The sequence below is a fragment of the Paracoccus zhouxuedongae genome (genome assembly GCF_041927815.1).
Lineage (GTDB): Bacteria > Pseudomonadota > Alphaproteobacteria > Rhodobacterales > Rhodobacteraceae > Paracoccus.
Window position 1 is genome coordinate 1 of sequence record NZ_JBHFHM010000007.1, and the last position, 112144, is coordinate 112144.

Annotated in this window: 100 protein-coding genes and 3 tRNA genes (1 of these 103 cut by a window edge); 59 read left to right on the forward strand and 44 right to left on the reverse strand. The window is 67.5% G+C overall.

The features are described from left to right. Nucleotides 1–124 precede the first annotated feature (124 nt). Nucleotides 125–616, forward strand: a complete 492-nt coding sequence (locus ACEYYA_RS09580; RefSeq protein WP_374800029.1) for a GNAT family N-acetyltransferase — start codon at nt 125–127, stop codon at nt 614–616. A 112-nt stretch (nt 617–728) separates the two neighbouring features. Further along, nucleotides 729–1277, forward strand: coding sequence for a cytochrome b (locus tag ACEYYA_RS09585; protein ID WP_374800031.1), 549 nt, complete (start codon nt 729–731; stop codon nt 1275–1277). Between the two features lie 3 nt (nt 1278–1280). Here ACEYYA_RS09585 and ACEYYA_RS09590 read toward each other — a convergent pair whose 3' ends face one another. The 4 genes from ACEYYA_RS09590 to lipB all read right to left on the reverse strand — a co-directional run bounded on the left by ACEYYA_RS09590 (nt 1281) and on the right by lipB (nt 4973). Continuing rightward, the gene (locus ACEYYA_RS09590) at nt 1281–1760 is read right to left on the reverse strand and encodes a DUF2244 domain-containing protein (protein WP_374800033.1); all 480 of its coding nucleotides are present in this window, start codon (nt 1758–1760) and stop codon (nt 1281–1283) included. Between the two features lie 83 nt (nt 1761–1843). After that, nucleotides 1844–3517: a cytochrome c oxidase subunit I gene (ctaD, locus tag ACEYYA_RS09595; protein ID WP_374800035.1), complete on the reverse strand. Its 1674-nt coding sequence runs from the start codon at nt 3515–3517 to the stop codon at nt 1844–1846. A 229-nt stretch (nt 3518–3746) separates the two neighbouring features. Continuing rightward, complete coding sequence (locus tag ACEYYA_RS09600; RefSeq protein WP_374800037.1) at nt 3747–4175, reverse strand: c-type cytochrome; 429 nt, start codon at nt 4173–4175, stop codon at nt 3747–3749. Nucleotides 4176–4319: 144 nt separating this feature from the next. Beyond that, nucleotides 4320–4973 (reverse strand): lipoyl(octanoyl) transferase LipB, encoded by a 654-nt coding sequence (lipB, locus tag ACEYYA_RS09605; protein WP_374800039.1) that lies wholly within the window; start codon nt 4971–4973, stop codon nt 4320–4322. A gap of 183 nt (nt 4974–5156) precedes the next feature. Between lipB and ACEYYA_RS09610 the strand changes: the two genes are divergently transcribed. The 7 genes from ACEYYA_RS09610 to ACEYYA_RS09640 all read left to right on the forward strand — a co-directional run bounded on the left by ACEYYA_RS09610 (nt 5157) and on the right by ACEYYA_RS09640 (nt 12323). Next, nucleotides 5157–5242: transfer RNA gene (locus tag ACEYYA_RS09610), tRNA-Leu, on the forward strand. Between the two features lie 194 nt (nt 5243–5436). Continuing rightward, nucleotides 5437–6540, forward strand: a complete 1104-nt coding sequence (locus ACEYYA_RS09615; RefSeq protein WP_374800041.1) for an ABC transporter ATP-binding protein — start codon at nt 5437–5439, stop codon at nt 6538–6540. Nucleotides 6541–6656: 116 nt separating this feature from the next. Continuing rightward, nucleotides 6657–7706 carry an ABC transporter substrate-binding protein gene (locus tag ACEYYA_RS09620; protein ID WP_374800399.1) on the forward strand — a complete coding sequence of 350 codons (1050 nt, stop codon included), beginning with the start codon at nt 6657–6659 and terminating at the stop codon, nt 7704–7706. A 51-nt stretch (nt 7707–7757) separates the two neighbouring features. Further along, on the forward strand, nt 7758–8867 hold the full coding sequence (locus ACEYYA_RS09625; protein ID WP_374800043.1) for an ABC transporter substrate-binding protein: 1110 nt from the start codon (nt 7758–7760) through the stop codon (nt 8865–8867). 94 nt (nt 8868–8961) lie between these two features. Next, nucleotides 8962–10038, forward strand: coding sequence for an ABC transporter substrate-binding protein (locus ACEYYA_RS09630; protein WP_374800045.1), 1077 nt, complete (start codon nt 8962–8964; stop codon nt 10036–10038). A 75-nt stretch (nt 10039–10113) separates the two neighbouring features. Then, entirely contained in the window at nt 10114–11400 is a 1287-nt protein-coding gene (locus ACEYYA_RS09635; RefSeq protein WP_374800047.1) for an ABC transporter permease, read from the forward strand. Nucleotides 11401–11411: 11 nt separating this feature from the next. Further along, complete coding sequence (locus ACEYYA_RS09640; protein ID WP_374800049.1) at nt 11412–12323, forward strand: ABC transporter permease; 912 nt, start codon at nt 11412–11414, stop codon at nt 12321–12323. Nucleotides 12324–12377: 54 nt separating this feature from the next. Here ACEYYA_RS09640 and ACEYYA_RS09645 read toward each other — a convergent pair whose 3' ends face one another. From ACEYYA_RS09645 to ACEYYA_RS09670, 6 genes are read right to left on the reverse strand one after another with little or no spacing between them, the layout of a single operon-like run. Beyond that, on the reverse strand, nt 12378–13325 hold the full coding sequence (locus ACEYYA_RS09645; RefSeq protein WP_374800051.1) for an AEC family transporter: 948 nt from the start codon (nt 13323–13325) through the stop codon (nt 12378–12380). A gap of 1 nt (nt 13326) precedes the next feature. Further along, nucleotides 13327–14139, reverse strand: a complete 813-nt coding sequence (locus ACEYYA_RS09650; RefSeq protein ID WP_374800053.1) for an MBL fold metallo-hydrolase — start codon at nt 14137–14139, stop codon at nt 13327–13329. Further along, nucleotides 14136–14936 carry a TatD family hydrolase gene (locus ACEYYA_RS09655; protein ID WP_374800055.1) on the reverse strand — a complete coding sequence of 267 codons (801 nt, stop codon included), beginning with the start codon at nt 14934–14936 and terminating at the stop codon, nt 14136–14138. The genes ACEYYA_RS09650 and ACEYYA_RS09655 overlap by 4 nt, the downstream gene beginning before the upstream one ends. 46 nt (nt 14937–14982) lie before the next feature. Further along, entirely contained in the window at nt 14983–16140 is a 1158-nt protein-coding gene (locus tag ACEYYA_RS09660) for a DNA polymerase III subunit delta' (protein WP_374800057.1), read from the reverse strand. A 3-nt stretch (nt 16141–16143) separates the two neighbouring features. Further along, nucleotides 16144–16737, reverse strand: a complete 594-nt coding sequence (gene tmk / locus ACEYYA_RS09665) for a dTMP kinase (RefSeq protein ID WP_374800401.1) — start codon at nt 16735–16737, stop codon at nt 16144–16146. A gap of 37 nt (nt 16738–16774) precedes the next feature. Next, nucleotides 16775–18091 carry a D-alanyl-D-alanine carboxypeptidase family protein gene (locus ACEYYA_RS09670; protein ID WP_374800059.1) on the reverse strand — a complete coding sequence of 439 codons (1317 nt, stop codon included), beginning with the start codon at nt 18089–18091 and terminating at the stop codon, nt 16775–16777. Between the two features lie 153 nt (nt 18092–18244). On the opposite strand from ACEYYA_RS09670, the gene ACEYYA_RS09675 reads away from it, so the two are divergent. The 8 genes from ACEYYA_RS09675 to ACEYYA_RS09710 all read left to right on the forward strand — a co-directional run bounded on the left by ACEYYA_RS09675 (nt 18245) and on the right by ACEYYA_RS09710 (nt 25152). After that, nucleotides 18245–18334: transfer RNA gene (locus ACEYYA_RS09675), tRNA-Ser, on the forward strand. 103 nt (nt 18335–18437) lie between these two features. Beyond that, nucleotides 18438–19130: a response regulator gene (locus ACEYYA_RS09680; RefSeq protein ID WP_374800061.1), complete on the forward strand. Its 693-nt coding sequence runs from the start codon at nt 18438–18440 to the stop codon at nt 19128–19130. Beyond that, nucleotides 19130–20284, forward strand: a complete 1155-nt coding sequence (locus tag ACEYYA_RS09685) for an ATP-binding protein (RefSeq protein ID WP_374800063.1) — start codon at nt 19130–19132, stop codon at nt 20282–20284. Before ACEYYA_RS09680 ends, ACEYYA_RS09685 begins: the two co-directional genes overlap by 1 nt. Before the next feature lie 38 nt (nt 20285–20322). Then, nucleotides 20323–21492 (forward strand): ABC transporter permease, encoded by a 1170-nt coding sequence (locus ACEYYA_RS09690; protein WP_374800065.1) that lies wholly within the window; start codon nt 20323–20325, stop codon nt 21490–21492. A 23-nt stretch (nt 21493–21515) separates the two neighbouring features. Continuing rightward, nucleotides 21516–22283, forward strand: a complete 768-nt coding sequence (locus ACEYYA_RS09695) for an ABC transporter ATP-binding protein (RefSeq protein ID WP_374800067.1) — start codon at nt 21516–21518, stop codon at nt 22281–22283. Continuing rightward, entirely contained in the window at nt 22280–23209 is a 930-nt protein-coding gene (locus ACEYYA_RS09700; RefSeq protein WP_374800069.1) for an HlyD family secretion protein, read from the forward strand. Before ACEYYA_RS09695 ends, ACEYYA_RS09700 begins: the two co-directional genes overlap by 4 nt. After that, entirely contained in the window at nt 23206–24576 is a 1371-nt protein-coding gene (locus tag ACEYYA_RS09705; RefSeq protein ID WP_374800071.1) for a TolC family protein, read from the forward strand. Before ACEYYA_RS09700 ends, ACEYYA_RS09705 begins: the two co-directional genes overlap by 4 nt. A 90-nt stretch (nt 24577–24666) precedes the next feature. Beyond that, the gene (locus ACEYYA_RS09710) at nt 24667–25152 is read left to right on the forward strand and encodes a GAF domain-containing protein (RefSeq protein ID WP_374800073.1); all 486 of its coding nucleotides are present in this window, start codon (nt 24667–24669) and stop codon (nt 25150–25152) included. On the opposite strand, the gene epmA is transcribed toward ACEYYA_RS09710, so the two are convergent. Then, entirely contained in the window at nt 25149–26186 is a 1038-nt protein-coding gene (epmA, locus tag ACEYYA_RS09715) for an EF-P lysine aminoacylase EpmA (protein WP_374800075.1), read from the reverse strand. The genes ACEYYA_RS09710 and epmA overlap by 4 nt on opposite strands. Before the next feature lie 88 nt (nt 26187–26274). On the opposite strand from epmA, the gene efp reads away from it, so the two are divergent. Continuing rightward, nucleotides 26275–26841, forward strand: a complete 567-nt coding sequence (gene efp, locus ACEYYA_RS09720) for an elongation factor P (protein WP_374800077.1) — start codon at nt 26275–26277, stop codon at nt 26839–26841. A 146-nt stretch (nt 26842–26987) separates the two neighbouring features. Here the strand turns inward: efp and ACEYYA_RS09725 are convergent, their stop codons facing one another. Genes ACEYYA_RS09725 through ACEYYA_RS09740 form a run of 4 tightly spaced genes read right to left on the reverse strand, consistent with a single transcriptional unit; the run spans nt 26988 to nt 31675 of the window. Continuing rightward, a complete protein-coding gene (locus tag ACEYYA_RS09725) occupies nt 26988–28082 on the reverse strand; it encodes a BMP family ABC transporter substrate-binding protein (protein WP_374800079.1) in 1095 nt (364 codons plus the stop codon). Between the two features lie 20 nt (nt 28083–28102). Further along, a complete protein-coding gene (locus tag ACEYYA_RS09730; protein WP_374800081.1) occupies nt 28103–29029 on the reverse strand; it encodes an ABC transporter permease in 927 nt (308 codons plus the stop codon). Then, nucleotides 29026–30102, reverse strand: a complete 1077-nt coding sequence (locus tag ACEYYA_RS09735; RefSeq protein ID WP_374800083.1) for an ABC transporter permease — start codon at nt 30100–30102, stop codon at nt 29026–29028. Before ACEYYA_RS09735 ends, ACEYYA_RS09730 begins: the two co-directional genes overlap by 4 nt. Then, nucleotides 30089–31675 (reverse strand): ABC transporter ATP-binding protein, encoded by a 1587-nt coding sequence (locus ACEYYA_RS09740; RefSeq protein WP_374800085.1) that lies wholly within the window; start codon nt 31673–31675, stop codon nt 30089–30091. The genes ACEYYA_RS09735 and ACEYYA_RS09740 overlap by 14 nt, the downstream gene beginning before the upstream one ends. Before the next feature lie 125 nt (nt 31676–31800). Here ACEYYA_RS09740 and dnaE point away from each other — a divergent pair, with 125 nt between their 5' ends. From dnaE to ACEYYA_RS09765, 5 genes are all read left to right on the forward strand, one after another. Then, entirely contained in the window at nt 31801–35310 is a 3510-nt protein-coding gene (dnaE, locus tag ACEYYA_RS09745) for a DNA polymerase III subunit alpha (RefSeq protein WP_374800087.1), read from the forward strand. Nucleotides 35311–35479: 169 nt separating this feature from the next. Further along, nucleotides 35480–36148 carry a phosphoribosylformylglycinamidine synthase subunit PurQ gene (gene purQ, locus ACEYYA_RS09750; RefSeq protein ID WP_374800403.1) on the forward strand — a complete coding sequence of 223 codons (669 nt, stop codon included), beginning with the start codon at nt 35480–35482 and terminating at the stop codon, nt 36146–36148. A gap of 273 nt (nt 36149–36421) precedes the next feature. Further along, on the forward strand, nt 36422–38413 hold the full coding sequence (locus tag ACEYYA_RS09755) for a sensor histidine kinase (protein ID WP_374800405.1): 1992 nt from the start codon (nt 36422–36424) through the stop codon (nt 38411–38413). A 16-nt stretch (nt 38414–38429) separates the two neighbouring features. Then, on the forward strand, nt 38430–39761 hold the full coding sequence (locus ACEYYA_RS09760; RefSeq protein ID WP_374800089.1) for a sigma-54-dependent transcriptional regulator: 1332 nt from the start codon (nt 38430–38432) through the stop codon (nt 39759–39761). Between the two features lie 485 nt (nt 39762–40246). Then, entirely contained in the window at nt 40247–43174 is a 2928-nt protein-coding gene (locus ACEYYA_RS09765; RefSeq protein WP_374800091.1) for an Rne/Rng family ribonuclease, read from the forward strand. A 298-nt stretch (nt 43175–43472) separates the two neighbouring features. On the opposite strand, the gene ACEYYA_RS09770 is transcribed toward ACEYYA_RS09765, so the two are convergent. Continuing rightward, nucleotides 43473–44045 (reverse strand): YceD family protein, encoded by a 573-nt coding sequence (locus tag ACEYYA_RS09770; protein ID WP_374800093.1) that lies wholly within the window; start codon nt 44043–44045, stop codon nt 43473–43475. A 115-nt stretch (nt 44046–44160) separates the two neighbouring features. Here ACEYYA_RS09770 and ACEYYA_RS09775 point away from each other — a divergent pair, with 115 nt between their 5' ends. Then, nucleotides 44161–44646 (forward strand): outer membrane protein assembly factor BamE, encoded by a 486-nt coding sequence (locus ACEYYA_RS09775; RefSeq protein ID WP_374800095.1) that lies wholly within the window; start codon nt 44161–44163, stop codon nt 44644–44646. A gap of 20 nt (nt 44647–44666) precedes the next feature. Here the strand turns inward: ACEYYA_RS09775 and msrB are convergent, their stop codons facing one another. Beyond that, nucleotides 44667–45077 (reverse strand): peptide-methionine (R)-S-oxide reductase MsrB, encoded by a 411-nt coding sequence (gene msrB, locus ACEYYA_RS09780; RefSeq protein ID WP_374800097.1) that lies wholly within the window; start codon nt 45075–45077, stop codon nt 44667–44669. 93 nt (nt 45078–45170) lie between these two features. On the opposite strand from msrB, the gene ACEYYA_RS09785 reads away from it, so the two are divergent. Next, a complete protein-coding gene (locus tag ACEYYA_RS09785; protein WP_374800099.1) occupies nt 45171–45926 on the forward strand; it encodes a GNAT family N-acetyltransferase in 756 nt (251 codons plus the stop codon). Between the two features lie 6 nt (nt 45927–45932). Here ACEYYA_RS09785 and ACEYYA_RS09790 read toward each other — a convergent pair whose 3' ends face one another. Beyond that, on the reverse strand, nt 45933–47801 hold the full coding sequence (locus ACEYYA_RS09790) for an alpha-amylase family protein (RefSeq protein ID WP_374800101.1): 1869 nt from the start codon (nt 47799–47801) through the stop codon (nt 45933–45935). A 117-nt stretch (nt 47802–47918) separates the two neighbouring features. Here ACEYYA_RS09790 and ACEYYA_RS09795 point away from each other — a divergent pair, with 117 nt between their 5' ends. Genes ACEYYA_RS09795 through ACEYYA_RS09805 form a run of 3 tightly spaced genes read left to right on the forward strand, consistent with a single transcriptional unit; the run spans nt 47919 to nt 52607 of the window. After that, nucleotides 47919–49730 (forward strand): ABC-F family ATP-binding cassette domain-containing protein, encoded by a 1812-nt coding sequence (locus tag ACEYYA_RS09795; RefSeq protein WP_374800103.1) that lies wholly within the window; start codon nt 47919–47921, stop codon nt 49728–49730. Between the two features lie 15 nt (nt 49731–49745). Next, the gene (locus tag ACEYYA_RS09800) at nt 49746–51494 is read left to right on the forward strand and encodes a methyltransferase domain-containing protein (protein WP_374800105.1); all 1749 of its coding nucleotides are present in this window, start codon (nt 49746–49748) and stop codon (nt 51492–51494) included. A gap of 9 nt (nt 51495–51503) precedes the next feature. Next, nucleotides 51504–52607, forward strand: a complete 1104-nt coding sequence (locus ACEYYA_RS09805; protein ID WP_374800107.1) for a CaiB/BaiF CoA transferase family protein — start codon at nt 51504–51506, stop codon at nt 52605–52607. 62 nt (nt 52608–52669) lie between these two features. Here the strand turns inward: ACEYYA_RS09805 and ACEYYA_RS09810 are convergent, their stop codons facing one another. Then, on the reverse strand, nt 52670–53230 hold the full coding sequence (locus ACEYYA_RS09810; RefSeq protein WP_374800109.1) for a YcbK family protein: 561 nt from the start codon (nt 53228–53230) through the stop codon (nt 52670–52672). 328 nt (nt 53231–53558) lie between these two features. Between ACEYYA_RS09810 and ACEYYA_RS09815 the strand changes: the two genes are divergently transcribed. Genes ACEYYA_RS09815 through ACEYYA_RS09830 form a run of 4 tightly spaced genes read left to right on the forward strand, consistent with a single transcriptional unit; the run spans nt 53559 to nt 58110 of the window. After that, nucleotides 53559–55250: a L,D-transpeptidase family protein gene (locus tag ACEYYA_RS09815; protein ID WP_374800111.1), complete on the forward strand. Its 1692-nt coding sequence runs from the start codon at nt 53559–53561 to the stop codon at nt 55248–55250. A gap of 30 nt (nt 55251–55280) precedes the next feature. Continuing rightward, nucleotides 55281–56405, forward strand: a complete 1125-nt coding sequence (gene lpxD / locus ACEYYA_RS09820; RefSeq protein ID WP_374800113.1) for a UDP-3-O-(3-hydroxymyristoyl)glucosamine N-acyltransferase — start codon at nt 55281–55283, stop codon at nt 56403–56405. An 18-nt stretch (nt 56406–56423) separates the two neighbouring features. Beyond that, nucleotides 56424–56723, forward strand: a complete 300-nt coding sequence (locus tag ACEYYA_RS09825) for an acyl carrier protein (RefSeq protein WP_374800115.1) — start codon at nt 56424–56426, stop codon at nt 56721–56723. Nucleotides 56724–56727: 4 nt separating this feature from the next. Then, complete coding sequence (locus tag ACEYYA_RS09830; protein WP_374800117.1) at nt 56728–58110, forward strand: beta-ketoacyl-[acyl-carrier-protein] synthase family protein; 1383 nt, start codon at nt 56728–56730, stop codon at nt 58108–58110. Nucleotides 58111–58166: 56 nt separating this feature from the next. Here the strand turns inward: ACEYYA_RS09830 and ACEYYA_RS09835 are convergent, their stop codons facing one another. After that, nucleotides 58167–59063, reverse strand: a complete 897-nt coding sequence (locus tag ACEYYA_RS09835; protein WP_374800119.1) for an invasion associated locus B family protein — start codon at nt 59061–59063, stop codon at nt 58167–58169. 499 nt (nt 59064–59562) lie between these two features. Here ACEYYA_RS09835 and ACEYYA_RS09840 point away from each other — a divergent pair, with 499 nt between their 5' ends. Further along, nucleotides 59563–61161 carry a helicase HerA-like domain-containing protein gene (locus ACEYYA_RS09840; protein WP_374800121.1) on the forward strand — a complete coding sequence of 533 codons (1599 nt, stop codon included), beginning with the start codon at nt 59563–59565 and terminating at the stop codon, nt 61159–61161. Here the strand turns inward: ACEYYA_RS09840 and ACEYYA_RS09845 are convergent. Next, nucleotides 61141–61527, reverse strand: coding sequence for a DUF6477 family protein (locus ACEYYA_RS09845; protein ID WP_374800123.1), 387 nt, complete (start codon nt 61525–61527; stop codon nt 61141–61143). The two genes, ACEYYA_RS09840 and ACEYYA_RS09845, sit on opposite strands and share 21 nt — an antisense overlap. Before the next feature lie 268 nt (nt 61528–61795). Here ACEYYA_RS09845 and ACEYYA_RS09850 point away from each other — a divergent pair, with 268 nt between their 5' ends. Beyond that, a complete protein-coding gene (locus ACEYYA_RS09850; protein WP_374800125.1) occupies nt 61796–63091 on the forward strand; it encodes a DUF6456 domain-containing protein in 1296 nt (431 codons plus the stop codon). Between the two features lie 60 nt (nt 63092–63151). Here ACEYYA_RS09850 and ACEYYA_RS09855 read toward each other — a convergent pair whose 3' ends face one another. Next, nucleotides 63152–63841 carry an aquaporin gene (locus tag ACEYYA_RS09855; RefSeq protein WP_374800127.1) on the reverse strand — a complete coding sequence of 230 codons (690 nt, stop codon included), beginning with the start codon at nt 63839–63841 and terminating at the stop codon, nt 63152–63154. Between the two features lie 107 nt (nt 63842–63948). Between ACEYYA_RS09855 and lipA the strand changes: the two genes are divergently transcribed. Next, entirely contained in the window at nt 63949–64956 is a 1008-nt protein-coding gene (lipA, locus tag ACEYYA_RS09860; RefSeq protein ID WP_374800129.1) for a lipoyl synthase, read from the forward strand. Here lipA and ACEYYA_RS09865 read toward each other — a convergent pair. Beyond that, nucleotides 64953–65138: a hypothetical protein gene (locus ACEYYA_RS09865; RefSeq protein WP_374800131.1), complete on the reverse strand. Its 186-nt coding sequence runs from the start codon at nt 65136–65138 to the stop codon at nt 64953–64955. The genes lipA and ACEYYA_RS09865 overlap by 4 nt on opposite strands. An 81-nt stretch (nt 65139–65219) precedes the next feature. Between ACEYYA_RS09865 and ACEYYA_RS09870 the strand changes: the two genes are divergently transcribed. Continuing rightward, complete coding sequence (locus ACEYYA_RS09870; protein ID WP_374800133.1) at nt 65220–65675, forward strand: type II toxin-antitoxin system RatA family toxin; 456 nt, start codon at nt 65220–65222, stop codon at nt 65673–65675. Here ACEYYA_RS09870 and ACEYYA_RS09875 read toward each other — a convergent pair. The 3 genes from ACEYYA_RS09875 to ACEYYA_RS09885 form a co-directional block, all read right to left on the reverse strand. Then, nucleotides 65672–66481, reverse strand: coding sequence for a redoxin family protein (locus tag ACEYYA_RS09875; RefSeq protein WP_374800135.1), 810 nt, complete (start codon nt 66479–66481; stop codon nt 65672–65674). The genes ACEYYA_RS09870 and ACEYYA_RS09875 overlap by 4 nt on opposite strands. 5 nt (nt 66482–66486) lie before the next feature. Further along, nucleotides 66487–66873 carry a DUF302 domain-containing protein gene (locus ACEYYA_RS09880; protein ID WP_374800137.1) on the reverse strand — a complete coding sequence of 129 codons (387 nt, stop codon included), beginning with the start codon at nt 66871–66873 and terminating at the stop codon, nt 66487–66489. Nucleotides 66874–66978: 105 nt separating this feature from the next. After that, on the reverse strand, nt 66979–67530 hold the full coding sequence (locus ACEYYA_RS09885; RefSeq protein ID WP_374800139.1) for a helix-turn-helix domain-containing protein: 552 nt from the start codon (nt 67528–67530) through the stop codon (nt 66979–66981). A gap of 272 nt (nt 67531–67802) precedes the next feature. On the opposite strand from ACEYYA_RS09885, the gene ACEYYA_RS09890 reads away from it, so the two are divergent. From ACEYYA_RS09890 to ACEYYA_RS09910, 5 genes are read left to right on the forward strand one after another with little or no spacing between them, the layout of a single operon-like run. Beyond that, the gene (locus tag ACEYYA_RS09890; RefSeq protein ID WP_374800140.1) at nt 67803–69407 is read left to right on the forward strand and encodes an ABC transporter substrate-binding protein; all 1605 of its coding nucleotides are present in this window, start codon (nt 67803–67805) and stop codon (nt 69405–69407) included. 60 nt (nt 69408–69467) lie between these two features. Continuing rightward, entirely contained in the window at nt 69468–70478 is a 1011-nt protein-coding gene (locus ACEYYA_RS09895; protein WP_374800407.1) for an ABC transporter permease, read from the forward strand. Continuing rightward, nucleotides 70475–71386 (forward strand): nickel transporter permease, encoded by a 912-nt coding sequence (nikC, locus tag ACEYYA_RS09900; protein ID WP_374800142.1) that lies wholly within the window; start codon nt 70475–70477, stop codon nt 71384–71386. The genes ACEYYA_RS09895 and nikC overlap by 4 nt, the downstream gene beginning before the upstream one ends. Further along, nucleotides 71383–72225 carry an ABC transporter ATP-binding protein gene (locus ACEYYA_RS09905; protein ID WP_374800144.1) on the forward strand — a complete coding sequence of 281 codons (843 nt, stop codon included), beginning with the start codon at nt 71383–71385 and terminating at the stop codon, nt 72223–72225. Before nikC ends, ACEYYA_RS09905 begins: the two co-directional genes overlap by 4 nt. 46 nt (nt 72226–72271) lie before the next feature. Beyond that, nucleotides 72272–73027 (forward strand): ABC transporter ATP-binding protein, encoded by a 756-nt coding sequence (locus ACEYYA_RS09910; RefSeq protein WP_374800146.1) that lies wholly within the window; start codon nt 72272–72274, stop codon nt 73025–73027. Between the two features lie 18 nt (nt 73028–73045). Here ACEYYA_RS09910 and ACEYYA_RS09915 read toward each other — a convergent pair whose 3' ends face one another. Further along, a complete protein-coding gene (locus tag ACEYYA_RS09915) occupies nt 73046–73513 on the reverse strand; it encodes an Lrp/AsnC family transcriptional regulator (RefSeq protein WP_374800148.1) in 468 nt (155 codons plus the stop codon). Nucleotides 73514–73615: 102 nt separating this feature from the next. Here ACEYYA_RS09915 and ACEYYA_RS09920 point away from each other — a divergent pair, with 102 nt between their 5' ends. After that, nucleotides 73616–75022, forward strand: a complete 1407-nt coding sequence (locus ACEYYA_RS09920; protein ID WP_374800150.1) for an aminotransferase class V-fold PLP-dependent enzyme — start codon at nt 73616–73618, stop codon at nt 75020–75022. Here ACEYYA_RS09920 and ACEYYA_RS09925 read toward each other — a convergent pair. Both ACEYYA_RS09925 and ACEYYA_RS09930 read right to left on the reverse strand, forming a co-directional pair. Next, on the reverse strand, nt 75019–78102 hold the full coding sequence (locus tag ACEYYA_RS09925; protein ID WP_374800152.1) for an efflux RND transporter permease subunit: 3084 nt from the start codon (nt 78100–78102) through the stop codon (nt 75019–75021). The two genes, ACEYYA_RS09920 and ACEYYA_RS09925, sit on opposite strands and share 4 nt — an antisense overlap. Then, a complete protein-coding gene (locus ACEYYA_RS09930) occupies nt 78099–79352 on the reverse strand; it encodes an efflux RND transporter periplasmic adaptor subunit (protein WP_374800154.1) in 1254 nt (417 codons plus the stop codon). The genes ACEYYA_RS09925 and ACEYYA_RS09930 overlap by 4 nt, the downstream gene beginning before the upstream one ends. A gap of 175 nt (nt 79353–79527) precedes the next feature. Between ACEYYA_RS09930 and ACEYYA_RS09935 the strand changes: the two genes are divergently transcribed. The 5 genes from ACEYYA_RS09935 (at nt 79528) to ACEYYA_RS09955 (ending at nt 84155) form a co-directional block, all read left to right on the forward strand. Beyond that, nucleotides 79528–80784, forward strand: a complete 1257-nt coding sequence (locus ACEYYA_RS09935) for an imelysin family protein (RefSeq protein WP_374800156.1) — start codon at nt 79528–79530, stop codon at nt 80782–80784. A 20-nt stretch (nt 80785–80804) separates the two neighbouring features. Then, nucleotides 80805–81053 (forward strand): (2Fe-2S)-binding protein, encoded by a 249-nt coding sequence (locus ACEYYA_RS09940; protein ID WP_374800158.1) that lies wholly within the window; start codon nt 80805–80807, stop codon nt 81051–81053. A 19-nt stretch (nt 81054–81072) separates the two neighbouring features. Next, nucleotides 81073–81558, forward strand: coding sequence for a bacterioferritin (bfr, locus tag ACEYYA_RS09945; RefSeq protein ID WP_374800160.1), 486 nt, complete (start codon nt 81073–81075; stop codon nt 81556–81558). Nucleotides 81559–81696: 138 nt separating this feature from the next. After that, on the forward strand, nt 81697–83190 hold the full coding sequence (locus ACEYYA_RS09950; RefSeq protein ID WP_374800409.1) for a di-heme oxidoreductase family protein: 1494 nt from the start codon (nt 81697–81699) through the stop codon (nt 83188–83190). Next, nucleotides 83172–84155, forward strand: a complete 984-nt coding sequence (locus ACEYYA_RS09955) for an imelysin family protein (RefSeq protein ID WP_374800162.1) — start codon at nt 83172–83174, stop codon at nt 84153–84155. The genes ACEYYA_RS09950 and ACEYYA_RS09955 overlap by 19 nt, the downstream gene beginning before the upstream one ends. Here the strand turns inward: ACEYYA_RS09955 and modC are convergent. The 4 genes from modC to ACEYYA_RS09975 all read right to left on the reverse strand — a co-directional run bounded on the left by modC (nt 84152) and on the right by ACEYYA_RS09975 (nt 86964). Further along, the gene (gene modC / locus ACEYYA_RS09960) at nt 84152–85234 is read right to left on the reverse strand and encodes a molybdenum ABC transporter ATP-binding protein (protein ID WP_374800164.1); all 1083 of its coding nucleotides are present in this window, start codon (nt 85232–85234) and stop codon (nt 84152–84154) included. The genes ACEYYA_RS09955 and modC overlap by 4 nt on opposite strands. Further along, the gene (modB, locus tag ACEYYA_RS09965) at nt 85231–85932 is read right to left on the reverse strand and encodes a molybdate ABC transporter permease subunit (protein WP_374800166.1); all 702 of its coding nucleotides are present in this window, start codon (nt 85930–85932) and stop codon (nt 85231–85233) included. The genes modC and modB overlap by 4 nt, the downstream gene beginning before the upstream one ends. Continuing rightward, nucleotides 85929–86717, reverse strand: coding sequence for a molybdate ABC transporter substrate-binding protein (gene modA / locus ACEYYA_RS09970; RefSeq protein ID WP_374800168.1), 789 nt, complete (start codon nt 86715–86717; stop codon nt 85929–85931). The genes modB and modA overlap by 4 nt, the downstream gene beginning before the upstream one ends. Before the next feature lie 172 nt (nt 86718–86889). Continuing rightward, nucleotides 86890–86964: transfer RNA gene (locus ACEYYA_RS09975), tRNA-Gln, on the reverse strand. Between the two features lie 98 nt (nt 86965–87062). Here ACEYYA_RS09975 and ACEYYA_RS09980 point away from each other — a divergent pair. Next, complete coding sequence (locus tag ACEYYA_RS09980; protein ID WP_374800170.1) at nt 87063–88244, forward strand: BaiN/RdsA family NAD(P)/FAD-dependent oxidoreductase; 1182 nt, start codon at nt 87063–87065, stop codon at nt 88242–88244. A 4-nt stretch (nt 88245–88248) separates the two neighbouring features. On the opposite strand, the gene ACEYYA_RS09985 is transcribed toward ACEYYA_RS09980, so the two are convergent. Continuing rightward, a complete protein-coding gene (locus ACEYYA_RS09985; RefSeq protein WP_374800172.1) occupies nt 88249–89055 on the reverse strand; it encodes an SseB family protein in 807 nt (268 codons plus the stop codon). A 322-nt stretch (nt 89056–89377) separates the two neighbouring features. On the opposite strand from ACEYYA_RS09985, the gene ACEYYA_RS09990 reads away from it, so the two are divergent. The 4 genes from ACEYYA_RS09990 to ACEYYA_RS10005 are packed head-to-tail and all read left to right on the forward strand — an operon-like array spanning nt 89378 to nt 94100. Then, complete coding sequence (locus ACEYYA_RS09990) at nt 89378–90031, forward strand: ABC transporter ATP-binding protein (protein ID WP_374800174.1); 654 nt, start codon at nt 89378–89380, stop codon at nt 90029–90031. Between the two features lies 1 nt (nt 90032). Next, complete coding sequence (locus ACEYYA_RS09995; protein WP_374800176.1) at nt 90033–91901, forward strand: capsule biosynthesis protein; 1869 nt, start codon at nt 90033–90035, stop codon at nt 91899–91901. Then, on the forward strand, nt 91901–92734 hold the full coding sequence (gene kdsA, locus ACEYYA_RS10000) for a 3-deoxy-8-phosphooctulonate synthase (protein ID WP_374800411.1): 834 nt from the start codon (nt 91901–91903) through the stop codon (nt 92732–92734). The genes ACEYYA_RS09995 and kdsA overlap by 1 nt, the downstream gene beginning before the upstream one ends. 28 nt (nt 92735–92762) lie before the next feature. After that, nucleotides 92763–94100, forward strand: coding sequence for a mechanosensitive ion channel domain-containing protein (locus ACEYYA_RS10005; protein ID WP_374800178.1), 1338 nt, complete (start codon nt 92763–92765; stop codon nt 94098–94100). Between the two features lie 5 nt (nt 94101–94105). On the opposite strand, the gene ACEYYA_RS10010 is transcribed toward ACEYYA_RS10005, so the two are convergent. From ACEYYA_RS10010 to ACEYYA_RS10035, 6 genes are read right to left on the reverse strand one after another with little or no spacing between them, the layout of a single operon-like run. Next, on the reverse strand, nt 94106–95020 hold the full coding sequence (locus tag ACEYYA_RS10010; RefSeq protein WP_374800180.1) for a 2-hydroxyacid dehydrogenase: 915 nt from the start codon (nt 95018–95020) through the stop codon (nt 94106–94108). A gap of 5 nt (nt 95021–95025) precedes the next feature. After that, nucleotides 95026–96165: a rod shape-determining protein RodA gene (gene rodA, locus ACEYYA_RS10015; protein ID WP_374800182.1), complete on the reverse strand. Its 1140-nt coding sequence runs from the start codon at nt 96163–96165 to the stop codon at nt 95026–95028. A 12-nt stretch (nt 96166–96177) separates the two neighbouring features. Beyond that, nucleotides 96178–98130, reverse strand: a complete 1953-nt coding sequence (gene mrdA, locus ACEYYA_RS10020) for a penicillin-binding protein 2 (RefSeq protein WP_374800184.1) — start codon at nt 98128–98130, stop codon at nt 96178–96180. Nucleotides 98131–98135: 5 nt separating this feature from the next. Beyond that, nucleotides 98136–98675, reverse strand: a complete 540-nt coding sequence (locus ACEYYA_RS10025) for a rod shape-determining protein MreD (protein WP_374800186.1) — start codon at nt 98673–98675, stop codon at nt 98136–98138. After that, complete coding sequence (mreC, locus tag ACEYYA_RS10030) at nt 98672–99586, reverse strand: rod shape-determining protein MreC (protein WP_374800188.1); 915 nt, start codon at nt 99584–99586, stop codon at nt 98672–98674. The genes ACEYYA_RS10025 and mreC overlap by 4 nt, the downstream gene beginning before the upstream one ends. Before the next feature lie 25 nt (nt 99587–99611). Next, on the reverse strand, nt 99612–100652 hold the full coding sequence (locus ACEYYA_RS10035) for a rod shape-determining protein (protein WP_374800190.1): 1041 nt from the start codon (nt 100650–100652) through the stop codon (nt 99612–99614). A 283-nt stretch (nt 100653–100935) separates the two neighbouring features. Between ACEYYA_RS10035 and alr the strand changes: the two genes are divergently transcribed. From alr to ACEYYA_RS10055, 4 genes are all read left to right on the forward strand, one after another. Then, nucleotides 100936–101961, forward strand: a complete 1026-nt coding sequence (alr, locus tag ACEYYA_RS10040; RefSeq protein WP_374800192.1) for an alanine racemase — start codon at nt 100936–100938, stop codon at nt 101959–101961. Beyond that, nucleotides 101958–102749 carry an MlaE family ABC transporter permease gene (locus ACEYYA_RS10045; RefSeq protein WP_374800194.1) on the forward strand — a complete coding sequence of 264 codons (792 nt, stop codon included), beginning with the start codon at nt 101958–101960 and terminating at the stop codon, nt 102747–102749. The genes alr and ACEYYA_RS10045 overlap by 4 nt, the downstream gene beginning before the upstream one ends. Further along, complete coding sequence (locus tag ACEYYA_RS10050) at nt 102746–103492, forward strand: ABC transporter ATP-binding protein (protein WP_374800196.1); 747 nt, start codon at nt 102746–102748, stop codon at nt 103490–103492. Before ACEYYA_RS10045 ends, ACEYYA_RS10050 begins: the two co-directional genes overlap by 4 nt. Nucleotides 103493–103913: 421 nt before the next feature. Then, nucleotides 103914–105476, forward strand: a complete 1563-nt coding sequence (locus tag ACEYYA_RS10055; protein ID WP_374800198.1) for a 2-isopropylmalate synthase — start codon at nt 103914–103916, stop codon at nt 105474–105476. A 53-nt stretch (nt 105477–105529) separates the two neighbouring features. Here ACEYYA_RS10055 and ACEYYA_RS10060 read toward each other — a convergent pair whose 3' ends face one another. Together ACEYYA_RS10060 and ACEYYA_RS10065 are read right to left on the reverse strand one after the other, a co-directional pair. Next, the gene (locus ACEYYA_RS10060) at nt 105530–106261 is read right to left on the reverse strand and encodes a DUF1287 domain-containing protein (RefSeq protein WP_374800200.1); all 732 of its coding nucleotides are present in this window, start codon (nt 106259–106261) and stop codon (nt 105530–105532) included. Further along, nucleotides 106261–106683, reverse strand: a complete 423-nt coding sequence (locus ACEYYA_RS10065; RefSeq protein ID WP_374800202.1) for a VOC family protein — start codon at nt 106681–106683, stop codon at nt 106261–106263. Before ACEYYA_RS10065 ends, ACEYYA_RS10060 begins: the two co-directional genes overlap by 1 nt. Nucleotides 106684–106781: 98 nt before the next feature. Between ACEYYA_RS10065 and thyX the strand changes: the two genes are divergently transcribed. Beyond that, entirely contained in the window at nt 106782–107696 is a 915-nt protein-coding gene (gene thyX, locus ACEYYA_RS10070; protein ID WP_374800204.1) for an FAD-dependent thymidylate synthase, read from the forward strand. A 19-nt stretch (nt 107697–107715) separates the two neighbouring features. On the opposite strand, the gene ACEYYA_RS10075 is transcribed toward thyX, so the two are convergent. Then, nucleotides 107716–109560, reverse strand: a complete 1845-nt coding sequence (locus ACEYYA_RS10075; protein WP_374800206.1) for an ABC-F family ATP-binding cassette domain-containing protein — start codon at nt 109558–109560, stop codon at nt 107716–107718. Nucleotides 109561–109648: 88 nt separating this feature from the next. Between ACEYYA_RS10075 and ACEYYA_RS10080 the strand changes: the two genes are divergently transcribed. Then, complete coding sequence (locus ACEYYA_RS10080; RefSeq protein ID WP_374800208.1) at nt 109649–111385, forward strand: glycosyltransferase family 4 protein; 1737 nt, start codon at nt 109649–109651, stop codon at nt 111383–111385. An 84-nt stretch (nt 111386–111469) separates the two neighbouring features. After that, nucleotides 111470–111892: a nucleoside-diphosphate kinase gene (gene ndk, locus ACEYYA_RS10085; protein ID WP_374800210.1), complete on the forward strand. Its 423-nt coding sequence runs from the start codon at nt 111470–111472 to the stop codon at nt 111890–111892. On the opposite strand, the gene ACEYYA_RS10090 is transcribed toward ndk, so the two are convergent. Further along, on the reverse strand, nt 111889–112144 hold the 3' portion of the coding sequence (locus ACEYYA_RS10090) for a TfoX/Sxy family DNA transformation protein (protein ID WP_374800212.1). The gene runs 101 nt beyond the window's last position; the window shows 256 of its 357 coding nt (coding positions 102–357); its start codon lies off the right edge, out of view; the stop codon is at nt 111889–111891. The genes ndk and ACEYYA_RS10090 overlap by 4 nt on opposite strands.

Sequence of the window (112144 nt, forward strand, 5' to 3'; positions counted from 1 at the left end):
GGGGCGGCGTGGGGACGATTCAGTGTTTGGAAGGTCGGGGATGGTTCTGGGGGGGTGGGCAGGGTGTGGGGGCTGGCTCCCCCCGCACCCCCGCGCGTATTTGGCAAGGAAGAAGGGGCGGATCATGGGTTTTCACCTGCGTGCGTTTGAGCCGGGCGATGTCGCCGCGCTGACCGAGATGGTGAACATGCCGGGTGTCATCCACGGCACCTTGCAGCGGCCGTTTCAGTCGCTGGCCGACCGGCAGCGCCGCAATGAGGCGTTTCAGGCTTTGGTGCAGATCGCGGCGGTGGATGGCGATGACCGGCTGGTCGGGCATCTTTCGCTGACGGGCAATGCCAATCCGCGCCGTGCCCATGCCGCTGATCTGGGCATGGCGGTGCGCGATGACTGGGTTCGCCGCGGGGTCGGCTCGGCGCTGCTGGCCGCCGCCGTGGTGCAGGCGCGCGATTGGCTGGGCCTGCGGCGGCTGGAGCTGACGGTCTTTGCCGACAACGGCCCGGCGATCGCGCTCTATCGCAAGCAGGGCTTTGTCGAGGAGGGGCGGTTTCACGGCTGGGCTTTGCGCGCGGGCCGGTATGAAGATGTGATCGCCATGGCCATCACCCTGAACTGACCGGTTTGTGATGGGCCGGGACGGGTGCTGCGGCATTTTGTCCTTGTGTGTCGCGGCGTGGCGTGCTGAAGGGCGCCCGACGAAAACACTAAGGATTTAAGGGGTATTTGACATGCAGATTTTTGACAATCCGCTGCGCTATGGCACCATCACGCGGCTGCTGCATTGGGGGATCGGGGCGCTGATCCTGTGGCAATTGCTGGGCATGGCGATCAAGCTGGTGGCGGGGCGCGATGCGGAACTGACCAAGCTGGTTGCGGGCAACCATTCCGCGATGGGGTTCACGATCTTCATCCTGGTCCTGCTGCGCGTCCTCTGGGCGGGGGTGAACGCCGGGCGGCGTCCGGCGCATGGCACCGGGCTTTTGGCGCTGGCGGCGCGGGCCGGTCACGGGGCGCTTTATGCGCTGATGCTGGCGGTGCCGGGGATCGCGCTGCTGCGCGCCTACGGCGGTGAGCGCGGCATGAATGTCTGGGGGATCGAGCTGTTCGCCCCCCGCCCCGAAGGCCAGGCCGTGTCGTGGATGGTCGAGCTGGGCAACACCCTGCACGGCACGCTGGGCTGGGTTCTGGCGGCGCTGATCGCGGGGCATGTGGTGATGGTGGTGATCCACCACCGCATCCTCCGTGACGATACCCTGCGCCGGATGGCGGGCAAGTAAGCCCTAGACCCGCCGCAGCCGCTGGCGCAGGTCGCCATAAAGGCTGCGGCGCTCGGCCGGGGTCAGGAAAGCGGCCAGTTCCACGACGCGCGGGCCGCCGTGCAGGGTCAGGTAGAACGGCACGGGGGCGTGGCCTGCGTCCATCTGCACCTGGGCGCGGTCCAGCGGTGCCTGCCAGAGGCGGGGCGGCTGGCCGGGGTCGTGGCGCGTCAGGGTGAGGGTGCCCGCCTCGATGCGCAGCACCTCACGGCAGGCGCTGCGGCGGCGGTGCAAATCCAGCGCCCACCAGACACCTGCCAGGGCGCCGAGCGCAAAGACCAGCAGCACCCATAGCGCCGGACTGCCGATCAGCGCCAGCAGCGCCAAGCCCAGCAGACCGGCGGTGGTGGCGATGAAGCCGGTGAACAGGCCCGGCGTCAGCGACTGATGCGCCGTGGCCTGCATCACCTCGGCATCCGGCGTGGTCATCCAGCGATAGGGCATGGCGGCAGCCCCTGGTTGATCGGGGTTTCCCCCATGAAAAAGGCCCCGGATCGCGCCGGGGCCTTGATGATCTTCGGCCCGTCTTAATGGGCGTGGCTGTGATCCCAATCCTCGCGCTTGGGCAGTTGCTCGAACGTATGTTCGGGCGGCGGGTTGGGCAGGGTCCATTCCAGCGTGTCGGCATATTCGTTCCAGTAGTTGTTCTGGGTCACGCGGGCGCCGAAGCGCAGGGTGTAGAACACCACGCCGATGAAGAACAGGAAGCTGGCGAAGCTGATGAAGGCGCCGATCGAGCTGATATAGTTCCAGGTCGCGAAGGCCTCGGGATAGTCGATATAGCGGCGCGGCATCCCCTGACGGCCCAGGAAGTGCTGGGGGAAGAAGGTCAGGTTCGAGCCGATGAACATCATCCAGAAGTGCAGCTTGCCCGCCCATTCGGGATACTGCCGGCCCGACATCTTGCCGATCCAGTAATAGATCCCGGCGAAGATCGCAAAGACCGCGCCCAGCGACATCACATAGTGGAAATGGGCCACGACGTAATAGGTATCGTGATAGACCCGATCCAGCGGCGCCTGCGACAGCACCACGCCGGTCACGCCGCCGACGGTGAACAGGAACAGGAAGCCGAAGGCCCACAGCATCGGTGTCTTGAACTCGATACTGCCGCCCCACATGGTTGCGATCCAGGAAAACACCTTGATGCCGGTGGGCACCGCGATCACCATCGTCGCCAGCATGAAATAGGACTGCTGGGTCAGCGACATGCCCACGGTATACATGTGGTGCGCCCAGACGACGAAGCCCAGCACGCCAATCGCCACCATCGCATAGACCATCGGCAGATAGCCGAAGATCGGCTTGCGCGCGAAGGTGGAAATGACGTGGCTGATGATGCCGAATCCGGGGATGACGATGATATAGACCTCGGGGTGGCCGAAGAACCACAGGATGTGCTGATACAGGATCGGGTCGCCCCCGCCCGCCGGGTCAAAGAAGGCGGTGCCGAAGTTGCGATCCATCAAGAGCATGGTGATGGCACCGGCCAGCACCGGCAGCGACAAAAGGATCAGCCAGGCGGTGACGAAGACCGACCAGGCAAACAGCGGCACCTTGTGCAGGGTCATGCCCGGCGCGCGCATGTTCAGGAAGGTGGTGATGATGTTGATCGCCCCCAGGATCGAGGACGCGCCCGAGACGTGGACGGCGAAGATCGCCAGATCCATCGAAATCCCGTCTTCCTTTTGCGACAGCGGCGGATACAGCACCCAGCCCACGCCCGACCCGGGCTGACCATCTCCGCCCGGCGCCAGCAGCGAGGCGACGCCAAGCGCCACACCGGCCACATACATCCAGTAGGACAGGTTGTTCAGTCGCGGAAACGCCATGTCCGGCGCGCCGATATGCAGCGGCATGAAATAGTTGCCGAACCCGCCAAACAGCGCCGGGATGACGACGAAGAACATCATCAGCACCCCGTGATAGGTGATCATGACGTTCCACAGATGCCCGTTCGGGGTGCATTCCCCGGCGGCGGCGGCGGTGAACCTGGCGCCCTCCAGGCACATGTACTGGACGCCCGGCTCCATCAGCTCCATCCGCATGTAAACGGTGAAGGCCACCGAGATCAGGCCGACCAGGCCCGCGGTGAACAGATAAAGGATCCCGATATCCTTGTGATTGGTCGACATGAACCAGCGGGTAAACCACCCGCGGGTGTCATGGTCGCCATGCCCGTGAACGGCGGCATCTGCCATGCGACTCTCCCTCAGTCTTGCGACAATCCCGACGGTGCCGGGCCTGTTGTCGGTGATCGGCAGCCTCTCCCAAGCGGCCGATGGGGCAGTTTATGCAGAAAAAAACCGCCCGGGCAACGGGGCAAAAGGCGGATGCCGGGCCGGGTGTCACTTTTGCGCGACCGGGCGGGCGACGGGCATGAAAAAACCGCCCGGCGCGATGCCGGGCGGTTCAGGATCTGCCAGCGGCTTACTGGGCCGGCGCGTCGGGCGAGACCGAACGCAGATAGGCGACCAGATCTTCCTGACCCTTGGCCAGCTTGAAGGTCATCTTGGTCTTCAGGCTGGGATCGCCGACCTTTTCCTCGGTGTATTTGTTCGGGTCGGTGATGTAATGGGCCAGATCCTCGTCGGTCCAGACCTCACCGGCCTCGCCCAGCTTCACCAGAGCGTCGGAATATTTGAACCCTTCCAGCGTGCCCGCCTTGCGGCCGACGATGTTCCACAGGTTCGGGCCGACCTTGCCGCCCTTGACGATTTGGGTGCCGTCCGCCGCGACGATGGCGTGGCAAGCCTTGCACTTGTTGAACTCTTTCTCGCCCTTGGCGACGTCGCCCGCAGCAAAGGCCGGGGCGGCCAGCACGACGGCAGCCAGCGAGGCAATGATGGTGAGTTTCATTTTGGGTCCCTTCCTCAAGACGATCGGCGCGCGTGCGGGCGACTCGCCCACGGCGCTGATTCCCCCAATGGCTAACACACCGGCGGGGCAGCGCGAGATAACAAAAGTCAATTCGCGGCCTACATGCGACTTTTCGCCAATGCCTCAGCGTGCCGCTTCGCGCTGATCCCAGACCTGGCGCAGGGCGATGTCCAGGTCAGCCATGCTGACCGGCAGGCCCAGGTCGACCAGGCTGGTCACGCCGTGCCCGCTGATGCCGCAGGGCACGATGCCGGCGAAATGCGACAGGTCGGGTTCGACATTGATCGACAGGCCGTGAAAGCTGACCCAGCGGCGCAGACGGATGCCGATGGCGGCGATCTTGTCCTCGCGCATCGTGCCATCGGGCAGGGGGGGCTTGTCGGGGCGGGCCACCCAGACGCCAACACGGCCACAGCGCCGCTCGCCCGTGATGCCGAAACCGGCCAGGGTCTCGATCACCCAATCCTCAAGCCCGGCGACAAAGCGGCGCAGATCGCGGCCGCGCGCGGCGACATCCAGCATGACATAGACAACGCGCTGACCGGGGCCGTGATAGGTATATTGCCCGCCGCGCCCGGCGTCATAAACCGGAAAGCGGTCGGGTTGCAGCAGATCGGCGGCATCGGCGCTGGTGCCTGCGGTATACAGCGGCGGATGCTCGACCAGCCAGATCAGCTCATCCGCGCCGTCATCGCGAATCGCGGCCGCCCGCGCCTCCATGAAGGCCAGGGCCTCGGGATAGGGCACCAGCCCCGGTTCGATCCGCCATTCCACCATCCCCGCGATATGCCGCTGCCCGCCGCGCAAGGCAAGCCCGCGCCTTTCTTCTTGGCCCAAATATCCCCCGCGGAGCGTCCGCACCCTCAACCCGCGCGCCGCCAGACCGGCGGCCCGCACCCAAAAACCGGCTTTCCTTCCGCCCCGCCGCGCGCTATATGCGCCCCCACCTGCCCGGATCGTGCGGTCGTGGCGAAATGGTAGACGCGCAGCGTTGAGGTCGCTGTTCCTTAACCGGAGTGGAAGTTCGAGTCTTCTCGACCGCACCATCCAGGCCCTTGGCCAGGCCCTTGGCCGAATGCCCGGTTTTCGGGCGCATCGCCCGGAAAATACCCCCTTCATCAGCCCGCTGACGCCACGTCGCCTTTGCGCGACAAAGCGCCGCTTTCGCATGTTGCAAAGCCAACGGCCATCCGCTTAAGTCGGCGGGCGGGAAACGATAACACCAAACGGGGGGCCGCTTTTGTCCACTGCTGCAACGGACGATGGTTTCGTCGTCTTCGACCACGTCCAGAAAAGCTACGACGGCCAGACGCTTGTCGTGAAAGACCTGAACCTTTCGATCGGCAAGGGTGAGTTCCTGACCATGCTCGGCCCGTCGGGCTCGGGCAAGACCACCTGCCTGATGATGCTGGCGGGCTTCGAGACCGCGACCCATGGCGAAATCCGCCTGGCCGGGACCAACATCAACGATCTGCCCCCGCACAAACGCGGCATCGGCATGGTCTTTCAGAACTATGCGCTGTTTCCCCATATGACGGTCGGCGAAAACCTGGCCTTCCCGCTGGAGGTGCGCGGCATCGGCAAGGCCGAGCGCGAGGCCAAGATCGCCCGCGCGCTTGACATGGTGCAGATGGGCAGCTTTGCCAACCGCCGCCCCGCCCAGCTTTCGGGCGGCCAGCAGCAGCGCATCGCCCTGGCCCGCGCGCTGGTCTTTGACCCGCAGCTTGTGCTGATGGATGAACCGCTGGGGGCGCTGGACAAGCAGTTGCGCGAACACATGCAGTTTGAAATCAAGCACCTGCATGACAGTCTGGGCATTACCGTGGTCTATGTCACCCATGACCAGAGCGAAGCCCTGACGATGAGCGACCGCATCGCCGTCTTCAACGATGGCCGCATTCAGCAACTCGCCAGCCCGGCCGATCTGTATGAGCGCCCCGACAACAGCTTTGTCGCGGGCTTCATCGGGGAAAACAACAAGATGCCGGGCGTGATCGAGGCGATCGAGAACGGCCGCGCCACCGTGCGGCTGACCTCGGGCGAGGTGATCGACGCCACCGCCGTCAACGTCACCCAGCCGGGGCAGAAGACCGTCGTCTCGATCCGCCCCGAACGGGTCGAGTTCCGCGAAAGCCTGTTGCCGCCGGGCGCCCATCTGATCGACGCCGAAGTGCTTGAGGTCATCTATATGGGCGATATGTTCCGCACCCGGCTGCGTGTCGGGGGGGATGACAATTTCATCCTCAAGGCGCGCAACACCGTGGGGCAGCGCAAGTTCACCGTGGGCGAACATATCCGCATCGGCTGGCTGCCGCAGGATGCGCGCGCGCTGGACCCGACCTGAACCGATCCTGCGGGCCAAGTTGGCCCGCCTGTGCCGTCGTTGATCCACCCCTTAACCGAACCTTGCAGGAGGCCAAGACCGTGCGAATCCACCTTCTACTGGCAACCACCGCCCTGATGGCCGCAGGCTCTGCCGCGCAGGCCGAAGGCACCGTGAACGTCCTGTCCTGGGGCGGGGCCTATGGCAAATCCCATCTGGAAGCCTATGCCAAACCGTTTGAGGCGAAGTCCGGCACCCGCGTGGTGATGTCGGATGCCGACAACCCCGCGACCCCGATCAAGGCCCAGGTCGAGGCCGGCAATGTCAGCATCGACGTCGCCTCGGTCGAATATGCCGATGCGGTGCGGCTGTGCGACGATGGCCTGCTGGAGGCGATCGACCCCGCCATCCTCGAGGCCGGGGCCGATGGCACCGCCGCCGCCGATGATTTCATCGAGGGCGCGGTCAGCGAATGTTTCGTCGCCTCGGACGTGTTCTCGACCGTGCTGGCCTATGACAAGAGCAAGTTCCCCGATGGCGCGCCGACCAAGCTGGCCGATTTCTTCGACCAGCAGAAGTTCCCCGGCAAGCGCGCCATGCGCAAGGGCGCCAAGGTGAACCTGGAAATGGCGCTGATGGCCGATGGCGTGGCGCCGGGCGATGTCTATGCGATGCTGGACACGCCAGAGGGGCTGGACCGCGCCTTCGCCAAGCTGGACACGATCAAGAGGGATGTCGTCTGGTGGGAGGCCGGCGCGCAGCCGCCGCAGCTGCTGGCCGATGGCGAAGTCACCATGGCGATCGCCTATAACGGCCGGATCTTCAACGCCGCCGTCACCGAGGGCAAGGCCTTCGACATCGTCTGGGACGGCCAGGTCTATGAGCTGGAAGGCTGGGTGATCCCGAAGGGCGCGCCGAACCTTGACAATGCAAAGGCCTTTGTCGGCTTTGCCACCGGGTCCGAGCCGCTGGCGCGGGCGGCGGAATGGATCAGCTATGGCCCGCCGCGCAAGTCCTCGGCGGCGCTGGTCGGCGTGTTCCAGCCTGATGGCAAGACCGAGATGACCCCGCATCTGCCCACCAGCCCCGACAACATGACCAATGCGCTGGCCTCGAACCTGGAGTTCTGGGTCGACCACGCGGGCGATCTGGAGGAACGGTTCAACGCCTGGCTGGCGCGGAACTGATGATCCTGACCGGGGGCGGCCCGCGCCCCCGGTCCTTGCACAAGGACAACCATGAAGCGCGACCCGACGACGATCCTTGGCCTGATGACCCCGTTTCTGGGGCTGGCGCTGACCGCGATCCCGGCTGGGGCGGCGGATCCGCCCGAACTGGCAGTCATGTCCTATGGCGGGGCGTTTTCGGCGGCGCAGGTCGAGGCCTGGAACCGGCCCTTCACCGAGGCGACTGGCATCAGGGTGCGGATGATCGACAGCGACAATCCGGCGCTGCCGATCAAGGCCATGGTCGAGGCGGGCAATGTCAGCATCGACGTGGCCGCCGTCGACAGTTCCGATGCCGTTCATCTGTGCGCCGAGGGGCTGGTCGAGCCGATCGACGCCGCGCGGCTGGCACCGGCGCCTGATGGCACCCCCGCGGCGCAGGATTTCCTGCCCGAGGGGCTGGGCGATTGCTTCGTCGCCACCGATGTCTATGCAACCGCGCTGGCCTATGACGCGCGCGCCTTTGAAGGGCGAAAAGCGCCCGCCAGCCCCGCCGATTTCTTCGATCTGGCGGCCCTCCCCGGCAAGCGTGGCGTGTCGAAACAGGCGCGCTTCACGCTGGAACTGGCGCTTTTGGGCGACGGCGTGCCGCCCGATCAGGTCTATGACCTGCTGGCCACGCCCGAAGGTCAGGACCGCGCCTTTGCCAAGCTGGACACGATCAAGAACCAGATCGTCTGGTGGGAGGCCGGCGCCCAGCCCCCGCAACTGCTGGCCGATGGCGAGGTCTCGATGACCTCGACCTATACTGGGCGCATCTTCACCGCCGTGGTCGAGGATGCGATGCCGTTCCACGTCATCTGGAACGGCCAGATCTATGTGACCGAAGGCTGGGTGATCCCCAAGGGCGCGCCGAACCCGCAGGCCGCGATGGACTATGTGGTGGCCACCACCACGACCCCGGCGCAGGCCGCCTTCACCCGCTTCATCAGCTACGGCCCGCCGCGCGCCTCGTCGCAGGGGCTGGTCGGGCTTTACAAGGATGACAAGACGCCGATGGCGCCGCATCTGCCCTCATCCCCCGCCAATATGGTGGGCGCGCTGGCCTATGGCACCGATTTCTGGGCCGATCACGACGCCGAACTGACCCAACGTTTCACCGCCTGGCTGTCCAGGCCCTGACCTGCGCGGCGGGCCATCGCCCGCCGGCTGCCCGCTGCGGGCCAAAACCAAGAACCGGCCAAAGCGCCATCATGACAACGGGAGTAATGTGACGATGAAGAAACTGATGATCCTGACCACCGCTCTGACCGGCCTGGCCTTCGCGGCCACCGCGCAAGAGGTCAACGTGGTGTCCTGGGGTGGCGCCTATGCCAAGTCGCAGGTCGAGGCTTACAACAAGCCCTTTACCGCCGCGACCGGCATCAAGGTCAACATGATCGACGCTGATAACCCGGCCACGCCGCTGAAGGCGCAGGTCGAGGCGAAGAACATCAGCGCCGATGTGTTCGACATCGAACTGTCCGATGCGATCCGGCTGTGCGACGAAGGTGCGCTGGTCGAGATCAACCCCGACGACCTGCCGCCCGCCCCCGATGGCACCCCGGCCAAGGATGACTTCGTGTCCGGCGCGCTGGCCGATTGCGCGGTCGCCAATATCGTCTGGGGCACGGTGATCGCCTATGACACCACCAAATTCGCCGAAGGTGCTGCCCCGACCACGGCGGCGGATTTCTTTGACACCGCCAAGTTCCCCGGCAAGCGCGGCCTGCCCAAGAACCCCAAGCGGACGCTGTATCTGGCGCTGTTGGCCGATGGCGTGGCCGCCGACAAGGTCTATGAGGTGCTGGCGACGCCCGAAGGCGTGGCGCAGGCCCTGGCCAAGCTGGACACGATCAAGGGTGATGTCGTCTGGTGGGAAGCCGGTGCCCAGCCGATCCAGTTGCTTGCGGATGGCGAAGTGGCAATGACCACCGCCTATAATGGCCGTGTCTTTGACGCCATCGTGGCCGAAAAGAAGCCCTTCCAGATCATCTGGGACGGTCAGTTCATGGATTACGACCTGTTTGCCATCCCCAAGGGTTCGCCCAATCCCGACGCCGCGATGGAATATCTGAAGTTCGCCACCGCGACCGAGCAGCTGGCGAAACAGGCCGAATGGATCGCCTATGGCCCGTCGCGCAAATCCTCGGCGGCGCTGGTCGGCAAGTATAATGACGGCGTGACCGATATGGCGCCGCATATGCCCACCAACCCCGAGAACATGAAGAATGTCGTCTGGTCGGATGCCGAGTTCTGGGCCGATCATGACGCCGAACTGACGGAACAGTTCAACGCCTGGCTGGCGAAGTAAGCCCGCCAACCGCCGCCCCGCCGATGATCCGGCGGGGCGGCCCACCGGACCTGACCGCTGAACGAAGGAAGCCCCATGGCGCTTGATCCCCATGCCGCAGTCGCCACCCAGGCCGCAGGCGTCGCCGCGCCGCTGACTACCGCCGACGGGGTGCCGCTGGCGCGCGCGCTGGCGCAATCCTCGGCCCGTGCGCGCCGCCGCGCGTTCCTGCTGGTCGCGCCGCTGTTGCTGTTCGTGGTGGTGACCTTCGTGGTGCCGATCTTCCAGATGCTGCACCGGTCGGTCTATAACGACGCCTTTTCGGCAAACATGCCGCAGGTCTCGGCCTGGTTCGCGCAGAACCCGCCCGGCACCCAGCCCGATGAGGCCGCCTATGCCGCCTTGGTCGCTGACCTGAAAACCGCCGCCGAAGCCAAGACCATCGGCATGGTTGGCACCCGGATCAACTATGAACGGCCCGGCTCGCGGTCGACCTTCACCTCGACCGGGCGCAAGGCAAAGAACCTGGAGGCGCCCTATCAGGCCGCGCTGACCGAGGCCGATGCGAAATGGGCCGACCCGTTGATGTGGCAGGCGATGCGCACGGCATCGACGCCCTATACCGGCAATTTCTATCTGTCCGCCGTCGACCGCACCCGCGCCGCCGATGGCCAGATCGTGCAGGTCGAGGAACAGGGCCGGATCTATCTGAAGCTGTTCACACGCACCTTCCTGCTGTCGGCGGCGATTACCGGGCTGACCTTTCTGCTGGGCTTCCCGATCGCGCATCTGCTGGCGACGCTGCCGATGCGCTGGTCGAACCTGCTGATGATCCTGGTGCTGCTGCCATTCTGGACCTCGCTTCTGGTGCGCACGACCGCCTGGATGGTGCTGTTGCAACAGCAGGGCGTGATCAACAACGCGCTGGTGGCGATGGGCATCATCGGCAACGATGGCCGGTTGAACATGATGTACAACCAGATCGGCACGCTGATCGCGATGACCCATATCCTGCTGCCGTTCATGGTGCTGCCGCTGTATTCGGTGATGCGCACCATCAAGCCCGCCTATGTGCGCGCCGCCCGCAGCCTGGGCGCGACCTCCTGGACGGCGTTCCGCCGCATCTATTTCCCGCAGACGCTGCCGGGCCTGGGCGCGGGGTCGCTGTTGGTCTTTATCCTGGCGGTCGGCTATTACATCACGCCCGCGCTGGTCGGCGGTTCGACCGGGCAACTGATCTCGAACCTGATCGCGGTGCATATGAACGAGACGCTGAACTGGTCGCTGGCCGCGGCGCTGGCCTCGATCCTGCTGGGCTGCGTGCTGGTGCTTTACTGGATCTATGACCGGCTGGTCGGCATCGACAACATGAAGCTGGGCTGAGGGGAACGATCATGGCACTTCCGAAATATGCGACGCCCCTGGAACGGATCTGGCATTACACCTATCTGGCGATCTGCGTGGCGATCTTCACCTTTCTGATCGCGCCGATCCTGGTGGTGATCCCGCTGTCGTTCAACGCCGAGCCGTTCTTTACCTTCACCGAAAAGATGCTGGCGCTGGACCCGGATGGCTACAGCCTGCGCTGGTATGACATGCTGCTGACCTTCGGGATGCAGAACCCCGACGCGCCGCGCGATGCCGCCTGGTGGGGCGATGTCTGGCGCAATGCGACCTGGGTCCATGCCGCCAAGAACTCGGTCATCATCGGCTTCTTCTCGACGCTGGTGGCGACGGTGCTGGGCACGCTGGCGGCGCTCGGCCTGTCGCGGCCCGAAATGCCGTTCCGGCGCATCATCATGGCGGTGCTGATCTCGCCCATGATCGTGCCGATCATCATCACCGCGACTGGGCTGTTCTTCTTCTATTCCAAGGTCGGTCTGGCCAACAGCTATACCGGCATCGTGCTGGCCCATGCGACGCTGGGCATCCCCTTTGTCATCATCACCGTCACCGCGACGCTGATCGGCTTTGACCAGTCGCTGAACCGCGCCGCCGCAAGCCTGGGGGCGAACCCGCGCACGACATTCTTTCGCGTGACCATGCCGCTGATCCTGCCGGGGGTCATCTCGGGTGCGCTGTTTGCCTTTGTCACCAGCTTTGACGAGGTGGTGGTGGTGCTGTTCGTCGCCGCCCACGACCAGCAGACGATCCCGCGGCAGATGTGGAACGGCATCCGCGAACAGATCAGCCCGGCGATCCTGGCGGTGGCGACGATCCTCGTCGTGTTCTCGATCGCGCTGCTGACCACGGTGGAACTGTTGCGCCGCCGGTCCGAGCGGATGCGCGGCGTGACGCCGTCGTAAGGTGAGTATTTAGTCAAAGAGGAAGGCCATGCCATTTCCTCTTTGCACAAATACTCACGGTAGCACGGCCAGCCAGAACCAGATCGTCAGGACCGAGGCGGCGGTGGCCACCAGCACCGAACTGGCCGCGACCCGCCGCGCCGCGCCATACATGTTGGCGAAAAGATAGGCATTCACCCCCGGCGCCATGGCGGCGGTCACCACAGCCGAGCGCATTCCCGCCACATCGGTGCCAAAGGCGCGGGTCAGCACATAGGCGATGGCCGGGTGCAGGATCAGCGCGGCAAAGGCGACGACCGCGACCAGCTTCATGTCGCCCTCGGGGCGGTAGCGGTAAAGCACGCCGCCTAGGCCGAACAGCGCGGCGGGAAGGGCTGCGCCCGCGACCATGGTGACCGCCGCCCAGATCGGTTCGGGCAGGTCATGGCCGCTGGCGCGCATTCCGATATTGGCGGCAAATCCCGCCATGATGCCGATCACCAGCGGCGTTTTCAGCACCCCGGTCAGGGCGCGCCGCGCGATGGTGGCCAGCGGTGCGGGCTGGCCGCGCGCCAGTGTGAACTCCATCATCGTGATGCCAAAGGTGTAAAGCAGCGGCGAATGGATCGAGATGATGGAATAGTTCCCCGCGAGCGCCTCGGCCCCATAGGCGCGTTGGGTGATCGGGATGCCAAGCAGCAGCGAGTTCGAGAACAGCCCGCAAAAGCCGATGGCGATGCAGTCCGGGCCAGGGCGGTGAAAGACAAAGCGCGCGATCCCGGCGGCGAAGAAGAAGCCCGCGAAGGCCCCGGCGTAAAAGGCCGTCAGCAGGCCCAGGTCATAGGCCGCGCCCAGGTCGATCTGCGCGATGGATCGAAACAGCAGCACCGGCACGGCGAAGTTCTGGGCAAAGCGCATGATGCCCTCGATCGCGGGATCGGCGATCAGCCCCGACCAGCGTGCGCCGTAACCATAGCCGATCACCAGAAAGACCGGCAGGATGACGGTCAGCAACGCCTCCATCTCAGAGCTCCAGCACCAGCCCGTCATGGGCCGGGATCACGCCCTGGGGCAGTTCGGCGCAGAGCGTGGCATAATCCATGTCGATATGCATGTTGGTCAGCACCGCGCGGGCGGGCGCGGCGCGGCTGATCCAGTCCAAAGCCTGCCCCAGATGGGCATGGGTCGGATGCGGGCGGCGTTGCAGCGCGTCGATGATGAACAGATCAAGGCCGTTCAGCGTGGGCCAGGCGTCATCGGGAATGGCCGAGACATCGGGCAGATAGACGGCATTGCGCCCCTCGGCCGCGATGCGAAAGCCAAGCGCGGGGATGCCGCCATGGGCGACGGCAAAGGGGCGCAACTGGATCGGGCCGCCGGGGCCGTCGATGGCGAACCGCCTGGTGATCGCGTGCATCTCGCAGATCGGGGGGTAGGGGGAACCTGCGGGGGTTTCAAAGATATAGCCGAAGCGGGCGCGCAGCACCTCGGTCGTGGGGGCATCGGCGTAAAGGCGGATGCGCGACCGCATCAGATGCACGACCTGGCGCAGGTCGTCGATGCCGTGGATATGGTCGGCATGGGGGTGGGTATAGACCACGCCGTCCAGCCGGGTGATGCGGCCCAGCAGCAGTTGCCGGTGCAGGTCAGGGCCGGTGTCGATCAGCACGCTGGTGGTGCCGGACGGGCCGATGCGTTCCACCATCAGCGAACAGCGCATCCGGCGGTTGCGCGGCTCGGCCGGGTCGCAATCGCCCCACAGGCCCGCGCCGTCCGGCCCGCCCGCGCGCGGCACGCCCCCCGACGATCCGCAGCCCAGGATCGTCAGCCGCATCATCGCGCGGCCTTGGCGAACAGCCGGTCGAAATTGGCGGTTGTCGCGGCGGCGAAATCATCCAGGCTGATGCCGAACACCTGCGCGCCCACGGCGGCGGTATGGGCGACATAGGCCGGTTCGTTGCGCCGTCCGCGATGCGGGGGCGGGGCCAGATAGGGCGCGTCGGTTTCCACCAGCACCCGGTCAAGGGGTGCTGCGGCGAAGATGTCGCGGATCTCCTGGCTTTTGGGGAAGGCGGCGATTCCCGACATCGACAGGTAAAAGCCCAGATCCAGACAGGCCCGCGCCAGTTCGGGGGACGAGGAAAAGCAGTGCATGACGCAATCATAGGCGCCCTTGCGGTGTTCCTCGGTCAGGATGCGCGCCATGTCGTCATCGGCGGCGCGGGCGTGGATGATCAGCGGCAGGCCAGTCAGCCGCGCGGCCTGAATATGGGTCAGCAGGCTTTCGATCTGCGCATCGCGGCTGTCGGCGCTGTAGTGGTAGTCAAGGCCGGTCTCTCCGATCCCGACCATTTTCGGATGCGCGGCGATTGCGACCAGCTCGTCGATCCGGGCCTGAGGTTCCTCGCCCGCGCTCATCGGATGGGTGCCGACCGCGTAGAACACGCCTTCATGCGCCTCGGCGATGGCGCGGACGGCGGGTTCGCTGCGCAGGCGGGTGCAGATGGTCACCATGCGGCGGACGCCTGCGGCGCGGGCGCGGGCCACAAGATCGGGGATCTGGCCGTCAAAATCGGGAAAGTCCAGGTGGCAGTGGCTATCCACCAACTGCGGCAGGTCGGGATGATCGGTCATGGCGCCTCGCTTCGTCGGCCCGGTATCGCGCCCGCCGCGGGGCGGGTCAAGCGGGCAGGCTGCCCGCCGTTGCCGCCATGTCAAGGAAGGCATCCAGCAGCGCCGAAGCCGCATCGAGGTTCACCGCCCGGCCATGGCGCAGCCGCGCGCCGATGCGGATCTGCGCCTCGGCCCAGATGCGGGCGGCGGTGGCATCGGGGCAGAGGCGGGTCAGGATCGCGGCCTCATCGGGCGTGGCGGCGGGATCGGGCGGCAGGCCCAGACCGCAGCGCGCCAGCCGCGCCAGCATCAGGTCGATCAGATCATGGGCAAGCGCCAGCCGCGCCTCGGCCCCGCGTTGGGCGTGGCTTTCGGCAAATGACAGGGCGGCGGCGCGATCCAGCCGGGGCAGGCTGGCGGCCAGGTCAATCAGCGCGCCGTAGCTGGCCAGCCCGTCCAGATTGATCAGCCGCATCGCCTCACCCACCGAGCCGCCCGAGAGCGCGGCCAGCGGCAGCGCGTGGCGCGCGGCCACATCGGCATCGGCCCCGGCATCGGCCAAAGCCTGCGCGATGTCATCCGGTGCAAGTGCCGCCAGCCGCAGCGTGCGGCAGCGCGACCGGATGGTGGGCAAAAGCCCCGCCGGTTGATGGGCGATCAGCAGCAGCACCGCGCCGGGGGGCGGTTCCTCCAGCAGCTTCAGCAGCGCATTGGCGGCGGGCGTGTTCAGATCGTCGGCGGCATCGACAATCGCCACCCGCCGCCCGCCATCGGCAGCCGTCATCTGGAAAAACGACTTCAGCTTGCGGATCTCATCGACGGTGATGTCCTGCCGGTGGCGGCCCGCCTTGTCGTCCCAGGGGCGGCGGGTCAGATGCAGGCGCGGCTCGGCCAGTTGCGCCAGGCGGCGCGACAGCGGGTCATCGCCGGGATCGCGCAGCGCCAGGCCCTGCGGTTCGGGGGCGCCGAACAGGCCGTCATCCGGCGCCGTGTCGGTCAGCAGCGCGCGGGCGATGCGCCAGGCCAAGGTGGCCTTGCCAACACCACGCGGCCCGGTCAGCAGCCAGGCGTGATGCAGCCGCCCGGCGCGCGCGGCCTGAAGAAAGGCATCCTCGGCGCGGGCCTGCCCGAACAGGCGGCGGGTGACGCGGGGATGGGGCGCGCCCTCGATCCGGTCAGCCTCGGGCGGGGGGGCGGCGTCGTCCAGGACGGGGGCGCGGGCCATCGGTCAGATCCCCAGCCGGTCGCGCAGCAGCGCGTCGATGCGGCCCGCGATGGAATCCGGCGCGTCGGCAGCATCCAGCAGCGCCACGCGGCCCGGGGCCTCGGCGGCCAGGGCCGCGAAACCGGCACGCAGCGCCTGCTGGAAGGCCAGGCCCATCTCCTCGAACCGGTCCTCGCCCGATCGGCGGGCAAGGCCGCGGCGCAGCGCCTCGGCGGGGTCCATGTCCATGACCAGCGTCAGGTCGGGTTCGGTGCCGATCATCAGCGCGTGCAGCCGGTCGACAAGCCCGCGCAGATCGGCCCGCGCCGCGCCCTGATAGACGCGGGTGCTGTCAGCGAAACGGTCGGTGATGACCACCGCGCCACGGGCAAGCGCGGGGCGGATGGTGCGTTCCAGATGGTCGCGGCGGGCGGCGGTGAACAGCAGGATCTCGGTCTCGGGCGACCAGCGGTCGGGGTCGCCCTCGACCAGCAGGCGGCGGATGTCCTCGGCGCCGGGGCTGCCGCCCGGCTCGCGCGTCAGCACGACATCGCGGCCACACGCGCACAAGCGGTCGGCCAGGGCGCGGGCCTGGGTCGATTTGCCCGACCCGTCCATCCCCTCGAACGAGATGAAGATGCCCTGCGCCACCGGGTCAGCCGTCCAGATCGGCGGCGTCGGTCTGGTTCGCTTCGGGCGTCGCTTCGGGTGTGGGGGCCGTGGTCGCAGGCGCCGTCACCGCCGGCGCCGTCACCGCGGGCGCGGTAACGGCGGGCGAGGTCACGGCGGCGGGCATCGGCGGGGCCACGCCCACGGCCTGCATGCCAAGGCCGAACAGACGACCGGCGGCGGTCTGCATCCGACCAACCACACCGGCCTTGCCCACTGCGGTCTCGGCGGTCAGCGGCACACGGGTCTGCGCTCCGCCGGGGATCGTCACGACCAGCGTGCCGACCTCGGCCCCGGCCTCGATCGGGGCTTGCAGCGGGCCGTCGAATACCGCCTCGGCACTGACGCCATCCTGGCTGAGCGCGGGCACCATCACCGTCACATCGCGCGGCACCACAAGGCCCACGCGCGCCGACGACCCCAGCCAGACCGGCGCATCCGCGACCTTGGTGCCCTGCGTCACCAGCGTCTTTTCGACGAATTGGCGAAAGGCCCAGTTCACGATCCGCTCGGCCTCTTCGGCGCGGGCCTTTTCGCTGGGCAGGCCGGTGATGACAAAGACCACGCGGCGGCCGTTCTGCACGGCGGACCCGACCAGTCCATAACCGGCCTCCTGCGTATGACCGGTTTTCAGCCCGTCCGCGCCAATTCCCAGCCGCAACAAGGGGTTGCGGTTGTGGCGATTATCGGGCGCGCGGTTGTCGAACGCATATTCGCGCATCGCGAAATAGGGGTAGAAATCGGGGAAATCCTGGATCAGATGCAGCGCCAGCTTGCCCAGATCCTCCATCGACATGACCTGACCGGGCGCGGGCCAACCCGAGGCATTGGCGAAATGCGAATGCGTCAGCCCAAGCGCCTTGGCGCGTTCCGTCATCTGCGCGGCAAAGGCGTCTTCCGACCCCGCCAGATTTTCCGCCACCACCACGCAGGCGTCATTGCCCGACAGGACGATCATGCCCTTGATCAGTTCCTCGACCGTGGGGCGGTCGCGTTCGTTCAGGAACATCGTCGATCCGCCCATGGCGCGCGCCTTGCTGGACACGGCAAAGCGGGTGTCCATCGCCACCCGGCCATCCTTCACGGCCTCGAACAGCATCGAGATCGTCATCAGCTTCGACATCGAGGCCGGCGGCAGCGGCTGATCGGCATTCTTCGACAACAGCACCGTCTGGGTGCCGACGTCATAGACCCAGGCGGCACCGGCCTGGGTGTCAAAGGCGCGCGCGGGCAGGGCGGCAAACAGCGCCACCATCGCCATCAGCGCGGCAACAAGGCGGGGCAGGCGGGTCGTCAGGGGCATCGGTGTCCTCGGTCTGGTTGGGGCGACCATAAACCCAGCCGCGCGCGGTGAAAACCCTGCCCAAGCCCGCGCCGCCCCGTCGCGGCGGCGATTTGCCGCCACCGTGCCCGCCACCCTTTCAGAATCGCGTGAGCGCGTCTAACAGGGCGTCACGGAAGTGTGGCCGAGTGGTTTAAGGCTCTGGTCTTGAAAACCAGCGAGGGGGAGACCCCTCCGTGGGTTCGAATCCCACCGCTTCCGCCAGCCCCCATCACCCTTTCGTGCCCAGCCCGCTTCGTGACCGCCCGCCGCGTGACATCGCCCGCGGTTTCGGGCAACCTGCGCGCGAAAACCACAGGACCACGACATGCAGACCGATACACCCGCCGCCAACCAGTTGATCCTGGTGGTCGAGGACGAACGCGAGATCGCCGAGATCCTGACCGCCTATCTGGAACAGGCGGGCTTTCGCACCGTCACCGCCAGCGATGGCGACACCGCGCTGACCCATGCCGCGCGGCTGCGGCCCGATCTGATCCTGCTGGATCTGCGGCTGCCGCGCCGCGACGGGTTTTCGGTGCTGTCGACGCTGCGGGTCGACAATACCACGCCGGTGATCGTCATCAGCGCGCTGTCGGATGATCTGGACAAGCTGTCGGCCTTGCGCATTGGTGCCGATGATTACGTCACCAAGCCCTTCAACCCGCGCGAGGTCGTGGCGCGGGTTCAGGCCGTTCTGCGCCGCAGTTCGGGCGTGGTGCAATCGGTCAAGCGGATCGGCAATCTGACGCTGGACCCCGATGGCCACCGGGTCGAGGTCGCGGGTCAGGAACTGCTCTTGACGCCATCGGAATATTCCCTGCTGGCGGGACTGATGCGCTATCCTGGCCGGGCCTATAGCCGCGCCGATCTGCTGGATGCCTGCCTTGAATCCAGCGAGGCGCTGGAACGCACCGTCGACAGCCACATGTCGAACCTGCGCCGCAAGCTGGCGCAGGCCGGGTCCGAGGCGCGGCTGGTGACCGTGCGCGGCCTTGGCTATCGGCTGGAAACCGGCTGATGCGGCGTCTGTCGGTCTGGCTGCTGCGGGTCGGCCTGCTGGCGGCGCTTGCGGCGCTTGCGGTCAGCGTTGCGGCGCTGATGCTGGGCGACTGGCTGCTGCTGATGCGGCTGGAAGCGGCGCTGACGCCCGAGATGCAGGCGGAATTGCAGGGCACCGGCCCGCTTTCGGTCGAGCTGGCGGCGCGACTGGATGGTTATTACCAGACATGGCCCGCGCGGCTGGTCACACCGGCCGCGGTCATGCTGGGGTTGATCGCGGGGGCGGCGGTGGCCCTGATCCCGGCGCGGCGGCTGGTGGCGACCTTTGGCGATCTGGCCGATACGGCGCGCCGGATCGGGTCGGGCGATCTGTCGGCGCGCGCCGCCCCGCCCACCATCCGCATCGACGAGATCGAACGGTTCCGCCGCGATTTCAACACTATGGCGGCCTTTGTCGAACGCGCTGATGGCGAACGCCGCGACAGCTCGGCCGCGATTGCGCATGAATTGCGCACGCCCCTGACGGTGCTGTCGGGGCGGCTGCAGGGGATGCTGGATGGCGTCTTTCCGACCGATGCGCGCAGCCTTGCGGCGCTGCTTGCGCAGGCGCAACTGCTGGCGCGGATCGTCGATGACCTGCGGCTGCTGACCCTGGCCGACAGCGGGCGGCTTGAAATGCAGCTTGCCCCGGTCGATCTGGCCGCCCCCGCCCGCGATGTTAAGGTGGCGATGGCGCCGCTGTTGCAGGTCGATGGGCTGGCCGTCACCGCCGCGCTGTCGCCGGCGCGTGTCGATGGCGATGCCGACCGGCTGCGCCAGGCGGTGCAGGCCTTGATGACCAATGCCGCGCGCTATGGCGGGGCCGAGGTGCGCGTCGAGACCGGCCAGGACGACAAGACCGCCTGGGTCAGCGTCATGGATCGCGGCCAGGGCCTGTCGGCGGCGGATGCGGCGCGCGCCTTTGACCGGTTCTGGCGGGCCGATCCGTCGCGCGGGCGGGCGGGGGGCGGCTCGGGTCTGGGCCTGTCGGTCGTGCGCGCTATCGCCCAGGCGCATGGCGGGCAGGTGACCTATGCCGACCGTCCCGGCGGCGGCGCGATCTTTACCCTGCGGCTGCCGCGCGACCATGCGCATCTGGCCAAGGCCTCGGACGCGGACCCCGCCGCGACCTGACCACCTCCATCATTCCTGCATGGAATGCCCGCAGGATCATGGCATTGCCCGGTCATATCGGCACCATGATCGACCTTGCGCTGAAATCCGTCCGACATGATTGGCGCCGCTACCTGCCGGTGGCGGTGGCGATCGGCATCTCGGGCCTGTTGATGGTGATGCAGCTTGCTTTTGCCATGGGGGCCTTTTCCACCGCCGCCGCGCCGATCGGGCTGTCGCGGGCGCAGATCTGGGTGGGGCCGGCCACGGCCACCTCGCTGGATGAAAGCGCGGGGATCGGCGCGGCGCAGGCCTCGGCCCTGTGGATGGTGCAAGGGGTTGAGCGGATCGAGCCTTACCAGACCAGCTTTGCCGAGGTCAGCCGCGAACGAAAGGTCGGCCAGGCCGAGGAATCCCCGCGCTATGGGCTGATCGTGGGCCTGGATGTGCGGCCGGGGGCGGCGCTTTATGCAGGCGTCGTGTCGGGCGCCGCGCGCCGCGCTTTGGCCGAGCCCGACACGGCGGTGATCGACCGCAGCCTGGCCGCCGATCTGGGCCTGCGGCTGGGCGACCGTGTGTCGGTGTCGAAACGGCCGCTGCGCATCGTCGGCATCAAGCGCGGCCTGCGCGGCATGGGCATGACCAGCGTGCTGGTCTCTGAACCGACGGCGCGCAGCCTGGCGGGAAGTGCGACCTCGGACCCGGCGTTCTATCTGCTCACCCTGGCCGATCCGCGCGATGCGGCGCAGGTTCAGGCCGAACTGGACCGGGGCCGCGTCGCCTCTGAGCTGCGCGCCTGGAACGCCGACGACCTGCGCAATTCGACGATCCGCACCTGGGCCTTGGGGTCGGGGGCGGGGACGATCTTCCTGGCCTCGACCGGGATCGCGCTGACCGTCACGCTGCTGATCGTCAACCAGACGCTTGGCGCGGCGGTCGCGGCGACGATGCGCGAATATGCGGCGCTGCGGGCCTATGGCCTGTCCTTTGGCCGGGTGCAGCGCATCGTGATGCGGCAGGGGCTGTGGGTGGGTCTGGGCGCGATGGTGCTGACCGGCCTTTTGGCGGCGATCCTGCTGATCGTGCTGCGGATGCGCGACGTCGCGGTGGTGATGACCCCGATCATGGCGGCGGGCACGGCGCTTGCGCTGCTGGTGGTCGTCATCCTGTCCAACCTCATGGCGCTGCGCCGTCTGCGCCATGCCGACCCGGCGAGCCTTTTGCGATGACCATGCCCCTGGACCATGCCACCATGACCCACCCGCTGCTGACCACCCCCGCCATTGGCACGCCCGAGGCGCCGGCGCTGTCGGCGCGGATGCTGGGCAAATCCTTTCCCAACGGGCCGGTGATGGTGCCGGTGATCCGCGATCTGGACCTGACCATCCCCGGCCATTCGATGACGCTGGTCAAGGGGCCATCGGGCTGCGGCAAATCCACTCTGCTCGCGATGCTGGCCGGGCTGACCGAACCCGATCATGGCGGGGTGCAGATCGGCGACACCGACCTGTGGGCGCTGCCCACGGCGGCGCGCGATGCGTTCCGGCTGGCGCAAATGGGCTTCATCTTTCAGGGGGCGGTGCTGTTTCCGGCGCTGACGGCGGCGGAACAGATCCGCTTCGTGCTGGAACAGATGGGCATTCCCGCGGCTGAGGCCCGCGATCGCGCCCATGCCGCGCTGGATGACGTCGGCCTGACGCCGCGTCGCGATCTGCGCCCCGCCGCGCTGTCGGGCGGCGAAAAGCAGCGCGTGTCCATTGCCTGCGCCTTGGCCAAGCGCCCGCGCGTCATCTTTGCCGATGAACCCACAAGCGCGCTGGACAGCGAAAATGGCCGCATCGTCGGCACCTTGTTGCGCGATACCGCGCATCGCAGCGGCGCGGCCGTGGTCTGCGTCACCCATGACGACCGCCTGACCACCTATGCCGACCGCATCCTGCACATGGAGGACGGCCGCATCACCGCGACCAACCATCGCCCGCAGGCCCAGACGATTACCGAGAACGGACAGAACCGATGAAGATTGCCCCGAAAATCCTGCAATTCGCCTTGGTCATCGGGCTGATGGCACTGCTGGCCCTGGCCGCGCCGCGCCCGGCCCCCGCGCAAGAGGCCGGTGGTGATGCCACCGCCGACATGGCCGCCGATGCCGCCCAAGGGGGCTGGCTGGCCGTCGCGCGCGGCAAGGTCGATGTCGAAGGCGGGCTGATGCGTCTGGCCGCACAGCGTGAGGGGCTGATCGCCGAGGTCTTCGTCAACGAAGGCGATCACGTCAAAAAGGGGCAAGAGCTGGCCCGGATCGACGATGCCGGCCCCCGCCTGCAACGCGACATTGCCACGCGTGAGGTGGCCCAGGCCGAGCTTCAGGCAGACCTGGCGCGCACCCGCGCGGCCCAGGCCCAGGCCGAACACGACCGGCTGGCGCCGATGGCGCGGCAGGATGCGATCCCCAAGCGGCAGGCCGACGAGGCCCGCCAACGCGCCGAACTGGCCGCGATGGAGGTCAAGACCGCCGAGATGTCGGTCGACCTCGCCCGGCAGCGGCTGGCCCTGCAAGAGCAGGAGCTTCAGGCCCGCATCGTGCGCGCCCCGGTCGATGGGGTGATCCTGCGCCGATCCGCCCGGCCCGGCGACGGCACGACGACCCAGACGGTGACCGAACTGTTCCTGCTGGCGCCCGATGGCCCGCGCATCGTGCGCGCCGATCTGGACGAACAATTCGTCGGCATCGTCGCGCCGGGGCAGGGCGCCGATATCGTCTTTGAACGCGACGACGGCACCGTGCTGACCGGTCAGGTGGTGCGCGTCGCGCCGGTCTTTGGCACGCCGGGCAAAGAGGCGACCGACGCGCGCACCGTGGAAATCACCATTCGCATCGACGGCCCCGAAGCCGCCGCCCAAAAGCTGGTCCTGGGCCAGCGCATGATTGTTCGGATCAAGAAATGAGTATCAGGATCAAGCTGTTGACCCCGGCCTTGCTGGCCATCTCGCTGGCCGGTTGCGGGGCGTTCCCGGAACTGGACGGCCAACCCGTCACCGCCATTCGCGCCGCCGATCTGCGCCAGAACCAGGCCCCGGTCTGGACGCTGGACTTCGCCGATCCGGGGCTGCGCGCGATGCTGGCCCAGGCCGATGTCGGCGGCCTTGACGTGCTGACCGCGCGGGCGCGGGCGCGGGCCGCCGATGTCAGCCTGCGCCAGACCGCCGCCGGGCGGCTGCCCAGCCTGGGGGCCTCGGGCGGGGTGTCGGGCGATGTGACCGGCTCGCGCACGCCGTCCTCGACCAATGTCGGGCTGTCGACAAGCTGGGATGCCGATCTGTCGGGCCGGCTGGAGGCCGCGATCCGCGCAGCCGCGCTGGAAAAGGGCGCGGTCGGGGCCGATCTGGTGGCCGCCCGCCGCACCGTCGCGCGTGAGATCGTGACCACCTGGGTGGGCCTGGCCGAGGCGCAATCCCGCGCCGCACGCGCCGAGGATCGCGCCCGGCTGGCCGAACGCGCGCTGACGCTGCAATCGGCGCGCGCCGCCGGAGGTGAGACCACGACCGGCGACATTTCGACCCGCACCCGCCGCCTGATCGAGGCCCGCACCCAGGCCGCCGAGGCCGCGGGCCAGATCGCCGTGGCCCAGGCGCGGCTGCGCGCCTTGGGCGCGACCAGCCTGCCGGGGCAGGTCAATCTGCGCGCCCGCAACCGCCCGGCCGTTCCGGCGCAGACCGATCTGGCGGGCCTCGACAACCGCCCCGATGTCTGCGCCGCTTGGGCGCGCTTCCACGCCGCCGATGCCAGCCGCGCCGAGGCTTTGCGCGCCAGCCGCCCACGCGTCGCGGTCAGTGGCTCGCTGGCGGCGGCGGCGCGCACGCTGGCGGGGCTGGCGGCAGGCAACGCCCTGGCGATCAGCCAAAGCGTCTCGGTCGAGGGGTCGGTCTTCGATGGCGGCCAGTCGCGCGCCCGCGTCGATCAGGCCCGCATCGGTCAGGCGCAGGCTGAAATCACCTGGCTGCAAACCCGCGCCCGCGCCGAGGTCGCGCTGCTGGAAGCGGTCGTCGAACGCCACGGCGCCGAGGCGCAACTGGCCGCCGCGCTGAAGGGCTATGAGGCCACGGCGGCGGAACGCAACCGGGTGCGGCTGCGCCATCAGGGCGGGATCAGCGACGGGCTGGAACTGGCCGATGCCGAAGGCGCGCTTGCCGATGCCCAGGCCGAGGTCGACACCGCCCGCGCCCGTGCCTTCCGCGCGGCGGCCACCTGGGCCGAGGCGCAGGGCGTGCCCGGCCTTTGCCCCGCGCCGGTGCGTCCCTCTGCGGCGGGCTAGATCCGCCGCAGAACACCGATTGCCGTTTCAAAACGATCTGTTAGCTTGCCGATGTGCCTTGATTTGCCCCACCGTTACGGACCCGCCGCCATGCATGAATTGATCGCCGCTTTGTCGGACCCGGACGACCAGCCCGCCCGTGCCTATGCGGCGCTGGAACGCCATGTCGACCGCCTGATCGGGGTCCGGCTGTTCACCGTGACCCGCTTTGACCCGACCGCCGACAAGGTGCGCCGCGTCTATTCCAACATGCCCGACGCCTATCCGCTGGCCGGCGAAAAGCCCATCGGCCAGGACCGCTGGAGCGATCTGGTGATGCGCCGCGGCCGGACCTTTGTCGCCGACACCCCGGTCGAGTTCGAGGACATCTTTTCCGATCACGAATTGATCGTGTCGCTGGGCTGCCAGTCCTGCCTGAACCTCCCGGTCTTTGTGGCGGGGCAGTTCCTTGGCACGCTGAACTGCCTGAACGCCGCCTATCACTATACGCCCGAGCGGGTGACGCAGGCCGAACTGCTGAAGCTGCCCGCCGCCGCCGTGTTCCTGATGCAGGACCGGCTGGAAGGGCGCGGCTAGGCGACCGGCGCCCAGATCACGTCGTCGATGCGCGGCGCCCCGGTTGCCAGCATCACCAGCCGGTCAAAGCCAAGCGCGATGCCGCTGGCGGGTGGCATCTGGTCCAGCGCCGTCAGGAAATCCTCATCCAGCGGATAGCGTTCGCCATAGACGCGCTGCTTTTCGTCCATCTCAAGCCCAAAGCGGCGGCGCTGTTCGGCGGCGTCGGTCAATTCGCCAAAGCCATTGGCCAGCTCGACCCCGCAGGCATAGACCTCGAAGCGTTCGGCAAAGCGCGGGTCATCGGCACAGGGCCGGGCAAGGGCGGCCTCGGCCACCGGATAACGGTCAAGGATGGTGGCGCGACCCAGGCCCAGATGCGGTTCCACCTTGTCGACCAGCACCCGCGACAGCATGTCGGACCAGGTATCGTCAGGGGCGGCGCGCAGGCCCCGCGCCGCCATCTGCGCGGCCAGGGCGGTCGCGTCGGGCGCGCCATCGGCGGCCAGCGTCGCGGCCAGATCGATGCCCGCATGATGCAGAAAGGCGTCCTGCACCGACAGCCGTTCGGGTGCCGCGAACGGATCACAGGTGCGGTCACGGAACCGCAGGACAGGGCTGCCCGCCCCCTGCGCGGCAAGGCGCAGCAGCGTGGTGATGTCAGCCATCAGCACGTCATAGCTTTCGCCCACTCGATACCATTCCAGCATCGTGAACTCGGGGCTGTGCAGCACGCCGCGCTCGCGGTTGCGGAACACATGGGCAAAGGCGGCAATCCGGGTTTCGCCCGCCGCCAGCAGCTTTTTCATCGCGAATTCGGGGCTGGTATGCAGATACATCCGCCGCGCCTGCCCGTCATTGCCGATCGCATCCGTGGCAAAGGCATGCAGATGCGCCTCATTGCCGGGGCTGACCTGAAGGATGCAGGGATCGACCTCGGTGATCCCCTCATCGTCGAACCAGCTGCGGATCGCCCGTTGCATCCGGCTGCGCGCCCGCAGGATGCCGGTTCGGTCGGCATGACGGTCGGGATGCCACCACGGGGTCTGGGTCATGCGCCTCTGGCCTTTCGACTGCTTTTGCACTAGGCAAATCCGGGATCGCGCCTTACAGCGGCGCCACAACAATCGCAATGGACAGACCATGAAAGTCATCGCCTCTACCCTGCGCAAGGGTAACGTGGTCGAGCTGGACGGCAAATTGTATGTCGTGCTGACCGCGCAGAACTTCCACCCCGGCAAGGGCACGCCGGTCACCCAGGTCGACATGCGCCGCATCGCGGATGGCGTGAAGGTCAGCGAACGCTGGCGCACGACCGAACAGGTCGAACGCGCCCATGTCGATGAACGCAGCTACAACTTCCTTTACGAAGACGGCGAAGGCTTTCACTTCATGGAGCCGGAAAGCTATGAGCAGGTGACCGTGCCCGCCGATGTCGTGGGCGACGGCAAGGTGTTCCTGACCGATGGCATCTCGTGCTTCCTTCAGGTGCATAACGGCGTGCCGATCGCCATCGAACTGCCGCAAAAGGTGACGGTCGAGATTGAAACGACCGAGCCGGTGGTCAAGGGCCAGACCGCTTCGTCGTCCTACAAGCCCGCGATCTGCACCAATGGCGTGCGGGTGATGGTGCCGCCGCATATCGGTGCGGGCACGCGCATCATCATCAACACCGAAGACCTGAGCTACGTCGAACGCGCCAAGGATTGATGGCGTGGAAAGGGGGCTTTGCCCCTTGACCCCCATCCGCCACAGCCGCGCCCTGAAAGGGGCGCGGCTTTTTCGATGCGTGTCGTCGCCTGTCAGCAAAAAGCCCGGCCTGAGGCCGGGCTTTCAGATGGCCTGGGAAGCGGCGATTACTTCGGCAGGTCCGCGGTGATGCCCTCGACCAGGAAGTTCATCCCGGCCAGATCCTCGTCGCTGGCGGTCTGGCCCTCGGCCAGCCAGTCGCTGCCGTCCTTTTTCTTCAAGGGCCCGGTGAAGGGGTGGTATTCGCCCTTGCCGATGGCGTCGCGCAGGGCCTCGGCTTCGGCCTTGATCTCGGCGGGGACGGCCTCGGTGATCTCACCGATTTCGACCATGCCGGTGCCGATCCCGCCCCAGGTGGCTTTCGACTGCCAGGTGCCGTCCAGCATCGCGCCGACACGTTCGATGTAATAGGGCGCCCAGTTGTCGATCGTCGCGCTGACGCGCGGGGCGGGTTTGAAGGCGGCCATGTCGCTGGCCTGGCCAAAGCTGATGATCCCGGCCTCTTGCGCCTTGGCCTGGGGGGCGGTCGAATCGGTATGTTGCAAGATCACGTCGACGCCCTCGGCGATCAGCGCGGCGGCGGCGTCGGCCTCTTTCGCGGGGTCGAACCACGAGGACACCCAGACCACCTTGATTTCCACTTCCGGGTTCACCTTGCGGGCGTGGATGAAGGCGGCGTTGATGCCCTGCACCACCTCGGGGATCGGGAAGCTGCCGATATAGCCGATCTTGTTGGTCTTGGTCATCCGCCCGGCGATGGTGCCCTGAATGGCGCGCCCCTCATAGAAGCGGGCGTCATAGGTCGAGACGTTATCGGCGCGCTTGTAGCCAGTGGCATGTTCAAAGCGCACATCGGGGAACTTGGCGGCGACATTCATCACCGAATCCATGAATCCGAAGGACGTGGCGAAGATCAGCTTGTTGCCGGCAAGCGCCATCTGGGTCAGCACCCGTTCGCTGTCGGCGCCCTCGGGGACGGCTTCGACGAAGCTGGTCTGCACGCGGTCCCCGAACTTTTCCTGCACGGCCTTGCGGCCCTGCTCGTGCTGGAACGACCAGCCCATGTCGCCGACCGGGCCGACATACATGAAGGCGACCTTCAGCGGCTCATCGGCGGCAAAAGCGATGCGGCCCGACAGCGGCAGCACGGCGGCGGATGCGGCCAGAAGGCCCAGGGTCTTGCGGCGGGACAGGGTGGTCATGGCGATCTCCATCAGCAGGGTTAACGCAGGGCAAGGAAGGGGCGGCCCAGGGCGGCGGGTGCGGCGCTGCCCTGTTTCTGGCGGGCCGACATGATCACCAGCACGATGATGGTGACCAGATAGGGGGTCATGGCCAGGAATTGCACAGGGATGGCAAAGCCCGCCGCCTGAAGCCGCAGTTGCAGCACGGTGACGCCTCCGAACAGGTAGGCCCCCAGCAGGATGCCGCCGGGGCGCCAGGCGGCGAAGACGACGATGGCAAGCGCGATCCAACCCGCCCCCGCCGTCATCCCCTGCGCCCATTGCGGCACGCGCACCAGCGACAGATAGGCCCCGCCCATCCCCGCCAAGGCCCCGCCAAAGGCGAGCGCCGCGATGCGGATGGCGATGACGCGGTAGCCAAGGGCATGGGCGGCGTCGGGGTTTTCACCGACGGCGCGCAGGATCAGGCCGGGGCGCGAGCGCAGAAACAGCCAGACCCCCGCCAACAGCGCCAGCGAGGCATAGACCACCCAGTCATGCGAAAACAGGATCGGGCCGATCACCGGCAGATCGGCCAGCGCGGCGAAGGGGGCGCCCGGCATGGCGGGCGGCTTGACGCCGTTGAAGGGCTGGCCGATCAGCGCCGACAGCCCCAGCCCGAACAGCGTCAGCGCCAGGCCCGATGCGACCTGGTTGGCCATCAGCACCTGGGTCAGAAAGGCAAAGATCATCGCCATGCCCGCGCCTGCAACGGCGGCCATCGCATAGCCTGCCGCCGGGCTGCCGGTCATCACCGCGGCGGCGAAGCCGGCGATGGCGCCCATGATCATCATGCCCTCGACACCGAGGTTCAAGACGCCCGATTTCTCGGCCACCAATTCGCCGGTCGCCGCCAGCAGGATCGGCGTCGAGGCCGAAATCAGCATGACGATCAGCGACACCAGATCAAGCCCCAGAACGGTCATGCGCTCGCCCCCCAGCGGATGCGGTAATGGGTCAGCATGTCCAGCGCCAGAAGGAAGAACAGCAGCATCCCCTGAAACACCTGGACAGCGGCGATCGGCAGTTGCAGCGTCAGTTGCGCCAGTTCGCCGCCGATATAGGTCAGCGCCATCAACAGCCCGGCGGCGACGATGCCCAACGGGTGCAACCGGCCCAGAAAGGCCACGATGATCGCGGTGAAGCCATAGCCCACGCCCAGCTTGTCGCTGACCTGACCGGCGGGGCCTGCGACCTCGAACAGGCCCGCCATCCCGGCCAAAGCGCCCGACAGGCCCAGGCACAGGGCGACCAGCCGCTGCGGGGTGACACCGGCGAAACGGGCGGCGCGCGGGGCCTCGCCTGCGGCGCGCAGATGCAGCCAGAAGATGTGGCGGCGCATGACGACATAGGCGGCAAGCGCCACCACAAAGGCCATCACTACGCCCCAATGCGCGCCGGTGCCCGCGATCAGTTCGGGGTTCGCGGCGGCAGGGTATTGTTGCAGGTTGCGCGATCCCGGCATCCCGAAGCCCTCGGGGTTCTTCAGCGGCCCGAAGGCCATGTATTTGGCAAGTGCATCCGCGACATAGACCAGCATCAGCGAGACCAGCACCTCCGAGGCGCCGAAGCGGTTCTTCAGCACCGCCGGGATCATCGCCCAGGCCCAGCCGCCAAGCGCGCCCGCGATCACCATCGCCGGAAAGATCAGTCGGTTGTCCAGCGGATACAGCGCGAGCGCGACCGAGGCCCCGGCAAGCGCGCCCATGATGTATTGCCCCTCGGCCCCGATGTTCCAGATGCCCGCGCGAAAGCCGATGGCAAGGCCGGATGCGATCAGGATCAGCGGCCCCGCCTTGACCAGCAGTTGCGGGCGCGAATAGCCGGCGTTCGGGCCGAACAGCGGATCCCAGAACAGCGCGCGCAGGGCCTCAAGCGGGTCGGCGCCCAGGATGGCGAACAGGATGCCGCCCGCCAGCATGGTCAGCGCGACGGCCAGGAACGGCGTCGCCCATTGCCAGGCGCGCGACGGCGCGGGGCGCGGTTCAAGCCGCAACATGGCCCGTCCCCCCCTGCATACTGCCTCCGTGCACGCCGCCCAGCATCAGGCCGATTTCGTCAAGGTTCAGATCAGCGGTCGGTCGCGGCGGCGATAGCCGCCCTTCGTTCAGGGCCGCGAACCGGTCCGAGATTTCCAGAAGCTCGTCCAGATCCTGCGAGATGCAGATGATCCCCGCGCCGCGCCCGGCCAGATCCAGCAGCGCCTGACGGATCGCCGCGGCGGCGGCGGCATCGACGCCCCAGGTGGGCTGGTTGACGACCAGCACCTCGGGGGCCTGCAAGACCTCGCGGCCGATGACGAACTTTTGCAGATTGCCCCCCGACAGGGCGCTGGCCTTGGCCTCGGGTCCGGTGGCGCGGACGTCGAACAGCGACATGATGCGGCGGGTAAAGGCATCGGTCGCGGCGCGGTCGATCCAGCCGCGACGCGCGACAGGCAGGCGCGCGGGGGCGGTCAGCAGGGCATTCTCGGCCAGGCTCATGCCCGGCACGGCGGCATGGCCCAGCCGTTCCTCGGGTGCCGCCAGCAGGCCGATGCCATCGGCGCGGCGGTCGCGCGGCCCTTCATGGCCAATGTCGCGGCCCAGCAGGAACACCTGCCCCGGCGCGGCGTGGCGTTCACCCGACAGCGCGGCCAGCAGATCCTCTTGCCCGTTGCCCGCGACGCCGCCGATGCCCAGAATCTCGCCCCGGTGCAGATCAAAGGTGACATCGCGCAGCCCGATGCCAAAGGCATGTTCGGGCGGCAGGTTCAGGCCGCGCACCGACAGCAGCACCGGACCGCGTTCATGGGGCGGGCGCGCGGTCGGGGTCAGGCTGTCGCCCACCATCGCCTCGGCCAGATCGCGGGCGCTGGCGGTGCGCGGATCGGCGCTGCCCACCACCTGACCGCCGCGCAGGATGGTGGCGCGGTCGCAGATCGCCCGGATCTCGGTCAGCTTGTGACTGATATACAGGATCGCCGTGCCCTCGGCCGCCAGCTTGCGCAGGGTGGCGAACAGGATCGAGACCTCGGGCGGGGTCAGCACGCTGGTCGGTTCGTCCATGATCAAGAGGCGCGGGTTCTGTAGCAGGCAGCGGATGATCTCGACCCGCTGGCGCTCGCCTGCCGATAGCCCGCCGACGATGCGGTCGGGGTCCAGCGGCAGGCCGTAATCGGCGCTGACCTGACGGATGCGGGCGGCCAGATCGCGCATCCGGGGCGGGTGTTCCATGCCAAGCGCGATGTTTTCTGCCACGCTCAGCGCCTCGAACAGCGAGAAATGCTGAAACACCATCGCCACCCCGGCCGCGCGGGCGGCGCGCGGATCGGCGGGGGCATAGGGGCGGCCCGCCAGCCGCATCTGCCCCTGATCGGGGCGGATCAGGCCGTAGATCGTCTTGACCAGCGTCGATTTGCCCGCGCCGTTTTCACCCAGCAGGGCGTGAATCTCGCCCTTTTGCACGCTGAAGGAAATGTCGTGATTGGCGCGCACCCCCGGATAGGATTTGCCAAGGCCCTGCACATCAAGCAGCGCGGGGCCGCCCGTCGGGGCTGGCGCAAGGGGGCGGTTCGGGTCGGAATCAGCCACGCGGTCGGTCACCTGTCTGTTACGCGGCCTTCTGTAACGGCGCGCGGCGCGCGCGGCAATCACTAGGATCGCTGGGGGCGTTTTGGGGGCTGGAAGGGCGGCGCAAAGGGCGGCAGATTGGCGCCATGTCCCAGATTGCCGCCCCCCGATTCATCCACCTGCGGGTGCATACCGAATATTCGCTGCTGGAAGGCGCGGTGCCGGTCAAGAAACTGGTCAAGATGTGCGCCGAATCGGGAATGCCCGCTGTGGCCGTGACCGACAGCAACGCGCTGTTTGCCGCGCTTGAGTTTTCGACCATCGCCAAGGCCGAGGGGGTGCAGCCGATCGTCGGCATCCAGATCGCGCTTGCCTATGACCCCGCGCCGCAGGGCGAACGCCCGCGCCCGCCTGCCAGCCTGGTGCTGCTGGCGCAGGACAAGGCCGGCTATGCCAATCTGATGAAGCTCGGCTCCAAGCTGTTCCTTGACCCGGCGGGGCTGGAACCCCAGGTCAGCCTGGACGATCTGGCCGCCCATGCGGAGGGTCTGATCTGCCTGACCGGGGGCGCCGACGGCCCGCTGGGGCGGCTGTTGCAGGCCGGTCAGGACATGCGCGCCCGCGCCCTGGCCGAACGGCTGGCCGCGATCTATCCAACCCGCCTTTACGTCGAGTTGCAGCGCCATCCGGGCGAGGGTGGCGTGCTGATGGCGGCGGAACGGCTGACCGAGCCGGGGCTGGTCGAGATCGCCTATGCGCTGAACCTGCCACTGGTCGCCACCAATGACGTGCATTTCCCCAAGCCCGACATGTATGAGGCCCATGACGCGCTGCTGTGCATCCGCGACGGCGCCTATGTCGATCAATCCGCCCCGCGCCGGCAGTTGACGCCGCAGCATTACCTGAAATCCCCCGCCGAGATGGCCGCGCTGTTTGCCGACCTGCCCGAGGCGGTCGAGAACACCGTGGAAATCGCCCGGCGCTGCGCCTTTGCGGTGCCCAAACACGCGCCGATCCTGCCGCGTTTCGCCGAAAACGAGGTCGAGGAACTACGCCGTCAGGCCCGCGAAGGCCTGGCCGCGCGGCTGGCCGTCATCCCCCATGCCGCCCCGGTCGAGGATTACGAAAAGCGGCTGGCCTTCGAGATCGGCATCATCGAACAGATGGGCTTTCCGGGCTATTTCCTGATCGTGGCCGATTTCATCAAATGGGCCAAGGCGCAGGGCATTCCGGTCGGCCCCGGTCGCGGATCGGGGGCAGGCTCGCTGGTGGCCTATGCGCTGACCATCACCGACCTTGACCCCTTGCGCTATAGCCTGCTGTTTGAACGTTTCCTGAACCCTGAACGGGTGTCGATGCCCGACTTCGACATCGACTTCTGCATGGATCGGCGCGGCGAAGTCATTCATTACGTTCAGGAAAAATATGGCCGCGACAAGGTGGGCCAGATCATCACCTTTGGTGCGCTGCTGTCCAAGGCCGCGGTGCGCGACGTGGGCCGCGTCTTGCAGATGTCCTATGGCCAGGTCGACCGGCTGTCGAAGATGATCCCGGTCGAGGGGGTGAAGCCGGTCAGCATCACCAAGGCGCTGGCCGACGAACCCCGCCTGCGCGAGGCTGCCACCGCCGAGCCGGTGGTGCAGCGCCTGCTGGATTATGCCGCCCAGATCGAGGGGCTGTTGCGCAACGCCTCGACCCATGCCGCGGGGGTGGTGATCGGTGATCGCCCGCTGGATCATCTGGTGCCGCTGTATCAAGACCCCCGGTCCGACATGCCCGCCACCCAGTTCAACATGAAATGGGTGGAAAGCGCGGGTCTGGTGAAGTTCGACTTTCTGGGGCTGAAGACCCTGACGGTGATCCAGAACGCCATCGACCTGATCCGCGGCGGCGGGCGGCATCTGCATGAGGCGGCGGACGGGCGCACGCTTTATACCCCCGCCGCAGGGGCGATGGATGACATCGGCCATATCCCGCTGGACGATGCCGCCACCTATGACCTCTATGCCCGCGCCCAGACCGTCGCGGTGTTCCAGGTGGAAAGCGCGGGCATGATGGATGCGCTGCGCCGCATGAAGCCCACCTGCATCGAGGATATCGTGGCGCTTGTCGCCCTCTATCGCCCCGGCCCGATGGAGAACATCCCCACCTATTGCGAGGTCAAGAACGGGCTGCGCGCCATCGAGCCCTTGCACCCGACCATCGACCACATCCTTGCCGAGACCCAGGGCATCATCGTCTATCAGGAACAGGTGATGCAGATCGCGCAGGTGATGGCGGGCTACAGCCTGGGCGGGGCCGACCTCTTGCGCCGCGCCATGGGCAAGAAGATCGCCGAGGAAATGGCCAAGGAACGCCCGAAGTTCATTCAGGGCTGCACCGAGACGCATGGCATCGACCCCAAGAAATCGGGCGAAGTGTTTGATCTGCTGGAAAAGTTCGCCAATTACGGCTTCAACAAAAGCCATGCGGCGGCCTATGCGGTGGTCAGCTATCAGACCGGCTGGCTGAAGGCGAACCACCCGGTCGAGTTCATGGCGGCGGTGATGAACTGCGACATCGACCTGACCGACAAGCTGGCGGTCTACAAGCGCGAGGCCGACCGCATGGGGATCGCCACCGTGCCGCCCTGCGTCAACCGCAGTCTGGCGACCTTCAGCGTGGCGGATGGCAAGATCGTCTATGCGCTTGGGGCGCTGAAGAATGTCGGCGTCGATGCGATGCGGCTGATCGTGCGGGCGCGCGGCGAACGGCCCTTTGCCGATCTGCATGATTTCGCCCGGCGCTGCGATCTGAAGCGCATCGGCAAGCGGCCGCTGGAAATGCTGGCCCGCGCCGGTGCCTTTGACGCGCTGGAGGGCAACCGCAAGCGGGTGATCGACAGTCTGGACGGGCTGGTCGGCTGGTCGGCGGCGGTGGCCGAACAGGCGGGATCGGCGCAGGTCTCGCTGTTTGGCGCCTCGGGCGATGATCTGCCGCCGCCGCGTCTGGCGCGCTGCCCCGACTGGATGCCCGCCGAACGCATGGCCGAGGAACACCGCGCCGTCGGCTTTTACTTGACCGGGCACCCGCTGGAGGATGACCTGGCCGCGCTGCGCCGCAAGAAGGTGATGACCCTGACCGAGGTGACGGCGGCTGCGGCGCATGGCCCCTTGGTCGCCAAGATGGCCGGCACCGTCTCGGCCCGGCAGGAACGCAAATCGGCCAAGGGCAACCGCTATGCCTTTGTCGCCTTGTCCGATCCGACCGGGCTTTATGAGGTCACGGTTTTCTCTGAAACGCTTGAGGCCACGCGCGAGCATCTGGACCCCGGCAGCGCCGTGGTGCTGACGGTCGAGGCGACGATGGAGGCCGAGACGCTGAAGCTGCTGGCGCGCGGCGCGCAGCCGCTGGCCGAGGTGATCGCCGATGCCGGCCCGAACGCGCTGCGGGTTGAGGTGGCGACGACCGAGGGCGTGGCGGGCATCGTGATGGCCTTGGCCCATGCCGATGCGCTGCATCCGGGCGCGCGCAAACGCACCGCGCTGCGCTTTGGGGTGCGTGATCCGGCGGGCCGCCTGATCGAGATCGACAGCGGCGTCAGCGCCCCGGTGATCCCCAACCTGAAAGCCATGCTGCGCGCCCAGGCCGGTGTGGTCCAGGTCGATGAGGTCTAGGCCAGGGCGACCCGGTCCTGCCGCGGCGTGCCACCGCGTCCCGCGCCGGCGCGCACATCTGCCGCCAAGCCCGCTTTCGCCCTGCCGCGCAATCGGCTAGGAGGGGGCCAGCACATCCGTCGCGCGGCCCGTCAGCCGCCCCCATGGGAGTTTCGCCATGCCCGCCACCCTGAAAGCCGCCGTCATCACCTTTCCCGGTTCCAACTGCGACCGCGATCTGGCGCAGGCCCTGCGCCTGGCCGGGGCCGAGGTGACGCGGGTCTGGCACAAGGATACCGACCTGCCCACGGGCACCGATCTGGTGGCGGTGCCGGGCGGCTTTTCCTATGGCGATTACCTGCGTTGCGGCGCGATTGCCGCGCGCTCGCCCATCGCGGCGGCGGTCAGCGCCCATGCCGGGCGCGGCGGCATGGTTCTGGGCATCTGCAACGGCTTTCAGGTGCTGACCGAACTGGGCCTGCTGCCCGGCGCGCTGATGCGCAACGCGGGCCTGACCTTCCTGTGCCGCCCCGAGGCGCTGATCGTCGAGGCGACCGACAGCCCGTTCACCGCAGGCTACAGCGTGGGTCAGCGCGTGACCTTTCCGATTGCCCATCACGACGGCAATTTCACCATCGATGCCGAGGGCCTGGCCCGGATCGAGGGCGAGGGGCGCGTGGCCTTGCGCTATGCCACCAATCCCAACGGCTCGGCCGCCAGCATCGCCGGTGTGCTGAGCGCGAACCGCCGGGTGCTGGGCCTGATGCCGCATCCCGAACGGGTGGTCGAGGCCGCGCATGGCAATACCGACGGCCGGGCGATGTTCGACGCCGTGGCTGGCGCGCTGGCGACCGCCTGAGCCGGGCTGCTTGTGGCGGCGGCCGCAAGCGCCTATCTTTGGCCCCTGCTGTCCCGGCCCGCGTGCCGGGGCGGGACGTGATGCGAAAAGCCGGACCGCGTGAACCAGAACCAAAGCCCTGCACCGCGTGACCCAAGCGCTGCCGATCCGGCGGCTGAACCGGCTGGCGCTGCGGTAATCGACGCCGCGCCCGAGACCCCCGCGCCCCAAACCGCCGCGGCCGAGACCGCCGCTGATGCCGTCCCGCAGCCCGATCCCGCGCCGCCCCAGCCGATGCCCCCCTCGGCAACCCCGGCGGCCAGCTTGCGCAGCCCGTGGTGGTTGCGCATCACCGTGGTCTTGATCCTGTGCCTGGCCGGGCTGGTGTTCTGGATGACGAATGTCTGGCTGTCGGACCGCTTCACCGAGACGACGCGGGTGCGGTCGGAACTGCGCGGCACGCTGTATTCGGGCAATATCATGTCGGAATTGCAGCGCACGGCGGTGGTGCCTTTGCTGCTGGCGCGCGACCCGGCGATGATTTCCAACCTGTCGCTGAACGATTTCACCCAGACCTCGGCGCGGCTGATCTCGGCGCAGAAGGACATCGGGGCGGCGTCGATCCGGCTTCTGGATGCCTCGGGGCGGGTGGTGGCGGCGACCGACCGGGCGCTGATCGGCACCAATTATGTGCAACAGCCCTTCTTCGTCGAGGCGATGCGCGGCCGCGACACGGTGTTCACCGTCTCGCCGGGCGAACACGGCGGCAATGATTATACCTATTCGCGCGCCGTGCTGGCCGATGGCAAGGCGGTCGGCGTGATCGTGGTGGGGGCCGATCTGTCGCGGCTGGAACGCGGCTGGGCGGGGATTTCGGATGCCGTCGCGGTGCTGGACAGCGAGGGCACGATCATCCTGGCCACCGAGGCCCGCTGGCGCGGCCTGACGCTGGAGGAGGCACTGGCGGTGCGCGATGCGCCCTCGGCCATCGAGCGGGCGTTTCAGCTGACCGGCGACTGGTCCATCGCGCCGCCCGACGCCTATCTGAAGGGCAAGGCGGTGATGCAGACCGAAACCCGCATCCCGTTCCGCGGCTGGCGGATGCTGACATTCACCAGCTACGATTCCGTGCGCGAGCGGGTGAATGCGGTGTTGGCGCTGGAAATCATGGCCTTTGCCATCCTGCTGGCGGCGGCCTTTTACGTGCTGTCGCGCCGCGCGCGCGAACAATCGGCGGCCTATCTGAAGGAATCGGTCGAATTGCGCGCCCTGAACCAGCGTCTGCGGCGCGAGATCGCGGCGCGCGAGCGGATGCAGAAGGATCTGGCGGTGGCCGAACAGACGCTGGCGCAGTCATCGAAACTGGCGGCCTTGGGCGAGATGTCGGCCAGCGTCAGCCATGAGCTGAACCAGCCGCTTGCCGCGATGAAAACCTATCTGGCTGGGGCGCGGCTTCTGCTTCAGCGCGACCGCCCGGCCGAGGCTTTGTCGTCATTCCAGCGCATCGACGATCTGCTGGACCGGATGGGGGCGATCACGCGCCAGTTGAAATCCTTTGCGCGCAAGGGCGGCGAGGCGGTCGAGCCGGTGGACCTGCGCCATGCCTTGTCCTCGGCCCTGGCGATGATGGAGCCGCAGTTGCGCGCCCGGCGGGTGCGCATCGACCGCAGCCTGCCGCGCCGGGCGGTGATGGTGATGGCCGACCGGGTGCGTCTGGAACAGGTGATGATCAACCTGATCCGCAACGCGCTGGATGCCACGCGCGGGCGTGAGGATGCGCGGATCGAACTGGTGGTCAGCGCCGGTCACGCCGCCGATGGCACGCCCGCCAGCCTGCGCGTCACCGACAACGGCCCCGGCATCAGCGATCTGGACAAGCTGTTCGAGCCCTTCTGGACGACCAAGAAACCGGGTGAGGGGACGGGCCTTGGGCTGGCCATCTCATCGGGGATCATGGCTGATCTGGGGGGGCGGCTGACGGCGCGCAATCCCGATGGCGGCGGGGCCGAGTTCCTGATGCTGCTGCCGGTGCAGGGCGGCCCGCCGCTGACCGAGATCGGGGTGGCGGACCCCGCCGATGGTGCCGACGGTTCACGCCCGGCGCGCGAAAGCGTGACTGGCGGGGCGGGGTCGGCGGCGGCTACACCCGCCGACGGCACGGCGCCCGCCGACCCGCCCGCTGCGAATGAGCGGTTGCAGGATCGCGCGCCGGATGGAATGGATGCAAGGGGCGCTGCCCCGGTCGGCGCGGGCTTCTCCGCGCCCGCCGGCCCGGCCGGCGCCTGACGGAAGGAGGCAGGCCATGGCCCGCATGATGAAGATCGCCATCGTCGATGACGAAGACGACATGCGCGAATCGATCAGCCAGTGGCTGACGCTGTCGGGATATGATTGCGAAACCTATGGCAGTGCTGAGGACGCGCTGAAGGTGATCGGCCCGGACTGGCCGGGCATCGTCATCTCTGACATCCGAATGCCGGGGATGGATGGCATGGCTTTCCTCAAGCGGCTGATGGGGCAGGACAGCGGCCTGCCGGTGATCCTGATCACCGGCCATGGCGACGTGCCGATGGCGGTCGAGGCGATGCGTCTGGGGGCCATGGATTTCATGGAAAAGCCCTTCAACCCCGACCGTATGACCGATCTGGCCAAACGCGCCACCCAGGCGCGCCGCATGACGCTGGACAACCGCGCGCTGCGCCGTGACCTGGCCGAGGGCGCGCAGGTGATGGGCAAGCTGATCGGCACCTCGCCGGTGATGGAGCGGCTGCGCGAGGATATCCTTGATCTGGGCCAGGCCGACGGCCATGTGCTGATCGACGGCGAAACCGGCACCGGCAAGACGCTGGTGGCCCACGCCCTGCACGCGGTCGGCCCGCGCGCGGCGCGCAAGTTCGTCGTGGCATCCTGCGCCGCCTGGGCCGAGGACGCCTTGGCCCTGCGCCTGTTCGGCCCGGTCGAGGACGGCGCGACCCTGCCCCTGGTCGAGGAAGCGCGCGGCGGAACGCTGTGTCTTGAGGATATCGACAGCCTGGGCGAGGGGCTTCAGGCCCGCCTGCTGGCCTTCATCAACGATCAGGGCAGCCCCGCCGAGACCCGGATCATCGCGATTTCCAACGCGCGGGGCGAGGGGCGGCGGGTCGAGGACGCGCTGCGCCCCGATCTGTTCTATCGTCTGGCCGCGCTGAAGATCACCGTGCCGCCGCTGCGGTCGCGCGGCGAGGACATCCTGACCCTGTTCACCCGGATGTCCGAACAATTCGCCGAAGAATACGGCTGCGACGCCCCCGAGGTGACGGCGCAAGAGGCCGCGCAGCTGTTGCAGGCCCCCTGGCCGGGCAATGTGCGCCAGTTGATCAATGTCGCCGAACGCGCGGTCTTGCAGAACCGTCGCGGGTCGGGGTCGATCGCCAGCCTGTTGATGGCCGATAGCGAGGAAACCGGCCAGGCGATGACCACCGAGGGCAAGCCACTGAAGGAATATGTCGAAAGTTTCGAAAAGATGCTGATCGACAATACCATGCGCCGCCACAAGGGTAGCATCACTGCGGTGATGGATGAATTGTGCCTGCCGCGCCGCACCCTGAACGAGAAAATGGCGAAATACGGGCTGAGCCGGGGCGATTATCTGTAAGCGGCCGATACGCGGGGCCGACACGCTGCGGTTGTGCGGGCGAGGGTGTCAGGGCAGAACCCCATTGTCTTTTGCTGTCTTTCCCCGCTAATGTCGCCCCATGATCCGGGTTGCGCCTGCTGCGCGCCGGGATCCGCCCTATTCGCGGCGCCGTCGCGGCCCATCGGGACCGCAGGCTGCGCCTGGAATTGGCCGCAAGGCCGAAGACCTGCCCGCCCGGCCTCGCCGGTTCGGGTTTTAGCTTGGGCGCCGCCGATCGCACAGAACGGCGCGCGTCTGGAATGGAAACGTGATGCAACAGCTTGTCGTTCGGCAGGGTCAGGGGCACGGCAGACTGGCCGTCATGCCCCCCGACATGCGCCGCGACATGTTCCATGACATGCCCCGTGAACGGGCAGGCTGGCCCATCGACACAATCGAACATGCCCCAACCCGCGACCCGGCCTGGCCGGGGCCGCGGGCGCGCGCATGTGAAAAGAGCTTGAATGACAAAGAAAATGCTGATCGACGCCACCCACGCGGAGGAAACCCGCGTCGTGGTGGTGGATGGGAACAAGGTCGAGGAGTTTGACTTTGAAACTGCCAGCAAGCGCCAGCTTGCCGGCAATATCTACTTGGCCAAGGTGACGCGGGTCGAACCCTCGTTGCAGGCGGCCTTTGTGGATTACGGCGGCAACCGCCACGGCTTTCTGGCCTTCGCCGAAATCCATCCCGATTATTACCAGATCCCCGTGGCCGACCGTCTGGCCCTGCTTGAGGAAGAGCGCGCCTATGCCGAGGCCGAAGCCGCTGCCGAAAACGGCCGTGAGCGGGGTGAGCGCAGCGAACGCGGTGGCCGTGGCGACCGCGAAAGTGGGCGCGATGGCGACCGTGAAGGTGGGCGCGATGGTGGTCGGCGGTCGCGGTCGCGCAGCCGGTCGCGGTCGCGTAACCGCGATGAGGGTGCGGCTGAGGATGTGGCCGAGAACCTGACCGCCGACGATGTGAACGCCGAGGCCCAGACCGAGGCCCCGACCGAGGGCCAGACTGAAGCGACCACCGACGCCGCCACTGATGCCGCGCCGCAGACCGGCCTGATCGCCGCAGCCGCCGAAGTCGTGGCCGAGGCGGAAGCCGAATCCACCCCCGAAGCGGCGGACGACGAACCGCGCGCGCCGCGTCCGCCGATGGCCGCCCGCACCGAGGGCAGCGATGCCGTCACCCATAGCGACGACATCCCCGGCATGGGCCTGCGTGACCTGTCCGAGGGCGAGGACGACGCCCCCTATGTGGCCGCCGACCATGCCACCGATACCGACGACAGCATCGAATCGGTCGCTGACGAGGACGTGGCCGAGGAAATCAGCGCACCCCGCCGCCCGCGCCCGCGCCGCTACAAGATCCAGGAGGTCATCAAGGTCCGCCAGATCATGCTGGTGCAGGTGGTCAAGGAAGAGCGCGGCAACAAGGGTGCGGCGCTGACCACCTATCTGTCGCTGGCCGGGCGCTATTGCGTGCTGATGCCGAACACCGCGCGCGGTGGCGGGATCTCGCGCAAGATCACCAATGCCGCTGACCGCAAGAAGCTGAAGGAAATCGCCGGTGAGCTGGAGGTGCCGCAGGGCGCCGGCCTGATCATCCGCACCGCCGGATCGCAGCGCACTCGCACCGAGATTCGCCGTGACTACGAATATCTGATGCGGCTGTGGGAACAGGTGCGCGACCTGACCATGCGCTCGATCGCGCCGGCCCCGATCTATGAGGAAGGCGATCTGATCAAGCGGTCGATCCGCGATCTGTATAGCAAGGACATCGACGAGGTTCTGGTCGAGGGTGAGCGCGGCTATCGCGCCGCCAAGGACTTCATGAAGATGATCATGCCGTCCCACGCCAAGAACGTGAAACATTACGCCGAGGCGCTGCCCCTGTTCGCGCGCTTCCAGGTGGAAAGCTATCTGGGCGCGATGTTCAACCCGGTCGTGCAGCTGAAATCCGGCGGCTATATCGTCATCGGCGTGACCGAGGCGCTGGTGGCCATCGACGTCAACAGCGGCCGCGCGACCAAGGAAGGCAGCATCGAGGATACCGCCTTCAAGACCAACTGCGAGGCCGCCGACGAAATCGCCCGCCAGTTGCGCCTGCGCGACCTGGCCGGCTTGATCGTCATCGACTTCATCGACATGGAAGAGCGGAAAAACAACGCCGCCGTCGAAAAGCGTCTGAAAGAACGGCTGAAAACCGACCGCGCCCGCATTCAGGTGGGCCGCATCTCGGGCTTTGGCCTGCTGGAAATGTCGCGCCAGCGGCTGCGTCCGGGGATGCTGGAATCGACCACGCAGCCCTGTCCGCACTGCCATGGTACCGGGCTGATCCGGTCGGACAACTCGATGGCGCTGCAAATCCTGCGCCAGATCGAGGAAGAAGCCACCCGCCGCCGGTCGCGTGAGGTGCTGGTGCGCGTGCCGGTCGCCGTCGCCAACTATCTGATGAACGCCAAGCGCGAACATATCGCGCTGATCGAGGCGCGTTACGGCATGTCGGTGCGGATCGAGGCTGACCCGGCGCTGATCTCGCCCGATTTCACGATGGAACGGTTCAAGACCGCGACCCGCAACGTGCCCGAAGTCAGCGCGCCGGTGGTGTCGGTCGACAGCCGTTTGATGGCGGCCATTGACGAGGAAGGCGTGGCCGAGGTCGATGAGGATGACGAGGATCTGGTCAGCGCCGCTGATGAGGGCGATGACGAGGCCGATACCGGTGCCGAGAACGGTGGCGAAAACGGTGGCGAGAACGGCGATGGCGGCAAGAAACGCAAGCGCCGCCGCCGCAAGCGTCGGCGTGGCAATGGCGAGGGCGCCGAGAATGGCGGCGATGAGGCCGCAGCCCAAGACGACAGTGCGATGGCGGTGCAGGGCGATGCGCCTGAGGCGCCCGAGGTGGTGGCCGTTCCCGAAGCCGAGGTCGAGGACGAGGCCCCGGTGAAGCCCGCGCGCCGTCGTCGCCGCACCAAGGCCGAAATCGCTGCCGCCGCCGCGCCCGCCGAGGGCGAGGTTCAGGCCGCTGTGACCGACCCCGCCGTGATCGACCCTGCCGCGCCCGAGGCCGAACCGGCCCCGAAAAAGCGGACCCGCCGCAAGCCGAAAGCTGAGGCGGAAACCGTCGCGGCACCGGTCACGGAAACCGCCGATCAGGCCCGCAGCGATCAGGCCGTGGAAGCCGAGGCGCAGGTGGCTGAACTGGTGGCCGAAGAAGCCGTTGCAGCACCTGACGAGGTGGTGCCGGATGAGCCGGTCGCGCCGCTGGCCGAGGTGACGCCCGCACCGGAACCGCAGCCAGAACCGCAGGTCGAACCTGTGGCCGAACCCAAGCCGGAACCCGAGCCGGAAGACCCGAACAAGCCCAAACGCCGGGGCTGGTGGTCGGTCGGCCGCTGACGAACAGCAAAAAGGGCGCCACACGGGGCGCCCTTTTTCGATTGGGGTCGGGTGAAGTGGCGCGATGATCGCGGATACCCTCATTCGGCAAAAGACATGTAGATCAATGCGTTGCGACGTGGTCAGGCGTGTCTGCTACCAGTCAGACTAGGGCAGGCGCCGTGTTCCGCCTTTCAAGTCGGTGCGGCGGGGCGCGACCGGGTATCTGCCTTTCCGGGCTGGTCAGCCCCCCGCGTTTCGCCCTTGAATGCGGCGCGTCGCGCGGGCGCCTCTGCCAGCCCGTCTGGCCCGGCAGCCCCTAGTCGCCCTTCTTCGCCAGCAGATCGGCCAGCACGGCAAAGGGCTTGGGGGCGGGGTCATCCTCGGACGGATCGGCGTCAACGGGCGCCTCGAAGTTCGCCCCTTCGGCGCGCGGATACAGCGGCAGCGCCAGTTCCAGCGCCTCGACCAGCACAAGGCCCAGGTCGATCGTGGGGCCAAGCGGCTCAAGCGTGTCATCCTCGGGCATCTCGACCTCATCGCCCTCGGGCGTGGTGACATGCGGGCTGTAGCGGCGGCGGATGTCGTCGCTGATGGGGCTGGTCACGGGGGCGAGGGTGATGACGCAGGGCTGCACCACGCGGCCGGTCAGCCGCGCCGTCAGTTGCCAGTCATCCCGCCCAGCGGGCGCGATCTGGCCCTGCATCCGCAAGGCCGGGATCGCGGAGATCCCCGCCCATTCGGCCAAAGCCGCGCGCTGATCCGCGTCGGGCGCGACGTCAAAGGGCGTCGGGTTGCGCCCGTCCAGATGCGCCACGCGCAGGCGCGGGCCAAGGCCCGAGGGGGGCGGCGGCGGCAGATCGGGATGCGGGTCGGGGCTATGTCCGGTCATGGTTTCTCCTGCAATCACGCGGCGGTGTCGGGCTGAACCCGTGACAGTCCTTGAGGCAAGGCCATTCCTGATGTATCGGAAGTGAAACCGCCAAAGACAAGAGGGGACGGCGCGCATGGCAAGGCTGACGATGCTGGGCAGGATCGCCCTGGTCATGGCGCTTGGCCTGATGGCCGCTTGCACCTCGATGTATCAGAACCACGGCTATATTCCGCCGGAACAGGATCTGGCGCAGATCGTGGTCGGCCAGACCACGCGCGAGGATGTGGTCACGCTGGTCGGGCGCCCCGGCACTGCCGGGCTGCTGGAAGGGGCGGATTGGTATTATGTCGGCTCTCGCTGGCGCTATTACGGCGTGACCGAGCCGAAAGAGATCGAGCGCCAGGTCGTCGCCATTCGCTTCACGCCTGAGGGCGTGGTGCGCAATGTCGAACGCTTCGGGATGGAGCGGGGCCGCGTCGTCGCGCTGTCGCAGCGCATCACCACGGCCAATATCGAAGGCCTGTCGATGATCCGCCAATTGCTGTCGGGCCTGGGCCGTCTGAACCCCGGTCAAATGCTGGGCGGCAGTTCGGGCGGCGGCAATCCGGGCCAGCTATAGGCGCCGGCCCGGTCGCGCGATCAGTCGGCGTTGGGCGTCCAGTCCAGCGCCACGCCATTGATGCAATAGCGCAGACCGGTCGGGCCGGGGCCATCGGGAAACACATGGCCCAGATGCGCGTCGCAGCGGGCGCAGCGGATTTCGGTGCGAATCATGCCATGGCTGGTGTCGCGGCTTTCGCTGAGTGCCGCGCCGCTGGCGGGGGCGGTAAAGCTGGGCCAGCCGCAATGCGATTCGAACTTGGCCTCGGCACCGAACAGCTCGGCCCCGCAGCAGGTGCAGAGGAACCGGCCCGCGCCTTGCGGAAAGCCGGGGTGGCTGAACGGGCGTTCGGTGCCCGCCTGGCGGGTGACGCGGTAGACCTCGGGCGAAAGGCGGTCCTGCCAGTCGGCATCGGTCAGCGTGTCGGGATCGTCGGGATAGGGGCGCATCGGGGGGCCTTTCGGATTGTCTTTGCGCTGTTGTCGCGCTGTCATATCGGGGATGTAGGGTGCGGGGCAGGCGATGTGTAGCGGGGGGCGCGGATGGAACCGCTGATCCGGGGGCGTTATCGGGCAAGGCTGGCGCAGGGGCAGGCCGATCTGCGCGCGGCCCAGGCGCTGCGCTGGCAGGCCTTCCGCGTCAAGCGCGGCCTCGCTGAGGATGGCGGGCTGGACGCCGATGATTTCGACGCCGCCTGTCATCACATGCTGATCGAGGACAGCGCGACCGGCGATCTGGTCTGCTGCTCTCGGCTGCTGATGATCGAGGGCGGCGCGGGGCTGGCGCGCAGCTATTCGGCGCAATATTACAACCTTGCCGCGCTGCGCCGCTATCCGGGGCGGATGGCCGAACTGGGGCGGTTCTGCCTGCGTCCGGGCGTCACCGATCCGAATGTGATGCGGCTGGCCTGGGGCGCGCTGAGCCGCCTTGTCGCGGATCGCGGGGTCGATCTGCTGTTTGGCTGCTCCAGCTTTACCGGCACCGAAGTCGCGGATTACGAAGATGCCTTTGCCATGCTGAAGGATCGCCATCTGGCCCCGCGCCGCTGGCTGCCGCGGGTCAAGGCGCCCAATGTGTTCCGCTTTGCGCGCGCGCTTGCCCGGCGTCAGCCCGACAGCAAAAAGGCGTTGCTGTCGATGCCGCCCCTGCTGCGCAGCTATCTGGCGATGGGCGGCTGGGTCAGCGATCACGCGGTGGTGGATCGTGACCTGAACACGCTGCATGTGTTCACCGGGCTGGAAATCCGGGCGATCCCGCCCGCCCGCGCCCGCAGTATCACCGGCGCGGCAGCGGGCTGAGGTCGCCTAGCGTAGCCACAGCCGGGCATAGGGGGGCAGGGCAAGCTCGTCGCCCCGGGTGCCGACGGCCCCGTCCGACAGCGCGTCCCACGCACCGCTGACACCCGCGGCGCGCAAGCCCGCGAGCGGCAGCGCCGTCCAGCTTTCGGTGAAATTGTAGATGCAGGCCAGCGTGCCGGTCGGGGCGTGGTGCAGTTGCACGAACACCCCCGGCACGCCGCTGTCGAGGATCGCAATCGGGTGATCGGCGTGCAGTTCCGGCGTCGCCCGCCGCCGCGCCAGGATCTGCCGCAGCCCGGCATGGATGCGGCCGGTCGGCGTGGCCGGGTCGTGGCGCGCCTCGGCCAGGGTCCAGTCCATCACGGGGCGGTGGATCCAGCGGCTGTCATGGGCGTGATCGGGCACCGACAGATAGCTGCGGTCGTTCAGCATCCCCAGCTCATCGCCCATGTAGATCAGCGGCACGCCGCCCCAGCCCGCGATCAGCGCGTGACCCATCAGGATGCGCTGGATCGCCAGATCGACGGCCACCGGGTCGTCGCCTGCGCGCTCCAGCCCGCACAGGGCCGCGCAGGAACCTGAAATCCGCTTGTCGCCCGTCGCCTCATTCACCTGAAACAGCGCGCCTTCCGCGAAGCTGCCGGGAAAACTGCCCTCATAGAAATCCGACAGAAAGGCGCGGTGGCCGGGACCGGAGAGGCCGACGGCGGCTGCGTCCTCATCCGTCACGGCCCAGCCGATGTCGTCATGGCAGCGCAGATAGGTGGCATAGGTGGCATTGGTCAGCCGGGCCGGGAAATGCGTGGACATGACATGGTTCATCAGCCCCACATCGCGCGCCGCAAGCGCCGACCAGAATTGCACCATCAGGCTGTTGTGATAGGCAAGGTTGCCCTCGGCCCCGTCATGTTCGCCGCGCCCCAGATAGGGCAGCATCTCGGCGGGGGCGACGATGGCTTCCTCAAGATGGATCATGGCGGGGGCGGCGATGCGGCTGGCGGCACGCAGCGCGCGCAGCAGCATGTGAACCTCGGGTTCGGATTGGCAGCGCGTGCCCATGCGTTTCCACATGAAGGCCACCGCGTCAAAGCGCAGCACATCCACGCCCTTGTTGGCCCAGAACAGCATGATCTGCACGAACTCAAGGAACACCCAGGGGTTCGCCCAGTTCAGATCCCATTGGTGTTCGTTGAAGGTCGTCCAGACCCATTTGCCGATCTGGGGATAGTGAGTGAAGCTGCCAGGCGCGTTGTCGGGAAACACCTCGATCAGGCTGCGTTCGTATTGATCTGGCAGATCGGGGCTGTCGAACATCAGGTAGTAATCAGTGAAGGGCGCCTGACCCTTGGCCGCCGCCTGCGCCCAGGCATGTTCCTTGGCGGTGTGGTTCAGCACCAGGTCGATGCACAGGCTGATGCCACGCGCGCGCAAGGCGCGGGCCACGTCCTGAAAATCCTTCATCGACCCCAGGCGCGGATTGATCTTGCGATAATCGCGCACCGAATAGCCGCCGTCGCTGTCGCCGGGGCGCGGGTCAAGACAGGGCATGATGTGGACATAGCTGATGCCCAGTTCGGTCAGGTAATCCAGCTTGTCCAGAATGCCGCGCAGATTGCCGTTGAAGCGGTCGGCATAGAACACATAACCCGCCATGTCGGGGCGCTGGAACCAGTCGGGGTTCAGATCGCGCGCCAGATCCAGCGCCTTCAGATCGGCCGGGCGCGCCGCCCAGGCCGCCGACAGTGCGCCGCGCAGCGCGGTGCAGAAATCGGCGTAATCGGGGCGGTTCCCATACAGGCGATCCAGCATCCCCCACAGGTCTGCCGCACTGCGATCGTGGCGCAAATCGAAGATCAGGGAATCGTTACGGGCCACGGGATCACCTTTCAAAGCGCTTTGGATGAAGATGCCGCAAGTCCCGCAGCCGGGCAAGCGGGATGCGGCTGGCGCGCGTGCATTGACTGTGGCGCACAGCCCGGCTAGGCCGCGCGCATGGCCCGCGCACCGCTTTTGCAACTGTCCGACATCGCCCTGACCTTTGGCGGCAATCCTGTCTTTGACGGGCTGGATCTGGTTGTCCAGCCGGGCGACCGCCTGGCGCTTGTCGGGCGCAACGGGTCGGGCAAATCGACGCTGATGAAGGTGATGGCGGGTCTGGTCGAGCCTGACCGGGGCGCGCGCGTGGTGCCGACCGGGGTGCGCGTGGGCTATATGGAGCAGGAACCGACCATGGCGGGCTTTGCCACGCTGGGCGATTATGCGTCCTCGAACCTCGCAGCGGATGATCATTACCGGGTCGCCATGGTGGCCGAAGGGCTGAAGTTCGACCCCGCCGCGCCGGTCGCCACGGCATCCGGCGGCGAACGCCGCCGCGCCGCTTTGGCCAAGCTCTTGGCCGAGGCGCCCGAGCTGATGCTCTTGGACGAGCCGACCAACCATCTGGACATCCAGGCGATCCGCTGGCTGGAGGATGAGCTGGCCCAGACCCGCACCGCCTATGTGCTGATCAGCCACGACCGCGCGCTGCTGCGCGATCTGACGCGCGCGACCCTGTGGGTCGATCGCGGCCAGGTCCGCCGCCAGGATCGCGGCTTCGAGCATTTCGAGGAATGGCGCGAAACCATCTGGGCCGAGGAGGACGAGGCCCGGCACAAGCTGGATCGCAAGATCAAGGCCGAAGCGAAATGGGCGGTCGAGGGCATCAGCGCCCGTCGCAAGCGCAACCAGGGCCGGGTGCGCGCTTTGGCTGCGCTGCGCGCCGAACGCGCGGGCCAGATCCGACGTCAGGGCAGCGCCGCGATGGCGCTGGAGGCGGGCACCCAGTCCGGCAAGCGGGTGATCGAGGCGCAGGGCCTGACCAAGGCCTTTGGCGGCAAGACCATCCTGCGGCCCTTTGACCTGCGCGTGCTGCGCGGCGACCGGGTGGCCTTTGTCGGCCCCAATGGCGTCGGCAAGACCACCGTGCTGAAGATGCTGACCGGCGAGATCGAACCCGATGCCGGCACCGTCACACTTGGCACCAATCTTGAGGTGGCGGTGTTCGATCAGGCCCGCGCCACGCTGGACCCGAACGTGACCCTGTGGGAGGGGCTGACCAGCGATCCGGCGATGGCGGTTTCGGGCGCGTCCGATCAGGTGATGGTGCGCGGTCGGCCCAAGCATGTCGTCGGCTATCTGAAGGACTTCCTGTTCGACGAGGCGCAGGCCCGCGCCCCTGTCGGCAGCCTGTCGGGGGGCGAACGCGCGCGGCTTTTGCTGGCGCGGATCATGGCGCAGAACTCGAACCTGCTGATCCTCGATGAGCCGACCAACGATCTGGATGTCGAAACGCTGGACCTGTTGCAGGATCTGATCGCCGATTACGACGGCACCGTGATCCTGGTCAGCCACGACCGCGATTTCATCGACCGCGTGGCCACCATCACCATCGCGATGGAGGGCGATGGCCGCGCCACCGTCTATCCCGGCGGCTGGTCGGATTATCAGGCGCAGCGCCCGGCGGATACCGACCCCGCGCCAAAGCCCGCCGACAAGCCTGCGGCCCCCGCCGCCAAGCCGAAAGAGGCCGCGAAGGCCCCCGGTCTCAGCTTTACCGAACGCCACCGGCTTGAGGCCTTGCCCGGCATCATCGACCGCCTGGGCGCCGAGATCGACAAGCTGTCCGAGTTTCTGGCGCAACCCGATCTTTACGCCACCGCCCCCGCGAAGTTCGCCAAGGCAAGCGAAGGTCTGGCCGAACGCCAGATCGCGCTTGCCGCCGCGGAAGAGGAATGGCTTGATCTGGCCGGGCGGGACGAGGGCTAGGGGCAGGGGGCTGGCATGTCCGAAGGTTACTACGCCAATGCCAATCCCGACCTGCTGATGCGCCTGCCCCTGTCGGCGCGCCGCGTGCTGGAAATCGGCTGTGGCGAGGGGGCTTTGGCCGCGCGCTATCGGTTGCGCAACCCGGTCGCGCATCTGACCGGGATCGAGCCGCATCCCCCATCCGCCGCCCGCGCGCGCGTCCATTTCGACCGGCTGATCGAAGGCGACGCCGAGCAGATCCGCGATGCCGATCTGGGCGGGCCGTTCGACCTGATCGTGATGGGCGACGCGCTGGAACATCTGGCCGACCCGGTGGCGATGCTGCGCCGCCTGCATGGGCTTTTGCTGCCCTATGGCGTGCTGGCGCTGTCGGTCCCCAACATCGCGCATTGGTCGGCCATCGCGCAACTGATCAAGGGCGATTGGCCCGATGCCGATCAGGGCCTGTTCGACCGCACCCATCGCAGCTTCTGGACCCAGCCCAAGCTGCTGCGCGTGCTGGAGGAAACCGGCTTCATCTGGCGCAAGATGGCGCCGCGCAACATCGCGCTGGACACGGCCGAGCGCGACCGCTGGCTGCCCGCCCTGTCCAATCTCGCGCGCGATCTGGGATTAAGGCCCGATGAGGTCACCCGCCGGGCCGAGGCGCTGCAATACATCGTCATCGCCCAGCGCGCGGGGGCCGAGGCCGAGAGGCCGATGATGGTCGACATCGTGGCGCGCGATACCCGGCTGCTGGCGGCGCGTGGATCGCGGCCCCTTCAGGCCTTGCAGGCGCAGCCGAATGTGCGCGTTCACAGCCGCAGCCGTGACACGGCGGCGCAGGGTGGCGGCAGTCTGCCGCGCGCCGTGGTGTTTCAGCGCTACGACCAGCGAGAGCCGGAAAAGATGCTGGATCTGCTGGCCCGCGCGATGCGGGCGGGCTGGGTCTGCGTGCTGGATCACGACGACAGCCCCGATCTGATGGCCGCCAATCTGACGACCTTTGACCGGCGCGTCTTTGACCGCCTGCTGCCCGCCTTTCATGCGCTGCAACTGTCGACGCCGGTGCTGATGGAGGAACTGGCGGCGCTGCATCCTGAGCGGCGGCTGCGGCTGAATGCGCTGCTGGATCTGGCGCCGATCCGCAAGCCCGATCCGCGCGCGCCGGTGCGGGTGTTCTTCGGGGCGCTGAACCGGGCCAATGTCTCGGTTGCCTTGGCACGGTCGCTGGCCCCGGTCATCGCCGCCCACCCGACGGTCGAGTTCGTAGTGGTCCACGACCGCGCCTTTCACGACGCCCTGCCCACCGATCGCAAGACCTGGCATCCGCTGGTCAGATACGACCGCTATCTGTCGATCCTGGGGGGCTGCGACATCGCGCTGATGCCGCTGGCGGGCGGGCCGGGCGAGGCGGCGAAAAGCGATCTGAAGTTTCTCGAAGCCGCGGCGCAAGGGGTGGCGGCGATCGTCTCGCCGCTTGTCTATGGCGCGACGGTGCGCGACGGCGAGACAGCCATCATCGCGCGCGGGATGGATGACTGGGCACCGGCGCTGGAACGGCTGCTGCGCCGCCCGCGCCGGCGGCGGCAGTTGGCCGAGCGGGCGCGGGCCTATGTCGCGGGGCTGGATGGCGGCGCGGGGCGGATGCTGTGCCACGACATCGCCGCGGACGAGGCCTGGCTGCGCGATCTTCACACGCGCCAGGCCGAGCTGACAGCACAGGCGCTTGAGCGATCGGACGGGCTGCGGGCGGCGATGGCGCGGCTTGCGGCGCAGGATTAGGGGGATCACATGGCCGGACCGTTGCAGGGGCTGCGCATCGTCGAAATCGCGGGTCTTGGCCCCACGCCCTTTGCCGCGATGCTGCTGGCCGATCTGGGGGCCGATGTGATTCGCATCGCGCGCCCCGGCGCCGGTCCCGGCGATGGCGGGCATGTGCTGGGCCTTGCGCGTGACGTGCTGGACCGGGGCCGCGACACGATCGCGCTGGATCTGAAATCCCCTGATGGCCTGGCCGCCGCCCGCGATCTGATCGCCCGCGCCGATGCGCTGATCGAGGGGATGCGCCCCGGCGTGACCGAACGGCTGGGCCTTGGTCCCGGCGATTTTCCCGACCATCCGGCGCTTGTCTACGGGCGGATGACGGGCTGGGGCCAGTCCGGGCCGCTGGCCGCGCGCGCGGGCCATGACATCACCTATCTGGCGATCACCGGCGCGCTGCATCTGGCCGGGCCTGCTGACCAGCCGCTGCCGCCCGCCAATCTGCTGGGCGATTTTGGCGGCGGCGCGATGTATCTGGTGGTGGGGATGCTGGCGGCACTGATCCACGCGCGCGCCACCGGGCAGGGACAGGTGGTGGATGCCGCGATCTGCGACGGGGTGGCGCATCTGGGGGCGATGATCTTTGGCATGGCCGGGCAAGGCGCCTGGACCGACCGGCGCATGGCCAATGCGCTGGACGGGGCCGCGCCCTGGTATACGACCTATGCCTGCGCCTGTGGTGGCCATGTCGCGGTCGGGGCCATCGAGCCGGCCTTCTGGGCCGCGCTGCTGGCGGGGCTTGGGCTTGACCCGGCGGGCCTGCCCGACCGCGCCGATCCCGCCAACTGGCCCGCGCTGCGCGACATTCTGGCCGCCCGCTTTGCCACCCGGACGCGCGACGACTGGGACGCGATTTTCGCGTCCACCGATGCCTGCGTGGCCCCCGTCCTGACGCTGGCCGAGGCGCCGCTGCATCCCCATAACCGCGCCCGCGCCACCTTTGTCACCCATGACGGCCTGACCCAGCCCGCCCCCGCGCCGCGGCTGTCGGCCACACCCGGCGCGATCGGCGCGGGCCGCCCCGAGGCGCGGCTGACCCTGTCCGAGGCGCAATCCCGCTGGCCGCGACGCTGAAAAAGGCACGATAAAAAAAGGCACCCCGAAGGGTGCCCTTTTCGACGGATCCTTTGGGGGCCTTAGCCGCCCCAGTGGCGGATCGGGCCGCAATCCATGTGAACGAAGTTCGACCCGGAATATTTGCCGACGCCACCCGCATTGCACGAGGCCGCCGCGCGATAGATCTGGTTGACCGAGCGCGACTTCAGCCGCAGGTCAGCCGCCTGGCCACGGATATGCAGCGAGTTGCGCGCCACGCCGCGCATCTGCGAGCGCAGCATCGAATTGGTCTGCGGCGAGCGGTAGCCCGACAGCATCATATAGGGTTCGTTGGTGCCCATCAGCCGGTGCGAGGCGGCGGCGATGTCGACGGTGCGCGGGTCGATGCCCTTGACCTGATTGTTGCGCCAGTCGCGCATGAAGTAATTGATCTCGTTCAGGGCTTCCTTGACGTATTTGCCGTCGATCCAATAGATCGTGTCGATGCTTTCGCCAGTGCGGCCCGAATACATGCGGATGCGGCGGATGTCGCCTGCGCCGCGCAGGATGCCAAAGGCGTTGGTCGCCGTGGGGGCCGCCGCGACCATGGTCGCCGCGAAGATGCCCATCAGACCGCGCCGCGAAAGGGAAGAAGTCGTCATGATCTGTTGCCTGTCCTGCTTTTTGCCATCGGGTCTGGAACCCTTTGCGCCGGGCTGCGTTGGTCCGACGGGGAAATCTATGCCACGTTTGCCCCCTTGTTCCAACGCCGAAGCGCACGGCTGCCTCGCGCGGCTGTGAAGATCGGCGGGATTTTGCTGAAATCCGATCCAGATTACCGCCAAGGCGGACAAATTGTTGCCGCGATGCCGCGATGTCACAGCGGTCTGGTGCGCATCTGTCACAATCGCGTGGCGGGCGCCGGGCCGCTCTGGACCCTGTGGCGGGGTCTGCGCAAGATGAACGGACGGCAATAAGGGGGGCATCGGCATGGCATTGGGGGCGTTTCGGGCACGGACATTGGGCCGGTCCGGCCAGGCGATTCTGATCGCGCTGTGCCTGACCCAGCCGCTGCGGGCCGAGCCTCTGGGCTTTGGTCAGGTCGCTGCCGACACCGCCGCCGTGGCGTTCTCACCCCGTTTGCGGCTGGACATTGCCGAACTGGCCGACCCCACGCGGCTGGCGCTGATCGAAGCCAGCACCGCCGTCGATGACACTGCTTTGGCCGCCGATCTGCGCGCCGCCTATGCCACGCGCGGCTGGCAGCCGTTCTGGACCCTGCCCAATGCCGCCCCCCTGCGCGCCGCGCTGACCGAGGCGATGGCGGGGGCCGCCGCCCAGGGCCTGTCGCCGCTGCGCCACGACCCGGCGGCGCTGCGCGATCGGATCGCGGGGGCCGATCAGGCCGGGGCCGAGGTCGCGCTGATGGCGGCCTTTCTGTCTTATGCGCGTGATCTGTCCAGCGGTCAGCTTGACCCGGCAAAGGTCGATGGTGGCATCGTGCGCGACATCACCCGGCCCGATCCGGCGGCGCTGCTGGCCGCGCTGCAAGCGGCTGACAGCCCGCAGTCGTTCTTTCGCAGCCTGATCCCCGCCGATCCCGCCTATGCCGTGCTGCTGGCCGAAAAGCTGCGGCTTGAAGGCGCGCTTGTCCAAGGTGAGCCGCCGAAAGTGCCGCGCGGCACGGCGCAGCCGGGGCAGGGCGGTGCCACCGTCACCGCGCTGCACGACCGGCTGGCGGCGCTTGGCTATCTGCCGCCCGCGCGCCAGCCGGTGCTGGACGAGGCGCTGACCGCCGCCATCACTGCCTTTCAGACCGACAGCGGCATGGCCGCCACCGGCCAGATCAGCCAGGGCCTGATCGACCGGCTGAACCGCCCGCTCTCAACCCGCCTGCGCGCCACCATCGTCGCGCTTGAGCGGCTGCGCTGGATGAATGGCATCCAGCGGCAGGGCCGTTATCTGTGGGTGAACATCCCCGATTTCACCGTGCGACTTTACGACGATGCCGGGCTGACCTTTGAAAGCGTGACCGTGGTGGGCGAGGACGTGCCCGAACATCGCACGCCCGAATTCTCGCATCTGATGGATCACATGGTGGTCAACCCGTCCTGGAACGTGCCGCGATCCATCACCGTGCGCGAATACCTTCCGCGCCTGCGCGCCAATCCGGCGGCTGTCAGCCATCTGGAGGTGGTCGACAGCCGGGGCCGGGTGGTGCCGCGCGACCGCGTGAACTTTGCCGCCTATACTGACAAGACCTTCCCCTATCGGCTGCGCCAACCGCCGGCGGAACGCAATGCCCTGGGCGTCGTCAAGTTCATGTTCCCCAACAAGTATAACATCTATCTGCATGATACGCCGTCGAAATCCCTGTTCGGGCGCGAGGTACGGGCGTTCTCGCATGGCTGTGTGCGGGTGGGCGAGCCGTTCGATCTGGCCAAGGTGCTGCTGGACCCGCAAACCGACGATCCGCGCGGCCTGTTCCGGTCGCAACTGGGCAGCGGGCAGGAACGGGTGATCCGGCTGAACCCGCCGGTGCCGATCCACCTGGTCTATTTCACCGCCTGGCCCGACGATGGGGCGCGCATCCGCTGGCGCGCCGATGTCTATGGCCGCGACGCGCGGCTGGCGGCGGCTCTTGCCCGCATCGGGGTGGCGTTCGCGGGGGGCGATGATTAGATCGTCCCGATGACAGATCAGGAGGTGACGATGACCGGCCGTTCCGACCCCAAGGGCCCCTTTGCCGCGACCGTGGCGCAGATCGCCGAGGCGCTTGGTGCCGAAGCCGCGGGCGATCTGTCGATCCGCGTGACCGGCGGGGCCGAGCCGGGGCAGGCGCGCGCTGACCAGATCGCCCTGGCCATGTCGCCCGCATATGCCGAGGGGCTGGCCAAGGGGCAGGCGCGGGTCGCGCTGCTGTGGCCCGGGGCCGACTGGCAAGGGATGGGGCTGGCGGCGGCGGTCTTTGTCGCGCGCCCGCGCCTGGCCATGGCAGGGCTGACCCGCGCCTTTGACCCCGGCCCCGAGATCGCGCCCGGTATCCACCCGACCGCCGTCATCGATCCCGAGGCCGAGATCGGCGCGGGTGCCGCCATCGGCCCCTTCGTGGTGATCGGTCGCGGCGCCCGCATCGGCGCGCGCGCCCGCATCGCCAGCCATGTCAGCATCAGCGAGGGGGCGCAGATCGGTGATGACGCGCTGATCCTGACCGGCGCGCGCATCCTGCACCGGGTGGTGATCGGCCACCGTTTCATCGCCCAGCCCAATGCCGTGATCGGCGGCGACGGTTTCAGCTTTGTCACCCCCGAAAAGTCCGGCGTGGAACAGATCCGCGAGACCTTGGGACAGCGCGACGCCATCGTCGAACAGGCGCTGACCCGCATTCACAGCCTTGGCGGGGTCGAGATCGGCGACGATGTGGAAATCGGCGCGGGTGCCACCATCGACCGCGGCACGATCCGCGCCACCCGCATCGGGCGCGGCACCAAGCTGGATAACCTTGTCCATCTGGGCCACAACGTCACCGTGGGCGAGGATTGCCTGATCTGCGGCCAGGTCGGCGTCGCCGGATCATCGCAGATCGGCAACCGTGTGGTGCTGGCCGGGCAATGCGGCGTCAGCGACAATATCGCCATCGGTGATGACGTGATCGCGGGCGGGGCGACCAAGATCTTTACCCGCGTGCCTGCGGGCCGCGTCATCCTTGGCAATCCCGCCGTCAGGATGGAAACCCAGGTCGAGATCAACAAGGCGCTGCGCCGCCTGCCACGCTGGGGCGAGGAACTGGCGCGGCTTCGTGAAAACGTCATGAAACTGATGCAGGAACGAAGCTGAGACCACAGGGATGACATCATGACCCAGACCACCCCCGACGCGATTGCCGACCGCACCATCGCCATCATCGCCGAACATGCCATGCTGGACCCCGATCAGGTCAGCGCCGACATGACCCCCGCCGATCTGGGCATCGACAGCCTGGGCCTGGTCGAGGCGATCTTCGCGATCGAGGAAGCCTTCGACATTTCAGTGCCGTTCAACGCCAACGAGCCGGAAAAATCCGATTTCGACATTTCCTCGGTCGGCGCGATCATCGCGGCGGTGCAGGGATTGGTCGCCGCGCAAAAATCGGGTCACAGCCCCGCGCAGGGCTGATCCGATGGGCAAGAAGGATCAGGACAAGGCCGAAAAGCGCGGCAAAGCGGCGAAAAAGGGCAAGATCCGCAAGGTTGCCGGGGCAGCGGGGTCAGTCGCGGGCACGGTTGCCAGCGCCGGTGCCGGGCTGGCCAAGGCGGTGCTGTCGCGCGCCTTGCCCTGGCCTGCCACCACCGGCCCGCGCCGGGTGGCGATCACCGGGGCGGGGACGGTCAACGCCCTTGGCCAGGATGTCGCCAGCACCTTTGACGCCCTTGCCAATGGTCGCTGCGGCATTGGCGAGCTGGATTTCCGCGATGTGGCCCGGCTGGCGATCCGCATCGGCGCGCAGGTGCGTGGCTGGGATCCCGAGGCGCATTTCAACCGCCAGCAGATCACCCTGTTCGACAAGTTCACCCAGTTCACCCTGCTGGCCGCACGGCAGGCGGTGGCGCAATCGGGCCTTGAGTTCGGCACCGATCTTGGCCTTGTCTCGGGTGTCGTGCTGGGGACCGCCGGGGGCGGGGTCAACACCTGGGATGAAAACTATCGCACCGTTTACGAGGAGGGGAAGAATCGCGTTCACCCCTTTGTCGTGCCGAAGCTGATGAACAATGCCGCCGCAAGCCACGTCAGCATGGAGTTCGGGCTGATGGGCCCGTCCTTCACCGTGGCCACCGCCTGCGCCAGTTCCAATCACGCGATGGGGCTGGCCTTCCAGATGATCCGGTCGGGGGCGGCGCGGGTGATGCTGACGGGCGGCGCGGAATCGATGCTGTGCTTCGGCGGCGTCAAGGCATGGGAGGGGCTGCGCGTCATGTCCAAGGACGCCTGCCGACCGTTCAGCGCCAATCGCAACGGCATGGTTCAGGGCGAGGGCGCGGGGGTCTTCGTGTTCGAGGATTACGATCACGCCGTGGCGCGCGGTGCCGATATCCTGGCCGAAGTGGTGGGCTTTGCCATGTCATCGGATGCGGGCGATATCGTTATGCCCTCGGCCCAGGGGGCGGAGCGCGCGATCGCGGGGGCGTTGCGCGACGCGGGCCTGAACCCCGAGGATGTGGGTTATGTCAACGCCCATGGCACCGGCACGGCGGCCAACGACCGCACCGAATGCGCGGCCGTGGCGCGGGTGTTCGGTCATCACGCCGACCGGCTGATGATTTCGTCTACCAAGTCGATGCACGGCCACCTGATCGGCGGGACCGGCGCGGTCGAGCTGTTGGCCTGCTTGATGGCCCTGCGTGATGGTGTGATCGCGCCGACGATCAATTATGACGAACCCGACCCCGAATGCGCGCTGGACGTGGTGCCGAATGTCGCCCGTCAGGCGCAGGTCGATGTGGTGCTGTCCAATGCCTTTGCCTTTGGCGGCCTGAACGCGGTGATCGCGCTGCGCCGCGTTTAGCGCCCATGCAAAACGCCGCCCCGGAGGGGGCGGCGTTTGTGTTCCGGCATGCCGGATCAGTTCAGTTGCAGGCCCTCATTGGCCTTGGTCACGGCGTCGTAACCGGCGGTGAAACCGGCCAGCGACATTTTCAGTTCGACCTTTTCGCCGTTCGGCGCGCCGATCGGGGCGACCGCGACAGTGGCGGCATTGCCGCGCTTGAGCTGGTTCAGTTCGGCGTCGGTAAAGCCGATGCGCGACACGCAGCCGGTCACGGTGCAGAAGGCGAAGGGGTAAAGGCGCTGCTGGTTGCTGTCGACCTTGATCGCGATCTGTTCCAGAAGCGAGGTTTCCAGCGGCGTCACCACGGTGGCACCGGCAACCGCCTGACCGCCCTTGGGCAGCGCCAGAACGCTGATTTCAGCGACCGAATTGCCGTCCTTGTCCTTCAGCAGCTGATACAGCTCGCACGGATCCTTGCCGTCGGCGGTCTTCATGCAGCGCAGCGTCCAGTCGCCATGGGTTTCCTTGACATAGCTGGTGCCGACGCCATCGGCGGGGGCGGCGGGCGCCTCGGTGGCGGCCATGCCCTCCATGCCCTGCATCCCGGACATCCCGTCCATGCCCTGCTGTTCGGTGGTGGTAGCCGTGCCGGTCGTGTCGGCCATGCCGGTCATTCCCGACATGCCGTCCATCCCGGTCATGCCCTGCTGTTCGGTGGTCGCGGCCATGCCTGACATCCCCGACATGCCGTCCATGCCAGCCATACCCTGCGGGGCGGTGGTGCCCGCCATCCCGGTCATGCCCGACATGCCATCCATGCCGGTCATCCCCGACATGCCGGCGGGCGGCACGATGACGACCGGCTTGCCGTCCGGCCCAACGGCGGGGGCGGTGGTGGTTTGCGCGAAAGCCGCGCCCGCCAGGGTCAGCGAGGCCGCAACCATCAGCGATTTGGTCAGATATGCCTTCATGTCTCGTTTCCTATCAACAGACTTCTGGCGGGGTTTAGCACCTTGGCCAGCCTCTGTCAGCCGCCAAGCGCCGATTTCGCGCCCGTCCCGCCTGACGCTTTGGTGAGGTGTCGGCAGCCAAGCCGCTGGCGCAGAACGAAGTTTGCCACGCGCCTGATATGAAAAAGGGTCCGCACGCGGACCCTTTTCCATTTACCCCCTGTCGGACGGGCCGACTTCATTGTGCCGGACGCTACCGCTGCGTCCTGCGCAGGTCAACAACGGAAACGCTGCATTCTGATGCGTTGATACGGCATTTTGACAGGTCCGCATGACATGGATGCCGCATGAAAAAGGCCGCGGCAAAAGCCGCGGCCAGTGACAGGGAGGAAGCCGTCAGGTTCAGACCCGGCCCCGACAAGATCCACTCTGGCACAGAGGAATTAACATTGTATTGTCACGCCGTGCAGTGCCCGCCCGTCGCGGGCCGGATCGCAGCCAACAGCCGGACGGAGGCCCGATGACCAGCGAAACCCAACCCCAGACCGGCGCCGTCAACGCGTTGGTGGCCGATGGCGTGATCTTTGTCGGCGGTGGCGGCGACGGCCATGCGGTGCCGCAGCATCTTTTGCTGAAATACGCCAACCGCCACGGGCTGATCGCGGGCGCGACCGGCACCGGCAAGACGGTGACCCTGCAAACCCTGGCCGAATCGCTGTCGCAGGCGGGCGTGCCGGTGTTCATGTCGGATGTGAAGGGCGATCTGGCCGGCATGTCGATGCCCGGCGATCCGGCCCACAAGGCGCATGACGCCTTTGTCAAACGCGCCGCCCAGATCGGCGCGCCGCTGGATTATCAGGCCTTCCCGGTGACCTTCTGGGATCTTTACGGCGAACAGGGCCATCCCGTGCGCGCCACCGTGGCCGAGATGGGGCCGCTGCTTCTGTCGCGGCTGATGGGCCTGTCGGATGCGCAGGAAGGCATTCTGAACATCGCCTTCCGCATTGCCGACGAACAGGGGCTGGCGCTGCTGGATCTGAAGGATCTGCAGTCCATGCTGGTCTGGTGCGGCGAAAACGCCAAAGAGATCGGCCTGCGCTATGGCAATATCACCGCCGCCTCGGTGGGCGCGATCCAGCGGCAGTTGCTGGTGATGGAGAACCAGGGCGCGACGGCGTTTTTCGGTGAACCGGCGCTGGATCTGGACGACATGATGCTGACCGATGCCGATGGCCGGGGCCGTATCAACGTGCTGGCCGCCGATCGGCTGATGAACGCGCCGCGGCTTTATGCGACCTTCCTTCTGTGGCTCTTGTCCGAACTGTTCGAGCGCCTGCCCGAGGTTGGCGATCCCGACAAGCCGAAGTTCGTGTTCTTCTTTGACGAGGCGCATCTGCTGTTTTCGGACGCGCCGAAATCGCTGATCGACAAGGTGGAACAGGTGGCGCGGCTGATCCGGTCCAAGGGCGTCGGGGTCTATTTCGTCACCCAGAACCCCGCCGACGTCCCCGAGGTGATCCTGGGCCAGCTTGGCAACCGCGTCCAGCACGCGCTGCGCGCCTTTACCGCAAAGGATCAGAAGGCGCTGCAACAGGCGGCGGAAAACTATCGCCTGAACCCGGCATTCGACATTGCCGATGCGATCCGCGAGGTCGGCACCGGCGAGGCCGTGACCTCATTCCTTGAGGCGAAGGGCATTCCCGGCATGGCGCAGCGCACGCTGATCCGCCCGCCCCTGTCGCGGATGGGGCCGATCACGCCCGATGAACGAAAGTCGGTGATCGCGCGCTCGCCCCTTGGGGCGAAATACGACTGGGCGGTGGATCGCGAATCCGCCCATGAAATCCTGACCGCCCGCGCCGACAAAGCCGCCGCCGAGGCCGAAGCCGCCGCCAGCCGCGAGGCCGCCGAGAAAGAGTTCAACAAGGCCCGCCGCTATGATGCCGGCCTGAACCCCGAGATCGGCCGCGCCACCACCCGGTCGCGCAGCACCGGCGGCGCGTCGCGCAACGACACGCTGCTGACCGCCTTCGGCAAAAGCATGGCGCGGCAGTTGGGCACCCGCGCCGGGCAGGCGATGGTGCGCGGCATTCTGGGGTCAATCTTCCGCGCCCGCTAGGATGCCACCGGCCAAGGCGATCGCCCGGCCCTCGGACAGGGCCGCGATCAGCAGTTCCAGATGACGGCGCAGATCGTAATCGGCCCGCCCCTCGCGGCGGGCCGTTTCAATGGCGGCCTCCGCCGCCAGCAGGCGCGTCAGCGCCAGCACCGGGCCGGGCAGGGCGGGCAGGCCGGTCAGCCGCGCCAGCACCCGGCGGCGGTCGTAATAGGCCATTCCCAGACGCGCCGCACCGATCAGCTTGCGCGGCCTGCGCAGCGCCATCAGCTCGGCCACCAGACCCGCGGCGACATCCGCCTTGGGTGCGGGGGCGGGAAAAGCGACGATGGTGGCGGATTGGAAGTCACGGACGGCAGCGTGGCGCATGGGTCTGTCTTTCTGACGGGGGGCCGGGAATCACCTGAGGGCCCGCGTTAAGGATGTGTTCATCTTGACCCCGCACAACCGGGCGTTGCGCAAAATTGCCCATCAGCGCGCGGTCGGCAGAGGTTTCCTTATCACTTTGTCAACAATTCTCGGCGGCACGGGCCTTCGGAACGGCGTCGTTAACCAACGGGTAACGCGGCTGAATCGAAGGTTAAGCCAGAGCGCCACGTTGGCGCCGTTTCGTGACACACAGAGGACCAGTCAAACCATGACCACCTGCGATCCGTGCCGGGCCGCCGCCGTGGCGTCCAGCCCCGCCCGCGCCGTGCCCTGGCCCGCCACTCTTGCCGCCGAACCCGCGCTGGCGGCCTTGCCTGATGATGCGCGGCTGTATCTGGCGCATGTCGAAGGCGGCGTGCCGTTGCGTGAACTGGCCCGGTCGCTGGGCTGCCATCCCTCGACCATCCTGCGCCGCGTCCGCCGAACCGAGATCCGCCGCGAAGACCCGCTGATCGACGCCGCGCTGTCGCGGCTGGCCAGCACCACCCGCCACCCTGCCGCCCCCGTTTCTGCCCATCAGCCCAAGGACACCGCCATGACCGCCCCCCTGCGCAATGCCACTGCCACCTCGCTGCGTGCCGAAGACGAAACCCGGCGCATCCTGCGCCGTCTGGCCGAACCCAATGCCTGCCTGGCCATTGCCGAGGGCATGGACAAGGGCGTGGTGATGCGCGGATCGGTGCGCACCGCGATTCTGGATCGCCACCTGGCCGAGGCCTTCGCGCTGAACGACTGGATCGCCGCGCAGCCGCTGGCTGATGCCGAGGGCGGCGCGCGCCCCACCCGCATCGCGCGTTATCGGCTGACCGCCGCGGGACGCCAGCATCTGCGCGCGCTGATCGAGGAGGCCGATGCCCGCCAGCCCGGTTGCCTGCCGCGCGCGGGCGATTTCGGCCCCGCCGATCCGGTCTGCCCCCCGAATGCCGCGCCCGACGGCATGGCCGAACCCGCCGCGCAATACGACGCCCCCCATGCCGGGCCTGCGGCGGGGGCGGCGCACAAGATCTGGGGCGACCGGGTGCTGGCCGATCCGCAGGACGGTCGCCGCCGCCGGATGCGCGTCAACCTTGCCGAAAGCCCGCTGACTGCCATGGCGCGGCGGCGCGACCGCGATGGCACGCTGTTTCTGACCGATGATCTGGTGGCCGCGGGTGAACGCCTGCGCGAGGATTTTGAACTGGCGCAGATGGGGCCGCGCGTGGCGCAGAACTGGGAACGCTTCCTGACCGGCGGCGGTGATCGCGGCCAGTTTTCCCAGGCCGGTGGCGGCGGCACCAGTGGCGAGCGGGCGCGCGACCGGGTGGCGGCGGCGCTGCGCGATCTGGGCCCCGGCCTTGGCGACATGGTGCTGCGGGTCTGCTGCTTTCTGGAAGGGGTCGAGACCGCCGAGCAGCGCCTGGGTTGGTCGGCGCGGTCAGGCAAGATCGTGCTGCGCATCGCGCTGCTGCGGCTGAAGCGTCATTACGCCGACACCTATGGCGCGGCCAGCCCGATGATCGGCTGACGCCCGCAGAATGCCAAACGGGCCGCCCTTGGGCGGCCCGTTCCTTTGCTTCAGGCGCGATCAGCGATGCGCCGAGCGGGTGATCCCCATCCCGTGCAGCAGGCCAGCCAGGGCGCCCCCGGCCAGCGGTGCCGCGATGAACACCCACAGATCGGCCAGGGCCTTGCCGCCCACGAACACTGCCGGGCCGATCGACCGCGCCGGGTTCACCGACACGCCGGTCACGTTGATGCCGACCAGATGGATGCCCGCCAGCGTCAGGCCGATGGCCAGACCGGCAAAGCCCGCGGGCGCATCGGTCTGGGTCGCGCCCAGGATCACGGTGACGAACAAGAGCGTCGCCACGAACTCGAACACCAGGGCGGCCGTCAGGCTGTATTCGCCGTTATAGCCCGCGCCGAACCCGTTCTGGCCCAGCCCGTTTCCGGCCAGCGTATAGCCCGCCTTGCCCGAGGCGATCAGATAGATCACGAAGGCCGCCGCGATGGCGCCGATGATCTGGGCGATCACATAGGTGATGAAGTCGCTGACCGTCATGCGGCCCGACACCAGGAAACCCAGGCTGACCGCCGGGTTCAGTTGCGCGCCCGAAATCGCGCCCAGACCGTAGGCCGCCGCGACAATCGACAGGCCAAAGGCCATGGCGATGCCGTGAAACCCGATCTGCTGTCCCATCAGAACCGCGGAACCGACACCAAAGAACACCAGAATGAATGTGCCGATCATCTCGGCGATGGCTTTTTTGCTCATCTTGCTCTCCGCTTGGGGGGCGTCCCCCGTGTTTTCCGCTGCGCGATTGCGCCCGGACCGAACACAGACTATCTGAAAGACAGGCGAACCGGATGGGGGAAACTGCAATGGCAACGAACCGTGATGTGGATGCGGCAGCCATCGGCCATAACGGCGGCCCCGATCTGAACGCCGTCCAGCCGCCGCGCCTGCGCCACCCCGAAAAGGCCCATCGCCCCGATCAGGAGCAGCCCAAGAAACCGGCGTGGATCCGGGTCAAGGCGCCCACCTCGCAGGGCTACAAGGACACCCGCGACATCCTGCGCAAGGGCAACCTGTCCACCGTCTGCGAAGAGGCCGGCTGCCCGAACGTGGGCGAATGCTGGTCGCAGGGCCATGCCACGATGATGATCATGGGCGAGATCTGCACCCGCGGCTGTTCGTTCTGCAATGTCATCACCGGCAAGCCCGACGCGCTGGACGCCTTTGAGCCCGGTCGCGTCGCCCATGCGGTGCAGCAACTGGGGCTGAAACATGTCGTCATCACCTCGGTCGACCGCGACGATCTGGCCGATGGCGGGGCGGAACATTTCGCCCAGACGATCCGCGCCATCCGTCACCGCAGCCCCGGCTCGACCATCGAGGTGCTGACCCCCGATTTCCTGAAATGCAGCGCGCAGGCGCTGGAAACCGTGGTCGCCGCGCGCCCCGATGTGTTCAACCACAACCTTGAAACCGTGCCCGGCCTTTACCCGACCGTGCGGCCCGGCGCGCGCTATTTCCACAGCCTGCGCCTGCTGCAACGGGTGAAAGAGCTCGACCCGGCGATCTTTACCAAATCCGGCATCATGGTTGGCCTGGGCGAGGATCGCCAGTCGGTCTTGCAGGTGATGGACGACATGCGCGCGGCCGAGATCGACTTTCTGACCATCGGACAGTATCTGCAACCGACCCCCAAACACCACCGGGTCGACCGCTTCGTCACGCCGGATGAGTTCGCAAGCTACGAAAAATCGGCGTTCGGCAAGGGCTTCCTGATGGTTTCGGCGACGCCGCTGACGCGGTCGTCCTATCACGCGGGGGATGATTTCGCCCGGTTGCGCGCCGCGCGTCAGGCGAAGCTGGCGCAGAACTAGGGCCGCGCCAGCGATCCGCGCGGCGCCCCCTGCATCACCGCCCAGTCCGGCCACAGCCCCGCCTTTTCCAGCCCGACCAGCGCCAGGCCGATGGCGATCACCGCGAACACCAGGGCCACCATCCGCGCCGAAGGCGGATTGCGCGCCCATTGCGCCATCCGCAGCAGCCACCGCATGTCCATCTGACGCACCTTTCCGCGCAGTTCACCCTTGATCTTTGCCCCCTTAGCGGAAACTAAGGCGCAGGTCATCCAGTTGTTGCCATGCCCAAACACGCCGAAACCCGTCAACTGCCCTATAGCGCGCAACAGATGTATGATCTGGTTGCCGATGTCGCCCGCTACCCCGAGTTCCTGCCCTGGAACAGCGCCGCGCGGGTGCGCCAGGCCACGCCGCAGGGCGACGGCTCGGTTCTGGTCGAGGCCGATCTGGTGATCTCGTTCAAGGTGTTCCGCGAACGCTTCGGCAGCCGGGTGCGACTGTGGCCCGATGCCGATCCCTTGCGCATCGACACCGAATATCTGGACGGCCCTTTCCGCTATCTGACAAGCGGCTGGACCTTTGCCGACCGGCCCGAGGGCGGTTGCGACGTGGCCTTCCATGTCGATTTCGAGTTCCGCAACCCGATTCTGCAAAAGGTGATCGGCGTCGTGTTCAATGAGGCGATGCACCGCATCGTCCGCGCCTTTGAGGACCGCGCCCACGCGCTGTATGGCTAGGGCGCGGCGCGCAGTCGGGCGATGTCGCGGGCCAGCACCTCGGGGGCGATCTCGCCCAGATGCAGGCGCGCGACCTGACCATCGGTCCCGATGAACAGCGTCACCGGCAGGCCGCGCAGCCGGTAGTGGCTGGCCAGCCCGCTGGCGGGATCCAGCAGCATGTGATCGGGCATCGCCAGCCCCGCCTGGGTCAGGTGGTCGCGCACCACGCTGGCGGTTTCGCCCTGATTGGCGAACAGAAAGGTCACGTCAGGGGTGGCGGCGGCGGTGTCGATCAGCATCGGCAATTCGCGCCGGCAGGGCGGACACCAGGTCGCCCACAGGTTGATGACCATCGGCCGCCCGGCCAGATCGGCGGGCACCGTCGCGCCGCGGCCATCGACATGGGCCAGGGCCAGATCGGGCAGGGGGCGCGGGGCAGGGGCCGATGTCAGCGCGGTCATCAGCAGCACCGCAAGGCCCGCCGCCCCGACCGGCAGCGCCGCATGAGGCCAGAGCGCCACCGGGCGCAGCCGCCAGACCGTCCAGCCCCAGGCGGCGACCAGACCGGCGGGCCACCAGAAGCCGCCCTGCCAGATCGCCGCGATGCGCCACAGCCCCGGCCAGAAGGCGCCCAGGTTCAGCGCGACATGGCCCAGACGGCCCGCGATGACGAAGATCACCACCACCTGCCAGGCCCAGGTCGCGATCGCGGCCCGCCGCCCCCGGCCAATGATCTCGGCGGCGATCAGAAAGGCGGCGATGGCCAGAATGGCGGTGAACCGCTCGGTCGAAAACACCAGCGGGCCAAGGCTGACGGCGTTCATCGGGCCTAGATCGCGGCGATGACGCGGGTCAGGATCGCCTTGACCTCGGCCATGGCGGCGCTGACTTCGGGGTTGCCCACGGCTTTCATTGAGGCGACGGGATCCACCGCGCTGACCTCGACCCCGCCGTCAACCTCGCGCAGGATGACGTTGCAGGGCAGCATCGTGCCGATCCGCGGCTCGGCCGTCAGCGCGCGATAGGCATGGCCCGGATGGCAGGCGCCCAGGATGCGATAACCGGGCAGATCCTTGTCCAGCTTTTTCTTCATCGTTGCCTGCACGTCGATTTCGGTCAGCACACCGAAACCGTTGGCGGTCAGCGCGGCACGGGTGCGCGGGTCGATCTGATCCAGCGTCGCATCGGGGAACAGACGGTCGATGGAATAGCTCATGGCGCCCTCATGCGGTTAAAGGTCCATGGTGGCCGCGCTGTCCGCCGGGGTCAATGCGCCATCTGGCCGCGTGATTGGGTGGCTTGATCGGGTGGCGCGGGCGGGTCAGGATGGCGTGCCGATCGCGGCGCCGGTGCGCGTCGCACACCAGATGACGCGGGTGATCCCCGGTCCGGGGTTCAGCGTGGAAAAGCCGTGGCTGGCGCCGAAATGCAGCGTCTCGCCGCAGGCAAGCGGATGGCGCATCTCGCCCGCATCCACCACCAGCGAGCCTTCCACCACAATCAGCAACACATCGCCGGGGCAATGGTCGACCCGGTGGCGCTGACCCGGCTGGGCAATCTGCACGGCGGCGGTCAGATGGCCTTCGCCCATCTCGCGCGTCAGCGCCTGGATGCCGCTGCCGTTGATCGCCCCGGCCATGCTGCCGCGCATCGGCGCAAAGCCCTGATGCGTTGCGCCGCCCAGCAGTTGACTGGGCGATACCTCAAGCACCCGGGCGATCGCCGCCAGCGACGCCAGTGACGGAGCCGCAATGTCGCGTTCGATCTGCGAGATGAAGCCGACCGACAGACCGGTCGCATCGGCGACCTGCTGCATGATCATGCCCTTTTGCTTGCGTGCCCGCCGCAGCTTGTCGCCCAGTGACACCGCCATGATCCCGTCTTGCACCCTGACACCTGCTGACAAAAACAACCGTATAGACTGATTTATTTTCAGCCGTTTGCGAAAGTCAACAAGACTGTGATGAACAGTTCGCGCATTCCTGCTGACCGTGATATCCTGTTGCAGGTCACCTTGTGACGCGGCGTCATACAGAACGGTTCGTTTTCCCCGATTGTCATCGGGATGCGCTTGCCAAATCGGGGCGGGGCGGCCAAGCTGCGATTGCAGCCCGATCATAACGGGCCTTTCAGGGAGCAACCGACATGACCTATCTTCCCCGCGCGCGTGGCTTGCTGCTGGCCTCGGCTTTGGCGCTGTCGCCGGTTCTGGCGCAGGCGGTGTTTGCCGAAACCCCGGCGGATGTGCTGGTTGTCGCGGCCACGATCGACGACATCATCAGCCTGGACCCGGCCCAAAGCTTCGAGTTCTCGGGCAATGACGTCACCCAGAACCTTTACGACCGGCTGGTCGATTTCAACCCGCTGGCGCTGGACAAGGGCTTTCAGCCCAGCCTGGCCGAAAGCTGGACGGTCAGCGAGGATGGCAAGACCATCACCCTGAAGATGAAATCCGGCGTCACCTTCCAGTCCGGCAACCCGGTCCGCGCCGAGGATGCCGCCTGGTCGATCCAGCGTGCCGTCAAGCTGAACAAATCCCCCGCCTTCATCCTGAACCAGTTCGGGCTGACCGCCGAAAATGTCGATCAGATGGTCAAGGCCGAGGGCGACAGCGTGTCGATCACCATGGACCAGCCCTATGCGGTGTCCTTTGTGCTGAACTGCCTGACCGCCAGCGTGGCCAGTGTCGTCGACAAGGAAACCGTGATGGCCAATGTCAGCGGCGACGATCTGGGCAATGCCTGGCTGTCGACCAATTCGGCAGGCTCCGGCCCCTATGTGCTGTCGGCCTGGAAGCCGAACGAGGTCGTTCAACTGACTGCGAACGAGGCCTATTTCCAGGGCGCCCCCGCGATGAAGCGGGTGATCGTGCGCAACGTGGCCGAGGCAAGCGCGCAGCGCCTGCAACTTGAGGCGGGCGACATCGACGTGGCGCGCAACCTGACGCCTTCGGATATTCAGGGCATCAGCGGCAACGACAAGATCAAGGTCGTGGACGAGCCGCGCGGACGCATCCTGTATATGGGCCTGCAACAGAACGATCCCGTTGCCAGCAACCCCGCCGTGGTGCAGGCGATGCGTCACCTGATCGATTTTGACGGCATGGCGAACAGCTTCCTCAAGGGCCAGTGGAAGGTGCATCAGTCCTTCCTGCCCGAAGGCTATCTGGGCGCGCTGGCCGACAACCCGTGGACCTACGATGTCGAGGCCGCGAAGAAGATCCTGGCCGACGCCGGTGTGACCAATGCGACGATCACCACCAAGGTGCGCGATCTGCGCGAATATCTGGACGTGGCCCAGACCATCCAGGCCAGCATGGCGCAGGCAGGGATCACGCTGAACATCGAACAGATGACCGGCGCGCAGGTGCTGGATGCCTATCGCGCGCGGCAGGTGCCGATGTTCCTGGGCGAATGGGGGCCGGATTACGCCGACCCGCAGACGAACGCGGGGGCCTTTGCCGAAAACCCCGACAACAAGGCCGAAAAGGGCAGCACCCTGGCCTGGCGCAACAGCTATGACGTGCCCGCCGCCATGCAGGATGCCGTCAAGGCCGCCGTGCTGGAGGGCGACACCGCCAAGCGCACCCAGATGTATCTGGACATCCAGAAGCAGTATCAGGCCGAAGCGCCGATCCTGCCCTTGTTCCAGCGCATCGAACAGAACGCGATGCAGCAGAATGTGCAGGGCTGGTCTGCCGGGGGTGCGGTCACCTCGGTTCAGTATCGCTCGGTCACGAAGGGCGAATAAGCGGTGAGCAAGACCCTGGTTGAGGGCGGCGCGCCGCCCTCATTCCGTTCCGCCCGCAGGATGCGTCAGGCCCGCCAGATCGGCGGGGTTCTGGCCTCGCTTCTGCTGACCATGCTGGGGCTTTTGCTGGTGACCTTCGTCATTGGCCGGGTAATGCCGATCGACCCGGTGCTGAAGGTCGTGGGCGAACGCGCCACCCCCGAACAATATGAGGCCGCCCGCATCGCGATGGGCCTGGACAAGCCGATCTGGCAGCAATTCGTCATCTATATCGGTGACGTGCTGCGCGGCGATTTCGGGCGCTCGATTTCCACCGGCCACATGGTGATGGACGACATCCGCCGGGTGTTTCCGGCGACCGTGGAACTGGCCACGCTGGGCACGCTGATCGGCGTCTGCGTGGGCGTGCCTTTGGGCGTGATCGCGGCGGCGCGGCAGGGCGGCTGGATCGACCAGATCGCCCGCGTGCTGGCGCTTGTCGGCTATTCGATGCCGATCTTCTGGCTGGGGCTGATGGGCCTTCTGGTGTTCTACGGCACGCTTGGCTGGGTCGGCGGGCCGGGGCGGCAGGGCATCCTGTATGACGGGATGATCCCCTCTGTCACCGGCATGATCCTGATCGACAGCCTGATTGCCGGCGATTGGGGCGCGTTCAAGGATGCGTTTTCCCATATCATCCTGCCCGCCAGCCTGCTTGGCTATTTCAGCCTGGCCTATATCAGCCGCATGACCCGCAGCTTCATGCTGGAACAACTGTCGGCGGAATATATCACCACCGCCCGCGTCAAGGGCCTGTCGGAAAGCCGCGTCGTCTGGGGCCATGCGCTGCGCAACATCGCGGTGCCGCTGATCACCGTGATCGCGCTGTCCTTCGGCTCGCTTCTGGAGGGATCGGTGCTGACCGAGATCATCTTTTCCTGGCCGGGCCTTGGGCAATACATCACCAAGGCGCTGCTGTCGGGCGACATGAACGCGGTGCTGGGTGGCACGGTCGTGGTGGGCACCTGCTTTGTGGCGCTGAACATGCTCTCTGATCTGCTGTATCGCGTGCTGGACCCGAGGGCGAAATGACCACCATGACCCGCCGCGAGTGGCTTTTGACCGATGCGCCCCAGACCCGTGCCCAGGCCCGGCTGGGGGCGCTCTATCAGGGCTGGCTGACCTTCCGGTCGAACCATCTGGCGATGGTCGGGCTGGTGATCCTGGCCCTGCTGATCGGCATGGCGATTTTCGCGCCATGGGTCGCGCCGCATAACCCGGTGGCGCAGAACCTGGCCGACCGGCTGCTGCCGCCGGGAACCGCCGGGCATTGGCTGGGCACCGACAGCCTGGGCCGCGATATCCTGTCGCGCATCATCTATGGCAGCCGCGTCACGTTGTTCATCGTCGGCACCGTGGCCTTGGTCGCACCCGTCATCGGGCTGATGATCGGCACGATCGCGGGCTATGCCGGGGGCTGGGTCGATCAGGTGCTGATGCGCATCACCGACATCTTCCTCGCCTTTCCGAAACTGGTGCTGGCGCTTGCCTTTGTCGCGGCGCTTGGGCCGGGGATCGGCAATGCCGTGCTGGCCCTGGCGCTGACGGCCTGGCCGCCCTATGCGCGCCTGGCCCGGGCCGAGACTCTGACCATCCGCAATGCCGATTACATCGCCGCCGCGCGCCTGCAAGGGGCGGGGCCGGTGCGGCTGGTGGTCGGGCATATCTGGCCGCTGTGCATCAGCTCGCTGATCGTGCGGGTGGCGCTGGACATGGCGGGGATCATCCTGTCGGCGGCGGGGCTTGGCTTTCTGGGCCTTGGCGCGCAGCCGCCGATGCCGGAATGGGGGGCGATGATTTCCGACGGGCGGGCCTATATCCTTGACCACTGGTGGGTGGCGGCGATGCCGGGCCTTGCGATCTTCATCGTGTCGCTGGCCTTCAACCTGCTGGGCGACGGCTTGCGCGACGTGCTGGACCCGAAAGGCGCGAAGTCATGACGCTGCTGTCGGTTGAAAACCTGAACGTCAGCTTTCCCACGCGACAGGGCATCGCCCATGTCGTGCGCGGCGTCAGCTTTGATCTGGGCCGCGAACGGCTGGGGGTGGTGGGCGAATCCGGCTCGGGCAAGTCGATGACGGGCCGCGCGCTGCTGGGCCTTGTCCGCCCGCCGGGCCGCGTCAGTGCCGACCGCATGGCGCTTGGCGATACCGACCTGCGCAGCCTGTCCGAACGGCAGATGCGCGCGATCCGTGGCGGGCGCATCAGCATGGTCATGCAAGACCCCAAGTTCAGCCTGAACCCGGTGATGACGGTCGGCCAGCAGATCATGGAGGCTTACCGCCTGCACGCCGGGGGCGGTCGGGCCGCCGCCCGGCAAAAGGCGCTGGACATGCTGGCCGCCGTGCAGATCCGCGACCCCGAACGGGTCTTTGACGCCTACCCGCATGAGGTCTCGGGCGGGATGGGGCAACGCATCATGATCGCCATGATGCTGGCCCCCGACCCCGAAATCCTGATCGCGGATGAGCCGACAAGCGCGCTGGACGTCAGCGTCCGCACCGAGGTTCTGCGCATCATGGACCGCCTTGTCACCGATCGCGGCATGGGGCTGATCTTCGTCAGCCATGACCTGAACCTGGTGTCGCAATTCTGCGACCGGGTGCTGATCATGTATGCCGGCCGCATCGTCGAGACGCTGGACGCCAAGAACCTGCACGCCGCGCGCCACCCCTATAGCCAGGGGCTGCTGAACAGCCTGCCGCGCCTTGATCACCCGGTCGCGCGGCTGGCGACGCTGACCCGCGATCCTGCCTGGCGGGATGGTCCCCTTTCATGAACCTTGCCCTTCTTTCTTGCACAAATACGCATCAGGTCGCGCCATCATGCTGAACGTCGATCATCTGGATGTCTGGTTCGGCCGGGATGAGGGCCGGGTGCTGGCCGTTCAGGACGCCACCTTTTCCGTCGCGCGGGGCGAAAGTTTCGGGCTGGTGGGCGAATCCGGTTCCGGCAAATCCACCATCCTGCGCGCCATTGCGGGCCTGATCGAGGGCTGGTCGGGCCAGATCACCGTCGACGGCCAGCCGGTCAGCGGCACCAGCCGCGACCGCGCCTTTCACAAGACTGTGCAGATGGTCTTTCAAGACCCCTATGCCAGCCTGCATCCGCGCCATTCGGTCGACCGGGTGCTGTCGGAAACCCTGCATCTGCAAGGGATGGGCGGGATCGACGCGCGCATCACCCGGCTTCTGGACGATGTCGGCCTGGGGCGCGGCTTCCGCTTTCGCTATCCGCATCAGCTTTCGGGCGGCCAGCGGCAGCGCGTGGCGATTGCCCGCGCGCTTGCCGCCGAACCGCGCCTTTTGCTGCTGGACGAACCGACCAGTGCGCTGGACGTCAGCGTCCAGGCCGAGATCCTGAACCTGCTGGCCGATCTGCGCGCCGAACATGGCATGACCTATGTGATGGTCAGCCACGACCTTGCCGTGGTCGGGCATCTGTGCGACCGGTTGGCCGTCATGCGCGCCGGCCGCATTGCCGAGGTGATGACGGTTCAGGCCCTGCGCGCGGGCGGTGCGACCAGCCCCTATGCGCGCGATCTGATCGCCGCCAGTGCCGGTTACGACCGCACGGCCTAACCGCGCGGAACGCGCCGCTTAGCCGCGCGGAACGCGCAGGGGCCGCCCCTCGAAGATGGTTTCCATCGAAAACACGCCGGTCACGCGCTCAAGGTCCATGTCCTCGATCAGCGCCTTGTAGCAGCGGTCATAGCCCGCCATCGATGTGGTGACCGCCACCGCCATGTAATCCCATTCGCCGCCGATGCGGTGGAAGGCCACGATTTCGGGGATCGATTCCACCCGCGCCCGGAACCGCCGCGCCCAGGCGTCGTCATGGTGGCGGGTGCGGATCATGATGAAGACGGTCAGGTCCAGCCCAAGGGCGGCAGCGTCGATCACCGCCCGGCTGCCGCGCAGAACGCCAGCCTCGGTCAGCCGTTGCAGCCGCCGCCAGCAGGCATTCTGCGACAGCCCCACCCGTTCGGCCAGATCGCGCTGCGACAGACTGGCATCGGCCTGAAGCGCAGCGATCAGCTTTGTGTCAATATCGTCCATTTCTGCCATCAAATCGTGATGATGACCCAATATCGCCCCATCATACGGTGAAATAAAGATCATTTTTGCCGCAACCGTGGGTCATCCTGCCGCGATCTTCAGGGGGACCATATGACCGACGCTTTCGCCCGCTTTCGCGCCAGCCTGCCGCGCCCCGACCAGATCCATGACGGGCTGATCGGCCGCGACGCGGTGATCGAGGGGCCGTTCGGGCCGCGCCCGATGATCTATGCCGATTACATCGCCTCGGGTCGCGCGCATGAGGCGGTGGAACGCTTTGTCATGACCGAGGTGCTGCCGTGGTATGCCAACAGCCATACCGAGGCCAGCCATTGCGGCGGCACCATGACCCGCCTGCGCCGCGCCGCCCGCGCCGAGGTGCTGGCGGCGGTTGGCGGCGACGCTGATCACGCCGCGATCTTTTGCGGGGCAGGGGCGACGGCGGGGATCAACAAGCTGGTCGGGCTGTGGCGTGTCGGCCCCGGCGCGACGGTGCTGATCGGCCCCTATGAGCATCATTCCAACATTCTGCCCTGGCGCGAAAGCGGCGCCCGCGTGATCGAGATTGCCGAAGACCCGGTGACGGGTGGTCCCTGCCGTGCCGCGCTTGAGGCCGCGCTTGGTGCCGCCGAAGGCCCGCTGATCGGCGCGTTCTCGGTGGCCTCGAATGTCACCGGCATCCTGTCGGATGTCGCGGGGATCACCGCGCGGCTGAAGGCGGCGGGGGCGCGGGTGGTCTGGGATTATGCCGGCGGCGGCCCCTATCTGCCGATCGACATGGGGCAGGGGATGGATGCCATCGTGCTGTCGCCGCACAAGTTCATCGGCGGGCCGGGGGCCTCGGGGCTGCTGGTGATGCGCCGCGACAGCGTGTTGGCCGACCGCCCGACCACGCCCGGCGGCGGCACTGTGCGGTTCGTGAACGCCGAGGGGCAGGATTACGCCAACGCCCTGGAATCGCGCGAGGAATCGGGAACGCCCAATGTCATCGGCGACATCCGCGCGGCGCTTGCGCTGATCCTGAAAGGCGCGGTGGGGTGCGATCATATCGCGGCGCGCAATGCCGAACGCTGGGCCTTGGCGCGCGATCTGCTGGCGGCAGTGCCGGGGATCGAGCTGCTGGGCAACCGCGCCTGCGCCCGGCTGCCGATCCTGTCCTTCCGGCTACGCGACGGGAAGGGCGGCTTCGTGCATCAGCAACTGGCCACCCGGATGCTGTCGGATCTTTACGGCATCCAGGCGCGGGGCGGTTGCGCCTGCGCGGGGCCTTATGTCCACCGCCTGCTGGCGATTTCCGACGACCAGTCGGCGCGGATGCGGCAGGCGATCCTTGCGGGGGCCGAACTGGAAAAGCCCGGTTTCGTGCGCCTGTCGCTGTGCTGGGCCGCGCCCGACAGCGAGGTCACGGCGATCCTGGCCTCGCTGGCCGATCTGGCCGCACGCGCGCCGGGGCTGGCGGGCGATTACGCCGTCGATCCCGCGCGCGCCATCTTCACCCCGCGCGATGAGGCGGCCTAGGCCGCCTCACTGTTGCCATGCGCGGTCGGGTCGGGTTCCTCGGGCGGGGGGGCGTTGTCGCGGGGCGAGATCAGCGTATAGACCGTCGGCACCACGAACAGCGTGAACAGCGTGCCCACGGTGATCCCCGAAAAGATCACCAGACCCATGGCAAACCGCGCCGCCGCCCCCGCGCCATCGGCGGTCATCAGCGGCACTACGCCAACGGCGGTCGCGATGGTCGTCATCAGGATCGGGCGCAGCCGCAGCCGCGCGGCGCGCACCATCGCCGCCTCGCGCGTCATCCCCAGATCGCGGCGCTGCTGGTTGGCGAACTCGACCAGCAGGATGCCGTGTTTGGTGATGATCCCGATCAGCGCGATCATCCCGATCTGGGTATAGATGTTCAGCGACCCCAGCCCGACGTTCAGCGGTGCAATCACGCCGAAGATCGCCAGCGGCACCGACATCAGGATGATGAACGGGTCGCGGAAACTTTCGAATTGCGCCGCCAGCACCAGATAAATCACCAGCAGCGCCAGCACGAAGGCGGTGACGATGCCCGCGCCCTCGGACTTTTCGGTGCGCGACTGGCCGGAATAGTCGATGAAGAAGCCATCGGGCAGCAGCGGGCGGGCGATCTCCTCGATCTGGGCCAGACCGTCGCCGGTGGTCACGCCGGGGATCGGCAGCGCCGAGATGGTGGCCGCGTTCAACTGGTTGAATTGTTCGATATTGGCCGCGGCGACGCCGGTGGTGACGCTGGTCACCGCTGAGAGCGGCACCATTTCCCCGGTCAGCGACCGCAGCCGGAAATCCCCCAGCCGCTCGGGGTTGTCGCGATATTCCGCCGGCACCTGCATGATGATGTCATAGCTGTTGGAATCGCGGTCGAACTGGCCGATCGCGCCGCCGCCGACCAGCAGCGACAGCGTGGCGCCGATCTGGCTGGCGGGAATGTTCAGCGCCGCCGCGCGGTCGCGGTCGATGGTCAGCACCACCTGCGTCGTGTCGAAGGACAGCGAGTTCTGCACCACGATAAAGCGCCCGCTCTCCTGCGCCTTCTGCCGGATTTCCTCGGCCACTTCATAGACTTGCGATGCGGGACCGGTGGACTGGATGACCATGGTGATCGGCAGGCCGCCGCCCGCGCCGGGCAGCGAGGGCGGCGCAAAGACAAAGGCCTGCATCCCCGCCAACGGCGCGATCCGGCCTTGCAGATCGGCCTGGACCTCTTGCTGGCTGCGCTCGCGATCGGCCCAATCCGTCAGCGCCCACAGCGCGAAACCCGAATTGGTGCCGCCACCGAAACCCACGACCGAGAAGCTGGCGTCGACCTCGGGCAGGCCGCTGGTCAGCTCGTTGATCTGATCGACGTAACGGCGGGTGTAATCGGTGGTCGCATAGGACGGCCCGTTGATGATCGCCAGCAGCGCGCCGCTGTCTTCCTCGGGCGCCAGTTCGGTCGAGGTTTTCATGAACAGATAGCCGGTCACGCCCATCAGCACGACCATGATCATCACCGTGATCGGGCGATAGGACAGCGAACCCTCGACGCGGCGACCATACCAGCCCTCAAGCCGCAGGAAGTTGCGGTCGACCCATTGCTGGAACCGCGAATGCCCGCCCGAGGTCAGGATCCGCGCCGACATCATCGGCGAGACGGTCAGCGCGACGACGCCGGACAGGAACACCGCCCCGGCCAGCGTCACGGCGAATTCGCGGAACAACTGCCCGGTCAGCCCGCCGGTGAAGAACAGCGGCATGAACACCGCCACCAGCGTCAGCGAGGTGGCGATGATCGGGCTGACCAGTTCCTTCATCGACCGGAACGTGGCCTGCATCGGCGTCATGCCGTCATCGACATGGCGTTGGACGTTTTCGACGACGACGATGGCGTCATCGACCACGATGCCGATGGCCAGCACCAGGGCCAGCAGCGTCAGCAGGTTGATCGAATAGCCCATGACGAACAGCAAAAACAGCGTGCCGACCAGCGACAGCGGGATCGCCGCGACCGGCATGGCCACCGACCGCAGCGAGCCCATGAACAGCAAGATCACCACCGACACGATCAGCGTCGCCTCGACGATGGTGCGCAACACCTCGCGGATCGAGGCCGAGATCTGCTCGGTCGCGTCATACATCAGCGTGATCTGCATCCCGTCGGGCAGGCTGGACTGGATCGCGGGCAACGCGGCGCGGACATTGGCGGCGGTGTCCAGCGGGTTCGCGCCCGGCGTCGGGAACACGCCCAGAAAGGTGCCGCGCTCGCCGTTGAACTCGACGATCATGTCGGTGTTGGCGGCGGCCAGTTCGATGCGGGCCACGTCGCGCAGCCGCACCACATCGTCGCCCTGACCCGATATCGGCAGCGCGCCGAAGGCCTCGGGGGTTTGCAACGTCGATTGCAGCGTGATCGGATAGGCGGTCAGCGCGCCCTCGGTCTTGCCCGGCGCCGACAGGAAGTTCGCGGCATTGATCGAGGCCATCACCTCGGCCGCGGTCAGCCCGCGCCCGGCCAGTTTCAACGGGTCGATCCACACGCGCATGGCGTAATTCGCCGCGCCCATGATCTGCACCTCGGCCACGCCATCGATGGTGGACATCCGCGGCCGGATCACCCGTTCGATATATTCGGTGATCTGTTCGGGGGTCATGTTGGGGTTTTGCAGCGCCAGATACATGGTGGCGAACTGCATCCCCGTGCCCTTGACGATGGTCGGATCCTGCGCGTCCTGCGGCAGGCGGGATCGGACCTCTTGCACCTTCGACATGACTTCGGTCAGCGCGGTGTCGGGATCGGCCCCCAGCCGCATATGCACCGACACGACCGAGGCCGAGGGCCGCGACTGGGTGGACACATAATCCACACCTTCGGCGGTCGAGACCGCGCCCGAAATCGGCGAGGTGACAAAGCCCTGGATCAGGTCGGCGGCAGCACCGGGATAGATCGTCGTCACGGTGATGACCGATTCATCCACCTTGGGATATTGGCGGATCTGCAGGCTGGTAACGCCCATCAGCCCCAGCAGCATCAGGATCAGCCCGAAGACCGTGGTCAGCACCGGGCGCTTGATGAAGATGTCCGACAGGCTCATGGGGTGGTGGCCTTTTCGGCTGCGGGGGCGGCTTCGGTGTCGGTATCGATCGCGGGGGCGGTGTCAGTGGCGTCCTCGGGCGCGGCCTCGGTGGTGCCGCCGGGCGCGGTCGCGGGCTCCGTCGCGGGCGGCGGGGTCTGGCCCTGGCCGTCCGGCGTCACGGTATTGTCGATGCGCACCGGCGCGCCGTTCGACAGCCGGTTCTGGCCGCCGGTGATGATGATGTCGCCGGGCTTAAGCGCGGTTCCGGTGATCTCGACCAGACCCGCGGCGCGGCGACCGGGCGTCACAAACACCTGCCGGGCCTCCAGCTTGGGCTGGCCCTGATCGTCCTTTTCGCCGCTGTCGCGCACCGCATAGACATAATCGCCGTAAAGGCTGGATAGCACGGCGGTCTGGGGCAGGGCGATCGCGCCATCCTCGACCGGCAGCGACAGGGTGATGCGCACGAATTGCCCCGGCGTCAGCGCGCCTTCAGTGCCCGAAATCGTGCCGCGCAGCGCGACCATGCGGCTGGCGGCATCGACGCGCGGGTCGATGCCCGTCACCTCGCCGGGATAGCTGTCGCCGCCGCCGTCCAGTTCGACCGACAGCTTCTGGCCGATGGCCAGATGCGGCAGTTCCTGTTCCGGCAGGCTGAAATCGACGCGCATCTGTTCCAGATCCTGAAGCGTGGCGATCACCTGACCGGGCGTCACATAGCTGCCCGGATCGATGCGCGGCAGGCCGATGGTGCCACCAAAGGGTGCGGTCAGGCGCCGGGTCGACAGGCTGACCTCGGCGCGGGCCACGGCGGCCTCGGCGCTGCGCAGATTGGCATCCGCGCCCTCAAGATTGGCGTCCGAGGTCACGCCGCGCCGTTGCAGCGCGCGGGCGCGGTCCAGCGCGGTGCGCGCCACCTCAAGCTGGCTTTTGGCCGATTGCACATCGGCCTCTTGCGTGACGTCATCCAGCCGCACCAGCAGATCGCCCTGGGCAACCTTCTGGTTGGCCGCAAAGGCGATCTCGCGCACAAGGCCGGGCGCCTCGACCGTCAGATCGATGCCCTGCGCGGCATTGACCGTGCCGATCGCGCTGATCCCCGGCTGCCAGGTGGTCGGCTGCACCGTGACCGTCGTCACCGGCATCACCTGCACCGGCAGATTGGCGAAGATCTGCCGGATCATGTTGTCGCGGAACAGGTTGAAGCCGATCAGGCCACCACCGATCAGGATCAGGGCCACAAGGGCAATGATAAGACGTTTGATCACAAAAGGCTCCTGTCGGCGGGAATACGCTGGGAATACCGGCCCAAGATTGGGTTTTGGGGGCAAGTGTCAAGCCATGGTCGGCAGGGACTGGGCAGAGATTTTCCCGACAAAAACGCTTGACTTGCGATTTGGCGTAGTATTTTGGTCAGGTTAATCCCTGCCCAAAGGTGCCTAGATGACCCGCATCCCCACTCTGATCGCCGTGCTGCTGGCTGCTAGCCCGGCGGCTGCCGCCCCACCCACCGCCGATGCGGTCGTGGGCCATTACGCCGATCTGGCGCAGGCGAAATATGGCGACAGCCTGACCGCGGCAACGGCCCTGCGTGGGGCGGTTCAGGCGCTGATCGACGCGCCGTCCGAGGCCACCCTGACCGCCGCGCGGCAGGCTTGGACCGCCGCGCGCGTGCCCTATCAGCAGACCGAAGCCTTCCGCTTTGGCAACGCCATCGTCGACGACTGGGAAGGCCGCGTGAACGCCTGGCCGCTGGATGAGGGGCTGATCGATTACGTCGCCGAGGACACCCCCAGTGCCGAGGACAACGAACTGGCGCAGCTGAACATCATCGCCAATCCGCAGCTTCGCGTGGGCGCCGATGTGATCGACGCCAGCACCATCACCCCGGCGCTGATCCAGTCGCTGCATGAGGCCGGCGGCATCGAGGCCAATGTCGCCTCGGGCTATCACGCGATCGAGTTCCTGCTGTGGGGCCAGGATCTGAACGGCACCGGCCCCGGCGCGGGCAACCGCCCCTTCACCGATTATGTGCAGGGACCGGACTGCACCGGCGGCAATTGCGACCGCCGCGCCGCCTATCTGCTGGCCGCGACCGATCTTCTGGTGGCGGATCTGACCGAGATGACGGAAAACTGGGGCGGGGACGGGGCCGCGCGCAAGGCCGTGACTGCCGATCCGCAGGCCGGGCTGAATGCGATGCTGACCGGCATGGGCAGCCTGTCCTACGGCGAACAGGCGGGTGAGCGGATGAAGCTGGGCCTGATGCTGAACGACCCCGAGGAAGAGCATGACTGCTTTTCCGACCAGACCCACCTGAGCCATTTCCATGACGGGTTGGGCATCCAGAACGTCTATCTGGGCCGCTATACCCGGCTGGATGGCAGCCAGATGACCGGCCCCGCGCTGACCGATCTGGTCGCCGCCAAGGATCCGGCCGTCGATCAGGCGCTGCGCAGTGATCTGGACACGACCATGGCCGCGCTGACCGCGCTGCGCGACAAGGCCGAGGGCGGCATGGCTTATGACATGATGCTGGCGCCCGGCAATGCCGAGGGCGAGGCCGCGATCATGACCGCCGTCGATGGCCTTGTGGCGCAGACGAAATCCATCGAACGCGCGGTCGCGGTGCTGGGGCTGAACCCGATCGCCTTTGAAGGCTCGGACAGTCTGGATCACCCAGACGCGGTGTTTCAGTAACTGAATCAGGGGTTTGCGCGATGATCGTCTGTCACTGCATGAACATCACCGACCGCGACATCCAGGCCGCCGTGACCTGGATGCGCGCCGCCGATCCCGACACGATCGTCACACCTGGCAAGATCTATCACGCGCTTGGCAAGCGCGCGGATTGCGGCGGCTGCATGAAACTGTTTGTATCCACCATGCGCCGGGTCGAGGCCTTCCCTGTGGATTCCGGCGTTCCGGCGCTGCCGCCGGCCCTGACAGGCTGGCGCCAGACCGGTTGATTTTACGAAAGGATATCAGATGAAGGGCGACGCAAAGGTCATCGAGTACCTGAACGCAGCACTGCGGTCGGAACTGACGGCGGTCAGCCAGTATTGGCTGCACTACCGCCTGCAAGAGGATTGGGGTTACGGCCGCATTGCCGACAAGTCGCGGGCGGAATCCATCGAAGAGATGAACCACGCCGACCGGCTGATCGCACGGATCATCTTTCTGGAAGGTCATCCGAACCTGCAAAAGCTGGACCCGCTGCGCATCGGTCAGGACATCCGCGAAACGCTGGAGGCCGATCTGGCCGGCGAACATGACGCGCGCAACCTGTATATGGAGGCGCGCGACCATTGCGAGAAGGTGGGCGATCACGTCTCGAAAAAGCTGTTCGAGGATCTGATCGCGGATGAGGAAGGCCATATCGACTTCCTTGAAACGCAGATCGGCCTGCACGATCAGCTTGGCGCGCAGAATTACGGCCTGTTGAACGCCAAACCCGCCGATCAGGCCGAATAGGCGCAGAACACGGCGCGCGGCGGGGTCGCCCGCCGCCGCACCCTGGCCGCGCGGGCGTGCCGCTGCGGCCCACATCAGTTGGACCACCCCATGCCTGCCCCCCGCCTTTTCCCTGCGCTGACCGTGATCGCGGCGGCGATGCTGCCTGTGGGCGCCACCGCGATGGATGCCGCGCCCTGGTCGGACGATCCGCATCTGACCATCACCCCCCGCACCGCGGATGAGGCCGCCCGCATCACGGCAGTCACCCGCCCGACCGAAGACTTCTCCAAGCCCGAGCCGTTCGAATCCCGTCCCGCCGGTGCCGCCACCGTCGCGCTGAAGCCCACGGCGGAGGCGTTTTCGCAGTTCTCGGGCAATATGCCCTTCGCGCATGAGATGGATTTCAAGCTGGGCAACGGCATCTTCCGCAAGCTGTGGGTGGCCGCGCCATCCTCGACGCGGGGCAGCGATGGCTTGGGTCCGCTTTACAACGCGCGGGCCTGCCAGAACTGCCATATCAAGGACGGGCGCGGGCATCTGCCCAAGGGCGATGACGACAGCCGGGTGTCGGCTTTCCTGCGGCTGTCGGTGCCGGGCGGCGCGGATGTGCCCGCGATCCCCGATTACATCCCGACCAGCCCCGATCCCGTCTATGGCGGGCAGTTGCAGGATCTGGCGATCCAGGGGCACAGGGCCGAAGGCCATATGGCGATCCGCTGGACCGATGTGCCGGTCTCGCTGGCTGACGGCGCGGTGATTACCCTGCGCCAGCCCGACTATGCGCTGGAACGCCCCGGCTATGGTGCGCCTTCGGCCGATCTGATGATCTCGCCGCGCGTGGCCCCGCAGATGATCGGGCTGGGCCTGATCGAGGCGATCCCCGCCGCCGACATTCTGGCGCTGCAAGACCCGGACGATGCCGATGGCGACGGCATTTCGGGCCGCGCCAATATCGTCTGGTCGGTGGAACATGACCGCCCGATGCTGGGCCGCTTTGGCCTGAAGGCCGGGGCGCCCACGATCCGGCATCAATCGGCGGCGGCATTTGCGGGCGATATGGGCCTGTCGAATCCGCTGTTCCCCGATCCCTGGGGCGATTGCACCCCCGCCCAGACCGACTGCCGCAAGGCCCCGGTCGGGCAAGAGGATCAGGTCCGCGATGGGCTGGAGGTTGACGGCCAAAGCCTTGATCTGGTGACCTTCTATTCGCGCAATCTGGGGGTTCCCGAACGCCGCGGGCCGGGCCGCCCCGATGTGCTGCGCGGCAAGCAGATCGCTTACGCGATCGGCTGCACCAGTTGCCACAATCCGAAGTTCGTGACCCATCGGCTGCCCGACCAGCCCGAGCAGAGTTTCCAGCTGATCTGGCCCTACAGCGATTTCCTGCTGCATGACATGGGCGAGGGGCTGGCCGACGACCGCCCGGAATCCCGCGCCACGGGGCGCGAATGGCGCACCGCGCCCTTGTGGGGGATCGCGCTGAACCGACAGGTCACCGGCGTCGAAAGCTATCTGCATGATGGCCGCGCCCGCAGCCTGCTCGAGGCGATCCTCTGGCATGGCGGCGAGGCGCAGGCGGCGCGTGATGCCGTCGTGGCCTTGCCCGAAACCGATCGAAAGGCACTGATCGCATGGCTCGAATCCTTGTAGGCCTGCTGGCCGCGCTGACGCTGGCCGCGCCCGCGCGCGCCGATGTGGCGCAGGCAGTGGATCAGGTGATCCGGCCTGCCTATGCGCAGCTCGCGGGCAGCGCGGCCACCCTGGCCGATGCCGCCCGCGCCGATTGCGACGGCCCCGGCCTTGCCGCGCCGTTTCAGGCGGTCTGGGACGATTGGGCGGCGATCGACTTTCTGCGCCTTGGCCCGGTCGAACAGGGCGGACGGGCGCAGGCGATCAGCTTTTGGCCGGATGTGAAATCCTCGGGCCTGCGGGCGCAGCAGGCGCTGATCGACGCCGATGCCCCGGCCATCGACGACCCGGTTGCCTTTGCCGATCTGTCGGTCGCACTGCGCGGCTTGGCGGGGCTTGAGCGGCTGATCTACCCCTCGCGCCTGCGCGCAGATGAGGGGGTCCGCTGCCGGATGATCCGCGCCACCGCCGATGATCTGGCGCGCATGACGGCGGGGCTGCGCGACGACTGGCAGACCTTCGCGCCGGAACTGACCCAGCCGGGGCAGGGCGCGACGCCGGCCTATCTGACCAGGGCCGAGGCCGAGGGCGCCATCTTCACCCAGATTGTCACCGGGCTGGGGGCCTTGGCCGACACCCGCCTTGGCCGCCCGCTGGGGACGTTCGACAAGCCCCATCCCGACCGCGCCGAGGCCGCCGCGGCGGGGCGCAGCATGGCCAATGTGATCGCCAGCCTGACCGGGATGCAGGCGCTGACGCGGGCGCTGCACGATCCGGCGCCGCGCAGTCAGGCGGGGTTCGATCAGGCGCTTGCTCTGGCGCGGGCGCTGCCCGACGATGCCCTGGCGCGCGTCGATGACCCGCAGATCTGGCTGAAGGTCGAGATCCTGCAACAGCGCATTCAGGCCCTGCGCGACACGGTTCAGGCCGAGGTCGGGGGCGCGTTGAACCTGTCGGTCGGCTTCAACGCCCGCGACGGGGATTAGCCTAAAGCACCGCCCAGTTCGGCCTCTTGCGACAGCGATTTGACGATGGCGGTCAGTTCGGCGCCGGGGGCGACCTCAAGCCTGCGCGCCGACCGTTCGGTGATCCGCGCCAGGATCGGCCCGGCAGGCGTCAGCAGTTGCACCAGCACCGCCCCGTCGCGCCGCGCCAGCCCCTGCACCACGCCCGGCAGCAGGTTCAGCGCCGACAAGCCCTGCGGGGTGCCGCGCGCCAGCATGACATCCGCCGCCGCGATCCGCAGCCGCAGCCGGGTGCCGACCGCCGCCGCCAGTCGCGGCAGGTAAAGCGTGGCATCGCCCGCCGCCAGCTCGGTCACGCCGTCGTCGTGATGGGCGATCACCTGCGCCGCGATCACCGCCCCGGCGGCACGCCCCGGCCCGGCGGTATCGGGATCGGCCAGCACGTCGGGCGCGGGACCGGCGCGGCGCAGGCGGCCCTGATCCAGCACGACCAGCGTGGTGGCGATGCGCGCGACCTCGGTGGGCGCGTGGGTGACATACAGCATCGGCACGCCCCCCTCATCGCGCAGCCGTTCCAGAAACGGCAGGATCTCGGCCTTGCGGGGATCATCCAGCGCCGACAGCGGCTCGTCCGCGATCAGCAGATTGGGGCCGGACAGCAGCGCGCGCCCGATCGCCACGCGCTGCCGCTCACCCCCCGACAGGGTGGCGGGGGCGCGGTCCAGCAGCGCGCCGATGCCCAGCATGTCGATCACTTGGCCCTCGGGCGGGATGCGCGCCCCGCGGGGCGCGAACCAGCGGCCATAGCGCAGGTTCTGGCGCACGCTGAGGTGCGGAAACAGCCGCCCGTCCTGAAAGATCAGCCCCAGACGGCGGCGATGCGGCGGCACGAAGATGCCGCGCGCGGTGTCGGTCAACACCCGGCCCGCCACGCTGATACGCGCCGATTGCGGGCGCAAAAGACCCGCGACGGCGTTCAGCACCGTCGACTTCCCCGATCCCGACGGCCCGAACAGCACCGTCACGCCGGGCGGCGCGTCAAAGGCCAGGTCGATCGAAAAGCCGCCGAAATCATGGCGCAGCCGCACCGAAACCGTCATGCCCGCGCCCCGATCCGGCGGCTGGCGCGGCGGGCCAGAGCCTCGGAGGCGATCAGCGCCACCATGGCGATGACGACCGAGATGATGGCCAGCCGCAGCGCCTGTGCCTCACCCCTCGGCACTTGCAGAAAGCTGTAGATGGCCGAGGGCAGGGTCTGTGTCTGGCCGGGGATGTTCGACACAAAGGTGATGGTCGCCCCGAACTCGCCCATGGCCTTGGCAAAGGCCAGCACCGCGCCCGCGATCACGCCGGGCAGGATCAGCGGCAGGGTGACGGTGGCCCAGACCATCGGGCGGCTTGCGCCCAGGCTGCCGGCTGCCTGTTCCAGCCGGGGATCGACCGCCTCGATCGACAGCCGGATGGCGCGCACCATCAGCGGGAACGCCATCACCGCCGCCGCCAGCACCGCGCCGGTCCAGCGGAAGGCCAGCACAAGGCCGAAGGTCTGTTCGAGCCAGGCTCCCACCGCGCCGCGACGGCCAAAGATCATCAGCAGCAGATAGCCGGTGACAACCGGCGGCAGCACCAGCGGCAGATGAACGAGGCCGTTCAGCAGCCCGTGCCCCCAGAACCGCCCGCGCGCAAGCGCATGGGCGACCCAGATCGCCAGCGGCAGGCTGATCGCCGTCGCCACCCCCGCGACCCGCAGCGACAGCGCCAGCGCATCCCATTCGGCGGGGCCAAGCCAGCCTGTCACGGGGTGGGGTCCAGCACCGTGAAGCCCTGCGCGGCAAAGACCGCGGCGGCGGCGGGGCCGGTCAGCGCGTCAAAAAAGGCGCGCTCGGCCGGGCCTGCGCCGGTCAGCAGGGCAGCGGGATAGGTGATCGGATCGTGGCTGTCGGCCGGGAATGTGGCGCGCAGATGCACCGCCGGATCGGCAGCCGCGTCGGTAGCATAGACGATACCCAGCGGCGCCTCGCCGGTGGATACCAGCGTCAGGGCGGCGCGCACATTGTCGGCCTGTGCGACATCCGGCGCCACCGCGTCCCACAGCCCCAGATGCTGCAAGGCCTGCTTGCCATACTGTCCGGCCGGCACGCTGTCGACCAATGCCATGGCCAGCTTGTCGCCCGCCAGAAGCCCCCGCAGATCCGTCTTTGGCCCCAGATCGATCGCCGCGCCCGGATCATGGGCGATCAGCACCAGCCGGTTGCCCAGCAGATCGCGCCGCGAGCCGGGGACCACCGCGCCCGCCTGATCGACCGCATCCATCCATTCGCTCGAGGCCGAGATGAACACCCCAGCCGGCGCGCCCTGAAGGATCTGCCGCGCCAGCGCGTTCGATCCGGCATAGCTGATGCGAATCTGATGACCGCTGGCCTTTTCAACCTCGGCGGCAATCGGATCCAGCGCGGTCTTCAGCGAGGCTGCGGCGAAGACCACGACCTCGTCCGCCAGCGCGGGCAGGGCGGTCAGGGCCAGCGGCAGGGCAAGGATCAGCGCATGGCGCAGGCTTCGGGTCGGCATCTGATGGGGGCGCATGACTGGCCTTTCGGTTATGTCCATCGAAACATAACCAAGCGCCACCGCGCCGCAAGCGTTATCTTTCCGCAGCAATAACGGGTGGCAGAGTGTCGCAGCACGACGGATCCCACGCGGCGCCCGACGCAGGGCGGCCGCCGTGAAACGCGGTGTCGAAGGCTGATGGGAAAACTGGCTGGGGTGCTAGGATTCGAACCTAGGTATGGCGGTACCAAAAACCGCTGCCTTACCACTTGGCGACACCCCAACCGTGCGGCGGGATTTAGCCAAGGCGGCGGGGGGTTGCAAGGGCGAAAATGCAAAAATCCGGATGACCTTTGTCGCCGGGCAGGATAACCGGGCGGCATGGAACAGACAGACATCATCATTCTGGGCGCGGGGGCGGCGGGGCTGTTCGCTGCGGGAACGGCGGCGGCGCGCGGGCGGCGTGTCGTGGTCATCGATCATGCCGAAACGCCTGGCGAAAAGATTCGCATCTCGGGCGGGGGGCGGTGCAACTTTACCAACCTCAACACCACGCGAGAGCGATTCCTGTCGCAAAATCCGCGCTTTGCGGCATCGGCGCTGAGCCGGTTCACACCGCGCGACTTTGTGGCGCTTGTCGATCGGGCCGGGATCGCCTGGCATGACAAGGGGCAGGGGCAACTGTTCTGCGACGGGCGCGCGCAGCAGATCGTCGATCTGCTGACCGACCGGCTGGACGATGCGGGCGGGCTGATGTGGCTGGACAATTCCATTCTTGAGGTGCGGGCCGAAGGCGGCGGCTATGTGGTCGAGACCGAGCGCGGCCCGATTCAGGGGCAGGCGCTGATCGTGGCCACGGGCGGCAAGTCGATCCCCAAGATCGGCGCGACCTCGCTGGGCTATCGGCTGGCCGAACAGTTCGGCCTGCGCCTGGTCGAGGCCCATCCCGGCCTTGTGCCGCTGACCTTTGCCGAACAGGATCTGCACCTGGCCAAGCCGCTGTCGGGCCTGTCGCTGCCCGCCCGCGTCAGCCAGGGGCGCACCGGCTTTGACGATGCGCTGCTGTTTACCCATCGCGGGCTGTCCGGCCCGGCGATCCTGCAAATCTCTAGTTTCTGGCGGCCGGGCCAGTCGATCGAGGTGGACCTGCGCCCCGGCACCGATATCGCCGCCGCTTTGGTCGCCGCCAAGGCCGAGGGCGGGCGGCGCGCGGTTGCCACGGCCTTGGCCCAGCATCTGCCCGAACGTCTGGCCCATAGCATCGCCGAGGATATCGGCCTGGGCGCCGCGCGGCTGGCCGATCAGTCGAACAAGGTGCTGGCCGAGGTCGGCCTGCGGGTCAACCGCTGGGCGCTGACCCCGGTCGGATCCGAGGGCTACCGCACTGCCGAGGTCACCGTCGGCGGCGTCGACACCCGCGATCTGGACAGCCGCACGATGCAGGCCCGCAACGTGCCCGGCCTTTATTTCATCGGTGAGGTGGTGGACGTCACCGGCTGGCTGGGCGGCTATAACTTCCAATGGGCCTGGGCCTCGGCGCAGGCGGCGGGGATGGCGGCCTGATCGGCTAGAACTTCAGGATCGGCGGCTTGTCGGGGTCGCGGCCCGGCGCTTTCGGTGCCGTGGCTGCGGCGGCGACGGGCGCGGGCGGGGTCAGCCGATGCGCGACATCGGCCAGCCCGGCAAGCGCCGGATCATCCGCCGGGTGAATGGCGATCTCGATCTCGCCCAGACCCTCGATCTCGCCGATCCCGGCGAAACGCAAAGCCTCTGCCAGCATCCGCGCCAGCGGATCGGCGGCCTTGGGGGTTTCGGTCTCGACGCTCAGGCGCGGGCGGCGCGTGCCGTCGGCCGCTTCGGCCAGAGTCAGATAGAGCGCGCGGGCCATCCCGGTCAGACGCGGCAGATGCGGGGCCAGCCCATCGGCCACCGCCGGCGCGCCCGGCAGCGGATGATGCGCGACCGCGACTGCCGGGGCGGGCTGCGGGTCATCGGCCAAGGCCTGCACCAGCCAGTCCAGCGCATCGGGGGGCAGCAGGCGGCTGGACACCTCGCCCAGGTTCAGCCCCAGCCCCAGGCCGTCGCGCGCCAGCATCGCCGCCAGCGCCCGGCCGGGCAGGCTGGCATAGCCCGCAGGCCCGCCGCTGAACGCCGCCAGCCGATCCTCGCTGTCAAAGGCCAGCACGAACCGGCCCTCATCCAGATCGAACACCTGTGGGGTGATGGCGTCGCCGCCCGGCTCGCCCGCCAGCAGCACGAACAATTCCGCGCCCGCCAGCGCCTCATAGACGCGCCAGCGCAGCGCCTCATCCTCGGGGGCGGCTTCGGCGGCCAGATGCGCGCGGTCGATGGCGGTCAGCATGTCGTCGGTCATGGTCGGCCCCCTTTGATCTGATCTGCGCCTAGCGCGCGGCGCGCCCCGGGGCAAGCAGAACGGGGCGGCAAGCCCCGCCGCGCCCTACGGCGCAAGCCCCGCCGCGCCCTACGGCGCAAGCCCCGCCGCGCCCCAGGCGCAAGCGCCAGATTGCGGGCATTTTCAGGGCTTTCTTCCCCCTTCGCTGCGGCCCGGAATGGACAGTGGCGCGTCGTGGCCCTATGTTACCCTGATCGGCAGGCCGCGTTCATGCGCGGCCCGCCCCCGCGTTCGCCTTTCGTGTTCACCCCTCGCGGTCACCGCCCGGAGCCTGTCGCGCCCCATGCTTGAGTTCGACAATGTCAGCAAATCCTTCTGGACGGGCACGCAGCGCAAGGTGATCCTTGATCGCGCCTCGTTCCGGGTCGAGCTGGGGCGGTCGCTGGGCATCCTTGCGCCGAACGGCACCGGCAAGACGACGCTGATCAACATGATGTGCGGCATCGAAAAGCCGGATGAGGGTCATATCCGGTCCACCTGCCGGGTGTCCTTTCCGCTGGGCTTCATGGGCGGCATCAGCGGCAAGCACAGCGGCGCGGAAAACGTCCGCTCGATCGCGCGGCTGTATGGCCTCGACCCCGATTATGTCGAGGCGTTCTGCCGCTGGCTGTGCGATCTCAAGGAATATTTCGACGGTCCTGTGGGGACTTACAGCGCGGGGATGCGATCGCGTCTGAACTTTGCGCTGCTGATGGCGATCGAATACGACATCTATCTGATCGATGAGGGGATGCCATCGGCCACCGACCCCGAGTTCAACCGCAAGGCGGGCTCGGTGCTGACCGACCGGCTGGCCAATGCGACGGTGGTGATCGTGTCGCATCAGGCATCGACATTGGAACGCTTCTGCCGTCAGGGCGCGGTGCTGCGCGACGGGCAGTTGAACATCTTTGACACTCTGCAAGAGGCCAAGCGGTATTATGACTACACCTCCTAAGGTGCGGCTGTTTCGACTGAAACGGTCGGATTCGGTTCTGTCGGCACAGCGCGCGGAAAATGCCGCTGACGACGACCGGCCGGTGGTCCCGCCCGAGGTCGCGGCCCCGGCCTCGCCTGCGCCTGGTCCCGCCGCATCCCCGCCTGCCGCTGGACCAGCAGCGACATCGGGCGGCGAGCAGCCCTTTTCGCCGGCCCCCGATGACGACGGTTTCGCCAGCGTCCGCCTGCCCGGATCGGCGGCGCAGGATGCCGTCGATGCCAAGGCCGCCGAGGCCGCCGCCAAGGCCGAGGCCGAGGCTGCGCGCGACCGCATCAGCCCCGAAGAATTGCAGGCTGCGCTGATCGCCGTCCGGGCCGAGGGGTTGACCTCGCGGCAGTTGCGCACCGCCGCGCGGCTGGCGGTTCAGCACAACATTACCGCGCCCACCAGCGAGGAAGCCGTGGTGCTGCTGCGCCGTCGTGGCATCGACCCGTTCCATCGCGGATCGCTGAACGACCTGATCAGCGAGGAGGCGCGCCGGTCGCGCGCCGCCACCGAAGGCCCGCTGGCCGCCGCCGCCGCTGGTGGTGGCGCAGGTGGCGCGGGTGGCCCGCCGGGCGTGGCCCTGGCCCGGATCCAGCCGCAAAAGATGCCCACCCGCGGGCCGAACACCGCGCTCGGCCCGGCGGGCCGCGCCATGCCGCCACCCGCGCCCGAGCCGCTGAACGACGCGCAGCGCGCCCGCGAAATCCTGCGGATTCAACGCGATATAGCCCGCCGCCGCCGCCGCCGCGCATTCTTCATGTTCCTGCGCCTGGCGGCCTTTGTGCTGCTGCCGACCTTTCTGGCGGGCTATTATTACTACGTCATGGCCACGCCGCTTTATGAAACCAAGTCCGAATTCATCATCCAGAAAGCCGATGGCACCAGCGGTGTCGGTTCAAAGCTGGGCGGACTGATGGCCAGTGCGGGGATCGCAGGCAGCACCGATTCGATCACCGTGCAAAGCTACCTGACCTCACGCGATGCGCTGATCCGGCTGGAACAGGATGTGGGTTTCCGCAAATATCTGTCGGGCGACACCATCGACCCGCTGACCCGTATCCCGGCCGATGCCACGAATGAGGCGACCTTCCGCGCCTATACGCGCATGGTCAAGATCGGCTTTGACCCGTCCGAGGGGCTGATCCGCATGGCGGTGCGCGCCCCCGATCCCAACCTGTCGCGCGATCAGTCGCTGGCGCTGATCCGCTATGCCGAGGAGCAGGTGGACCACCTGACCACCCGCCTGCGCGAGGATCAGATGGCGGGCGCGCAGCAAAGCTACAAGGACGCCGAAGCCGAGGTGGAAAAGGCGCGTCTGAACGTGCTGGATCTGCAAAGCCGCATGGGCGTGCTGGATGCGACCGCCGAAAGCAGCATCGTCATGTCGCGCATCGGCGGTCTGGAAACCCAGTTGCAGAAAAAGCGGCTGGAGCTGACCCAGCTTCTGTCGAACCCGCAGCCGAATGCGGCGCGGGTGGCGGGGGTGCGTGGCGACATCTCGCGGCTGGAACAGGAACTGACCAGCGAACGCAGCCTGCTGACCGAGGCGACACAGGGCAAGGATTCGCTGGCCGCGATGTCGGGCGAATTGCGGCTGGCCGAGGGTGCGCTGCTGGCGCGTCAGGAAATGCTGGCCGCCGCCGCGGCCCAGGTCGAGGCCGCCCGGACCGAGGCCAACAAGCAGACCCGCTATCTGTCGCTGGGCGTGAACCCGGTGGCCCCCGACGAACCCACCTGGCCGCGCGCCTTTGAAAACACGCTGGTCGCATTCCTGATCTTCAGCGGCATCTATCTGATGATCTCGCTGACCGCGTCCATCCTGAGGGAGCAATTGTCCGCATGATGAAAGATGTCTCGATCGGCGGGCTGACCGTCGGCAACGACCGCCCGCTGACGGTGATCGCCGGCCCGTGCCAACTGGAAAGCCTGGACCACGCGCTGATGATCGCCGAGACGATGGCGGCGGCCTGTGCCGCGGTCGGCGCGCAATATGTGTTCAAGGCCAGCTACGACAAGGCCAACCGCACCAGCCTGTCGGGCCGTCGCGGCCTGGGGATCGACGGCGGGCTGAAGGTGCTGGCCGAGGTGAAATCCCGCCTTGGCCTGCCGGTGCTGACCGACATTCACGATGCCGATCAGGCGCGCGCGGCGGCCCAGGTCGTCGACGTGATCCAGATCCCCGCCTTTCTGTGCCGCCAGACCGATCTGTTGCTGGCAGCGGGCGCGACCGGCGCGGTGGTCAATATCAAGAAGGGGCAGTTCCTGGCCCCCTGGGATATGGCCAATGTCGTGGCCAAGGTCGAATCCACCGGCAACGATCGCATCCTGCTGACGGAACGCGGTGCCTCGTTCGGCTATAACACGCTGGTGGCCGACATGCGGTCGCTGCCGATCATGGCGCGCACCGGCTGGCCGATCATCATGGACGCCACCCATTCGGTGCAGCAGCCGGGCGGGCAGGGCGGATCATCCGGCGGTCAGCGCGAGTTCGCGCCGGTGATGGCGCGCGCCGCTGTCAGCCTGGGGATCGCGGGCGTGTTCATCGAAACGCATGAGGCGCCGGACACCGCGCCCTCGGACGGGCCGAACATGATCCCGCTGGAACAGATGCCCGCCCTGCTGCGTTCGCTGATGGATTTCGACCGGCTGGCCAAGGCCGATCCGATCCGCGTGTAAGGGTGCCGGGCGGCGGGGGTTGATGGTGATGATGCAGCGTCTGTGGGGTGCCATTCTGGCGCTGTCGATTGGCTTTGCCGCGCCGCTCATGGCGCAGGACACGGCTGCCCCGCCCGAGGGCACGATCTCGATTTCCGAAGATCCCGCCGCCATCGACGCCCGCATCCGCGCCCGCATCGACGAGATTCTGGATCAGATCGGCGGCTATGATCAGGTGGGCGTCGCCGTTGAATCCGGCATCGTGACCCTGACCGGCGAGGCTCTGGACGGCGCGGCGGTCGAGCGGCTGGACCGGCTGACCACGCGCGTTGAGGGCGTGGTCGAGGTGCAGAACAAGGTGCGCGAGACCACCGATCTGTCGGAACGGCTGAACCCGGTCTGGGAGCGCTTCCAGGACCGGATGTGGTCGCTTCTGGCGCGGCTGCCGCTGCTGGCGGTGGCGGCCCTGGTCGGGGGGCTGGTGTGGTTCGGCCTGAACTGGGTCGCGCGCCGCCATCAGCCTTGGGCACGGCTGGCCCCCAACCCCTTCATCGCGGAAATCCTGCGCGCCGTGCTGCGGCTGGTCGCGGTGATTGCTGGGGTGGTCGTGGCGCTGGACATTCTGGGGGCGACGGCGCTGCTGGGCACGTTCCTGGGCGCCGCCGGGATCGTCGGGATCGCGCTTGGTTTTGCGGTGCGCGACAGCGTGGAAAACTTCATCGCCTCGATCATGCTGTCGCTGCGCCAGCCGTTCCGGCCCAATGATCTGGTGGAAATCGCGGGCGATACGGGCCGGGTGATCCGCCTGACCTCACGCGCGACATCGCTGCTGTCGCCCGATGGTAACCACATCCGCATCCCCAATGCGACTGTGTTCAAGGCGCGGATCGTGAACTACACCCGCAACGCCGAACGCCGGTTCCAGTTCGATCTGACCATCGACGCCGGTTGCGACCTGGCCGCCGCGCGCGAGGTGGGGCTGGACAAGCTGAAGCGGCTGGATTTCGTGCTGGAACAACCGGCGCCGGGGGCCGTGCTGCATGACATTGCCGACGGCGCGGCGGTGCTACGCTTTACCGGCTGGGTCGATCAGCACAGCGCCAATTTCCAGATGGCGCGGGGTGAGGCGATCCGGCTGGTGCGCCATGCGCTGCTGAAAGCAGGCTTCAAGCTGGCGGATGGCGGCCTGTCGGTGGCCTTGTCGGGGGCGGTGCTGACGGGGGCTGCTGCCGCCGGGGCGGGGGATGATCTGCCGGTCGATGACGTCGATGACCGCCCCGCGGCGGTCGACGCGCCCGAGGAGGACGCGCTGCATCGCATGGTCGATGCCGAACGCGCCGCCACGCAGGAAACCGACCTGCTGAGCGCGCGGGCCGAACAGGAATAGCGCCCTCAATAGCCCGCGCCGCGATCCACCAGAAAGCGCGGCGGCTTGCCGTCCATGACCCGCGCGACGTTCTCGGCCACCACCTGCGCGGCGGTGGCGGGTCGGGTCTCGGCGGCGATATGGGGCGTGACGAGCACCTTGGGATGGCCCCAGAACGGGTGATCGGCGGGCAGGGGTTCAACGCGGAGCACGTCCAGCGTGGCCCCGCCCAGATCGCCGCGATCCAGCGCCGCGACCAGTGCCTTATCATCAATCAGCGCGCCGCGACCGGGGTTGATCAGATGCGCGCCGGGGGCCAGCCGCGCCAGCCGCGCGGCATCCATCAGGTTTTCGGTCGTGGGCGTCAGCGGCAGCAGGGTGATGACGATCTGCGCACCGGTCAGCGCAGCCTCCAGCCCCTCGGTCCCCGACCGGCAGCGGATGCCGGGCAGCGCGGCGGGGCGGCGCGACCAGCCGGTGACGGCAAAGCCAAGCCCCGACAGGGCGCGGGCGCAGGCCCCGCCCAATTCGCCCAGACCCAGGACTGTCACCCGCCGCTCGGACGCCAGCGGCGGCACCAGATCGTTGCGCCAGACGCCATCCTGCGCATAGGCATCGATCCCCAGATGCACGCGCAGCACATGGCCCGTCACATACTCGACCATGCCCTGCGCCAGCCCCGGATCGACCATCCGCGCAAGCGGCTGGGTCAGGCTGGCATTCCCGGTGATCCGCTCGACCCCCGCCCACAGGCTTTGCACCAGACGGCAGCGGGTGAAGGGGCTGAAATCGACCAGCCCACCGTTCGGCGCATAAAGGATCACATCGATGGATGCCGGGTCGGCGTCGGTCAGCAGATCATGACCGGGCAGGGCGGCGCGCAGATGCGGCGCCCAATCGGGCCACAGCCGGTCAGGGGCGGCAAACAGGATGGTCGCCATCGCCGCTACCTTGCCCGGTGGATATGGGCCGACTGCACCAGCCCAAAGGCCAGCAGCAGGATCATCATCTGCGTGCCGCCATAGCTGACCAGCGGCAACGGCACGCCGACCACCGGCATCAGCCCCATCACCATCGCCATGTTGACGAAGAAATAAAGAAAGAAGGTGCTGGCCACCCCCAGCGTCAGCAGGCTGGAAAAGCGGTCACGGTTGACCAGGGCCGCATAAAGGCAAAAACCGATGATCAGCGCGTAAAGCGTCAGCAGCGAGATCGAGCCGATGAAGCCGAACTCCTCGGCCAGGGTGGTGAAGATGAAGTCGGTGTGCTTTTCGGGCAGAAAGTTCAGCCGCGACTGGGTGCCCTGCATATAGCCCTTGCCGGTCACGCCGCCCGAGCCAAGGGCGATCTGCGCCTGCATGATGTTGTAGCCCGCGCCCAAGGGGTCGGAACCGGGGTTCAGAAAGGTGTCGATGCGGCGGAACTGATAATCATGCAGCAGTTGCCAGCTGGTGCCGCGGCTTTCCAGCACCGTCGTCACCAGCCCGCCGACCAAAGCCAGCACCCCGCCGAAATACCACAGGCTGACGCCGGCCGCGAACATCAGCATCCCGCCGCCCGCCACCAGCATGACCGCGGTGCCCAGATCGGGCTGTTTCAGCACCAGCCCGGTCGGCAGCAGGATCAGCGCCACCGGGACCAGCACCCAGACCAGGCGCGAGGTGCGATCCAGGTCCAGCCAGTCGTAATAGGCCGCCAGCACCATCACCAGGGCGATTTTCATCAACTCGGAGGGTTGCAGGCGCAGCGGCCCCAGCTCGATCCAGCGTTGCGCGCCCATGCCGATCTCGCCGAAGAACTCAACCGCGATCAGCAGGATCAGCGCGATCACATAGGCGATCACCGACATCGACCGCCAGAACCAGATCGGGATGAAGGCGACGACGAACATCAGCGTGATGCCGATGCCGAAGCGCACCATCTGCGGGCTGGCCCAGCGGTCCAGATCGCCGCGCCCGACGGAATACAGCATCAGGAAACCGGCGCAGGCCACCGCCGTCAGCAGCACTACCAGCGGCCAGTTGATATACAGCACCTTGCGCAGTCCGGTGGGGGCGGTTGCGACCCTGTAATCCAGATAGCTCATCGCGGCGGGGCCTTATGCACGGCTGCGGCCGGGGCGGGCCGCATCGGGTTGGAACAGTTGCATCCGGTTGTGCATGGTCTCGACCGTGCCACGCACATCGCTGGGATAGGCGGCCAGCGGCGGCACGCCGCCGGCCAGGGCAAACATCATGATGTCGCGCGCCAGGGGGGCGGCCGCCGCCGACCCGCCGCCGCCATGTTCGACGATCAGCGAGCAGGCATAGCGCGGCGCGTCATAGGGGGCGTAGCAGACAAACAGCGCATGGTCGCGCCGGATCCAGGGCAGATCCTCGTTGCGGATCACGCCGCGGGCGCGTTCGGCGGCGGTGATGTTGCGCACCTGGCTGGTGCCGGTCTTGCCCGCCATGCGCCATTCGGCGGCGGCGATGCGCGACCGATAGGCGGTGCCCTGGCGGCTGTTCATCACCATGTCCATGCCCTGCCGGGCGATGGTCAGGAAGGCGGGGTTGATGCCCAGATCGGGCGCCTCGGGGACCGGCTGTTCCACGCCGTCGATGGCGCGCACCAGCCGGGGTTCGACCGCGCGGCCACTGGCCAGCCGCGCCGTCATCACCGCCAGTTGCACGGGCGATGCCAGCACGAAACCCTGCCCGATCGAGGCGTTCAGCGTATCGCCGATCACCCAGGGCTTCTTGTGGCGCGCAAGTTTCCAGGCGCGGTCCGGCGCGATGCCCTCGGCCACCGCCGACATCGGCAGGTCGGGGCGGATGCCGATGCCCAGACGCCGCGCCATCTCGGCCACGCGGTCGATCCCGGCCCGCTGCGCCACGTCGTAATAAAAGACGTCGCAGGATTGTTGCAGGCTTTCGCGGCAATCGACGCTGCCATGGCCCGCGCGTTTCCAGCAGTGAAAGCGCCGGTCGCCCACGGTGGTATAGCCGGGGCAATAGACCGTCGAGCCGCCATTGATGACGCCCGCCTCAAGCGCGGCCAGCAGCGTCACCATCTTGAAGGTCGATCCCGGCGGATAGACGCCCTGCACGGTCTTGTCGGCCAGCGGACGGTGGTCATGTTCCATCAGCGCGCGATATTCCGGCCCCGAAATGCCGCGCACGAACATGTTTGGATCAAAGCCGGGGGATGAGGCCATGGCGACCAGATCGCCGGTCTGCACATCCATGACGACGGCGGCCGCGCTTTCCTCGCCCAGCCGCTGCATGGCGTAGTTTTGCAGCCGCGCATCGATGGTCAGTTGCAGGTTGACACCGGCGATGCCCTCCTCGCGGCCCAGTTCGCGCATCTCGCGGCCACCGCTGTTGACCTCGACCCGGCGTTGCCCGGCCTTGCCGCGCAGGTTTTCCTCCAACCGGGCCTCGATGCCGACCTTGCCAAGCTGGAACTTGGGGATGCGCAGCAAGGGATCGGGATTTTCCAGCTTGGAGAGGTCGTAATCCGACACCGGCCCGACATAGCCCAGCACATTGGCCATGTCCGGGCCGCGCGGATATGCGCGCGACAGGCCGACCTCGGGCGTCACGCCGGGCAGGGCGGGGGCGTTGACGGCGACCGACGAGAGCTGATCCCAGGACAGCCGGTCGGCGATCGTCACCGGCGTGGTGGGGCTGCGGCGGTCGAAATCGACGCGCAGATCGGCAATGTCGCGTTCGGCCAGCGGGATGATGCGGCGCAGCCGGTCCAGCACCAGATCCAGATCGTCGGTATCCTCGCGCGTCAGGGTGACGCGGTAATTCTGTTCGTTGCCTGCCAGCAGCACGCCGTTGCGATCAAAGATCAGCCCGCGCGCCGGCGGGATCAGCCGGATCTTGATCGAGTTGCCATCCGACAGCAGCCGGAACTGTTCGGTCTGGTCGATCTGCAACTGCCGCATCCGCAGCGCCAGCGCGCCGATCCCCGCCAGCTGCACCCCGCCCAGCAGCATCGCCCGGCGCGAGATGCGCCGGACGCTTTCCTGGGTCTCCTTTGGTGGGCGGCGAAGCCTCATCATTCGTCCTATCTGCGGTGGCCCAGGCGGTCGACCTCGCCCGGCGCGGCGCGGCGCATCCCAAGGATCGCGCGCGCGGCCAGAACAATCAACGGATAGACGAGCAGCGTCGCCAGAAGTTGAAGAAGATGCTGCCCCAAGGCGGGCTGGGCGTTGAAGGTGATGGCCATGACCGTGCGTTCAGCCAGCATCATCGCGGCCAGGACCAGCCCGACCAAGGCCCATTCGGCGGCAAAGGGCATGTCGCGCCAGGCCTGTTCGCGGTGGCGCAGAAAGGCACTGGCGGTGACCACGATGGCGGCCCACAGCCCCGGCGGGCGCATCAGCAGCACATCCTCGGCCAGAAACGCAATCGCGATCAGCGCCATCGGCACCTGATCGGGGCGGCGCAGCACCCAGGCCAGCGTCAGCGCGGTCAGCACATCAGGACCGGGAAAGCCCAAAGTGCCGCCCGACATCGGCATCAGCCGCACCCCGATCAGCGCCAAAGCGATGCCCAGATACAGCAGCCAGCCCCCCAGCCGCCACAGCGTCGCCGGGTCGATCATGGCCGGGGTCCGGGTGTCGGCAGCAGGCCCGGCGGCATCGGCGGGCCAAAGACCGGCGGCGGTGGGATCAGCGCGCCGGTATCCTCCAGCCGCTCGGCGGGGTGGCTGCGCAGCACGCGCAGGAACTCCAGCCGTTCGTAATCGGCCGCCAGCCGCAGCCGCAGCCGCCGGTCGGTGCCCTGCACCACCTGGCCGACCAGCAGCCCCGAGGGGAACACCCCGCCATCGCCCGATGAAATCACCCGGTCGCCGGGGCGCACATCATCGGCATTTTCCAGAAAATCCAGCGGCGGCAGGCGCGAATTGTCCCCCGTCAGCAGTGCCCGCTGCCCCGAGGGCTGGATCGTCACCGGCACTTTCGAGGTGATGTCGGTCAGCAGGATCACCCGCGCCGTGCCCTCGCCCACGCCCGCAATGCGGCCGACCAGCCCAAGGCCGTCCATCACCGCCCAGCCATCCACCACGCCGTCGCGCCGCCCCACATTCAGCAGCACCGACTGGCGAAAGGGCGATCCGCTGTCGGCCAGAACCACCCCCGAAACCGAGGTCAGCATCGGGTCCAGCCGCACCTGGTTCTGCGCCAGCAGCTTGGCGTTTTCCTGCTCAAGCTGCACCGCGGCCTCTTTCCAGGCCTTCATCTTCTGCAATTCGCGGCGCAGTTCCTGGTTCTGTTCGTAAAGCCGCGCATAGCTTTGAAAGCTGCCGACCATCTGCGTCAGCCGGGTGGCGGGCGCGCTGATCCAATGGACCGGCGGCACCACCTTGTCGACAATCGCCGCGCGCAGCCGTTCGGCGCGCGGATTGTCGATCTGCCAGAACAGGAAGATCGCCGCCAGCACCAGCAGGATCACGGCCAGCATCAGCCGCCGCACCGGGCGGGCATAGTCGATGTGTCGCTGGCGTGGGGCCACGGGCGGCTCCTGTCAGATGCCGGGCTTAGCTGTCGTAATCGATGACGTGGCGCAACTGCTTTTCAAACTCCAGCGCCTTGCCGGTGCCAAGCGCCACACAGTTCAGCGGCTGATCGGCAATGCTGATCGGCAGGCCGGTCTGTTCGCGCAGGGCCAGATCCAGATCGCCCAGCAGCGCGCCGCCACCGGTCAGCATGACGCCGCGATCCACGATATCGGCGGCCAGATCGGGGGGGGTGGCCTCCAGCGCGATCATCACCGCTTCGGTGATGGCCTGCACCGGCTCGCTCAGCGCCTCGGCGATCTGGGCCTGGGTGATCTCGGCCTCTTTCGGGATGCCGTTGATCAGATCGCGGCCACGCACCACCAGCGTGGCGCCGCGCCCGTCATCGGGCATTCGCGCCGTGCCGATCGAGTTCTTGATCCGCTCGGCCGTGGTTTCGCCGATCAGCAGGTTCTGGTTGCGGCGCAGATAGCTGATGATCGCCTCATCCATGCGGTCGCCGCCAACCCGGACGCTGCGCGCATAAACGATGTCGCCCAGCGACAGGACCGCGACCTCGGTGGTGCCGCCACCGATATCGACGACCATGCTGCCGGTGGGGTCGGTGATCGGCATCCCGGCACCGATGGCGGCGGCGATCGGTTCGGCGATCAGCCCGGCGCGACGCGCCCCCGCCGACAGCACCGACTGACGGATCGCGCGTTTTTCCACCGGGGTCGCGCCATGCGGCACGCAGACGATGATCTTCGGCTTGGAAAAGGTGGTGCGCTTGGTGACCTTGCGGATGAAATGCTTGATCATTTCCTCGGCGCTGTCGAAATCGGCGATGACGCCGTCGCGCATCGGGCGGATCGCCTCGATGCTGCCGGGGGTGCGGCCCAGCATCAGCTTGGCATCTTCGCCCACGGCCAGCACCTGCTTCTTGCCGTCCTTGACGTGATAGGCCACGACCGAAGGCTCATTCAGGATGATGCCCTTGCCCTTGACATAGACCAGCGTATTCGCTGTGCCCAGGTCGATCGCCATGTCCGAAGTGAACAGCCCGCCGCCGAAAAGTGCCATCTTGCGTCCCATATTCCCTTTGCCGCCCGAGTCGCCCCGGCGGATGTGGCCCCCCGTATAGTGTCCCGCCCCCGCCCGCGAAAGCCCCCGAGGCGCGCGTTTCCCCGAAACCCGGCGTGATTCCGCCTTTCTTCTTGGTGAAAATATCCTTGGGGGGATGCCCAATAGGGGCAGGGGGGCAGACGGCCCCCCGCGACGTGGCAACTGGCGATGCCGACATCCGCCCTTGACCCCAAGGCCGCCCCGCGCCAAGGAAAGCCATCCCCAGCGTGATGAGGCCGCCATGACCAGCGCCACCCTGACCATTGACCTTGCCGCGATCACCGCCAATTGGCGCGCGCTTGCGGCGCTGTCGCAGGCCGAGACCGGGGCGGTGGTCAAGGCCGATGCCTATGGTCTGGGCGTCGCCCCCGTGGCGCGCGCCCTGGCCGAGGCGGGGGCGCGGCGGTTCTTCGTGGCGACCGCCGAGGAGGGGGTGAGCCTGCGCGCGGCGCTTGGCGACGGCCCCCTGATCCATGTGTTTTCCGGCCATATGGCGGGCGATACGGTGGCGATCCGCGAGGCCGGACTGATCCCGATGCTGAACAGCGCCGAACAGGCGGTGCGGCATCTTTCGGCGCTGCCGGGCGCGGCTTACGGTGTGCAGCTTGACACCGGGATGAACCGGCTGGGCATCGAGCCCGAGGATTGGCCCGCGCTGCGCGCCCGGCTGCCCGATCCGGTGCTGGTCATGTCGCATCTGGCGGTGGCGGACGAACCCGGCCATCCCGGCAATGCCGCGCAGCGTGATGTGTTTGTGGCGATGACCGAAGGCATGGCCGCGCCGCGCAGCCTGTCGGCCACCGGCGGCATCCTGCTGGGCGCCGATTATCATTTCGAGGTGACGCGCCCCGGCATCGGCCTTTACGGCGGGCTGCCCTTTGCCGATGCGCAGCCCGTGGTGCGGCTGACCCTGCCGGTGGTGCAGACGCGGCGGGTCGCGGCCGGTGAGGGGGTGGGCTATGGCTTCACCCGCATCGCCGCCGGTGACATGCGGATCGCCACCGTCTCGGGTGGCTATGCCGATGGCATCCTGCGGTCGCTGTCGGGCAAGGCCGCGCTTCATGCGGGCGATGTGCCATGCCCACTGGCCGGTCGCGTGTCGATGGACCTCTTGACCGTCGATGTGACCCACTTGGCCGAGGCCCCCGAGACGCTGGACCTGCTTGGCCCCGCGCAGGGTGTCGATGCCCTCGCCGCCGTCGCCGGCACCATCGGATATGAGATCCTGACCAGCCTTGGCGCGCGCTATCGGCGCGTCTACGCATGATCCCCGCCATTCTTGCCGCGCCGCTGGCGGCGCTTGGCCGCCCGGTGCTGGCGGGCCTGGCGCGGATCGGGGGCTTTGCGATCTTTGCGCTGCGGGTGCTGGCGCGCCTAGTCACGCCGCCTTTTTACCCGCGCGAGATCGCCCAGCAATTCCTGGCGATCGGCTGGCTGTCGCTGCCCGTCGTCGGGCTGACCGCGCTGTTCACCGGGGCCGCTCTGGCCTTGCAGATCTATGCCGGTGGCCAGCGGTTTTCGGCGGAATCGGTGGTGCCGTCCATCGTTGCCATCGGCATGGCGCGCGAGCTTGGCCCGGTGCTGGTCGGGCTGATGGTCGCGGCCCGCGTCGGCTCCTCCATCGCTGCCGAGATCGGCACGATGCGTGTGACCGAACAGGTTGACGCGCTTGTCACCCTGTCGACCGATCCGATCCGCTATCTGGCGGTGCCGCGCGTCATCGCCGCGACCCTGTGCCTGCCGGTGCTGGTCGCCATCGGCGATGCCATCGGAATCATGGGCGGCTGGCTGATCGGGGTGAACCGGCTGGATTTCAATTCCGCCAGCTATATCAAGAACTCATGGGATTTTCTTGAGGCCTGGGACGTCACCTCGGGGCTGTGGAAAGGCGCGGCCTTCGGGCTGGTCGTGGCGCTGATGGGCTGCTGGTTCGGGCTGACCTCGGGGCGCGGCGCGCAGGGCGTGGGTCGGGCGACGAAATCCGCCGTTGTCGCGGCCTCGGTCGGGATTCTGGCGGTCAACTATCTGCTGACGGATGTGTTTTTCGGATCATGATCAAGCTGGCGGGCGTGCATAAGGCCTTCGGGTCCAATCAGGTGCTGCGCGGTGTCGACCTGAACGTCGGGCGCGGCGAAAGCATGGTCATCATCGGCGGGTCCGGCACCGGCAAGTCGGTGCTGCTGAAGTGCATCCTGGGGCTGGTCGAACCCGACGCCGGGGTGATCACCGTCGATGGCCGGGACGTGACCCGTGGCCCGCGCGATGCGCTGCTGGCGCGCTTCGGGATGCTGTTTCAGGGGGCGGCGCTGTTTGACAGCCTGCGGGTCTGGGAAAACGTCGCCTTTCGCCTGCTGCGCGGCCGCGACCGGATGCCGAAAGCCCGCGCCCGCGCCATCGCCATCGAGAAACTGGCCCGCGTCGGGCTGGGACCAGAAGTGGCGGACCTTTACCCCGCCGAGCTGTCGGGCGGCATGATGAAGCGCGTGGGCCTTGCCCGCGCCATCGCCGCTAGCCCCGAGATCATCTTTTTCGACGAGCCCACGACCGGCCTTGACCCGATCATGGCGGGGGTTATCAACGATCTGATCCGCGAAATCGTGGCCGAGATGGGGGTGACGGCGGTGACCATCACCCATGACATGTCCTCGGTCCGCGCCATCGCCGATCACGTCGCCATGCTGCACCGGGGCAAGGTTCGCTGGACCGGTCCTATCCGCGACATGGACGCCGCCGACGACCCCTATCTGCAACAATTCATCCACGGCCGCGCCGAGGGGCCGATCGAGACGCTGCGGTAGCGTCAGAGGGATGCAGCAGCGACCTGCCAGTGGCAGGTCGCGCATCCCGTTTGCCCGCAGGCGAAAGCCGAAGGGCAAGGTGCGCAGGGCTGGCGCGCGCTTTGGAAATCGGGACGGGACCGCCCAAGGTGGGCGCGGCCCGATTTGTCGCGGGACAAATCGGGCGGAAAGCTGTCGCCGCCGCGCCCTTAGCGACGCCCCCCCGAAAAATCCCCGCCATCCCCCCTTGCCCCGGCGGCAATCGCCCCCTAACGTCCGCTGCATGACTCGAAGCCTGCATATCATCCACGCAGACGGTGCCATGCGCGCCGTGTCGCTTCGCGGTCTGCTGCTTCTTAGCTGCCTCTGAGCGTGCCCTTGGGCGCGACCGCTCAGAGGTGAACAGCGTCCACACCACGCAACGCTAGGAAGGACATATCCGATGACCAATCAGGTTCTGATTTTCGACACCACCCTGCGCGACGGCGAACAAAGCCCCGGCGCGACCATGACCCATGCCGAAAAGCTGGAAATCGCCACCCTGCTGGACGAAATGGGCGTGGACATCATCGAGGCGGGCTTCCCCATCGCCTCGGACGGCGATTTCGAGGCGGTCAGCGACATCGCCAAGAACGCGAAGAACAGCGTCATCTGCGGCCTGTCGCGCGCCAATTTCAAGGACATCGACCGCTGCTGGGAGGCCGTGCGCCACGCCGCCCGCCCGCGCATCCACACCTTCATCGGCACCTCGCCCAGCCACCGCGAGATCACCAAGCTGGATCAGGACGGCATGGTCGACCGCATCCATGAAACCGTGACCCACGCCCGCAACCTGTGTGACAACGTGCAATGGTCGGCCATGGACGCGATCCGCACCGAACGCGATTACCTGTGCCGCGTCGTCGAGACCGCGATCAAGGCGGGGGCCAGCACGATCAACATCCCCGATACCGTCGGCTACACCCTGCCGACCGAGTCCGCCGAGATCATCGCCATGCTGCTGGAACGCGTGCCCGGCGCCGACAGCGTGATCTTTGCCACCCATTGCCACAATGACCTGGGGATGGCGACGGCCAACAGCCTGGCCGCCGTCGCCGCCGGTGCGCGCCAGATCGAATGCACGATCAACGGGTTGGGCGAACGCGCCGGCAACACCGCGCTGGAGGAGGTGGTGATGGCGCTGCGCGTGCGCCGCGACCTGATGCCCTTCACCACCGGCATCGACACCACCAAGATCATGAACCTGTCGCGCCGCGTCAGCCAGGTCTCGGGCTTCCCGGTGCAGTTCAACAAGGCGATCGTCGGCAAGAACGCCTTTCTGCACGAAAGCGGCATCCATCAGGATGGCGTGCTGAAAAACGTCGAAACCTTTGAAATCATGCGCCCCGCCGATATCGGCATCACCGAGGCGAATATCGCCATGGGCAAGCATTCGGGCCGCGCCGCGCTGCGCGCCAAGCTGGCCGATCTGGGCTTTGATCTGGCCGACAACCAGCTGAACGACGTGTTCGTGCGCTTCAAGGCCCTGGCCGACCGCAAGAAGGAAATCTACGATGAGGATCTGGTCGCGCTGATGCAGGACAGCACGGCCAATACCGACACCGATCATCTGCAACTGAAGCGGCTGCGCGTGGTCGCGGGCACTGAAGGCCCGAACACCGCCGAGATCACGATGATCGTCGACGGGGCCGAGCAATCGGCGGAAACCACCGGCGACGGGCCGGTCGATGCGGCCTTCAACGCGGTCAAGGCGATCTTCCCGCATCCCGCCGCGCGGCTGCAGCTTTATCAGGTTCACGCCGTGACCGAGGGCACCGACGCGCAGGCCACCGTCAGCGTGCGCATGACCGAGGATGGCCGCATGGTCACCGGTCAGGCCGCCGATACCGATACGGTCGTGGCCAGCGTCAAGGCCTATATCGGCGCGCTGAACCGCCTGATCGTGCGGCGGCAAAAGACCGCGCCCGATGCCGATGTGAAATCTGTGACGATGCGGACCGTGTAAGGAAAGGGGGCGCAAGCCCCCTTTTTTACGCCGCCCCCTTTTACGCCGCCCCTTTATGCCCCCGCCAGCCTGCGCAACCGCGCCAGCGCCGCCCCCTCCAGCCGGAAGACGGCGCGTGGGGTAAAGACCGGCAGCGCATTGTTCACCCGCGTCCCCGCGCCCGAGTTGTGAACGACCAGCGGCATCCCGTCCCAGCTTGTGCGGCGCGTGACGATCATCACATGCGGCGCGCGGCCCCCGCCGCCCGAGGTCACGATATCGCCCGGCTGCAAGTCGCGCAGATTGGCGGGGATGGAGATGGCCGCGCCCATGCGGCGCAGGAACGCCTCAAGGTTGGGCACCCTTCGGTGGTCGATGTTCGGATCCGGCCGCGCCAGCCCCCACAGCCGCGGATAGGCCCCGAAGGCCCCCCGCATGTCGCGGTTCATCGCCGCCTGAAGATCGACGCCCAGCCCGTCGCGCAGCGCACGCACCACCACATCGGTGCAAACCCCAGTGTCGCGCGGCACGTCGCCGCCGGGAAAGGCGATCCTGACATAGGCCGGATCATAGCTGGTGGTCACGCCCACCTGGCCCTCGGCCGCGGCGATCAGGGACGCCGCGGCGGGCGTTGCCTCGCGCAGCGCGGGCAGGGGCAGTGGCGCGCGGGGCAGGCGGATCACGACCTCATGCCAGACGCGCCGCACCTGATCGGGGCGGGCGACGGCCAGCACCAGAAGCGCGACCGCCAGCCCCCCGATCAGCCCCGCAATCAGCCCCGCGGGCAGCCCCCGCAGCCCGCGCATCACCAGTGGCCGGTGTTGTCCATGCTGGCCCAAGGCTCGGCTGGATCAAGCGCCGCGCCCTTTTGCAAAAGCTCGACCGACTGGTTGTCGGGGCTGCGCACAAAGGCCATGTGACCGTCGCGCGGCGGGCGGTTGATGGTCACGCCATTGGCCTGCAAATGCGCGCAGGTGGCATAGATGTCGTCGACCTCATAGGCGAGATGGCCGAAATGGCGGCTGTCGGCGGGCAGGCCGTCATCGCCATCCCAGTTGTGGGTCAGCTCGACCGGGCATTCCGGCTGGCCGGGCGGGGCCAGGAAGACCAGCGTGAAGCGGCCCTCGTCGCTGTCCTTGCGCTTGATTTCCTCAAGCCCCAGCAGGCGCCAGAAGGCGATAGCGCGGTCCAGATCCTTGACCCGCAGCATGGTGTGCAAATAACGCATGACATTCCTTTCCGTTGGGGGGCCTTTCCGTTGTGGGCGACATTCCCCGGCCCCCAAGATACAGTGGTCCCCGATTCGAGATACGACCCGAGGTTCCCATGACGCTGACCCCCGAACAACTGGCCGAGATCACCGAGGCCCGCGCCACCACAAGGCCGACCCTGCGCCCCACCGTCGACGCGATGGAGGCGCATCTGTTCGTGCCGCATCAGGTGCTGGACCACGGTCTGTTGCGCGTCATCGACTATATGGGGGACGATGCCGCGATCTGCCAGGCCGCCCGCGTCAGTTACGGGCGCGGCACCAAGTCGGTCAGCAATGACGAGGGCCTGATCCGCTATCTGATGCGGCACTGGCATTCGACCCCGTTCGAGATGTGCGAGGTCAAGTTCCACGTCAAGCTGCCGGTCTTTGTCGCCCGCCAGTGGATCCGCCACCGGACCGCCAATGTGAACGAATATTCCGCCCGCTACTCGATCCTTGAGCGTGAGTTCTACATTCCCGAACCCGACGCTTTGGCCGCGCAATCGACGGTCAACAACCAGGGCCGTGGGGCCGTCCTGCAAGGCGCCGAGGCGCAGCGCGTGTTGGACATCCTGCGCGATGACGCGATGCGCGCCTATGACCATTACGAGGACATGCTGACCCCCGATGAGACCACCGGCAAGCAGGGCCTTGCGCGCGAACTGGCGCGGATGAACCTGCCCGCGAACGTCTATACGCAATGGTATTGGAAGACGGACCTGCACAACCTGTTCCATTTCCTGCGCCTGCGCGCGGACAGCCATGCCCAGTATGAAATCCGCGTCTATGCCGAAAAGATGTGCGACATCACCCGCGACTGGGTGCCGATGGCCTATGCGGCGTTTCAGGATTACCGGCTGGGCGGGGTCAACCTGTCGGGCCGCGCGGTCGAGGTGCTGAAGCGTCGCCTGGGCGGTGAGGCGGTCACGCAAGAGGCCAGCGGCATGAGCAAGGGCGAGTGGCGCGAGTTCGTGGCGGTCTGGGGCTAGGCCGGGCTGCCGGGGCCGCCTAACGCGCGGCCTCGGCCTGCTCTTGCGCCTCAAGGGCGGCCATCCACAGGGTTTCGGCGCGCGCCAGCCCGTCGGCGGCTTCGGCGCGCTTTTTGGCCCATTTCTCGGCCTCGTCGGGGCGTTCGTAAAGCGTTGGATCGGCCAGCTTGTCGTCGATCTTTTCCAGCATCTCGAGCAGCTTGTTCACCCGATCCTCGCATTTGCGGGCCTCGGACCGCAGCGCCAAGATCTGATCGCGCGATGGCCGGGCGGGCTTCGCCGCCGCCGGTTTGGCGGGCTTTTCGCCCTCATCCCCCGCCAGCAGCGCGGCGCGGTAGCTGTCCAGATCGTCGTCATAGCGCGTGACCCGGCCCGCCTTGACCAGCCACAGCCGGTCCGCGACCAGCGACAACAGGTGCATGTCGTGGCTGACCAGCACCACCGCGCCGGTATAGGCGTTCAAGGCCTCGATCAGCGCCTCGCGGCTTTGCATGTCCAGGTGGTTGGTCGGCTCATCCAGGATCAAGAGATGCGGGGCCTGGGTGGTCGCCAGCATCAAGGACAGCCGCGCCTTTTGCCCGCCTGAAAGCTGGCCCACGGGCGTGTCGGCCTGATCGGCGCCCAGGCCAAACCCCGCCAGCCGCGACCGCAGCCGGGGCTGGCCCTCATCGGGGAAAACCCGCTGGATGTGCTGAAAGGGGGTCTCGTCCACATGCAGCTCATCCACCTGATGCTGGGCGAAATAGCCGATCCGCAGGCGCGAGCTGGCGACCATCCGCCCGGCCATCGCCTCCAGCCGACCCGACAGCAGCTTGGCCAGCGTCGATTTGCCCTCGCCATTGCGGCCCAGCAGCGCGATCCGGTCATCCTGGTCGATGCGCAGGTCCAGCTTGCGCAACACCGCGCGTCCGTCATAGCCGACATCGACGCCTTCCAGCGTGACGATCGGCGGCGAAAGCTGCTCGGGCGCGGGAAAGGTAAAGACATGCGCCGCCGCCTCATGCGGGGCGGTGATCGGCTGCATCTTTTCCAGCATCTTCACCCGCGCCTGCGCCTGCCGGGCCTTGGTGGCCTTGGCGCGGAACCGGTCGACGAAACTTTGCAGATGGGCGCGGCGGGCCTCTTGCTTCTTGGCCTCGGCGGCTTGCAGGGCGCGCTGTTCGGTGCGTTGACGGGCATATTGGTCGTAAGGCCCGGCCCACAGCGTCAACTGCCGATCCTCAAGCGCAAGGATCGCGTTGACGGCCCGGTTCAGCAGCCCCCGATCATGGCTGATGATGATGACGGTATGGGGATAGCGCGCCAGATAGCTTTCCAGCCAAAGCGCGCCTTCCAGATCCAGATAGTTGGTCGGTTCGTCCAGCAGCAGATAATCGGGCTGGGCAAACAGCACCCCGGCAAGCGCCACGCGCATCCGCCAGCCGCCGGAAAAATCGGAACAGGGCCGGGCGTGGTCCTCGGTCGGAAAGCCAAGGCCCCGCAGGATCGCACTGGCGCGGGCTTCCGCTGACCAGGCGTCGATATCGGCCAGGCGGGTCTGGATCTCGGCGATGCGGTGCGCATCGTCGGTGACCTCGGCCAGCAGGCTTGCGCGTTCGGTATCGGCGACCAGCACCGTATCCAGAAGGCTGGTCGCGGATGAGGGCACCTCTTGCGCCACCCCACCGATGCGCGCGCGGGCGGGCAGGGTGATCGCGCCTCCGTCCAGCGTCAACTCGCCCCGGATCAGCCGGAACAAAGTGGTCTTGCCCGCGCCATTGGGGCCAACAAGGCCGACCTTGTGACCGGCGGGAATGGTGGCCGAGGCCCCCTCGAACAGGGGTTTTCCGGCAATGGCATAGGTGATGTCGTCGATGCGCAGCATGGGGCGGGCATGGCGCGCGAGGCCCGGCTTGTCAATCGCCGGATGGGGCGCGATTGACTTTGCGGGCGGCGGTCCCAGAATGGCGGGGTTGTCCTTGCCCCCGGTGTCGATGGTGCCCCAGACCGCTTCCCCAGATGCCGCCAGCGATCACCCGCCGCTGCCTGGCGCCGGACCGCGCCGCGCGGCGATCTATTTCGCAACCGATGGCTATGATCCGGGCCGCCACGGGATCAATGGCCGCCGCGTCGCGGGGCAGTCGTTCCTGACCGGCTATCTGACGCATATGGGCGATGGCCCAGCCCTGGCCTGCGTCGATCACCAAGGGTCGATCGGCGCGTTTCAGGATGTGGTGCGGCGCGTCTCTCCGGGGCGGGCGGCGGCGGTGGTGCTGCGCGATCATCCGCGGATGGCGGGGATCGGCACGCTGTTTTATCCCGCGCCCAGCCTGGCGCGGCTGGCCTGGCAGCGGCAGATGCGCGGCCAGACCGCCTGGGCCAATTGCGGGCTGACCCATACCACCGCGACCGCCGGGGTGCAGGCTGAGATCGCCGCGTTTGTCACCGCCCCGGTGGCGCCTTGGGACGCGCTGATTACCACCTCACTTGCCGTGCGCGCCAGCGTGATCCGCCAACTTGAGGTGGCCGAGGATTTCGCCCGCCGCCGCTTTCCCGGCGCGCCCACGCCCGAACGTCCGCTGATCCAGACGATCCCGCTGGGCATCGACACGGCCGCCTTTGCGCCCGATCCGGTGGCGCGGGCGGCGCTGCGGGCCGAACTGGGCCTGGGTGATGATGCGGTGCTGGTGGCCTGCCTGTCGCGGCTCAGCTTCAACGAAAAGTTCGACCCGCTGCCCGCCTTCATCGCTTTGGCGCGCGCCCAAGGCCGGTGCCGCGCCCCCCTGCATCTGGCGCTGATCGGGCAATTCGCCGACACCGGCGGGGCCGAGGATTTCCGCCGTGCCGCGCAGGCGCTGATGCCCGATGTGGCGTTGCATCTGATCGACGGCGCCAGCCGCGACCGCTGCCGCGCCGGGCTGTCGGCGGCCGACATCTTCCTGTTTCCCATCGACAATGTGCAGGAAACCTTCGGCCTGGCCCCGGTCGAGGCGATGGCGGCGGGCCTGCCGGTGGTGGCGACCGACTGGGATGGGCTGCGCGATACCGTCACGCCCCAGACCGGCATCCTGATCCCGACGCTGGCGGCGCGCGCGGTGCTGGGGCGCAAGATTGCGCTGCGGTTTCTGCTGGGGCAGGATGATTACCATCACTATCTGGCGCAGACCGCCGCGCAGACCGTTTTCGACGTGGATGCCATGGCCCGCGCTTTGGCCGATCTGGCCGACGCGCCTGACCTGCGCGCGCGGCTGGGGTCGGCGGGCAGGGCGCGGGCGCAAGCGGTGTTCGACTGGGCCGCGGTCGTGCCCCGGATGCAGGATCTGTGGGCCGAACAGGACGCCCGCCGCCGCGCCGCCATCGCCGCCGGGGTCGCGCCCTTCGCGCTTGGCGCCGATGTCGCCCAGGCGCTGCCGCCGCATGATCTGTTCGCCAGCTACCCCAGCGGCCAGATCACCGCGCCCGCGCGCTTTCACCTGATCCGCAGCGACGCGCCGCTGCCCGATCCGCAGGCGATGGCGGGCCTGCGCCGGTTCGACCGGCTGCGACGCCCGCCCGCCGTCATCGCCGACGTGACCGCCGTGCTGGCCGCGCTGCCCGATGGGGACGCGATCAGCCTTGCCGATCTGGCCACCCGCGCCGGGCTGGATCTGCCTGCCACCGAACGCGCCGCGATCTGGCTGATGAAATACGGCTATGCCCACCCCGCTTGAGGCTTTCCAGCCCCGGCCCGACGTGATAACCGGCGCGCATCCGGCGGGGCAGGTGTCCCGCCCCGCTTTATCAAAGGTGATCCCATGGCCATCGAACGCACCCTGTCCATCATCAAGCCCGACGCCACCAAGCGCAACCTGACCGGCAAGATCGTCGCCAAGTTCGAGGACGCCGGCCTGCGCGTCGTCGCATCCAAGCGCATCCACTTGTCGCCCGCCCAGGCCGGCGCCTTCTATGCCGAACATGCCGAGCGGCCCTTCTATGGCGAACTGTGCAGCTTCATGGCCTCGGAACCGGTCGTCGTGCAGGTGCTGGAAGGCGAAGGCGCGATTGCCAAGAACCGCGAAGTGATGGGCGCGACCGATCCGGCCCAGGCCGATGCCGGCACCATCCGCAAGGACTTCGCGCTGTCCAAGGGCGAAAACAGCGTCCATGGGTCGGACAGCGAAGCCTCGGCCGCGCGTGAGATCGCCTTCTTCTTCTCGGGCCTGGAACTGGTCGGCTAAGGCCGGATCAGACCGATCCGGTTCAGGATATCCTCGAACGGGGCCGCGGTGTTGCCATCGCGGCCCTTTGCCATGTCGGCCTTCAGCGCGTCGAACCGGGCGCGCAGCGCGACCTTTTCAGCGCCCTGGCAATCATTCCAGGGCCGACCTTGCAGCGCCATGTGCAGAACATAATAGCCGATGAAATGCGGGCGCTCGCCGCCGATCAGCATCCGCCGGTACGCCTCATCCGCGCCCAGTTCGCGCAGGTGA

Excerpts from the sequence above, each read along its gene's own strand:
- ACEYYA_RS09580 (WP_374800029.1), top strand. The coding sequence starts at position 125 with ATGGGTTTTCACCTGCGTGCGTTTGAGCCGGGCGATGTCGCCGCGCTG.
- ACEYYA_RS09585 (WP_374800031.1), top strand. The coding sequence starts at position 729 with ATGCAGATTTTTGACAATCCGCTGCGCTATGGCACCATCACGCGGCTG.
- ACEYYA_RS09590 (WP_374800033.1), bottom strand. The coding sequence starts at position 1,760 with ATGCCCTATCGCTGGATGACCACGCCGGATGCCGAGGTGATGCAGGCC.
- ctaD (WP_374800035.1), bottom strand. The coding sequence starts at position 3,517 with ATGGCAGATGCCGCCGTTCACGGGCATGGCGACCATGACACCCGCGGG.
- ACEYYA_RS09600 (WP_374800037.1), bottom strand. The coding sequence starts at position 4,175 with ATGAAACTCACCATCATTGCCTCGCTGGCTGCCGTCGTGCTGGCCGCC.
- lipB (WP_374800039.1), bottom strand. The coding sequence starts at position 4,973 with ATGGTGGAATGGCGGATCGAACCGGGGCTGGTGCCCTATCCCGAGGCC.
- ACEYYA_RS09620 (WP_374800399.1), top strand. The coding sequence starts at position 6,657 with ATGGCCGCAGGCTCTGCCGCGCAGGCCGAAGGCACCGTGAACGTCCTG.
- ACEYYA_RS09625 (WP_374800043.1), top strand. The coding sequence starts at position 7,758 with ATGAAGCGCGACCCGACGACGATCCTTGGCCTGATGACCCCGTTTCTG.
- ACEYYA_RS09630 (WP_374800045.1), top strand. The coding sequence starts at position 8,962 with ATGAAGAAACTGATGATCCTGACCACCGCTCTGACCGGCCTGGCCTTC.
- ACEYYA_RS09635 (WP_374800047.1), top strand. The coding sequence starts at position 10,114 with ATGGCGCTTGATCCCCATGCCGCAGTCGCCACCCAGGCCGCAGGCGTC.
- ACEYYA_RS09640 (WP_374800049.1), top strand. The coding sequence starts at position 11,412 with ATGGCACTTCCGAAATATGCGACGCCCCTGGAACGGATCTGGCATTAC.
- ACEYYA_RS09645 (WP_374800051.1), bottom strand. The coding sequence starts at position 13,325 with ATGGAGGCGTTGCTGACCGTCATCCTGCCGGTCTTTCTGGTGATCGGC.
- ACEYYA_RS09650 (WP_374800053.1), bottom strand. The coding sequence starts at position 14,139 with ATGATGCGGCTGACGATCCTGGGCTGCGGATCGTCGGGGGGCGTGCCG.
- ACEYYA_RS09655 (WP_374800055.1), bottom strand. The coding sequence starts at position 14,936 with ATGACCGATCATCCCGACCTGCCGCAGTTGGTGGATAGCCACTGCCAC.
- ACEYYA_RS09660 (WP_374800057.1), bottom strand. The coding sequence starts at position 16,140 with ATGGCCCGCGCCCCCGTCCTGGACGACGCCGCCCCCCCGCCCGAGGCT.
- tmk (WP_374800401.1), bottom strand. The coding sequence starts at position 16,737 with ATGGACGGGTCGGGCAAATCGACCCAGGCCCGCGCCCTGGCCGACCGC.
- ACEYYA_RS09670 (WP_374800059.1), bottom strand. The coding sequence starts at position 18,091 with ATGCCCCTGACGACCCGCCTGCCCCGCCTTGTTGCCGCGCTGATGGCG.
- ACEYYA_RS09680 (WP_374800061.1), top strand. The coding sequence starts at position 18,438 with ATGCAGACCGATACACCCGCCGCCAACCAGTTGATCCTGGTGGTCGAG.
- ACEYYA_RS09685 (WP_374800063.1), top strand. The coding sequence starts at position 19,130 with ATGCGGCGTCTGTCGGTCTGGCTGCTGCGGGTCGGCCTGCTGGCGGCG.
- ACEYYA_RS09690 (WP_374800065.1), top strand. The coding sequence starts at position 20,323 with ATGGCATTGCCCGGTCATATCGGCACCATGATCGACCTTGCGCTGAAA.
- ACEYYA_RS09695 (WP_374800067.1), top strand. The coding sequence starts at position 21,516 with ATGACCCACCCGCTGCTGACCACCCCCGCCATTGGCACGCCCGAGGCG.
- ACEYYA_RS09700 (WP_374800069.1), top strand. The coding sequence starts at position 22,280 with ATGAAGATTGCCCCGAAAATCCTGCAATTCGCCTTGGTCATCGGGCTG.
- ACEYYA_RS09705 (WP_374800071.1), top strand. The coding sequence starts at position 23,206 with ATGAGTATCAGGATCAAGCTGTTGACCCCGGCCTTGCTGGCCATCTCG.
- ACEYYA_RS09710 (WP_374800073.1), top strand. The coding sequence starts at position 24,667 with ATGCATGAATTGATCGCCGCTTTGTCGGACCCGGACGACCAGCCCGCC.
- epmA (WP_374800075.1), bottom strand. The coding sequence starts at position 26,186 with ATGACCCAGACCCCGTGGTGGCATCCCGACCGTCATGCCGACCGAACC.
- efp (WP_374800077.1), top strand. The coding sequence starts at position 26,275 with ATGAAAGTCATCGCCTCTACCCTGCGCAAGGGTAACGTGGTCGAGCTG.
- ACEYYA_RS09725 (WP_374800079.1), bottom strand. The coding sequence starts at position 28,082 with ATGACCACCCTGTCCCGCCGCAAGACCCTGGGCCTTCTGGCCGCATCC.
- ACEYYA_RS09730 (WP_374800081.1), bottom strand. The coding sequence starts at position 29,029 with ATGACCGTTCTGGGGCTTGATCTGGTGTCGCTGATCGTCATGCTGATT.
- ACEYYA_RS09735 (WP_374800083.1), bottom strand. The coding sequence starts at position 30,102 with ATGTTGCGGCTTGAACCGCGCCCCGCGCCGTCGCGCGCCTGGCAATGG.
- dnaE (WP_374800087.1), top strand. The coding sequence starts at position 31,801 with ATGTCCCAGATTGCCGCCCCCCGATTCATCCACCTGCGGGTGCATACC.
- ACEYYA_RS09755 (WP_374800405.1), top strand. The coding sequence starts at position 36,422 with ATGCCCCCCTCGGCAACCCCGGCGGCCAGCTTGCGCAGCCCGTGGTGG.
- ACEYYA_RS09760 (WP_374800089.1), top strand. The coding sequence starts at position 38,430 with ATGGCCCGCATGATGAAGATCGCCATCGTCGATGACGAAGACGACATG.
- ACEYYA_RS09765 (WP_374800091.1), top strand. The coding sequence starts at position 40,247 with ATGACAAAGAAAATGCTGATCGACGCCACCCACGCGGAGGAAACCCGC.
- ACEYYA_RS09770 (WP_374800093.1), bottom strand. The coding sequence starts at position 44,045 with ATGACCGGACATAGCCCCGACCCGCATCCCGATCTGCCGCCGCCGCCC.
- ACEYYA_RS09775 (WP_374800095.1), top strand. The coding sequence starts at position 44,161 with ATGGCAAGGCTGACGATGCTGGGCAGGATCGCCCTGGTCATGGCGCTT.
- msrB (WP_374800097.1), bottom strand. The coding sequence starts at position 45,077 with ATGCGCCCCTATCCCGACGATCCCGACACGCTGACCGATGCCGACTGG.
- ACEYYA_RS09785 (WP_374800099.1), top strand. The coding sequence starts at position 45,171 with ATGGAACCGCTGATCCGGGGGCGTTATCGGGCAAGGCTGGCGCAGGGG.
- ACEYYA_RS09795 (WP_374800103.1), top strand. The coding sequence starts at position 47,919 with ATGGCCCGCGCACCGCTTTTGCAACTGTCCGACATCGCCCTGACCTTT.
- ACEYYA_RS09800 (WP_374800105.1), top strand. The coding sequence starts at position 49,746 with ATGTCCGAAGGTTACTACGCCAATGCCAATCCCGACCTGCTGATGCGC.
- ACEYYA_RS09805 (WP_374800107.1), top strand. The coding sequence starts at position 51,504 with ATGGCCGGACCGTTGCAGGGGCTGCGCATCGTCGAAATCGCGGGTCTT.
- ACEYYA_RS09810 (WP_374800109.1), bottom strand. The coding sequence starts at position 53,230 with ATGACGACTTCTTCCCTTTCGCGGCGCGGTCTGATGGGCATCTTCGCG.
- ACEYYA_RS09815 (WP_374800111.1), top strand. The coding sequence starts at position 53,559 with ATGGCATTGGGGGCGTTTCGGGCACGGACATTGGGCCGGTCCGGCCAG.
- lpxD (WP_374800113.1), top strand. The coding sequence starts at position 55,281 with ATGACCGGCCGTTCCGACCCCAAGGGCCCCTTTGCCGCGACCGTGGCG.
- ACEYYA_RS09825 (WP_374800115.1), top strand. The coding sequence starts at position 56,424 with ATGACCCAGACCACCCCCGACGCGATTGCCGACCGCACCATCGCCATC.
- ACEYYA_RS09830 (WP_374800117.1), top strand. The coding sequence starts at position 56,728 with ATGGGCAAGAAGGATCAGGACAAGGCCGAAAAGCGCGGCAAAGCGGCG.
- ACEYYA_RS09835 (WP_374800119.1), bottom strand. The coding sequence starts at position 59,063 with ATGAAGGCATATCTGACCAAATCGCTGATGGTTGCGGCCTCGCTGACC.
- ACEYYA_RS09840 (WP_374800121.1), top strand. The coding sequence starts at position 59,563 with ATGACCAGCGAAACCCAACCCCAGACCGGCGCCGTCAACGCGTTGGTG.
- ACEYYA_RS09845 (WP_374800123.1), bottom strand. The coding sequence starts at position 61,527 with ATGCGCCACGCTGCCGTCCGTGACTTCCAATCCGCCACCATCGTCGCT.
- ACEYYA_RS09850 (WP_374800125.1), top strand. The coding sequence starts at position 61,796 with ATGACCACCTGCGATCCGTGCCGGGCCGCCGCCGTGGCGTCCAGCCCC.
- ACEYYA_RS09855 (WP_374800127.1), bottom strand. The coding sequence starts at position 63,841 with ATGAGCAAAAAAGCCATCGCCGAGATGATCGGCACATTCATTCTGGTG.
- lipA (WP_374800129.1), top strand. The coding sequence starts at position 63,949 with ATGGCAACGAACCGTGATGTGGATGCGGCAGCCATCGGCCATAACGGC.
- ACEYYA_RS09865 (WP_374800131.1), bottom strand. The coding sequence starts at position 65,138 with ATGGACATGCGGTGGCTGCTGCGGATGGCGCAATGGGCGCGCAATCCG.
- ACEYYA_RS09870 (WP_374800133.1), top strand. The coding sequence starts at position 65,220 with ATGCCCAAACACGCCGAAACCCGTCAACTGCCCTATAGCGCGCAACAG.
- ACEYYA_RS09875 (WP_374800135.1), bottom strand. The coding sequence starts at position 66,481 with ATGAACGCCGTCAGCCTTGGCCCGCTGGTGTTTTCGACCGAGCGGTTC.
- ACEYYA_RS09880 (WP_374800137.1), bottom strand. The coding sequence starts at position 66,873 with ATGAGCTATTCCATCGACCGTCTGTTCCCCGATGCGACGCTGGATCAG.
- ACEYYA_RS09885 (WP_374800139.1), bottom strand. The coding sequence starts at position 67,530 with ATGGCGGTGTCACTGGGCGACAAGCTGCGGCGGGCACGCAAGCAAAAG.
- ACEYYA_RS09890 (WP_374800140.1), top strand. The coding sequence starts at position 67,803 with ATGACCTATCTTCCCCGCGCGCGTGGCTTGCTGCTGGCCTCGGCTTTG.
- ACEYYA_RS09895 (WP_374800407.1), top strand. The coding sequence starts at position 69,468 with ATGCGTCAGGCCCGCCAGATCGGCGGGGTTCTGGCCTCGCTTCTGCTG.
- nikC (WP_374800142.1), top strand. The coding sequence starts at position 70,475 with ATGACCACCATGACCCGCCGCGAGTGGCTTTTGACCGATGCGCCCCAG.
- ACEYYA_RS09905 (WP_374800144.1), top strand. The coding sequence starts at position 71,383 with ATGACGCTGCTGTCGGTTGAAAACCTGAACGTCAGCTTTCCCACGCGA.
- ACEYYA_RS09910 (WP_374800146.1), top strand. The coding sequence starts at position 72,272 with ATGCTGAACGTCGATCATCTGGATGTCTGGTTCGGCCGGGATGAGGGC.
- ACEYYA_RS09915 (WP_374800148.1), bottom strand. The coding sequence starts at position 73,513 with ATGGCAGAAATGGACGATATTGACACAAAGCTGATCGCTGCGCTTCAG.
- ACEYYA_RS09920 (WP_374800150.1), top strand. The coding sequence starts at position 73,616 with ATGACCGACGCTTTCGCCCGCTTTCGCGCCAGCCTGCCGCGCCCCGAC.
- ACEYYA_RS09925 (WP_374800152.1), bottom strand. The coding sequence starts at position 78,102 with ATGAGCCTGTCGGACATCTTCATCAAGCGCCCGGTGCTGACCACGGTC.
- ACEYYA_RS09935 (WP_374800156.1), top strand. The coding sequence starts at position 79,528 with ATGACCCGCATCCCCACTCTGATCGCCGTGCTGCTGGCTGCTAGCCCG.
- ACEYYA_RS09940 (WP_374800158.1), top strand. The coding sequence starts at position 80,805 with ATGATCGTCTGTCACTGCATGAACATCACCGACCGCGACATCCAGGCC.
- bfr (WP_374800160.1), top strand. The coding sequence starts at position 81,073 with ATGAAGGGCGACGCAAAGGTCATCGAGTACCTGAACGCAGCACTGCGG.
- ACEYYA_RS09950 (WP_374800409.1), top strand. The coding sequence starts at position 81,697 with ATGCTGCCTGTGGGCGCCACCGCGATGGATGCCGCGCCCTGGTCGGAC.
- ACEYYA_RS09955 (WP_374800162.1), top strand. The coding sequence starts at position 83,172 with ATGGCTCGAATCCTTGTAGGCCTGCTGGCCGCGCTGACGCTGGCCGCG.
- modC (WP_374800164.1), bottom strand. The coding sequence starts at position 85,234 with ATGACGGTTTCGGTGCGGCTGCGCCATGATTTCGGCGGCTTTTCGATC.
- modA (WP_374800168.1), bottom strand. The coding sequence starts at position 86,717 with ATGCGCCCCCATCAGATGCCGACCCGAAGCCTGCGCCATGCGCTGATC.
- ACEYYA_RS09980 (WP_374800170.1), top strand. The coding sequence starts at position 87,063 with ATGGAACAGACAGACATCATCATTCTGGGCGCGGGGGCGGCGGGGCTG.
- ACEYYA_RS09985 (WP_374800172.1), bottom strand. The coding sequence starts at position 89,055 with ATGACCGACGACATGCTGACCGCCATCGACCGCGCGCATCTGGCCGCC.
- ACEYYA_RS09990 (WP_374800174.1), top strand. The coding sequence starts at position 89,378 with ATGCTTGAGTTCGACAATGTCAGCAAATCCTTCTGGACGGGCACGCAG.
- kdsA (WP_374800411.1), top strand. The coding sequence starts at position 91,901 with ATGAAAGATGTCTCGATCGGCGGGCTGACCGTCGGCAACGACCGCCCG.
- ACEYYA_RS10005 (WP_374800178.1), top strand. The coding sequence starts at position 92,763 with ATGATGCAGCGTCTGTGGGGTGCCATTCTGGCGCTGTCGATTGGCTTT.
- ACEYYA_RS10010 (WP_374800180.1), bottom strand. The coding sequence starts at position 95,020 with ATGGCGACCATCCTGTTTGCCGCCCCTGACCGGCTGTGGCCCGATTGG.
- rodA (WP_374800182.1), bottom strand. The coding sequence starts at position 96,165 with ATGAGCTATCTGGATTACAGGGTCGCAACCGCCCCCACCGGACTGCGC.
- mrdA (WP_374800184.1), bottom strand. The coding sequence starts at position 98,130 with ATGATGAGGCTTCGCCGCCCACCAAAGGAGACCCAGGAAAGCGTCCGG.
- ACEYYA_RS10025 (WP_374800186.1), bottom strand. The coding sequence starts at position 98,675 with ATGATCGACCCGGCGACGCTGTGGCGGCTGGGGGGCTGGCTGCTGTAT.
- ACEYYA_RS10035 (WP_374800190.1), bottom strand. The coding sequence starts at position 100,652 with ATGGCACTTTTCGGCGGCGGGCTGTTCACTTCGGACATGGCGATCGAC.
- alr (WP_374800192.1), top strand. The coding sequence starts at position 100,936 with ATGACCAGCGCCACCCTGACCATTGACCTTGCCGCGATCACCGCCAAT.
- ACEYYA_RS10045 (WP_374800194.1), top strand. The coding sequence starts at position 101,958 with ATGATCCCCGCCATTCTTGCCGCGCCGCTGGCGGCGCTTGGCCGCCCG.
- ACEYYA_RS10050 (WP_374800196.1), top strand. The coding sequence starts at position 102,746 with ATGATCAAGCTGGCGGGCGTGCATAAGGCCTTCGGGTCCAATCAGGTG.
- ACEYYA_RS10055 (WP_374800198.1), top strand. The coding sequence starts at position 103,914 with ATGACCAATCAGGTTCTGATTTTCGACACCACCCTGCGCGACGGCGAA.
- ACEYYA_RS10060 (WP_374800200.1), bottom strand. The coding sequence starts at position 106,261 with ATGCGCGGGCTGCGGGGGCTGCCCGCGGGGCTGATTGCGGGGCTGATC.
- ACEYYA_RS10065 (WP_374800202.1), bottom strand. The coding sequence starts at position 106,683 with ATGCGTTATTTGCACACCATGCTGCGGGTCAAGGATCTGGACCGCGCT.
- thyX (WP_374800204.1), top strand. The coding sequence starts at position 106,782 with ATGACGCTGACCCCCGAACAACTGGCCGAGATCACCGAGGCCCGCGCC.
- ACEYYA_RS10075 (WP_374800206.1), bottom strand. The coding sequence starts at position 109,560 with ATGCTGCGCATCGACGACATCACCTATGCCATTGCCGGAAAACCCCTG.
- ndk (WP_374800210.1), top strand. The coding sequence starts at position 111,470 with ATGGCCATCGAACGCACCCTGTCCATCATCAAGCCCGACGCCACCAAG.